94 protein-coding genes, 7 tRNA genes, 1 pseudogene and 1 riboswitch (1 of these 103 running past the window's edge) are annotated in these 115,343 nt (G+C 64.4%); of the genes and pseudogenes, 31 read left to right on the forward strand and 71 right to left on the reverse strand.

The features are described 5' to 3' along the window. Positions 1-188, reverse strand: a 188-nt coding sequence (locus tag ACS5PJ_RS13700; RefSeq protein WP_439435433.1) for a transposase, incomplete at its 3' end; no start/stop codon positions are given. Positions 189-410: 222 nt separating this feature from the next. Between ACS5PJ_RS13700 and ACS5PJ_RS13705 the strand changes: the two genes are divergently transcribed. Together ACS5PJ_RS13705 and ACS5PJ_RS13710 are read left to right on the forward strand one after the other, a co-directional pair. Further along, positions 411-1,406: a hypothetical protein gene (locus ACS5PJ_RS13705; protein WP_439435434.1), complete on the forward strand. Its 996-nt coding sequence runs from the start codon at positions 411-413 to the stop codon at positions 1,404-1,406. A gap of 29 nt (positions 1,407-1,435) precedes the next feature. Continuing rightward, on the forward strand, positions 1,436-1,573 hold the full coding sequence (locus tag ACS5PJ_RS13710; RefSeq protein ID WP_439435435.1) for a hypothetical protein: 138 nt from the start codon (positions 1,436-1,438) through the stop codon (positions 1,571-1,573). Positions 1,574-2,654: 1,081 nt separating this feature from the next. On the opposite strand, the gene ACS5PJ_RS13715 is transcribed toward ACS5PJ_RS13710, so the two are convergent. The 12 genes and pseudogenes from ACS5PJ_RS13715 to ACS5PJ_RS13770 form a co-directional block, all read right to left on the reverse strand. Next, the gene (locus ACS5PJ_RS13715) at positions 2,655-6,896 is read right to left on the reverse strand and encodes a sacsin N-terminal ATP-binding-like domain-containing protein (RefSeq protein ID WP_439435436.1); all 4,242 of its coding nucleotides are present in this window, start codon (positions 6,894-6,896) and stop codon (positions 2,655-2,657) included. A gap of 730 nt (positions 6,897-7,626) precedes the next feature. Beyond that, positions 7,627-8,439 (reverse strand): GIY-YIG nuclease family protein, encoded by an 813-nt coding sequence (locus tag ACS5PJ_RS13720; RefSeq protein WP_439435437.1) that lies wholly within the window; start codon positions 8,437-8,439, stop codon positions 7,627-7,629. Further along, complete coding sequence (locus ACS5PJ_RS13725) at positions 8,436-10,778, reverse strand: N-6 DNA methylase (RefSeq protein WP_439435438.1); 2,343 nt, start codon at positions 10,776-10,778, stop codon at positions 8,436-8,438. Before ACS5PJ_RS13725 ends, ACS5PJ_RS13720 begins: the two co-directional genes overlap by 4 nt. 187 nt (positions 10,779-10,965) lie before the next feature. Beyond that, the gene (locus ACS5PJ_RS13730; RefSeq protein WP_439435644.1) at positions 10,966-14,199 is read right to left on the reverse strand and encodes a type I restriction endonuclease subunit R; all 3,234 of its coding nucleotides are present in this window, start codon (positions 14,197-14,199) and stop codon (positions 10,966-10,968) included. A gap of 2 nt (positions 14,200-14,201) precedes the next feature. Further along, entirely contained in the window at positions 14,202-15,416 is a 1,215-nt protein-coding gene (locus ACS5PJ_RS13735; protein ID WP_439435439.1) for a restriction endonuclease subunit S, read from the reverse strand. Continuing rightward, complete coding sequence (locus ACS5PJ_RS13740; protein WP_439435440.1) at positions 15,413-17,419, reverse strand: type I restriction-modification system subunit M; 2,007 nt, start codon at positions 17,417-17,419, stop codon at positions 15,413-15,415. The genes ACS5PJ_RS13735 and ACS5PJ_RS13740 overlap by 4 nt, the downstream gene beginning before the upstream one ends. A 782-nt stretch (positions 17,420-18,201) precedes the next feature. After that, a complete protein-coding gene (locus ACS5PJ_RS13745) occupies positions 18,202-19,047 on the reverse strand; it encodes an SMODS domain-containing nucleotidyltransferase (protein WP_439435441.1) in 846 nt (281 codons plus the stop codon). Next, on the reverse strand, positions 19,044-19,574 hold the full coding sequence (locus tag ACS5PJ_RS13750; protein WP_436065088.1) for an SLATT domain-containing protein: 531 nt from the start codon (positions 19,572-19,574) through the stop codon (positions 19,044-19,046). The genes ACS5PJ_RS13745 and ACS5PJ_RS13750 overlap by 4 nt, the downstream gene beginning before the upstream one ends. Positions 19,575-19,597: 23 nt before the next feature. Further along, a pseudogene (locus tag ACS5PJ_RS13755) lies at positions 19,598-23,268 on the reverse strand (YobI family P-loop NTPase). Positions 23,269-23,841: 573 nt separating this feature from the next. Next, positions 23,842-24,867: a C40 family peptidase gene (locus ACS5PJ_RS13760; RefSeq protein ID WP_439435442.1), complete on the reverse strand. Its 1,026-nt coding sequence runs from the start codon at positions 24,865-24,867 to the stop codon at positions 23,842-23,844. A gap of 95 nt (positions 24,868-24,962) precedes the next feature. Further along, positions 24,963-25,640 carry a hypothetical protein gene (locus ACS5PJ_RS13765; protein ID WP_439435443.1) on the reverse strand — a complete coding sequence of 226 codons (678 nt, stop codon included), beginning with the start codon at positions 25,638-25,640 and terminating at the stop codon, positions 24,963-24,965. A 65-nt stretch (positions 25,641-25,705) separates the two neighbouring features. Then, positions 25,706-26,605 carry an RNA polymerase sigma factor gene (locus ACS5PJ_RS13770; protein WP_439435444.1) on the reverse strand — a complete coding sequence of 300 codons (900 nt, stop codon included), beginning with the start codon at positions 26,603-26,605 and terminating at the stop codon, positions 25,706-25,708. Positions 26,606-26,791: 186 nt separating this feature from the next. Here ACS5PJ_RS13770 and ACS5PJ_RS13775 point away from each other — a divergent pair, with 186 nt between their 5' ends. Beyond that, positions 26,792-27,115, forward strand: coding sequence for an ArsR/SmtB family transcription factor (locus ACS5PJ_RS13775; RefSeq protein ID WP_439435445.1), 324 nt, complete (start codon positions 26,792-26,794; stop codon positions 27,113-27,115). 31 nt (positions 27,116-27,146) lie between these two features. Here the strand turns inward: ACS5PJ_RS13775 and ACS5PJ_RS13780 are convergent, their stop codons facing one another. Next, a complete protein-coding gene (locus tag ACS5PJ_RS13780) occupies positions 27,147-27,656 on the reverse strand; it encodes a hypothetical protein (protein ID WP_439435446.1) in 510 nt (169 codons plus the stop codon). Positions 27,657-27,863: 207 nt separating this feature from the next. Here ACS5PJ_RS13780 and ACS5PJ_RS13785 point away from each other — a divergent pair, with 207 nt between their 5' ends. Then, on the forward strand, positions 27,864-28,187 hold the full coding sequence (locus ACS5PJ_RS13785; protein WP_439435645.1) for a helix-turn-helix domain-containing protein: 324 nt from the start codon (positions 27,864-27,866) through the stop codon (positions 28,185-28,187). On the opposite strand, the gene ACS5PJ_RS13790 is transcribed toward ACS5PJ_RS13785, so the two are convergent. From ACS5PJ_RS13790 to ACS5PJ_RS13830, 9 genes are all read right to left on the reverse strand, one after another. Continuing rightward, on the reverse strand, positions 28,079-29,269 hold the full coding sequence (locus tag ACS5PJ_RS13790) for an alpha/beta hydrolase family protein (RefSeq protein WP_500690906.1): 1,191 nt from the start codon (positions 29,267-29,269) through the stop codon (positions 28,079-28,081). The genes ACS5PJ_RS13785 and ACS5PJ_RS13790 overlap by 109 nt on opposite strands. Then, entirely contained in the window at positions 29,241-29,510 is a 270-nt protein-coding gene (locus ACS5PJ_RS13795) for a hypothetical protein (RefSeq protein WP_439435448.1), read from the reverse strand. The genes ACS5PJ_RS13790 and ACS5PJ_RS13795 overlap by 29 nt, the downstream gene beginning before the upstream one ends. 163 nt (positions 29,511-29,673) lie before the next feature. Then, on the reverse strand, positions 29,674-30,711 hold the full coding sequence (locus ACS5PJ_RS13800; protein WP_439435449.1) for a hypothetical protein: 1,038 nt from the start codon (positions 30,709-30,711) through the stop codon (positions 29,674-29,676). Next, a complete protein-coding gene (locus tag ACS5PJ_RS13805) occupies positions 30,708-31,196 on the reverse strand; it encodes a hypothetical protein (protein WP_439435450.1) in 489 nt (162 codons plus the stop codon). The genes ACS5PJ_RS13800 and ACS5PJ_RS13805 overlap by 4 nt, the downstream gene beginning before the upstream one ends. Before the next feature lie 590 nt (positions 31,197-31,786). Beyond that, the gene (locus ACS5PJ_RS13810; protein WP_439435451.1) at positions 31,787-32,407 is read right to left on the reverse strand and encodes a hypothetical protein; all 621 of its coding nucleotides are present in this window, start codon (positions 32,405-32,407) and stop codon (positions 31,787-31,789) included. A gap of 1,482 nt (positions 32,408-33,889) precedes the next feature. Then, positions 33,890-34,612 carry an HNH endonuclease family protein gene (locus ACS5PJ_RS13815; protein ID WP_439435452.1) on the reverse strand — a complete coding sequence of 241 codons (723 nt, stop codon included), beginning with the start codon at positions 34,610-34,612 and terminating at the stop codon, positions 33,890-33,892. Positions 34,613-34,791: 179 nt separating this feature from the next. Beyond that, on the reverse strand, positions 34,792-35,064 hold the full coding sequence (locus ACS5PJ_RS13820; RefSeq protein WP_439435453.1) for a hypothetical protein: 273 nt from the start codon (positions 35,062-35,064) through the stop codon (positions 34,792-34,794). A 130-nt stretch (positions 35,065-35,194) separates the two neighbouring features. Beyond that, positions 35,195-36,325 carry a tyrosine-type recombinase/integrase gene (locus ACS5PJ_RS13825; RefSeq protein ID WP_439435454.1) on the reverse strand — a complete coding sequence of 377 codons (1,131 nt, stop codon included), beginning with the start codon at positions 36,323-36,325 and terminating at the stop codon, positions 35,195-35,197. A gap of 86 nt (positions 36,326-36,411) precedes the next feature. Then, positions 36,412-36,493: transfer RNA gene (locus ACS5PJ_RS13830), tRNA-Leu, on the reverse strand. A 205-nt stretch (positions 36,494-36,698) separates the two neighbouring features. Here ACS5PJ_RS13830 and ACS5PJ_RS13835 point away from each other — a divergent pair. Continuing rightward, positions 36,699-37,304 carry an ANTAR domain-containing response regulator gene (locus ACS5PJ_RS13835; RefSeq protein WP_108600906.1) on the forward strand — a complete coding sequence of 202 codons (606 nt, stop codon included), beginning with the start codon at positions 36,699-36,701 and terminating at the stop codon, positions 37,302-37,304. Positions 37,305-37,387: 83 nt separating this feature from the next. Here ACS5PJ_RS13835 and pyk read toward each other — a convergent pair whose 3' ends face one another. The 11 genes from pyk to hisI all read right to left on the reverse strand — a co-directional run bounded on the left by pyk (position 37,388) and on the right by hisI (position 52,607). After that, on the reverse strand, positions 37,388-38,881 hold the full coding sequence (gene pyk / locus ACS5PJ_RS13840; protein WP_439435455.1) for a pyruvate kinase: 1,494 nt from the start codon (positions 38,879-38,881) through the stop codon (positions 37,388-37,390). A gap of 84 nt (positions 38,882-38,965) precedes the next feature. Further along, complete coding sequence (locus tag ACS5PJ_RS13845) at positions 38,966-40,423, reverse strand: glutamate synthase subunit beta (protein WP_354147513.1); 1,458 nt, start codon at positions 40,421-40,423, stop codon at positions 38,966-38,968. Next, on the reverse strand, positions 40,416-45,029 hold the full coding sequence (gltB, locus tag ACS5PJ_RS13850) for a glutamate synthase large subunit (RefSeq protein ID WP_439435456.1): 4,614 nt from the start codon (positions 45,027-45,029) through the stop codon (positions 40,416-40,418). The genes ACS5PJ_RS13845 and gltB overlap by 8 nt, the downstream gene beginning before the upstream one ends. Positions 45,030-45,293: 264 nt before the next feature. Then, on the reverse strand, positions 45,294-46,448 hold the full coding sequence (gene lgt, locus ACS5PJ_RS13855; protein ID WP_439435457.1) for a prolipoprotein diacylglyceryl transferase: 1,155 nt from the start codon (positions 46,446-46,448) through the stop codon (positions 45,294-45,296). Positions 46,449-46,453: 5 nt separating this feature from the next. Then, entirely contained in the window at positions 46,454-47,263 is an 810-nt protein-coding gene (trpA, locus tag ACS5PJ_RS13860) for a tryptophan synthase subunit alpha (protein ID WP_439435458.1), read from the reverse strand. Further along, positions 47,260-48,582: a tryptophan synthase subunit beta gene (gene trpB / locus ACS5PJ_RS13865; RefSeq protein WP_439435459.1), complete on the reverse strand. Its 1,323-nt coding sequence runs from the start codon at positions 48,580-48,582 to the stop codon at positions 47,260-47,262. Before trpB ends, trpA begins: the two co-directional genes overlap by 4 nt. A gap of 75 nt (positions 48,583-48,657) precedes the next feature. Further along, the gene (gene trpC, locus ACS5PJ_RS13870; RefSeq protein WP_439435460.1) at positions 48,658-49,479 is read right to left on the reverse strand and encodes an indole-3-glycerol phosphate synthase TrpC; all 822 of its coding nucleotides are present in this window, start codon (positions 49,477-49,479) and stop codon (positions 48,658-48,660) included. Then, the gene (locus tag ACS5PJ_RS13875; protein WP_439435461.1) at positions 49,479-49,766 is read right to left on the reverse strand and encodes an HGxxPAAW family protein; all 288 of its coding nucleotides are present in this window, start codon (positions 49,764-49,766) and stop codon (positions 49,479-49,481) included. Before ACS5PJ_RS13875 ends, trpC begins: the two co-directional genes overlap by 1 nt. 116 nt (positions 49,767-49,882) lie before the next feature. Then, positions 49,883-50,530, reverse strand: a complete 648-nt coding sequence (locus tag ACS5PJ_RS13880; protein ID WP_439435462.1) for a Trp biosynthesis-associated membrane protein — start codon at positions 50,528-50,530, stop codon at positions 49,883-49,885. Further along, entirely contained in the window at positions 50,527-52,134 is a 1,608-nt protein-coding gene (locus tag ACS5PJ_RS13885) for an anthranilate synthase component I (protein ID WP_439435463.1), read from the reverse strand. The genes ACS5PJ_RS13880 and ACS5PJ_RS13885 overlap by 4 nt, the downstream gene beginning before the upstream one ends. Positions 52,135-52,136: 2 nt before the next feature. Further along, positions 52,137-52,607, reverse strand: a complete 471-nt coding sequence (hisI, locus tag ACS5PJ_RS13890) for a phosphoribosyl-AMP cyclohydrolase (RefSeq protein ID WP_439435464.1) — start codon at positions 52,605-52,607, stop codon at positions 52,137-52,139. Between the two features lie 134 nt (positions 52,608-52,741). Between hisI and ACS5PJ_RS13895 the strand changes: the two genes are divergently transcribed. After that, on the forward strand, positions 52,742-53,386 hold the full coding sequence (locus ACS5PJ_RS13895; protein WP_439435646.1) for a TIGR03085 family metal-binding protein: 645 nt from the start codon (positions 52,742-52,744) through the stop codon (positions 53,384-53,386). An 85-nt stretch (positions 53,387-53,471) separates the two neighbouring features. Here the strand turns inward: ACS5PJ_RS13895 and hisF are convergent, their stop codons facing one another. The 14 genes from hisF to ACS5PJ_RS13965 form a co-directional block, all read right to left on the reverse strand. Continuing rightward, positions 53,472-54,248: an imidazole glycerol phosphate synthase subunit HisF gene (gene hisF, locus ACS5PJ_RS13900; protein WP_439435465.1), complete on the reverse strand. Its 777-nt coding sequence runs from the start codon at positions 54,246-54,248 to the stop codon at positions 53,472-53,474. A gap of 35 nt (positions 54,249-54,283) precedes the next feature. Further along, positions 54,284-55,144 carry an ATP phosphoribosyltransferase gene (gene hisG, locus ACS5PJ_RS13905; RefSeq protein ID WP_354147501.1) on the reverse strand — a complete coding sequence of 287 codons (861 nt, stop codon included), beginning with the start codon at positions 55,142-55,144 and terminating at the stop codon, positions 54,284-54,286. Between the two features lie 98 nt (positions 55,145-55,242). Beyond that, a complete protein-coding gene (locus tag ACS5PJ_RS13910) occupies positions 55,243-55,506 on the reverse strand; it encodes a phosphoribosyl-ATP diphosphatase (protein WP_028270786.1) in 264 nt (87 codons plus the stop codon). A 119-nt stretch (positions 55,507-55,625) separates the two neighbouring features. Next, positions 55,626-56,111 carry a 6,7-dimethyl-8-ribityllumazine synthase gene (ribH, locus tag ACS5PJ_RS13915; RefSeq protein ID WP_439435466.1) on the reverse strand — a complete coding sequence of 162 codons (486 nt, stop codon included), beginning with the start codon at positions 56,109-56,111 and terminating at the stop codon, positions 55,626-55,628. A gap of 36 nt (positions 56,112-56,147) precedes the next feature. Next, positions 56,148-56,858 carry a GTP cyclohydrolase II gene (ribA, locus tag ACS5PJ_RS13920; RefSeq protein WP_439435467.1) on the reverse strand — a complete coding sequence of 237 codons (711 nt, stop codon included), beginning with the start codon at positions 56,856-56,858 and terminating at the stop codon, positions 56,148-56,150. Positions 56,859-56,869: 11 nt separating this feature from the next. Then, positions 56,870-57,568, reverse strand: a complete 699-nt coding sequence (ribB, locus tag ACS5PJ_RS13925) for a 3,4-dihydroxy-2-butanone-4-phosphate synthase (RefSeq protein ID WP_439435468.1) — start codon at positions 57,566-57,568, stop codon at positions 56,870-56,872. Further along, complete coding sequence (locus tag ACS5PJ_RS13930; RefSeq protein WP_439435469.1) at positions 57,565-58,200, reverse strand: riboflavin synthase; 636 nt, start codon at positions 58,198-58,200, stop codon at positions 57,565-57,567. Before ACS5PJ_RS13930 ends, ribB begins: the two co-directional genes overlap by 4 nt. Then, the gene (gene ribD / locus ACS5PJ_RS13935) at positions 58,200-59,267 is read right to left on the reverse strand and encodes a bifunctional diaminohydroxyphosphoribosylaminopyrimidine deaminase/5-amino-6-(5-phosphoribosylamino)uracil reductase RibD (RefSeq protein WP_439435647.1); all 1,068 of its coding nucleotides are present in this window, start codon (positions 59,265-59,267) and stop codon (positions 58,200-58,202) included. The genes ACS5PJ_RS13930 and ribD overlap by 1 nt, the downstream gene beginning before the upstream one ends. Positions 59,268-59,491: 224 nt before the next feature. Continuing rightward, positions 59,492-59,644, reverse strand: a riboswitch (FMN riboswitch). A gap of 40 nt (positions 59,645-59,684) precedes the next feature. Beyond that, the gene (gene rpe, locus ACS5PJ_RS13940; protein WP_439435648.1) at positions 59,685-60,365 is read right to left on the reverse strand and encodes a ribulose-phosphate 3-epimerase; all 681 of its coding nucleotides are present in this window, start codon (positions 60,363-60,365) and stop codon (positions 59,685-59,687) included. A 20-nt stretch (positions 60,366-60,385) separates the two neighbouring features. After that, on the reverse strand, positions 60,386-61,996 hold the full coding sequence (locus tag ACS5PJ_RS13945) for an RsmB/NOP family class I SAM-dependent RNA methyltransferase (RefSeq protein ID WP_439435470.1): 1,611 nt from the start codon (positions 61,994-61,996) through the stop codon (positions 60,386-60,388). Next, positions 61,993-62,913 (reverse strand): methionyl-tRNA formyltransferase, encoded by a 921-nt coding sequence (gene fmt / locus ACS5PJ_RS13950; protein WP_439435471.1) that lies wholly within the window; start codon positions 62,911-62,913, stop codon positions 61,993-61,995. Before fmt ends, ACS5PJ_RS13945 begins: the two co-directional genes overlap by 4 nt. Beyond that, the gene (def, locus tag ACS5PJ_RS13955) at positions 62,910-63,518 is read right to left on the reverse strand and encodes a peptide deformylase (protein ID WP_439435472.1); all 609 of its coding nucleotides are present in this window, start codon (positions 63,516-63,518) and stop codon (positions 62,910-62,912) included. Before def ends, fmt begins: the two co-directional genes overlap by 4 nt. Before the next feature lie 77 nt (positions 63,519-63,595). Next, a complete protein-coding gene (locus ACS5PJ_RS13960; RefSeq protein ID WP_439435473.1) occupies positions 63,596-64,456 on the reverse strand; it encodes a cytochrome in 861 nt (286 codons plus the stop codon). Between the two features lie 103 nt (positions 64,457-64,559). Next, positions 64,560-64,631 (reverse strand) — tRNA-Val (locus tag ACS5PJ_RS13965). Positions 64,632-64,860: 229 nt separating this feature from the next. On the opposite strand from ACS5PJ_RS13965, the gene ACS5PJ_RS13970 reads away from it, so the two are divergent. The 6 genes from ACS5PJ_RS13970 to ACS5PJ_RS13995 all read left to right on the forward strand — a co-directional run bounded on the left by ACS5PJ_RS13970 (position 64,861) and on the right by ACS5PJ_RS13995 (position 65,889). Next, a tRNA-Gly gene (locus tag ACS5PJ_RS13970) sits at positions 64,861-64,933 on the forward strand. A 47-nt stretch (positions 64,934-64,980) separates the two neighbouring features. Next, positions 64,981-65,051: transfer RNA gene (locus tag ACS5PJ_RS13975), tRNA-Cys, on the forward strand. A 43-nt stretch (positions 65,052-65,094) separates the two neighbouring features. Further along, a tRNA-Val gene (locus tag ACS5PJ_RS13980) sits at positions 65,095-65,169 on the forward strand. A 58-nt stretch (positions 65,170-65,227) separates the two neighbouring features. Continuing rightward, positions 65,228-65,300: transfer RNA gene (locus ACS5PJ_RS13985), tRNA-Gly, on the forward strand. A 54-nt stretch (positions 65,301-65,354) separates the two neighbouring features. Continuing rightward, a tRNA-Val gene (locus ACS5PJ_RS13990) sits at positions 65,355-65,426 on the forward strand. A 181-nt stretch (positions 65,427-65,607) separates the two neighbouring features. Then, positions 65,608-65,889 (forward strand): antitoxin, encoded by a 282-nt coding sequence (locus ACS5PJ_RS13995; RefSeq protein ID WP_439435474.1) that lies wholly within the window; start codon positions 65,608-65,610, stop codon positions 65,887-65,889. Between the two features lie 253 nt (positions 65,890-66,142). On the opposite strand, the gene zapE is transcribed toward ACS5PJ_RS13995, so the two are convergent. Beyond that, on the reverse strand, positions 66,143-67,180 hold the full coding sequence (gene zapE / locus ACS5PJ_RS14000) for a cell division protein ZapE (protein WP_354147490.1): 1,038 nt from the start codon (positions 67,178-67,180) through the stop codon (positions 66,143-66,145). A 223-nt stretch (positions 67,181-67,403) separates the two neighbouring features. Here zapE and ACS5PJ_RS14005 point away from each other — a divergent pair, with 223 nt between their 5' ends. Genes ACS5PJ_RS14005 through ybaK form a run of 3 tightly spaced genes read left to right on the forward strand, consistent with a single transcriptional unit; the run spans position 67,404 to position 69,296 of the window. Next, positions 67,404-68,315 (forward strand): sulfurtransferase, encoded by a 912-nt coding sequence (locus ACS5PJ_RS14005; protein ID WP_439435475.1) that lies wholly within the window; start codon positions 67,404-67,406, stop codon positions 68,313-68,315. A 10-nt stretch (positions 68,316-68,325) separates the two neighbouring features. Next, entirely contained in the window at positions 68,326-68,787 is a 462-nt protein-coding gene (locus ACS5PJ_RS14010) for a SufE family protein (protein WP_439435476.1), read from the forward strand. A gap of 14 nt (positions 68,788-68,801) precedes the next feature. Further along, on the forward strand, positions 68,802-69,296 hold the full coding sequence (gene ybaK / locus ACS5PJ_RS14015; RefSeq protein ID WP_439435477.1) for a Cys-tRNA(Pro) deacylase: 495 nt from the start codon (positions 68,802-68,804) through the stop codon (positions 69,294-69,296). On the opposite strand, the gene ACS5PJ_RS14020 is transcribed toward ybaK, so the two are convergent. Beyond that, positions 69,293-70,582 (reverse strand): alpha/beta hydrolase family protein, encoded by a 1,290-nt coding sequence (locus tag ACS5PJ_RS14020; protein WP_439435478.1) that lies wholly within the window; start codon positions 70,580-70,582, stop codon positions 69,293-69,295. The genes ybaK and ACS5PJ_RS14020 overlap by 4 nt on opposite strands. Before the next feature lie 103 nt (positions 70,583-70,685). On the opposite strand from ACS5PJ_RS14020, the gene ACS5PJ_RS14025 reads away from it, so the two are divergent. The 9 genes from ACS5PJ_RS14025 to ACS5PJ_RS14065 all read left to right on the forward strand — a co-directional run bounded on the left by ACS5PJ_RS14025 (position 70,686) and on the right by ACS5PJ_RS14065 (position 80,883). Beyond that, positions 70,686-71,177, forward strand: coding sequence for a hypothetical protein (locus ACS5PJ_RS14025; protein ID WP_439435479.1), 492 nt, complete (start codon positions 70,686-70,688; stop codon positions 71,175-71,177). 14 nt (positions 71,178-71,191) lie between these two features. Beyond that, a complete protein-coding gene (gene msrB / locus ACS5PJ_RS14030; protein ID WP_439435480.1) occupies positions 71,192-71,710 on the forward strand; it encodes a peptide-methionine (R)-S-oxide reductase MsrB in 519 nt (172 codons plus the stop codon). A 150-nt stretch (positions 71,711-71,860) separates the two neighbouring features. Continuing rightward, on the forward strand, positions 71,861-73,228 hold the full coding sequence (locus ACS5PJ_RS14035) for a DUF6421 family protein (RefSeq protein ID WP_439435481.1): 1,368 nt from the start codon (positions 71,861-71,863) through the stop codon (positions 73,226-73,228). Positions 73,229-73,308: 80 nt separating this feature from the next. Then, entirely contained in the window at positions 73,309-74,034 is a 726-nt protein-coding gene (locus ACS5PJ_RS14040; protein WP_439435649.1) for an SDR family oxidoreductase, read from the forward strand. 35 nt (positions 74,035-74,069) lie between these two features. Next, a complete protein-coding gene (locus tag ACS5PJ_RS14045; RefSeq protein ID WP_439435650.1) occupies positions 74,070-75,221 on the forward strand; it encodes a threonine aldolase family protein in 1,152 nt (383 codons plus the stop codon). 58 nt (positions 75,222-75,279) lie between these two features. After that, positions 75,280-75,933: a DUF3000 domain-containing protein gene (locus ACS5PJ_RS14050; RefSeq protein ID WP_439435482.1), complete on the forward strand. Its 654-nt coding sequence runs from the start codon at positions 75,280-75,282 to the stop codon at positions 75,931-75,933. Between the two features lie 43 nt (positions 75,934-75,976). Next, entirely contained in the window at positions 75,977-77,305 is a 1,329-nt protein-coding gene (locus tag ACS5PJ_RS14055) for an HRDC domain-containing protein (RefSeq protein ID WP_439435483.1), read from the forward strand. Positions 77,306-77,419: 114 nt separating this feature from the next. Further along, complete coding sequence (locus tag ACS5PJ_RS14060; protein WP_439435484.1) at positions 77,420-78,721, forward strand: thiolase family protein; 1,302 nt, start codon at positions 77,420-77,422, stop codon at positions 78,719-78,721. After that, positions 78,718-80,883 (forward strand): 3-hydroxyacyl-CoA dehydrogenase NAD-binding domain-containing protein, encoded by a 2,166-nt coding sequence (locus ACS5PJ_RS14065; protein WP_439435485.1) that lies wholly within the window; start codon positions 78,718-78,720, stop codon positions 80,881-80,883. The genes ACS5PJ_RS14060 and ACS5PJ_RS14065 overlap by 4 nt, the downstream gene beginning before the upstream one ends. 94 nt (positions 80,884-80,977) lie before the next feature. On the opposite strand, the gene ACS5PJ_RS14070 is transcribed toward ACS5PJ_RS14065, so the two are convergent. Together ACS5PJ_RS14070 and ACS5PJ_RS14075 are read right to left on the reverse strand one after the other, a co-directional pair. After that, on the reverse strand, positions 80,978-81,796 hold the full coding sequence (locus ACS5PJ_RS14070; RefSeq protein ID WP_439435486.1) for a DUF2382 domain-containing protein: 819 nt from the start codon (positions 81,794-81,796) through the stop codon (positions 80,978-80,980). Between the two features lie 191 nt (positions 81,797-81,987). Beyond that, a complete protein-coding gene (locus tag ACS5PJ_RS14075; protein ID WP_439435487.1) occupies positions 81,988-82,206 on the reverse strand; it encodes a hypothetical protein in 219 nt (72 codons plus the stop codon). 104 nt (positions 82,207-82,310) lie between these two features. On the opposite strand from ACS5PJ_RS14075, the gene ACS5PJ_RS14080 reads away from it, so the two are divergent. Continuing rightward, positions 82,311-83,735 carry a mycothione reductase gene (locus ACS5PJ_RS14080; protein ID WP_439435488.1) on the forward strand — a complete coding sequence of 475 codons (1,425 nt, stop codon included), beginning with the start codon at positions 82,311-82,313 and terminating at the stop codon, positions 83,733-83,735. A gap of 11 nt (positions 83,736-83,746) precedes the next feature. On the opposite strand, the gene ACS5PJ_RS14085 is transcribed toward ACS5PJ_RS14080, so the two are convergent. The 8 genes from ACS5PJ_RS14085 to ACS5PJ_RS14120 all read right to left on the reverse strand — a co-directional run bounded on the left by ACS5PJ_RS14085 (position 83,747) and on the right by ACS5PJ_RS14120 (position 95,382). Beyond that, positions 83,747-84,772 carry a nucleoside hydrolase gene (locus ACS5PJ_RS14085; protein ID WP_439435489.1) on the reverse strand — a complete coding sequence of 342 codons (1,026 nt, stop codon included), beginning with the start codon at positions 84,770-84,772 and terminating at the stop codon, positions 83,747-83,749. 13 nt (positions 84,773-84,785) lie between these two features. Further along, a complete protein-coding gene (locus ACS5PJ_RS14090) occupies positions 84,786-85,763 on the reverse strand; it encodes an aldo/keto reductase (RefSeq protein ID WP_439435490.1) in 978 nt (325 codons plus the stop codon). Positions 85,764-85,773: 10 nt separating this feature from the next. Continuing rightward, positions 85,774-86,334, reverse strand: a complete 561-nt coding sequence (locus ACS5PJ_RS14095; protein ID WP_439435491.1) for a hypothetical protein — start codon at positions 86,332-86,334, stop codon at positions 85,774-85,776. Then, the gene (locus ACS5PJ_RS14100; protein ID WP_439435492.1) at positions 86,331-86,948 is read right to left on the reverse strand and encodes a DUF402 domain-containing protein; all 618 of its coding nucleotides are present in this window, start codon (positions 86,946-86,948) and stop codon (positions 86,331-86,333) included. Before ACS5PJ_RS14100 ends, ACS5PJ_RS14095 begins: the two co-directional genes overlap by 4 nt. After that, on the reverse strand, positions 86,945-88,918 hold the full coding sequence (gene dxs, locus ACS5PJ_RS14105) for a 1-deoxy-D-xylulose-5-phosphate synthase (protein WP_439435493.1): 1,974 nt from the start codon (positions 88,916-88,918) through the stop codon (positions 86,945-86,947). Before dxs ends, ACS5PJ_RS14100 begins: the two co-directional genes overlap by 4 nt. A 129-nt stretch (positions 88,919-89,047) precedes the next feature. Beyond that, positions 89,048-91,858 (reverse strand): aconitate hydratase AcnA, encoded by a 2,811-nt coding sequence (gene acnA, locus ACS5PJ_RS14110; protein ID WP_439435494.1) that lies wholly within the window; start codon positions 91,856-91,858, stop codon positions 89,048-89,050. 165 nt (positions 91,859-92,023) lie between these two features. Further along, complete coding sequence (locus tag ACS5PJ_RS14115; RefSeq protein WP_439435495.1) at positions 92,024-93,409, reverse strand: class I SAM-dependent RNA methyltransferase; 1,386 nt, start codon at positions 93,407-93,409, stop codon at positions 92,024-92,026. Beyond that, a complete protein-coding gene (locus tag ACS5PJ_RS14120) occupies positions 93,406-95,382 on the reverse strand; it encodes an APC family permease (protein ID WP_439435496.1) in 1,977 nt (658 codons plus the stop codon). The genes ACS5PJ_RS14115 and ACS5PJ_RS14120 overlap by 4 nt, the downstream gene beginning before the upstream one ends. A 118-nt stretch (positions 95,383-95,500) precedes the next feature. Here ACS5PJ_RS14120 and ACS5PJ_RS14125 point away from each other — a divergent pair, with 118 nt between their 5' ends. Together ACS5PJ_RS14125 and ACS5PJ_RS14130 are read left to right on the forward strand one after the other, a co-directional pair. Continuing rightward, positions 95,501-96,172, forward strand: a complete 672-nt coding sequence (locus tag ACS5PJ_RS14125; protein WP_439435497.1) for a potassium channel family protein — start codon at positions 95,501-95,503, stop codon at positions 96,170-96,172. Next, positions 96,172-96,918 (forward strand): potassium channel family protein, encoded by a 747-nt coding sequence (locus ACS5PJ_RS14130; RefSeq protein ID WP_439435498.1) that lies wholly within the window; start codon positions 96,172-96,174, stop codon positions 96,916-96,918. The genes ACS5PJ_RS14125 and ACS5PJ_RS14130 overlap by 1 nt, the downstream gene beginning before the upstream one ends. Here ACS5PJ_RS14130 and ACS5PJ_RS14135 read toward each other — a convergent pair. The 4 genes from ACS5PJ_RS14135 to dut form a co-directional block, all read right to left on the reverse strand. Beyond that, positions 96,885-97,709 (reverse strand): DUF3159 domain-containing protein, encoded by an 825-nt coding sequence (locus ACS5PJ_RS14135; protein ID WP_439435499.1) that lies wholly within the window; start codon positions 97,707-97,709, stop codon positions 96,885-96,887. The two genes, ACS5PJ_RS14130 and ACS5PJ_RS14135, sit on opposite strands and share 34 nt — an antisense overlap. Next, on the reverse strand, positions 97,706-98,068 hold the full coding sequence (locus ACS5PJ_RS14140; protein ID WP_439435500.1) for a hypothetical protein: 363 nt from the start codon (positions 98,066-98,068) through the stop codon (positions 97,706-97,708). Before ACS5PJ_RS14140 ends, ACS5PJ_RS14135 begins: the two co-directional genes overlap by 4 nt. Next, positions 98,061-98,801 carry a DUF3710 domain-containing protein gene (locus ACS5PJ_RS14145; RefSeq protein ID WP_439435501.1) on the reverse strand — a complete coding sequence of 247 codons (741 nt, stop codon included), beginning with the start codon at positions 98,799-98,801 and terminating at the stop codon, positions 98,061-98,063. The genes ACS5PJ_RS14140 and ACS5PJ_RS14145 overlap by 8 nt, the downstream gene beginning before the upstream one ends. Before the next feature lie 124 nt (positions 98,802-98,925). Continuing rightward, on the reverse strand, positions 98,926-99,468 hold the full coding sequence (gene dut, locus ACS5PJ_RS14150; protein ID WP_439435502.1) for a dUTP diphosphatase: 543 nt from the start codon (positions 99,466-99,468) through the stop codon (positions 98,926-98,928). Positions 99,469-99,571: 103 nt separating this feature from the next. Here dut and ACS5PJ_RS14155 point away from each other — a divergent pair, with 103 nt between their 5' ends. After that, positions 99,572-100,060: a DUF3093 domain-containing protein gene (locus ACS5PJ_RS14155; RefSeq protein ID WP_439435503.1), complete on the forward strand. Its 489-nt coding sequence runs from the start codon at positions 99,572-99,574 to the stop codon at positions 100,058-100,060. A 193-nt stretch (positions 100,061-100,253) separates the two neighbouring features. After that, on the forward strand, positions 100,254-101,699 hold the full coding sequence (gene sepH, locus ACS5PJ_RS14160; RefSeq protein WP_439435504.1) for a septation protein SepH: 1,446 nt from the start codon (positions 100,254-100,256) through the stop codon (positions 101,697-101,699). 4 nt (positions 101,700-101,703) lie between these two features. On the opposite strand, the gene ACS5PJ_RS14165 is transcribed toward sepH, so the two are convergent. The 4 genes from ACS5PJ_RS14165 to ACS5PJ_RS14180 form a co-directional block, all read right to left on the reverse strand. Then, on the reverse strand, positions 101,704-102,423 hold the full coding sequence (locus tag ACS5PJ_RS14165) for a thymidine kinase (RefSeq protein ID WP_439435505.1): 720 nt from the start codon (positions 102,421-102,423) through the stop codon (positions 101,704-101,706). Beyond that, positions 102,416-103,585: an alkaline phosphatase family protein gene (locus ACS5PJ_RS14170; RefSeq protein ID WP_439435651.1), complete on the reverse strand. Its 1,170-nt coding sequence runs from the start codon at positions 103,583-103,585 to the stop codon at positions 102,416-102,418. Before ACS5PJ_RS14170 ends, ACS5PJ_RS14165 begins: the two co-directional genes overlap by 8 nt. Positions 103,586-103,679: 94 nt before the next feature. Then, positions 103,680-104,426: a DUF5998 family protein gene (locus ACS5PJ_RS14175; RefSeq protein WP_439435506.1), complete on the reverse strand. Its 747-nt coding sequence runs from the start codon at positions 104,424-104,426 to the stop codon at positions 103,680-103,682. Between the two features lie 42 nt (positions 104,427-104,468). Next, positions 104,469-107,153 (reverse strand): bifunctional acetate--CoA ligase family protein/GNAT family N-acetyltransferase, encoded by a 2,685-nt coding sequence (locus ACS5PJ_RS14180; protein ID WP_439435507.1) that lies wholly within the window; start codon positions 107,151-107,153, stop codon positions 104,469-104,471. 90 nt (positions 107,154-107,243) lie between these two features. On the opposite strand from ACS5PJ_RS14180, the gene ACS5PJ_RS14185 reads away from it, so the two are divergent. Together ACS5PJ_RS14185 and ACS5PJ_RS14190 are read left to right on the forward strand one after the other, a co-directional pair. Further along, positions 107,244-109,754: a DNA gyrase/topoisomerase IV subunit A gene (locus ACS5PJ_RS14185; protein WP_439435508.1), complete on the forward strand. Its 2,511-nt coding sequence runs from the start codon at positions 107,244-107,246 to the stop codon at positions 109,752-109,754. 9 nt (positions 109,755-109,763) lie between these two features. Next, positions 109,764-110,282 carry a DinB family protein gene (locus ACS5PJ_RS14190; protein ID WP_439435509.1) on the forward strand — a complete coding sequence of 173 codons (519 nt, stop codon included), beginning with the start codon at positions 109,764-109,766 and terminating at the stop codon, positions 110,280-110,282. A gap of 65 nt (positions 110,283-110,347) precedes the next feature. On the opposite strand, the gene cydD is transcribed toward ACS5PJ_RS14190, so the two are convergent. The 3 genes in view from cydD to ACS5PJ_RS14205 are tightly spaced (at most 33 nt apart) and all read right to left on the reverse strand, a layout consistent with a single transcriptional unit that may run on beyond the window. Further along, entirely contained in the window at positions 110,348-113,959 is a 3,612-nt protein-coding gene (gene cydD, locus ACS5PJ_RS14195) for a thiol reductant ABC exporter subunit CydD (RefSeq protein WP_439435510.1), read from the reverse strand. 8 nt (positions 113,960-113,967) lie between these two features. Continuing rightward, positions 113,968-115,017, reverse strand: coding sequence for a cytochrome d ubiquinol oxidase subunit II (gene cydB / locus ACS5PJ_RS14200; RefSeq protein WP_439435511.1), 1,050 nt, complete (start codon positions 115,015-115,017; stop codon positions 113,968-113,970). A 33-nt stretch (positions 115,018-115,050) separates the two neighbouring features. After that, on the reverse strand, positions 115,051-115,343 hold the 3' end of the coding sequence (locus tag ACS5PJ_RS14205; RefSeq protein ID WP_439435512.1) for a cytochrome ubiquinol oxidase subunit I. 1,306 nt of this gene lie beyond the right edge of the window; the window shows 293 of its 1,599 coding nt (coding positions 1,307-1,599); its start codon lies beyond the right edge, outside the window; it ends in the stop codon at positions 115,051-115,053.

A 115,343-nucleotide genomic window follows, 5' to 3' on the forward strand; every position in this document is an offset into this window, starting at 1 on the left:
AGCTCGGCGGATTCTTCCTTCGCGGCCCTGGTTTTTGGGTCATCTTCCTCGTCAGCTTTCTTCAGCCAACGGTGCAGCGCAGCCGGCGAAACGCCGAAGTCCTTGGCGATCGTGGTCAGGGGTACTTCGCCCTTGCGGGCAACCGCGACCACGTCACGGCGGAACTCTTCGGGAAAGGCCTTGGGCATGATGAACATCCTTCCACCCGCGAGGTTAATCCTCACAGATCAGGAGTCAACCAAACCTTCAGCAGTCCCAAGCGCTTAGTTTCAAGAGATCCCGAAGTAGTCTTGCAGCAACCGCCTGTCCAGCTATATGAAAGGCCTCTCATGGGACTTGGGAACCTGCTGCGGAAGCGCGCTTTCACTCACTTGGAGGGCGAGCTGAATCGGCGCGGGTACACAACAAATATGCGGGACGATCCCCGCCCGGATCCACCGGAACGCCGAGTTATCCGGATCATATGCCGCGACAATGTGGTCGATCTTTATATCAGGAACGGGTACTGGACCATTGATGCATGGGTCTACGTTGCGGACGGGTGGCACCACAGCAATGTTGGTGAGGTGGTGGAGGACCGGTATCGGCTGGGAGCAGGCATCACAAAACTGGATACCGGAACTCCCCAAGGGCTTGTCATCGACACCCTGGTTTACAACTTTGTGCTCCCGGAGTTTGGCCCCGGCATTTCCCCACGCCCGACGGCATCGCACATCCCTGGTACGCGACCGGGACCGGCAGCAAATCTTCCAACTCAGAGCGCCGCGGAACCCCTGTTGCCTGCCCCTCAGCAGACCTTCGCTGCAGCACCAGGAATCGACTATGCGGACGACGATGGGGATGGCGACGATCACGACTATCTCGATGCGCACCACGGCGAAGGAAACGACGGCGATGAGGAACCCGAGGTGGTTGACCTCGCTGGCCCAGCCCGGGAGATGCTGGCCCGTCCGGCCCAAGCGGCGGTCGAGGAGGGTGTGGTTCAGCACTTTGCCGCCAGCGGCGTGCATGACATGTCCGATGCCGTGCAAGCGCCTGCCAAGCTCTACCTGGACGAGGACTTCTTCCCTGGCCTCTTGGTGGTCGCTGGTCATCTCTTGGGTTATTTCCCAGAGGGTCAGACCGGTGTCAGCACCGAGCAAGAGCCGTTCCTAGTTAGCTTCCGCGATATCACTGACATCCATCTATCTGTCCCGGAAGGGCTTGTACTGGTCATTCCGAAGGGCGTCCGCTCCAGCACGATTCTTAAAGGCAACGTTCTCGGTCTGTATATGTCCATGCAGACAGCGCATATCAGCCTAATCCTCGATTTCCCCAGGGAAGAAGGTGCAGAACAAGAGCGCGAGCGAATCGGCTCATTCATATCGACTCTGCTGGCACAATTCGCAAGTAATCGGATGAACTGACCACGCAAACGGTCGTCCGCAAGGCCGCCGTGGCTCGGGAACTCGGCGTCAGCCGGCAGACCCTGTACAGCGCCTTGAACAGCCAGGGGGCGCTACGATTCGAATCCTCCGGCCGCAGAAACAACTGGCCATTGACACCGCCGCACGCCGGCAGGATCCTGAGGTGACGTAGACTCGGACCATCATGATCAGTCCGTTGCCGTCAGGCGCGGGCTGATTTTCTTTGCCGCCGCAGGCTCCCCGTTCTCGGCAGGGCTGCTCTCAGTTCTTCGACTGATTCAGGACGAGGTGGTGCGGCCCAATGAATCCGACGTGCTGGTCGCGCCGCCCGTGTCGTCGTAGAGCTGCGTATCAAGGCGGCGCGGGCCTCGGTGGCTAGCTTCGGCCCGTCCTTGGGCTTCCAGCCCACCCCAGCCACGACCGGCTCGTGCACGTGCCCGCAGGCGAGCCGGACGCGCCAGAACGCGCTCGAGTGCGGCGCGGGCCTCCTCATTTTGGCCAGGTTTCGGCGTCGATCCCAGTGTAGGGACACTCCTCCGGGTCCGGCGGGATTTCCTCGACACGGGACTCGATCCACTCGACGACGTCGCGGCACACCCTCTGCACTTCCCCGTGGTCGTCCGGGCACCAGAACTCACCCGCGGGCAGTAGGCGCTTAGCCACCGGGTCGAGCCAGCGCCGGGCATCCGGTTAATTGTCCTCCCCGCGCGTGTAGAGCTCGTGCACGCAACCGCACTCCAGCCGGACTCGCCAGCGGTACATGTCCTTGGCTTGGGGCACGAAGACCGGCCAGAGGACTGGCTCATACCGGCGACGGGGAAGCTCAGTGTTCTCCTCAAACTTTTTCAGCGGCTTCATCCGGGACGGGCGCGGCCCGGCACTCGGTTCAGGAAGGAGACCGGTGCGGCCACGGATTCATCCTGGGCGATCCCGCCTGCGCATGAAGGACCTGTCTGATTCGACTGCGTCATTGTCGTCCAGTCTGCCAGATGGAACGGATGGCATGGCTAATTTGGCGTCCGCCGCGTATTCCGGTCTAGTCTCCAACAAGAGACCGGCGGACAGTCTCGAAGAGTATCTTGAGAAGCTCTTTGTCGGGGTGACGGGAAAGTGCCCTGCTTCGCCATCAGTTGAACCACTTCACTCGAATCGGGTTCCTCCCCAGGACGGACCCTCAGACAGTCAATGGCGATTTCAAAGGCCAATTCCATGTCGGCAACCAGTCAACCGGGCTATGCACCGCCTTCCTTAGTCTCCCCCGGCACCGTCGGCGAGTGACAGCGCCATCTGCGCCTTTGCGAGCAGCAGGTGTCCCTTGCCATCCTTGATCAGTCCGAGTGGATCCGACCACCTGGTGATGGTTGGAACTGCCGAGTCAACCTCGGTGACCCGGTATATGTAGTACCGGCTCCGCCGCACTGTGGCTTCAATCAGCTCGCGCTGTGAGATGTAGAACGTGTCGGTAGGATCGGCCCCCTTCGTCGACTTGACTTCGAGGTAGATCGGCTGGCCACCTTCATCCATGCTGACGATGTCATATGGCGACAGTTCATCCACCTTTGACACCCACCGGACCAAGTCCGGGTTCTTGCCCAGCTTGTTCAACCGCTCGCGCTCGGCATGGTAAACAACTTCTTCACCTCGCTTGCCGATGCGGCGGTTCTCTTCGTCCGTGTGAATGCTCGGCGCTGTGCTGTGGCCGTTTCTACCGCTTTCCCCGTAACCGTTGGAATTGGCGCTCCCGGTGTAAGGATGTTCGCCCGGTACGCCGTCAACTATCCTGACGGCTGAGAAGTCGACTGCTGGAGGGGAAACCTTCGGTGGGGGATTGCTCGGCACCTCTCGCTCCTCCCCTGCCGAATCCTGGTGGGCCGCATCCCTCGAATGATTGCTAGTCTCCGGGATATGCTCCGCGACGACCCCCGATTGATGTGTTCTTAGTGCCGCCACGTCAGGAGAACTATCGTCATCGTTGAGATCGGGCAGAAGCGAATCGAGGATATTGATGATTTCTTCCTCGTCCTCTTGCCTGAGCCTGAGCAGGCGCCTGGCCTCGGTGATGTCCTGTGGCTGAATCTGGCGGTCGTCCATCATTCGTTTGCGGTCATCGCCCGAGGCTGTCAGCAACATCGTGAATGCATCCGACAGAGTCGGCACGCTCAAGTACTGGGCCAGTTGTCGTCCGAGCGGGAACCAATGCGGCTCACCCGTTGCCGGGTCGAGTTCCAGATAGGCCGTGCCCACGTTGAAGGGCTTGCGGCCTCGTTTCTCCGTGCGGCTCGCGATGTAACAGACTGCATCCTCACGGGACGCTGTCGCACCATCAAATTCGTAGGTTAGGACCAGCCGTTCGCATACGACGAGTTCCAGCCTTCGCAGCGCTGGCCGGACGCGGTTCTCACCACTGGAGTTCTCTGCGCGAACTAATGCCAGCAGGTACGGTTTAATTTCGTCTATTCGCCGCCGGACCTTTTCGGCGATCACTCCGTGATCCTCCTCGAACGGGACCGCGGAGGTAACTACCTTGTCGTCGAGCTTGTTCAGTGCGAGATACCGGGCCAGTTTTGTTAGACCAGCCTCAGCAGAAAGCAAAGGAAGCTGTTTTTCGAATGTATCTCGAAGGAGTGGATCGTCGGCATAGGCCGGTTGTGTCACGAACTGCCTGACTCCGTCTTGGCTGGCCAGAAGCCGGACAGTTTCTGGTGCAGGGTGCGCCTCGGGCTCATCTCGAAGTACATCATGCAGGGTGCGCTGCACCCAGCGTGCTGCCTGGTCAATCTCACGGTTCGTTCCCCCTGCTGCATCCGCCTCTTCGGCGATTCCTTCCAGCAGCATGAGGAGATCGGCGACGCGTGGACGGCCGGCGTCTGTCAGGCGCAGGGCGGCGGCCAGGCCTGCGCCTCCACGGGTCTGATACATTGCCCCGCTGATTCGCGGAACACGTTGTTGGATTCGGCGCGGAATTTGCGCAGCTTCGATCCATGCCTCTGACGGCCGGACGAGTTCCGGCACGTTGCCCCGGTCGACAGGCACCCAGGCCTGCGACCGCAGCGTGTAATCAAACAAAGACGGTGCCCGGCGTCCACGATCCCCGGAATGGCTGCCGTGGACGCAATAGAAGAGCGCTTGAATGCCGTCCTCATAAACGGAACCCCATCGCCGGGCCAGTTGGTTCCAGAGCGCCATAAGGCGGACAGGATCCTCGCACGCTGTGAGTTCCGCGTGGCGGTCCAGGCGGTATGACTCTCGCAGCTGCTGGGACTGGGTGTGTCCGTGCGGGCACATCGCAGCCGCCTTGACCTCGGGAAGCTTCAACCACTCCTGGAACAGCGGACCGCGGTGAGGGTGCCTGACGCTGTTGTTGGTGAAGGTGTTCGTTTCAGCTTCAGAAAGGCGGGGATACTCAACCACGCCTAGCATGCGGTAGAAGTCAAAGTCATCCTGGCGACTTTCGGAATCCCGCGGAGGCGTGATGTCGAGGAATTCGGCGTCCCCAAATGGACCGTAAATGACTTCCAAATCATCGGATCCGGTCCACGGTGAACTGAAGTAGACTTCGGCTGATGGTCGAAGCCGCTTGACGGAGCCGTCTGCCGTTCGGGCAGGAAGGAGCACTCCCCCCAGGAGCGGCTCGAAATTTTCGCTCCCCTGCAGTCGAACTTGATGGTAGGCGCGCAGACCGGCCATAGCACCAGCCCTTGCAAGCTGTTCGGCTTCGGGATTGCTCAGAATCTTGATGAGGTACTCACGGATGAGTTCGCGCCATTCAAAGGACCTGACCCCCAGGTCGCGGAGAAGGTTTCGCGCGTCCTCGACCTCTGGTACATGCGCAATGGGTACGGGCAGGTCGTCGGGAATGGTGATGTCACCGCGCTCCCGGGGGAAGAAGATCGTGTCGTCGCTCGGCGTGAGAAGCTGCCCCGCCGTACCCAGGACGACCGGAGCCTTCCTGAGTTCGTTGATGATTCTGGTGCCAGCTGTTTCGCGCCAGTCCACCAGGAATTGGTAGTAGTGCTCGACGGTTTCGCGTGACGGCGCTGCCAGTAGCGCGATGAACTCACCAATACCCATCTCGTCGGTCTCGGGCACGCCAGCGAGAAAGTTCTTGATCGGAGTGAGTCTTTCGACGTCCGGCCGCAGGGTGCGGGCGGGGTCAAGGTTTGCCAGCTCATGAGCCGTCACGGCATCCGGCAGGCTTCGCGGCAGGAGAGAAATATCTGCGGGACGACGCACCGAACCGTCTGCTGTAGGAAGGAAGGGAGAATCCAGCAGCGCCTCCCTCCACTGGTTCCGAACGGCCGTTCCGCCCCCGCCGACCGGCTGGTCGATCGCCGGGACGAGAGCCTCGATGGCGGCTGAACTAGCTCGAGTTCGGCGCACCAGGTCAGGAGCGACGGTGGACTTGAGATGGTCTGCCACCGCGTTGACCAACATGCGGTTGAACTGCGCGGCTTCGGGCGTCGTCGCGATCTGGCGGCGGTCCATACTCAACATCCACTCGGCATGGATGGCCACGTGAAGCCCCGGTTCTTCGTCAGTCGGGAAATAGACGTGAAGTGGGAATGTCGCGTCTACAAGAGGCTGTCCCTTTTCATCTACAGGTACAGCGACCGCGAAACGTACCTCGTCCATCTCCTTCCACATTTCTCCGAGATGTTCGAAGACCGCAGAGTCAGGCACTACGGACCCTCGATAGATGAACCACTCTTCATTCCTGTCATTGGTTTCGAGCAGGACGTGCTCGACGCCACCATCCGCGTCGCGGAAGATCTCGGAAGTGAAGTCGCCGTGTGTTCCTTGCAGCTCCAGATGATCAACATGCGGCAGGAAAAGCAGGAGTCGGGACGCGAGGTTCTCAATGAGATCGGCTTCAACAGTCGAACGCTCGACGCCGTCCCGGAATGGAAGCCGGATGACCGTGGTGAAGCCACTCGCACGAAGCATCTCGATCGCGGCAGCATCGGGTCCAAGGTCCGTCCTTTCCACCGGGAACGGAAAAGCGTAAACCGGCAGCTTCTGACGCTGCGGCAACAGTCCGAGAAGCTGATTGACTTCCGCACGAACGCGCGCGCCATTGAACTGGAACGAAGCCAAATCCGAGACGATCTGCGGATGGTCAGTGATTTCCCCGACTGATTTGAATCCAAGTCCCTTGTGGCCGACTGATTCGGAAGGATCTTTGGAAGACCTCCCCAATGAGCAAATGGCTTCGACCTGTGGATCTCCGAAGCCGGAACCATTATCGGCCACGATCAATGCTGTTTCCGTCAGACGGAAGTGCGCGCGGCCACGGGCTCCAGTGTCACGAGCGGCGTCGTTAGCATTTTGCAGTAACTCGAATGGATATCGTCCGGTGTACTGCTGCCGCACCAAATCCTGTGCGCCGCCACGTTCATCCAAGCTCTTCAGGACATTATCCCGCAAATCGTTGTCGACTTGGATACGGATGGATGCTAACTCGCTTTCGCGAAGTCGCGTCGTGACGTCCACTTTCCCCCTTTTATTGCCTTCTCAAGGGAGTTTATCTGTTGTTGGAGCCCGGCACTGCGTGCCCGGACAAGACATTGAGTTGCGCAGCTCCTTCAGGCCTTCCTTGTTAGCAGGCGGGTGATCGCTTGTTGTAGCAACGCCTGTCTGCAGTGTGAAGTATGCGGGAAGTAACTGCGATTCAGGGACCAGGACCCGAACCCAAAGAATTGTCTTTGTCTGGGGGCGGATGATGCGGCAAGGTCTCCCGGAGCTGCCCGATCAGGACTCATCGCACCCCAATCGAGAGTCGCCGTCTTTGGGACTTCCGGGGTAGACGACCTTGAAGGCAGCGATGTCGTACGCGTCGCCGGATCCGGGCGGTAGTAAGGAGTCGTTCGCAGCCTAAAATCTGGGGGCGGACCCAGTTCAAACCTGGGGCCTCCAAGAGGTTGTGGTGGTACTGCTGCTTCTCGGCGTCGTTCGCCTACTGAGTGACTGGTCAAGGACCACTGATCTAAGTAACGACGGCAAAGAGGATGGGAGGTCCATCATGAGTGCAAACATGTTGAAGAAGTTCTACAACAAGGTGACCGCTTGGCGGTCACAGTGGTCAGGGCGCAAGTTCTGGCAGTATGCAATGGAATCCTTGTGGGCATACGGCGCTGGTCTATTGGCGGCACGCCCCCTTTCCCTGGGGTTGCGAACGAACGAAGGCTCCGGCATAGCCGGAGCCTTCGGCGTATGTGAACAATCAGTTCCGGTTCAGGCCGTTCTTCCGGGTGTCGAGTGCGTGCTTGAAGTGGTTCTCGGCCTCGTCGATCACCAGCCTCGGAGTGGCAGGATCGAACACCCTGAGGGTCGAGTAGCGGAACGCCGTCGGATCCAGGCCTCGCAATTCGACGTTGCCCCCGTGTCCATTTGTCGCATACGCGTTCCACCGTTGTCGTATGGTCTCCGCACCGTCGGCCTTGCCAACGTACTGTCGGCCGTCGCTGGTGTCGGTGATCAGGTAAACCCCCACCACGGAAGAGAGGGCGGTGCGCCAAGCGGCGTACCGGTGCTCGCGCATTACAGCCTGGAGTCGCTCGTGACTCAGGAACAGCCGGTCGAACCCGGGAAATGGCACTGGCTGAGCGTCCGCAATCTCCATGACCGGGTATCCCGCGGCCGTGGGGCCGTTGAGCCGCCAGGTACGTGGAGACTTCCAACCGATCACAAGGCGGTTCCTCAGATCGGCCAGATGGTCCGAGACCACAAGGTCGAACGTGCGGAGAGCGCCGTCGTTCGAGACCTCACCCCGATTCTCCAGGGCCGACCATAACCGGGCACGGCCGCCGCCTTCACGGATGCACACGATCCAGATCCTGGGCGGATTGGCGGGGAAGATTCTTGGTTTCATTGACTGCTGCGAGGTGTATCGCAGGATTTCGGTGTCGGTGGAGTCAGCATGGATGCCTGGCAGACCGGTGTCCTCGTGTTCACGCACGAAGGCGTGGCGGATCACTTGGGCATCAGCAGGGGCGATGCCAGCGCTCCGGAGGATCGCGTCAAGAGTCAGGGTCATTCGAGCACCAAGGCCCCGAACTCTTCGCGGAACCTCGCCGCATCATCTCCGACTTCGCTCTCCGGCCCGTACTGGTAGGTGACCATTCGAACATTGGACCCTTCGGTGCGGTTGTAGAAGTAGCTGGTGTAGTGTGCATTCTTCGGAGCCGCCCGAAGCTGGACAAAATGCCCGACTCGAAGTGGCGACAGGGAGCCGTCCCGCACAAGGTAGAGCTCGCCGTCTAGCATGGCGTCGCCGACGTGGAACTCCTTGGACACAAAGGGCGAGCGGGTGCCGACGGCGACCTCCGCGGATTGGACGTAGCCATCTTTCACGCGCCGCGCGGCTCCGGCTCGGACCAAAGGCAACTGCGCCCACACATTCCCCAGGATCCGGCGGATATCGCGGAGATCGGATACAAGCGAGTCGATTCTTATTTGTCGCTCGTCATCCGACACGTGCCCTCCGTGTCCTTGCCAGCGGTTCCGTTTCTGAACTACGTCGTTGAACTTCCTGGTGATCTCCTTCGAGAGCAAGCGCTCGATGGCAGGCTCACGAAGGTCGCTGAAGACCGCGCGCACGCGTGCTGTCTCATCCGGGTCATCGCTGAGCAGCGCGGTCCGGAGGGTCTTTGACGTGTTCTCGACAATGACCATCCAGGTACCCAGCGAGGCACGCTCGATTCCGATGCCGTGTTTGAGGAGTGTACGACGAATCGCGCTTTCCACCTCGGCGCTGCGGCCCGGGTCGCTTCGGCACGCGGAGAGTAGAACCGTCGCGTGAAACGCCACCAACGCTTCCCAAGCGTGGAGGTATGCCTGCAGCTTGTCCCCGCGCGACGAGGTGGTCTCGGCGGTCCACAGGGCTGATGCCACCGGGAATGGCAGCTCTTCGAGCCAGCTGACAAGTGAGTCGTCGAACACCTTAGCGAACTTTTCCACCGCGGCCTCGGCGTCTTCAAGTGACGCCCAGATACGTTCTCTTTGACTGCTCAGCTCATCCTGGAACGAGGCCAAACGGTCATCTGCTTCAGCCAAGGACAGCTGCACATCCAAGGCCGGGACCGGAACAACGAGCTCGTCAGCCCAGTTCATCAGCGAATTCGCGTCCGAACGGAGCATCTTGAAGCTTTGCCCGGTACTGCTTGCTTCGATGGCACTCCATCGGCTTGCGACCCCCTGCTCCGAATTGAGCCACGCTGCAAGGAATCTCGGATCCAGGCGGGCCCGGTCAACGCCGCAGGTGAGGATCCGGCCGCTGGCGTCCATGTCCGGAACGCCGGCGGACGCCCGGCCGCTTCGCGTGGTCGGCACGAAGATCCGTCCCGCATCCGCGTCCTGTGATGGATCTGCCAGCTCAGGCTCAGCCTCGAGGAGCCCGGTAAGCCGTAGTGCCCGCCATCCTCTCGAGCGGATGTCTTTCGGAACGCTCCGCGAGTCGTCACGCAGGAGGTGCCCGGGATCCAGGTCGATAAATTCTTTGGGCGCTTCAGTAAGGGCGACTCCTGATCCCTGCCCGTATCGGGAGTCGAGCTCTCCTTGGTCAATTACGGTGTCGGCAAACGTCGTGACGCGCCATGACAGGGTCTGTCCACTGCGTGTGGTTCGTGAGACGCTCCCTTCCCGTCGAATGAACTTCTGCAGGGTGACGCTTCGGTTCCGCGGACCCTGCTTGCCGGTCCTGAGGCCTGACGCGAGTTCGCGGAGCGCAGTCTCGAGGATCCTCCGGCGACGATGCTCGGTGGAGTACTGCGTCTGGAAGTCGGCGACCAGCGCCTTGCCGCGACCCGCCTCACCCTCCCTGTTGCTGAAAGTCAGCAGGTAGAGAGGAATCGACGTGTTCGGCGCAAGACCCTCCGGAAGCCGGGTCACTGATTCCAGCAAACCTGCTTCAAGCACACGTCGCCGGACTTCGGCGGTGGCACCCTTGGCACTGAGTGCACCGGGGTGGACCAGCGCCGCAACACGCCCACCGCCCTCCGAAGGCGCGCGAAGTTTTTCCAGCGCGAGCGAGATGAACAGCCACGTGCCGTCTTTGTGTTGGGGCAGCCCGAAAGTGAATGCACCACCCCTCCGCCGGGATTCGACTGCCCGGCTGGAGTGCCTCCAATCCAGAACCCATGGCGCGTCGACGATCACCAGGTCGGCAGCAAAGTCCTCGAAGACATCGACGGCGAGCGTATCGCCGAGCGCGATCTCGGCATCGGGCACAGAAGCAAAGCGGTTCCGACCCTCATCGACCGCAGATTCAGAGATGTCCTGGCCGCGATAGCGGGCCTGCACGCCTGCAGAGCGGAGTGCTTCGACGAGGAGCGACCCGGCGAAAGCCGTGCCAGCCGCAGGATCCCAGATGTTCACGACCGCAGGACCTGGGTCGAGACGACTGAGACAGCTCACAGCAAGGATTCGTGCGAGCGAGGGACTGGTCGTGTGCTCTTCGGCGAAACGCGAGCCACCGCGACCGGGAATCGGACCTTCCTCCGTGTTGGCGAGGAGATGCTCGATCGCGGGATGCAGTCTTTTTGGTCTCATGTATTGACGCTCATCACGGACGCTCCGCGGGAGAAGAACCGTCTTCGTCGCCCTCTGCCTCGTCAGCCATCCGAAGCCGACGCGACCGGTAGAGGTACTCGCCGATGAGCCTAATGAACTCGTCCGCGCGATCGTTCTCGCCGATCAATGCCTCCGTAAGCTTCCCGAACGCGCCCTCATTCAAAACGGCCGCATCTGTGAGCGTCTCACGCAGTTCCGGGGAAGACATGAACTGGTCAAGGGCGTTGTGGTCGATCTGCTCGGCGATCCGGAGGTCCTCTTCGGCCATACCGGCGGCGGCGACGATGAAGCCCTCGATCTGCGGGTCGGCGAACTCGGCACCGAACAGTGCGTTGATCCGGGCCACCACCTGCGACAGCAACTCATGCTGCGGGTCCTGGTGGGAAACGCCGGACCCCACACCGGTGATGCCACGCAGGCCCGGCGTGTCCTGGTCTCCGGACAGGCCGATCTCGGCTTTCCCCTGGTCGATCTGCCGGACGCGCCGCAGCTCAAGCCCCGATACGTCGACATCCACCCCGGTCTCATCCGAGGGCAGGAGTCGCGTCAGCTGGCGCAGGAACTCGGCGAGCTTCTCAAGGTCACTGGTGCCATAGTCGACGACCTGCGACATAAAGTCGTACAGCCGCACGTACGAGCCGCAGTCCTTGCGGAATGCCCGCAGTTCGTCGAGTGCCTGGCTGTCGTGCTGCTCGCCCGCTTCCACCCACCGGCTCACGAACTCGTCGCGCGCGGGCGTTACGGCGGCCACGAGGGCTGCGTGAGACTGGGTCGGGGTCCACCATGCCTTCGCGTAACGCTCCACATTCGCCGGGGTGTAGATCCGCGCCTGCGAGAGCTTAGTTGCGAGCCGGTGCACGAGGTTCGGATCAGTCTCCGTTTCAACGTGGGCCTCGAGATAATAGGCGAGGAACGCCTCGCGGATGTCGTTCGGGTCGTTGACGAAGTCGAGCACATATGTGCGGTTCTTTAGCTCTCCCGAGGGTGCACGGTATATGCGGTTCAGCCGTGACAGCGTCTGAACCGCGTGCACATCCGGGAGTCGCTTGTCGACGTACATCGCGCACAGCAGCGGCTGGTCAAAGCCGGTCTGGAATTTGTCCGCCACCAGCATCAGCCGGTACTCCGGACGGCGGAACTCCTTCGCCAGATCCGAACCAAGGCCGGGGTTCAGGGAGGCCTCTGTAACGTCGACCAGCCCGTACTCGTCGTCGCTGATCTTGTCGCTGAACGCGACAATCGACTGGTAGCCGTACCCCTTCTGCGCCAGGTACTTATCGACCTCCAACTTGTACCGCACGGCCGCCTGCCGCGAGTCGGTGACGACCATGGCCTTTGCGTGCCCGTCGAGGAGATGGGCGACATTGGCCCGGAAATGCTCGACGATGATCTCGACCTTCTGGCCGACGTTGGTCGGGTGCAGCTTTGCGAACCGCATGATCTTGCGCGTCGCCGCTTGAGGGTCCACGAGCCGGTCCTCGTCTCCGCCTTCGTTTTCAGTGATGCTGGTGACGATGCCGTCCTCGCCGTGCTGCTCGATCTCGAACGCCGTCCTGTACGTCTGGTACCCGCGGAGCACGTCGAGGATGAAGCCCTCTTCGATAGCCTGGCGCATTGGGTATACGTCGAACGAGACCGGCTTACCCTCGTCATTGCTCCGCCCGAAGAGTTCCTTCGTCTTCGCCTTGGGCGTCGCCGTGAACGCCAGCAATGAGACATTCCGAGCGCCGGCGCGCGCCGCGGTCTCCTGAGCGATCTGCTGCTCACGAGCCACGTCGGATTCGACCATCTGGTTGACGATGTCCTGGCTGTCCAGCTCGTCTTCGTCGGTGAGCTGACCGCCTTGGGTGAGAACCTTCTTCAGATCCGCCGCCGTCTTGCCCGACTGCGAGGTGTGCGCCTCGTCGACGATAACCGCGAAGTTCCGGTCACCGAGGGTCGTCTCCAGCAGCCCCTTGAGATAGGGGAAGGTCTGGATCGTGACCACGATGATCAACGCGGACCCGGTCAGTGCATCCAGAAGTGCCCGGGACTTCGAACCGCCGGAGCGCCGCACTGCTGAGGAGTCGATCACCGCCACGGTCCCGACCGTGTCGTCGACCTGCTCCACCGCCTCCTGCAGCTGAGCATCAAGGACCCGACGGTCCGAGACGATCAGGACCTTGTCGAAAATCTTCTCGTTCGCCTGGTCGTGGAGCCGGGCCAACCGGTGCGCGGTCCACGCAATCGTATTTGTCTTCCCCGAACCCGCAGAGTGCTCGATCAGGTAACGACGCCCCGGGCCCTCTTCGGTGATCGCGCCGACGAGCTTCGTCACCGCGCGCCATTGGTGGTAGCGCGGGAACATCAGGGTCGTCGAGCGTTTGATGCGACCGGTGACCGGGTCCTCATCAGCCTCGGTCTTGAGGAACATTTGCGAGCCGAGGATCGCCAGCCAGTTGTCGCGCTGCAGGACTTGCTCCCACAGGTACGAGGTCGCCGGGCCGTCGGCGTTCGACGGGTTGCCGGCCGCGCCGGTGTCCTCGTGCCCCCGGTTGAACGGCAGGAAATATGTCTTCTCCCCGGCCAGCTTCGTCGTCATGTGGACCTGGTCATCATCGACAGCGAAGTGCACCAGCGCTCTGCTGCCGAAGCCAAGAAGAGGCTGCCCGGCCGGGTCCCGGTCCTTGCGGTACTGCGTCACCGCCGTGCGCCATTCCTGCTTGAAGAACGACTTCAGTTCCAGCGTGGTCACGGGCAGGCCGTTGACGAAGAACACCAGGTCGATCGACCGGCTGTCCCCGCGCTTTGGCGAGAAGTGAACCTGCCGGACCACCCGCAGCCGCACCTTGCCGTAGTGCTTGGTGACGTCCCGGTTCAGCGTCGTCGCCGGTTTGAACTGACACATCCGCAGATGGGCCGTTGCACCCCGGGTGTGGGAGAACTTCCGCCGCAGCACGTTCAGGGTGCCTCCGCCGGAGCTCATCGGGGTGTCCAAACGAGACACGAGAGATGAAAGCAACGCCTCGCGGTCCGCTGACTCGGCTGCCGTGCCCACACGCACCACCTTGGCGTACTCGTCCGGCTGCGTCTCGCTCAGCCACCAATGAACGTCCTCGGACCAGATCGCCCGCTGGACGTCGTATCCCTCGTCGTTCTCGCTGTAGTCCCATCCATGCGCCGCCAGGTACTCTGCGATCTCGGTCTCGAACGCTTCCTCCCGCGTCCCGTCCGGTGCCGCCATCATCTTCACGCCACCTTTCGTGCTGTGCGCACGTCGATCTGCCCTGTGACCGCTGCCGAGATCAGCGCGGAGCGGCGCTCCTTGGCCAGTGCGATATGTTCCTTGGTTTTCGCAAGGAGGGCATCGATACGAGTGGTCTCAGCCACAAGATTCGTCAACTCCATGCCCTGAGTTGTCGCATCGGGAACATCCGCGCGGATGTCGAGCAAGTCGGCAGTGTTGATTCGCGGCGTCCGCACGTTGCCGCTATCCGTTCCCCCGATGCCCCGCAGCCGTAGGGTGATCTCGCCGATGAAGGCCTTGGTTCTCATCAACTCGGCGAGCCAAGAAGGGTCAGCCTCCGGCGCGGCCCGGAGGACTGCGTAATCAGGACTGACCATGCCATCAGAGGGCGCGACCCCGAGCGCGCCTTGGAACGCACGCATCCGGTTCACAACGATGTCGCCCTCGAGGCAGACCTTGTAATGGCTAAGGTCCTCAGCTCGTGAAAGCTTGTCCGTTGTTTCAGTTCGTCGGCGGACGCCCCAATCGATCGAGACTGAAAACAGAGACAGGTCGGCAGCACGTGATCCGGCGCGGTGGTCTATCTCGCGAAGCATCCAGCGCAATCGCGCCCCGACTGCAACTCGGTCTGCGAGTACTTCCCGCGCACGTGAGCGCCGCTCACGCAATAAGCCAACGAACTCCTCCTGCTTGGCTACGAGCGCATCGATCTGGGCCGTCTCGTGGTCTAGGTATTCAGCGATGGCTCGCTGCTCATCGACTGGCGGGAGGACGAATGGCATGTCTGTCAACATCCATCGGCGCACAGAATCGACTGTGGTCCGGGCGGAACCATCCTGCGCCATCAACCTGAAGAAGGAGGAGAAGTAATAGAAGAAGTACCGAGGAAGAACCTCACGAAAGTTCGTAAGCACATAAACGCGCTGATGCGCGTGGAACTTGCCGCGAACGTGGTGGAAGACTTCTCCCACCGCACCATCACCAGCGGTAAGCACGGCCTCGGTGTTGAAAGTAAACCCTGTGCTACGGAGCGGCTTCGGTGATCGGACGTAGAAGTCATATTCACCGTGTGGCTCGGCATCCTGAGTGTCGCCTGAGCCAGTCGCAACATCGCAGACGAAGCGCAGCCTGGTGATAGACCAATCTTCGGGAACCTCCCCCAGCCACCGGTTCCCGACATGTTTAATCGCGCGAGATGGGGATACCGTGGTACTCATGCTTCCACCTGCCTCAGCAGCTCCATGATCTCGCCGACGACTCGTTCGAGGTCGGCGTCGATCTCCTCGAGCGGTCGAGGCGGTTCGTAGGTGTAGAAGTGGCGGGTGAAGGGGATCTCATAGCCCGTCTTGGTCTTCTCCCAATCGATCCATGCGCTGGCAACGTGCGGCTTCACCTCGGCTTCAAAGTACGCCTGTACCGTCTCTGTTAGCGCCTCGTGAGTCTTGGGGTACCCGCCCCACCCGAACGGGACGTTCTCGGTATCCCGCAGCGAGGGGTCAGGCTCGATGTCGCCCTTGTTTTTTCCCGAGGACAAACGGCAGAAGTCGGCAGTCTCGTCGTGGACGCCGATGGCTTGCCACAGCGACTTGGTCTTCGCGGGCGTCAGCCGCACACCGTGGTCTTTGAGGTGCTTGCCGAGCGCGTGATTGAACTTCTCACGGTTCAGATATGCCTCCGCGCCGAATGCCTTGAGGGTGTCGACAAGCCCGTCGATCTGACCGAGCCTCTTGTCCTCGGCCACACCACTGATTCGTTCGGGTGTGCACTCGAACCGCAGCTGAAGGGGACGTTCGACGGTGACCGTCCAGTAGGCGAAGTCGCGGTTGGCGAAAACCTTGACGGGAACACGGATCTCGTCGTCTGCAGCTTCGTCACCGGTGAAGGCGCGAACGATTGCTGTGCGCTGCTTGTCCTCGATCTCGACCCGTTTAGAGCCTATCGACTTGCGCATCTTCGACCCCAGACCGGTGGCATCAATGAGCTGCACCGTACCCTTGCGCTCTGTGGGCTTTGCGTTTGACAGAATCCACAGATAAGTTGCAATGCCGGTGTTGTAGAACATGTCATTAGGGAGCGCGACGATCGCCTCGACCAGATCGTTCTCAAGCACGTGGCCGCGGATATCCGACGGGCCGGAGCCGGCACCACCATTGAACAGCGGCGAGCCGTTGAGGACGATGCCGGCCTTGCCGCCTCGCCCTGTCTCGTCGACGTCACGCATCTTTGACGCGACGTGCAGCAGAAACAGCATGGCGGCATCGCCGACGGCTGGCAGGCCGGGCGCGAACCGGCCCTGGCCACCGCGGGCGTGTTCTTCCTTTACCTTCTTTTCGACAGCCTTCCAGTCGGTCCCGAATGGCGGGTTAGAGAGCACATAGTCGAAGCGGCGGCCCTCAAACCGATCGACGACGAGTGTGTCGCCCTGCCGGACATTCGAAGGGTCCTGCCCCGTGATAAGGAGGTCAGCCTTGCAGATGGCATAGGTCCTCGGATTGATCTCCTGCCCGAACAGAGCGGTCGAGGCATCGGGGTTGAAATCGCGCAGGTGCTGGTCGGCGACAGTAAGCATGCCACCGGTGCCGACCGTGGGGTCGTAGATGGATCTCACAGTGCCGCGGCCGCGCAGGGCGTCGGTGTCCTCGGCGTAGACGAGGTCGACAAGGAGACGGACAACATCACGCGGCGTGTAGAACTGGCCTGCGCCGTCGTTGGCGGACTCAGCGAACCGGTAGATGAGGTTCTCGAACAGGTCTCCCATGTCAGCGTTCGTCACTGCATCGGGCGACAGGTCGATCTTCTCGAAGTGGCGCACAACCTGGGCGAGCCGGTCGCGCGCATCGAGCGTGCGGATCACGTTCTCCAAGTCGAAGGACTTGAACACGTCGAGGTTGGCGGAGAACCCGCCAACGTAGTCGATGAGGTTCGCCGCGAGGTTGTCCGGGTCCTGGAGCGCCTTTTTCAGGGTGTAGTCACTCGTCGTCCAGAACGACAGGCCTGCGCTGTCTGCGGTGCGCGTCTTGAGCTTGAGGTGGGTCCGCCGCTGCTGCTCCCCCTGATGGTGCGCCACGATCTCGGCCATCGCTTCCCGGTGAGGAGCCATCACGCATTCAAGGCGGCGCAGCACAGTGAACGGCAGGATAACGGAGCCGTATTCGGCCTCGGAATACGGTCCGCGCAGCGTGTCGGCGACACTCCAGACGAAGTTGGAAAGGACAGACATGGGGTACTTCTCCGGATCTCAAAGACGCTCGCTGCGCGTGGACGGTCACTTCATCTTCTCTTATGAGAGACCTTATCGAGGGGCTCCGACACGATGACGACAACCGTTGGAGGCCTCGTGAAGGCGCGAACATGAAGACCACGCTGCTCGCCTCAGCGACGGGACGCCGCACTCCATCGGCCTTCCCGGTCAGCTCGAAGGTTTGCGTTCCTGTCCCCTCACCGCTCGTATTCCGTCAATTCGGCCATGCTTGGGTGGTAAGTCTCTGGGGTCCGAATTCGCACCACGAGCCTTGGAAAGAGTCAGTCGTGTAACGCTGCGATATTCGCGTCGGTCGGGAGCGCTACGGGACATTCTCGTTGAGCGGAATGACACCAATCCGCAGCAACGGGCCGCAACCGTCCGATAAACTGGTGCAAGCGTGAAGATCGGCCGCGGGGCCAAGACACAAGGCGCAGGGGCGAGCGGCCCGACATGACAGCCACCCAGACGCTCACTCCGAGAAGGAGCACGCGGCAACCGGCCGCAGCTCGCCGACGGAACGGCTTTGCGACCACGGCGGGGCAGGGCTCCGGATGAAAATATCCGGAGAGGACCGTCATGTCTACCCCCGCATCCGTCGTCAGCACACCGTTGCTCGACTCGCTCATCACCTCCGACACTCTCGCCGAAAAGCTCGGCGTCAGCCGTCCATTCTCAGTGTCCGCGAGCACTGCTCCGACCTCTTTCAAAGTCGCATACGACCACTGGGCTTGTTGCACAACCATGTCTTCACACCTCCGTCATGACTGAACGTTGAAGAGCCGGACGAGGTGTCCGACGGCTGACGGATGGTCGCCGACCTCGGCTGCTCCTCGCGCGAGGGCGGCGAGTCTCGCCGCCTCGTCCACGGCAAACTTCGCAAGGATCGACTCTGTAACGCTACTGGTGCCTGTAGCTATGCGTCGTCCGTAGTTGGTGGGGTCATTCATCTCTCGGAGGCCGTTGCTTGAAAGCGACTTGAAGAGGTTGCGGAGATCCCAGTCGTAGATGATCGGCTTGTTACCGAGCGCATATTGGGCCGTGCGCATCTCCAGGTAGAACGACGACAGCGGGACGTTGTTCCAGGCCCGCCAGGTCTTCATAAGGCGGATGAGGCCTTTGGCCCGGCCATCAGTCTCCTGTTGTGCTCGATTCACGTACTCCAGATGCACAGCCGGATTGCTGCGGATCCAGCCGATGCCGCTGGGGTCGGGGATGTCGTAGTCGTCTGTGTTCTGGAAGTAGGCAGGCGTGATTTCCACGTCAGGGCCGTCATCGAAGTAGCGCAGGCGTACTGCTGGCCGGTCTATGGATACAGACGCACCCTGGATACCACGCGCCAGCGACGCCCGCAGCACCTCGAGCGTTGTTGAAGAGAAGTTCGGTCGGATCCCCGGCATTGTGACGAAGTAGTCTACGTCGCTGAACCGGTCGAGGGCGGTGCCGTGGTGCCACGAGCCGGTCTCCCGCATGCGGATGATGCCCAAATCGAACGTTAGCCAGTCCTCGATTTCTCCGCGGTGACGTGCCGCCAAAGTACGCGCCGCCTCATCGGGGGTCATTGCGCGGATTAGCAAATCCAACGTCGAGGCTGCTGTTGCGCTCATGCGGCATCGGCCCTAAACTGCTGGCCGCCATCCCGCTCGACGTTTCGTTTAGCCTTCTTATAGGCAAATCGGGGAATCGGATCCGAGATGTGGTCGAGATCGGATGCACGTGCGGCGAGCCCGTCTAGTGCTTCACGAAGTGTGGCGATTGGGTCGCTGGGAACCTGGATGTGGAGCAGCCTCCGAGCGTCGTTACGCAGCGTGGTGTAGTCGTTGCCCCGAGCAACGGCAAGCTCGGCAAGCTTGTCCGGGTGGCTGGTAGTGAGTACAGCGGCAGCCACCGCTGCAAGTACAGCGAGGATGCCAGAGGCCACTTGTGAGTCGGTGGCGAACGTCAATACCGCTGCGAGCGTGCTGAGGGCAGCGGTGAGACCGCCAAGGCTCCAATGGATGGTTCGCCAAGCCTTGGCGGCCTCGAACTGTCCTTGTGCTGAATAGACCGCGCTTTCGTGGATGCGGGATACTTCGCCGCGGATGGACTCACGCTGAGAAGATTCTGCGAGATTCAACGGGTCACCCATAGCCATGCTCCCGCTTCTCCGCCCGGATCTCATACAAGGTTCCGGACCTTCCTTCCGCGGATGAGCTTTGGGACGATCTCAATCCTCCCGGCGGCTTCGAGGCGCTTGAACAGAGTTTCGTTCGACGATCCTCCGGGGAGGTCGAACTCTATCCCGGGACCTGCCGACAGCTCGTCGTAGGGCTGGCCGAGCGACACGAGGATGCCCGAGAGATCGGCCGGGTCGGTGTCTTTAGCGTAGGTCAGCTGACGCAGGACCACGTCCGGGTCCTGTGTAACACGAGCGATACGGCGGATCTCCCCGAAGGGCAGCCAGATCTGGTTGGCGATCGCGAACTGTCCGGCGGCGCGTAGAGCTTTCTTGTCGTCGCCAGGCACATAGTCGCCAAGGCGCTCGACCACCATCCGACGCAGCTCGTCGGGAATCCATGGGCTCTCCACGAACTCGCCGACGAAACCCGCCAAGAGCGCCGGCGTCATGAACTCCGAGGCATTCTCCGACACCGCGAAGGCCTCGGAGACCGATTCCCACCCGCACTTCGCGAAATGAACGAAGGTGTCGAAAGTATCCGGCAACAGCTTCGCCTCCAGCGCACTGGCGAGTAGCTGGTCTGGGCTCGGAGTCACCTCAGCGAGCTCAATCGCGGACTCGAGATTCAGCTGCTTGACGAGTTGGACCCGGGCCTGCGCCGTCAGATGCGTCGAAGCATTCAGTACGCCGACCGCGAGGACGCCTCGGTTCTGGTCCGCAATCTCCTCGACGTACCGCAGTTCGATTGGATCGGCTTCGTTCGGGACGAGAAGGCCGGACAGACGTTCGTCGACCCCATGAGCCAGTGCGTAAGCGGACACGTTGGCGACCGTCGGAGCCATGAGGCCCGCATCCACGATCAAGGGCCAGGTCGGCTGTGGGACGTCCTCGATCTCCTGGATTGTGGCGGAATCGGAGCTCCGCTCGATGACTTCGCGCAGCTGGTCCTCCGTCCAGGAGCCGTGCTGCTCGTTGATGAGATCGACCAGTACGGACTCCATGAGCACGATCGGCTGGGCCGACCCGTCGGCCTCCATTGCGGCGATGTAGTCGTCGATGTGCGTCATGCAGAACTCCCACACGCTCGGCTTTTTGCGCACCTCGTCGAGCGTCGGGGCTTCGTCGACCTCGAGTGCCAGCTGTAGGTTTGGCGGGCTGATCTTGTACCTGCGCGCTGCCACGATGCGGTCCCGGAGCGGGGCGCTCAGATCGCCAAGGTCCGTGACCAGCAGGTCCACCGCCTCGAGGATTTCGAAGACCCGCTCAGTCTGTGCTGCGGCCTGACTCTCGCGGACGGCGGTGAGCCGTGGATAAGAAGACTCGAGCAGCGCCCGGGAGGATTCGCCGATCTCGTAGGCGTCGGCATGCAGCGCGTTCAGGAGCGCCGCGTCGAACAGGTTCAGCCGCGTCTCTTCATCCGGGATGCCGGGGTGGTTCGCGAGGTACTCGAAGACGTCGCGCCACGGGTGTTCCGTCAGCTGCTGGACGAATAGATCGCGCAGGGCGTTAGGTGCGTTGAGGAAGGCATCCATGAATGCCTGGACGTCCTTGCCGTCATGCGTGATGACGTACGTGACAAGTTGCTTCGCCTCTTCGGGCTTTTCTTTGAGCAAGTATGACGCGACTTGGAGGTTCAGCGCGCTCACGCTGCTCGTGAAATCGGCCGGAACCTGTTCGAGCAGATTACTTATGGCATTTTCAGAGGTGAACTCGTGGTCGAGGTACATCTCGTTCGGCTGCACGCTGTGGTTGTAGAAGAAGGCGACATCGACTCCGACGAAGCTGCCGTAGAAGATCGCGGAGTATTCGGCGTAGTTGCGCGTGATGAAACCCCGCCGCACGAGATCGCGCGCCAGCTCCGACTCAAGCACGTCGGTGATGCGCTGGTCGAACCCGATTCGCCCCTTCGGTACGCGTTCGTAGCGGGCCAGGCCAGCGAAGTCGGCTCCTCGCAACGTCGCGATGTCCTGGTCGTACCGCTGGATCAGGCGGGCAAGCTCAACGGGATCAGGATCCAACCATTGCGTGGAATTCATGACCTCTGGGAAGATGCGGCTGATCTGTTCCGCAGAGGGCGTCACGGCGGTTGAGTTGTGCCTCTGGACGATGGAGAAGGACTTCGATTTGGCGACGTGCTCCCAGAACCCCACCGAGTCGACCAAGTCGAACGCGTAATTCTGGTCGTCAACCTTGACTGAAATGTACGGCCAGCCGTTTGACGGAGGGAAGAAGTCCTTGATCTCGCGGAGCCGATTTCCCAGCTTCGCAGCGGTCTCCTCTTTATGCTCGCGCTGTTCCTCGGTCCTCATCCGTTTGCGGCGCTGCTCCTGCAGGACCTCGATCAGGGCCCTGACCTCGTCGCGGTGGAGCCGTTCGAGCTCATCCAGCGTGCTGGTGCGCTGGGAGATGGCCTCGAAGTCGGCGAGGTGGAAGTTCTTGTACGCGACGAGTGCGAAGAGATGGTCCGCCGTCATGCCCGGCGCGGGGGTCTTCGTCCACAGGAGGTGCTCGGCGAACACCACGAACTCGTTGCAGATGTTCTTCATCAGGCGCATGTCGGTGGTGTGCCGTGCGATCAGGTCCAGGAGAGGACGTGACACGACGTTCTCGGCAAGACCAAGTTTCACCAGCTCCCCGGCGAGGAGGTCACGGGCGTTGCGGTGCGAGATGAACGGCACCATGGGAACGACGATTTCGAAAAACTTGGTCCGGTTCGCCCGCCGGACGGCCTCTGCAGCAATGTCGAGCCGGGGCTTCGCGCTGGCCGTTGGGCTGTCCTGGCCGTCACTGGCTTTAGCCTCGCCGTCCTTGGATTCCGGTTCCTTTCCGAGCTGCTCGAACAGGCTGTCCTTGATGGCGTAGATGAACCGCAGAGGCTCGTCACTGGCCTGCCAGTTCGCCGAAGCGTTGATGAGGGTGTTCAGTTCCCGAAGCGAGTCGAAGATCTGCGGATCCTCGAAGCGGTCCAGATCTTCGAAGATCACGAACTTCGGCCTGACGGTGTCAAAAAGGCAACGATCTCGTCGAGAAAGCTGTCGAAGTAGGTGGTCGGGCCTTCGCCCAGGGCAATTTTCGTGCCGGCGGTCGTGACCTCCGAAACGATCCGGTCGCCGATGATCCACCGGGCCGCCCACAGGGACGCCAGAACAAGACTGAAAAGCATTCCAGCCCGCACGAGGTACCCGGGCAAGTCAGCTGCGGCCTCCGGCCAGCCGGGTCCGGAACGCACCCCCAGCACCCACAGAAACCCCAGGCCCACCACGCTGATAAAGAGGGCATGAAGGAACGCACGGCCCTTGGTCACGGGTTTGGGCCGGGCGAACCGGGATCGACGGATCTTCCCTGGTGTCAGCCGGTAGACGAGCTGCTTGACCAGTTCCTTCTGGATCCGGTTGGTCAGGTCCTCGTCATCTTTATCCGGGCCAAGGGTGTTGATACTGATGCGGACAGTGTCTTTGTCGTGCTTCTTCTGAAAGTCATCCAGCACACTGGACTTGCCGGCTCCGTAGCGGCCGGTTAGGGCGATGTTGCGGTTCCTCTCGTCGAGGACCGCCTCTTCAAGGTGCCGCACGTAGATCCCGTGCTGGCCGTTCTCGAATTCAGGAGCGAGGCTGCGCAGCTTGATCTGCTGCCGCGGTGCCTCCGGCTGGCTCAGACGTTCCTCGGCCACGGTTCCTCTTCCCCCAACGAGCCATGGCAGCGCTTGAGCGCACTACCTCCTCCTGATCTTATCGGGGACCATGATGCGGTTGTTTTCCCTCACCGCGTCACGCGACAGCAGTGCTTCCCCATGGCCCGATAAGCGCACTTATCAGGAACCCGCTGGCAAATTTCCCGAGTCTTGTCGCGGCCACACTCCGCCGGCTGTTCCCCGCTCGCGCCAACTCACGTTCGAGTCCACAAGAATGCCCTGGCTTGGCGGCTGATTTGTCTCTTCACTGCCCGAGAACTCGCTAAGGTTCCCGCCCGGGGTGCCTGACCGATCGCGGGCAACCGGGTCCGCCGGGCCAGGAATCCCACGCCGGACGTGGTCAAAGCCGCTGAGGGCTTGCTCGCCGGGACCCGATCAGGGTCACCGCGCTGGGAGCGGACGGCGGGTCGCTTCCACACAAAGCCGCGACACCCATCTCTCAAACATTCTCCCGCTGACCGTAGCGAGGCGGGTTCTAACCGGGATCGTTTTATTCGCTGAACACGCCTCTGGCTGGGCGCAGCGTTTGACCATCAAACCCGATGTGCACCCTCAGCGCCGCAAAAGGTCGAAGTAGGCCGCGCCCGGATTCCAGCTCACGGGATGCAACAGCGTCCCCACAGCCGGGTTCAGCGCACTCCACATCATGCCGTCGCCTGCGTAGATACCAACGTGGCCCCAGTTGTCGGGTCCCTGCGGATTTTGGACGACCAGATCTCCTGGTTGAGGATCCTCAGTTCGGACACCTACGCGCCACTGTTCCACTCGCGGCAAGTCGATCCCGGCTTGCCGATAAATCCACCGTACAAAGCCGGAGCAATCCCAGGCTTTGAAGGCAGTGCCTCCCCACACGTATCGCCCGCCCAGGCCATCCAGCGTGAACTTCAGAATGTCCCGCCGTAACTGACTCAAGTTGTGTGGAGATCCTGTGGGCCGCGGCGCTGGCGACGAATCTGCACAAGAGGCGGGAGCAGTGCCACCCGCAAGTGCAGCAACGATTGCCGTAGCGGCTGGCTCCCAACGTGCATACAGTTCAGGAAACGCAGACACCTGGACGGCTTGGGCCGCCAGTCCTTTGTCCATTCCCTGCCAACCGGGAACGTCCAGCAGTCCGCGAGGACTGCCGCGATTCGGTCCGGACGGACCGCCAAAGAAGGCACGCGCGTTGTAAGTGGCGTCCATCAGCTGCTCAACCGTCCCCCAACCTGCCGCCGGGCGCTGCTGCGCTGAGCCGATCGAGTCGTGGTCACGTCCAACGCCGTCATTGGGGAAATGTAGGGAAGCAGGCACGTTGGGGTTCGCGAGCATGCGTAGAGTTGACTCCTGCAGCGCCATCATGATGGCAATGATCTGCCCGAAGCGCGGTATTCCAAGCTGCTTGCCGACCGCGATGTATGTCCGGGCAACGCTCTCCTGCCGAGGCGTCAGCTCGTGAACCAGGTTCCCAGCATTCCGGACTTCCAAGCCGGTACCAGCCTCGCTAGACGCAGTGGCCACCGTGGTTCCCGCTGGTGTACAGGCAACTGCAGATTGCCGCGCCACACCAGTTAGTGCCGCCACGCCTCCGGCAAATGCCATGGCGCCAACTAGCAGAGCGAGGGAAGCGGCCGCCGATACGACCTTCACCAATGCCCGGCGCCGCATGAGGCCTGCGACGACCACCAGTCCAGCCACTAGTAGACGATTCTCTCTGCGGTCGCATAAAAGGCAACCATGGCGCAGCGCCCAGATGGAGCGGTGGCGGCAGGAGGACAGTTGACCATCACCGTTACGGGTGCCGCATAGGCACTTCTGCCGTTGCTGGACTCGTCCACAACTTGCACCGTCACCGTGCACACGTGAAAGCCCTCCCACGGGGCCGGATACTCCTGAACTTTGGCCAACTCGAGATCGCAGCGCAGGGACTCAACGGTGCCGCTTCGGCGAGCGGACTGGTCTGTCAGGGTGGTGAACGTCCCCGCCGTCACGCCTGTCCCTTCAAACTCTCGAACCAGCACTAATAAGGGATTCGATCCGTCAGGCAGCAACTCCCACCACGACCGCACCTTGGCATATACATCCGAGTACGACGACGAACGGCTGTCCCAGGTGTAGATTCCCTTTGCTGCCGCTACAGCGAGCGCCCGGTAATCGCGGGTATGCGGCAGAACATCCGGCGTTGCCTCCGCCGTAACGATTGGCTCGTCAGGAACCCCGGACGTACTGCCCGGTGCAGTGGCAGTACCTGATGCCTTCGCCGTTGCCGGAGGGGTCGCGGCCGCCATCGGCGGCACCCGTCCGCTGGGGCTATCGGCAGGCCAAACCAGGAAGATCACGCCAATAATGACCAGAACCACCAACCCGGCTGCCACCCACTCCCGACGGCCAGCTCTACGGAACCAATTCATCGTACAAACCAATGTCAGACACCCACGACCTAAAGAGCCGATCTATGCACTTCGTGCTGAAGCACGCGCCAGGCTGCCTGGTACAACTGCCGGGCAAATCCGATATTGACCGCGATGTACCTCTCGGTGACGCCGAGCTCACCGGCTAGAGCAGCCATCTGGACGGACCTATCCAGTCCTCGCAGTCCCGGGCGGACAATAGTCTCCGCGACGCTCCGCAGGACATTTGTGGGAAGGCAGTTGGCAGCGCACCGGCACAGTTCGTCGACGCCTAATCCAGGTTCGGGGTGGCAGTTCAACGCCGTGTTGATTGTTTTGGCTGTCTGCCGAACGACGGTTACGGCATGCCACCGACGCCGATCCTTAGGAGACGGAGGTCCGTAATGCCTCGGCCCTGTGAGGCTGCTTACGGCAAGCCTCCAAGTTTCCTCGCTTACGCTGCGCTGGACCAGGCCCAGCATGGCTTGTGCCCAGGCCTGATCGACATAGTTCTCGACGTCGTTTCCTGCCGCCCCAGCGTGGACGACAGCAAGAAGCTCCGGCGAGCTCTCCGTCGTCGTGAAGTCCACAAGCAAGGGCAACGTTTGATGGCTAAGCTCGCGCCGGATATGGGCAGCGCAGATCTTATTGCAGACACCTTGGACCCACGCTTCAAACGGGATGCCGGGCAGCTCCCGGTAGCGTCCCCGCGCAACCCCGTCCCAAACGGCGACCCGGATATCCTGCATGACGTCGTCCGCGTCGCAGGCTCGCCCGATCCGTGCGAGGCGGGAAACGACGTAACGGTGCACGCCATCAACCGCGACCATGATCCGGTCGATCTGGATGACGGGCTCTCCCGGCGGAGGTGCGCTTCGCAATGAGACATCAACGTCAGCGACCGTCTCTGATCCCTTTGTAGATTGATACGCCTTGGCTTCAATTTCCATGGCTTCACCGCTTTGACTGTTCAGATCGAGTAGTTCGCAGAGTCGCGCAAACGGCCACCCCAGTTAGTGGATGCGGAGATCCAACAACGACCAGAAGAAGCTATAGGAATTATTGTCGAAGATAATTAAAGTATCGTCAAGAGTGCTGTTCTTACTTTTTGGGATGCCTTCGGGAAGAATGACCTTATGCCGAGAATTACGCAGCCTCACGACGCCGCCTGGTCGGCCGACGTCGAGGCTGCCGTCGCAACTTTCGGCAACCGGGCGCGAAACGAGATTCTTCGGTTCCTCAGTTCTAGTGGGCCGGCGACGCGGGGGGATATCGTCGCTGCTGTCAGCGCGGGCGATCCCAGCGTGGCAAAGCACCTGGCGGCGCTCGAAGAGGCAGGCGTGGTGATGGTCGACGTCGAGCCTGGACGTAGACACGGACGGTCACCGCGGTATTCGGCGAACCCTGTCCGGATCAAGGAACTGCTCGACGCTCACCTTAGGTACTTGCTGGAAAAGTAGCCGCAGCGAGTTGGAAAAATGAGCCCAACGTTTAGTCTGCGCGCTCCGGCGCCTCATCCGCGTTCAACTGCGGACTGGCCTCGGCCCTCTCCCCTTCTGGCCGACGGCTGATGTCCTTATTCAAGTACTCTGTGATCGCCCGAAGCGTCTCGGGCGACACGTCACCAAGGGTCCGAGCCGCGAACGTCTTCACCCTCGCAGCGCGGAGAGATTTCACAAACTCAAGCTGGGAATCGATGCGCTCGGGCAGATCTGAGGCGTCGCTGCCCAGCAGATAAGCCGGATCCACATTGAAGATGTCGCACAAGGCGCCCAGTAGCGCCGGGTCGCTCACCAGCCTGCCTGTGCCGTCTTTCATGTAGAACCAGCGGGCTCTGGAAAGCTTGATGCCCTTCTCCGCCAACTTTTGCTGGACTTCGCGGAACGTGACGGGTTGTCCTCGCTCTGCAACGACGACGTCGAGCAGCAGGTTTAGGCGGCGTGCAAGTTCGGCTTGGGGAGGCAGTTCCGCGCCTTTGAGACCTTCTTCGTCTCCAGACACGCTTCACCTCCCAGACCAGACATGACTATCGTCAGCGAGTCACCAATTGTGCCCAGTATTGCCTTGGCCAACCCCACATGCAATAAGCGAGGCCTCGTCCTTCCATCCGTATGTGGATGAGCGTATCGTTTTGCTGTAGACCCGTCTACAGCGGGCCACAAGAGATTCCCTCGTCACCTGATTGTGGTCTCCATGGCGAACATCTTGATGAACCGGACGCGAAGCCGCCTCATTCGCTATTTGATCACCCATGGCCCGGCGACCTGCCGTGAGGTCGCTGCAGCCCTCACCATTTCTGCTTCCTCTGTCCGCAAACATCTCAGTCTTCTCTGCGAGGCAGGCGTAGTCATCGTCGGTACGGGAACATATCAAGCGCAGCCGGATAGGGTCGAAAGGGAACTTGCGGACCTTGCGGCCACGTTTCAGTCAGCGGGCAGCGACTTCAGGAAGCGCGTAACGGACGACTCCCACTTCTCGGTATCCCCGTTCCACTCGAGTGAATGCCCAGGAACATCGAAGCGAACCAACTGAACGAGGTCGGGTCGTAGTTCGGCGAATCGTTCAGAGACTGCGACTGGCGTCGATTTGTCGTCGATCCCATGCAATATGAGGGTCGGCGTCGTGAGGTCACCAGCGCGGGTAACCCAGTCCAACGCGGAGAGGTCAATGGATTGTTTGAGACCCGTGACCCAGCGGCCCGCATTCGAACCCAACAAGCTCAGCCCAGCCCTGGCGATAGCTTTGGGCAATCCACTGGCACTCCCGTTAGACGTCAGAGTCTCGGCCCAATCCAGGACGGGAGCCACGAGCACCAGGCCGATGATCCGATCAGAGTGGGCTGAGAGATTTGCTGCACGCAGGGCCATGGAACCGCCCAGGGACCATCCAAACAATAAGAGCCGCTCAGCGCCATGGTCCACGGCGTAGTTGATGGCCGCTTCCACATCCAACCACTCACCCTGCCCCAAGGAGTACCGAAAATCGTTCGACGGCGGCGCTTCGCCGTCGTTCCGGAACGACACGACCAGCGATGTGATGCCGAGTCTTCTCGCAACAGGAACACCGCGAAGGGCGCCGGCCCGTTTTCCACCCATTCCATGCGCGTGGATGGCCCATGTCGACGACACCGGACCGGCGGCGGTGGGCGTGAATTTCCATGCAGGCGCCATGCCGCCGTCGACCTGAATCTCTACGTCCTCAAAGGGCAGGCCCAGTTGCTCTGGTTTGGAGTACGCATACCCGCTCCAGATGCCGGCGGTAGCAGCGTGCAGGTCACCGGAGTCGACTCGCTCCACGAGCCGAGTCACTGTTCCCCCGCTGGCGTCCTCGGCTATTACAGCCCCTATGCAGGCGTGGCCCTTCCCGTTGCCGAACCACAAGCTGTATCGGCCTGGCGCTCTCGTCAATAGGGTCGCTGGCAGTTCGATCCTTAGGGATGCATCCTCGCCGGAGAAGACTTGCCTGATGGGAAGATCCTCCCGACGTGAAGTGCTCGGCACCACCACCCGGCGCGCAAAGTAGGCGGCGCCGAGGAACGTCGCTGAGGATGCGCATATGGCTGCAACGGTGAGAGGGCCCAGCATTCTAGGAGTCTTCATCTTCGCTCCTGACATGCTTGTCGATGACCTCCCTCAGCCGGGCCAGCGTCTCGGGAGACAGTTCCTGCAGTTGCCTTGCTGCGAAATTCTTGACGCGAGCTTCACGCATCGACCTAAGGAGGTTGAGCTGGGCATCCACTAGTTCGGGTATCTCTGTTGAGTCATCCAGAAGGTATCGGCGGTCCACGCCGAAGAATGCCGCGAGGTTCTGCAGCAGATCCTGGTCCATAGCCAGGGAGCTATCACCGCTTCGCATGTAGGCCCACCTTGACCGCGACAACGGCGTCCCATGCTGAGACATTGCTTCGCTGACTTCCCTGTAGGACAAGGGGCCTGTTCCTCGGGACTCATACAAATCCAGTAGGAGATTGATCTTGCGAGCTAGCCTGGCCTGCGGCGACTCCGCGGGTTCTACGGCATCATCTGCCACTTGGGTTCTTCCCCCTCCCCCATCGCGCCATGCCCAACCGACCACCCTGCGTGTCCCTACGGGAAGCGAGGTAATGCTCTGTTCGAGTCAATGTTTGAAAATCAGCTTCATCCAGCAACTTAGCAGCAGCGGGATCCATCAGGAGAGCATCCTCGATCTCGACGAGCATCCGATGAAGCCTCCGCGTGTCTGGGTCTCCGCGCTCGCTGACAACAGATGGCGTCGCCAGGCGTACATCCTTGCGGGTAGCTGTCGCTTTTTCCCAAGTCGATGTGAGGTCGTCGAGTAAGCCAGCTTGAGTCCTCTGTTGCGTTCGTTGAACGATCCGGCGCGCTGCTGGCGGCAGGGCCAGTCCGGCACACAGAAACAACATCGCCCCGACAAAACTGGTGTCGTAGACAGCCGCCAACTGCTGCATGGTCGACTGGTCTCCGAGAAGATGGGCTAGGTCCATTCCCAAGACTGAGAACACTACGACGAGAGCCAGGAAGCAGCCTATGCCGATGAGGGTGAAGGCGACACGAAAGTAGGAAGCGGCCATTCGCCGTCGGAATCTGAAGCACACATATCCGGTGACGCCGACGACCACCCCGATGTAAACAAACTGGATCGCGGAATAGAGGGCGGCAGCAGGCTGGTCCCCGTAATCCAACATGAATTGGGTTGAGGACGCCGGTGCTTCAATGCGGAGGAATGCAAGGACCAGCCCCACGGAGATCAGACCCAAAATGAGGAGGCCGCGACGGTCTTTGCGCACAGGTGCATCGTTAAGCTCTGCGGCCCGGAGGATCGCCTGGGAAAGGAAGTAGATTCCGACGACCATCAAAAGATTCGCGAAAAGATCCAGGAGGTTGTGGCCGCCGAGGGCTTGATCACCGGCGAGATAAATCGGATCGACATTCAGGGAGAGCGCGGTTGCAATCGCAACGGCGGCAACGAGGATGGTGTGGTCTTTCCTCGTGCGCGCCCCGGGCAGCAAGCACAGAACGAGGCCCCAGATGACCGCAGCCGTGACTGCCTGGATCACCCGAAGACCTGTTCAAATGATCTAGGCTCCAGGGTGCTGTCGCGGATGGCGCCGGCCAGAAGATCTGCGAGAGTCTCAGCTGCGGCCTCCAGGTCGTCGACGAAACTGCTCCGTGCCAAAGCTCGTGACACCATCTCTCCGTCAAGATTCGGGAAGAGGCTTGCTGCATAGTCGGAGGAAATTCCCAACTCATCGTGGCGCAGGATCATATGCCCAAGTTCATGAAGGATGAACTGCTGCCTATGGAGCGCCGAGCCGGTGACGGCGTGCAGAATGATTTCCCGGGTATCCGTGGATAACCAGAGACCGCAGACTGACGTGCCGTTAAGGATCGTTGTGGCTTCGATCTCGATTCGACGCCGACGTCGGGCGGCCACGATTACGATGAGCCTCTCCAGTGTCAGGTGGCTCGGTAGCCTCAGTGACAGGAATGCCTCGGCCGCAACCTGAAGTGGCCCCTGGTCTTGCGATTTTTGCTGGTCCATACCGCCCCCTCCTTGCAGCGGACAGCAAGGTGACTGCCGTTGGTAGAGCCACCGGTGGCGCCAAGCGCCCCAGCTTCAATTGAACGCCCCCGCTCTGGACATGTCCAGAGCTGATAGGCACCAGAAGTCAGCCTGACGTCTGGACGAAAAAGACAGGTCACCGCAGCAATTGATCGGCCGGGTTCTGGTCCGACAATTGTCCAAGCAATTGGTGGCACCAATAAGCAGCAGCGTGAGGACCAGATCGAACGCTGTTTCCACTTGTTCAGCTTTGCCGAGGCACCGCAGGAATCTCGAATCGCAGTTTTGATCGGAGTCGAACAAACCTGGGACAAGGCCATGGTGGAGGAAATGTCAACTGTCGGTGAGGTTGTCTTCTTCGACGAGTTGCATGGGATAGAACGGTCACTGGAATGCCACCTGCACGCTGGCATCCCTGTCGGCTGAGCTCCGGGAACGTTTGATTTGCACGGAACTTGACCGGTCAGTAACTATGTTGAGGCGGCTGCCCATTTTCCCCCATCTGGGCGGGCCGTCAAGAGGCTCCGTGGCTACCCCCCAATGCCACGGGGCCTCACCTATGCCATCGCTTAGAGGACCGTCTTGTCGACCATCCCGTCAACGGGCGGATAACCACACGCACTGAATACCCTGTCGAACCAGGTACAAGCCCTGGTTAGTGTCATATCCAAGGGCCACCCAGCTACGTAGCTGTCGTAACGCTCTTGGGCTGTTTCGTCGATCTTCTCCCGGCGAGGTGCTATATCATCACGTCTCTTCCAGCGGTTCGAAGGACTGATGAAAAACATGTAGTCATCGCCGGGTTTAGCGAAAAAGTCCTTCTTCGGGCCTCCCTGCCCAGTCACGAGAATCTCGTGGGCGTGACGGTTACGCAGCCACCGAAACCCACTCACTGTCTGGCCGTACGGGTCCTGAGCTCGCGCCTCCGGGTAAATCACTGGCATCTGCCCCTTGAGCTCTTCGTCTAAGGCGAGTGCCCACCAGACACCTTCAACGGCTGCCGTCCAAGTTTTTTGTGCATCATTTTGGTTGCCGGCGCAGCGGCCATACGCCTCACCAAGAGCATGACGGGACCAATGCAAGGCCCGGAGAACGTCAGGCCCGGGCACCGACGGCTTGTATACCTTCCGAACTCCCTCCCACTCCCCGGTCCGGGATTCTGCGTAGGGAACCTTGATGGATGCACTCATTGGTCCATCATGACAGTGGTTGCGCCGGATTTCGGTGGGTAAGCGGTGGATGCACTGGAGTTCGGAAGAGATGCCCAAGCGGGGGGCCCTTGCCGTCCTGGTGCCACCGAGAGGTGGACTGAGAACGCGCTGTTAGCGGGAAGCAGGCGAGCCCGGAAAGGGGCCCCTCCGCGGCAGGGAGGCCCGCAGAGGCACCTTTTTGTCTAGGCCCTCATCAGCGCCTTGACAAGCTCGATGATGACGGCCGCCGCCGGCGCCGCCCAGGGATGAAGAATCCTTGGCACGGCGGACCTGCAGTGACGGCATTGACAGGGCCGGTGTGGGCTGTTTCGCTTCGCCATTTGCACAGACTTCCCGCACGGCTGAGTGCGTTCGGTGCCAGGGATGGGTAGCATTAGGCACGGAACCTAACAGCACGCGCTGATCGTTTCCTAATGGCAGGGCCCCTAAAAGTTTGCCGACTCGGGGGGGCCCTGCCGCTTACGTTAAAAGGCTAACTGTCCAGTACGACGAGACCCGTATGGTCATTCTGGAAAACGGGGCCAAGCGGCCCCAATCCCTGGGGGATCTCGTCAACATTAGGGAAAGCCTGGCTGGGAACGACGTGCCCTGTATAGATCCAAATGTTCTATATGGACTCGTCGGACTCCATATGGAACATTCTGTGCGCCAAACGGACATTGAGAGGGCCGAGCAGCTTTCCCTATATTTCCCCGAAGGGTGTCCAGAAAATCAGCTCAAAACAATTTTTCCGTGTCGGCGTGTCGCGGTACCAGCAGCGCGTGTCTTCGAAGGGATTAGCTTGTCAAAGGTGCCGCCGCGCTCTCCTACTGCCACCTAGGAACTGAATCGTTTACTTGTATTTCGGGCAGCATGGAAAAACCGACAAGCACACTCCTGCATACGGTCAGATCTTCTCGAAGACCAGCGTCTTGGAGGAACCGCTGGCAGTGTCTCTCGTTTCGTTGGCCAACCCGTACCCGCGGGCCTTGGCGTCGAGAATCACTGTCTCGTACTTAGGCGAGGCATCGTTGGTCTTGAATACAACGTCCTCCCCGACGAATGCTTTGTCTAAGATCTCAGGCGCGTTTGCCTAGGCTTTCTTCTTACTTTTCTCACCGGTCAAGAAAAGCGCAAACCCAATCCAGCCGGCCGCGCAGAACATGAGAATGAAGACGATGACCATGAAAATTACTAACCCCCCATGGGGGAAGCATATTCGGGCGCGCCTGTCTGGCCTATAGCCCCATTAGGTGGGTAAACGGTGGATTTCGCGGCCAGGCACTCTTCGGCTGCCTGAGATTGCGTGCCGGTGGGCTGCCCAAGTTTGGGAACAGATGGATAGGAGGACGCGGCCTGGAGATGCCAGTAGGTCTTTGAGGCGTACAGAAAGGACAAGCTGCTTCTGCCGGACCCGTTTCACCCAACGTAGGTACAACAATTCGGCCGGTTCACCCGTCAACGACGTACGGACGCCGTGATCTATTTGCAGCTCGAAAGTATCCCTGTCATGGCATCATGCTCGGCTTGGGTGACCCAAAGGGCGTACTGAGCTTTGACGGCAACTTGGCGGCCCACGTACTCGCATCGAAAAGCTTTGTTCGGCGGAAGCCAAGTAGCTGCATCCTTGTCACCCTTGGCACTATTGGTGGGGCCATCGGTAGCCATGAGGTTCAAGGGGTCGTTGGCGAGTTCCTTGCGCTGGTCGTCGCTGAGTTGCTGTGCGCCCTTCTGCCAGGCGTCGCTGAGCGCGACGATGTGGTCGATCTGAACGTCGGAGCTCGTGTCCTGGCCGCGCGTGAAGGTAATCGTAGTGCCGGTGTACTTATCGGCCAGGGTTCCTGTCATGACCACACAGTTGTTGGTGCCGGGCTTGAACGTCTCATCGGTCATCTCGCGGGCGAGAATGTCATTGCGGGTGTCGCAGCCGTTGCGGTCAACGTCAGCCCAGGCCGGTCCAAACTCATCGCGGTTGTAGCCGGTCTTCGGAGCACGCCCCTTCACCGGAAGGCTCTCCAGTTGTACAAGGGCGTTGGCGGCGTTGGCGGCGTCACCGCCAGGGGACGGCGCCTCGGCGGCGACGCCTGGAGCAGCCTCCATGATTTCGAAAGCGTTGGCTGCGGCGTCACAACCTACTAAGGACCCAGCCAGCATCATTGCGGTGAAAGCGGTTAGGACTTTGGCGAGAGAACAGGTGGTCTTCATGGTCCTTCTGGTTATAGGGCGTTGTTCCACGCTAGTTTCGACCACCATCTGCCACGGGTAACCGAGTCCGTGGTGCCTGCCACACCTCCGCACCTTTAGCACTCTGCGAACTCCGCTTCGGATGCCACTGGTTGCCTCAACTGTTCAAACCATGGCCCTCACGGGAAATGTCCACTTACTTAACGCGCCGTAGCAAGTCTGACTTTCGAGCGGGTACCGATGAGCCTTTCCTTCATCACGGGCCCGCTGCCGGAGAACGGGGACCCAGTGCTGTCAGGGAGGATCTCACTCAACTTTGCGATTTCCAGAATGTGCTCGGAAGTGAAAATGATCTTCCCCTTTCCCCAGCATGCATGGGGGAAGCGTCCACTTGTGGCGCCGTCGCGGAGCCATGACTCTGTGCAGCGCATGAGCGCGGCAGCTTCGGCGGGTTCAAAGAATTCGATCTCCACTGGATCTCCAAAAGGAAGGCGTTACTTTCCACTTTCATGGCCGCATGGAGACCAACCGACATGACCGGCGCTGTGCGTCAGTCAAGCCAGCCCGGGCACATACTTCCGCCATGCTGAAGTAGTATGACCGTCACCGCAGGAAAGCCGTTATCGACCGCTCAGTCGCGTCAGCACCAGCCTGAAGCGCCTCGGGCATCAAGTGCCCGTACACCTGCTCTGTAGTCCTGGTAGAGGCATGCCCGAGCCTGCGTGAGATGGTGAATAAGGGCACACCGTCCTGGATCAGCCAGGACGCGTGGGTGTGGCGGAGGTCGTGGATGCGGGGATTTTTGGTCAGGCCGATTGCCTGGGCGGTGCGGACGGCAGGTACCCAGTAATGGTGCCAGTAGAGCTTGTGGATGATGCGCTCGCCTTTCGGCGTCGTGAACACAAGTTCCTTCCCGGGCCTGCTCGCCACCAACGGGATCAGCAATTCCACAAGCGCAGGGTTCAACCCTATGGTTCGCTTGCCGGCGCCTGTCTTCGTCGCGCCGATATAGAACTGGTTCTGCCCGTCCCGCTTCCAGGCCTTATTGATTCGGGCAGTTGGCGGCTTGGACAGAAGATCAACGTCCGCCACAGTCAGCGCAGTGGCCTCCCCGAAGCGCGTACCGGTCATGACCAGGAAGTTGGTGAAGGCCTTGTACCGCTCCCCCATCCCCTCCATGATCAGGCTGAACTCCGCATGGGTGAGGAACATCGCCTCGTCCTCGGCCTTCTCAATGCCCGGTAGCTGAACCCCACGGCAGGGGTTCCGCGTGACGTAGCCGAGCATCTCCGCCGTATTCATGGCCGCCGAAATCAGGCCATGAACGTTATGGATGGTCTTCGGCGCCTTGCCCCTGGCCATCATCGACTTCACCCAGTGCGCGATCAGCCGGTAATCCAACTTGTCCACCGGGACATGGCCAATTACGTTCCGGATGTGCAGGTCCAGCATCGTCTGATAGGTCTTTGTGGTTCCGCTCGACGGCCGGATCAGCAGGTCGATGTGTTCCTGGATGACTTCGGCCACAGTGGGCGTGCGTTTCTCGTTCGACAGGATGGCATGCTGCGCGATTTCGAAGGACTGGCCATTGGCGTCCAGCAGCCGTTTGAGCGTCTCAGCCTCAACGAGCGTGGCAACGGTGAGCCCCTGGTTGGATCGAGATTTCGGATCCCGCCAACGCACCATGTAGGACTTGGAACCGTCCTTTTTGGTGCGTGTAGCGATGCTGGCCATAGAAAAACGTTACGCTCGTGTACACACTTTTGGCGCTTTTGTACACACCTGATCGTCCCACAGGGAGTTGACCTGCGGTAACACTGTGCCCGAGGTGGGACTCGAACCCACACACCTTTCGATACCGCATTTTGAGTGCGGCGCGTCTGCCAATTCCGCCACTCGGGCGCGGAATACATGGAGCAACAGGGTACGCCCACAGCTGATTGTGAGCAACGCGATCACTTCACGTACGCGGAATTACTCTACATGCAGATAGGCTGAATCCCAGAATCGCGCCGCCGACGCCGCAACCAACCCATGCAGATCAAAGTACGGCCGCGGGCGCACCTAAGATGGTGATGTTCCTGCCGTACCTTTCCAAGGAGATCCCGTGACTGAACAGACGGAGTCAAACCCCACGTCCCAACCGGCGCGCCGCGTCATTGTGGCCGAGGATGAAACCCTCATCCGCCTCGACATCATCGAAATCCTGCGCGGCGAAGGCTACGAGGTTGTGGGCGAGGCTGACAACGGCGAGAAGGCCGTGCAGTTGGCTGAGGAGCTGAAGCCGGACCTGGTCCTGATGGACGTGAAGATGCCCGTCATGGACGGCATCACCGCCGCTGAGAAGATCGTCAAGGCCCGCATCGCCCCAGTTGTGCTGCTGACCGCTTTCAGCCAGAAGGAACTGGTGGAGCGGGCCCGCGACGCCGGCGCCATGGCCTACGTCGTCAAGCCCTTCACCCCCGCGGACCTCATCCCGGCACTGGAGATCGCACTCTCCCGCCACGAGGAAATCAAGGCCCTCGAAAGCGAAGTGTCAGACCTGCAGGAGCAGTTCGCCACCCGCAAGCTCGTGGAGCGCGCGAAGAGCCTGCTGACCACCAAGATGGGCCTGACGGAACCGGAAGCCTTCCGCTGGATCCAGAAGACCTCCATGGACCGCCGCCTGAGCATGCGCGAGGTCGCCGAGACCATCATCAACCAGGTCAACTAACAGCCGGCCCAAAGCAACAAAGCAAAAAGGAGGATCCCCGCCAATCGGCGGGGATCCTCCCTTTTGTGCGGAAGCCTAAGAAGCTAGGACTTCTTCTTCTTTTCCGGCCACGGGCCGAGCTTTTCCTTGGGTGCTCCGCCTTCTTCGCCCATGCGTGAGGAGTCGGCGAGGTCGCCTACCCTGTGCGCCTTTAGCGAGTTGGTGGAACCGGCTTTTCCTGGAGGGGAACCGGCAGCAATGATCACCAGGTCACCGTCTTCCACCAGGTCCAGTTCGAGGAGGCTGCGGTCAACCTGTGCGGTCATCTCATCGGTGTGGCCCACCATGGGAACCAGCACCGGCTGGATGCCCCAAGTCAGGGCAAGCTGGTTCCACACGTGCTCCACCGGAGTGAACGCAAACACCGGCTTGATGGGGCGCAGGCGTGAGAGCCGGCGTGCGGAGTCGCCGGACTGGGTGAAGGTACAGATGTACTTTGCTTCCAGCTGGTCGGCGATTTCGACGGCGGCACGGGTGATGGCGCCACCGCGGGTCTTGGGCTTGGTGCCCAGCGGGGGGACGCGCTCCAGGCCGTGGACCTCAGTGGATTCGATGATCCGGGCCATGACCTTGACGGTCTCGATCGGGTACTTGCCCACGCTGGTCTCGCCGGACAGCATGACGGCGTCGGCTCCATCCAGCACAGCGTTGGCGCAGTCCGAGGCCTCGGCGCGGGTGGGGCGCGGGTTGTCGATCATGGATTCGAGCACCTGGGTTGCCACGATGACCGGCTTGGCCCAGCGGCGTGCCAGTTCAATGGCGCGCTTCTGCACGATCGGCACTTCCTCCAGGGGAAGCTCCACGCCGAGGTCGCCACGGGCCACCATGATCGCGTCGAACGCGTCGATGATCTCGTGGAGCTGCTCCACGGCCTGCGGCTTCTCGATCTTGGCGATGACCGGCACGCGGCGGCCTTCTTCGTCCATGATCTCGTGCACGCGGCTGATGTCCGTCGCATCGCGGACGAACGAGAGGGCAACCATGTCCACACCGCGGCGGATGGCCCAGCGGAGATCGTCCTCATCCTTCTCGCTCAGCGCGGGGACGTTCACGGCAACGCCGGGAAGGTTGATGCCCTTGTTGTTGGACACCGAACCGCCCACAGTCACGACGGCGACAACCTTGACGTCGTCCACCTCGATGGCACGCAGCGCCACCTTGCCGTCGTCGATCAGCAGGGCATCGCCCACGTTGACGTCCTGGGTGAGGCTCTTCAGCGTGGTGGAGCAGATGTCCTTGGTGCCCGGGACGTCGTCGGTGGTGATGGTGAACGTGTCGCCTTCGGCGAGTACGTGGGGGCCATCCACAAAGCGGCCCAGGCGGATCTTGGGACCCTGCAGGTCAGCCATGATCGCCACGGGCTTGCTCAGCTGGGCCGCCGCCTTGCGGACATTCTCATACGTGTTGTCATGCACGGAGTAATCGCCGTGGCTCATGTTCATCCGGGCCACATCCACACCCGCTTCCAACACCGCAAGCGTGTTGTCGAAGCTGGCAATTGCCGGGCCGAAAGTGGCCACAATCTTAGCGCGTCTCATATACCTACCCTAGTAGTTTGCTGCATTGGTTAAGTTGTTGTGGAGATGAACCTGCGGCGAACGCCGGAGCGTGGGAACGCCGCCTCAGAGCACGGCGATGGCGCGGTCCGTGGGTGCAACCGGGGCCGGCAGGATGGTGCTGCCCATGAGGAACTTGTCCACCGCGGCGGCTGCGGCGCGGCCTTCGGCGATGGCCCACACAATGAGCGACTGGCCGCGGCCGGCGTCACCGGCTACGAAGATGCCCTCGGTGTTGGTCATGTAGTAGCCGTCCCGTGCCACGTTGCCGCGCCCATCGAAGTCGGCCTTGACCTGTTCGTTGATGCCAGCCGGTTCCGGTCCGGTGAAGCCCAGGGACAGGAACACGAGATCGGCGGGAATGATCCGCTCCGTGCCCGCCTTGGGCAGACGCTTGCCGTCGACGAATTCCGTCTCGGCAACCTTCACGCCGGTGAGCTTGCCGTTCTCCCCCACGTATTCCACCGTGGAGGCGAGGTAGGTGCGTTCGCCGCCTTCCTCGTGGGCGCTGGCCATTTCGAAGAGCGTGGGGAATGTGGGCCAGGGCTGGTGCCCGGCACGTTCGGACGGCGGCTGCTTGCCGATCGCGAGGGTCGTCACCGAGGCTGCCCCGTGGCGGTGCGCCGTGCCGAGGCAGTCGGCACCGGTGTCGCCGCCGCCGAGGATGACTACATGCTTGCCCTTGGCGTTGATCTGGTTCTCCACGGTCTCCCCCGCCACCACACGGTTTGCGGGTACGAGGTAGTCCATGGCGAAGTGCACGCCTTCGAGGTCGCGGCCCGGAATGGGCAGGTCACGCGGGACCGTGGCGCCGGTGGCAATCACCACGGCGTCATAGCGGCGGCGCAGCTGTTCCCAGGTCACGTCAGTGCCCACGGCAACGCCGGTGCGGAACCGGGTGCCTTCAGCCTTCATCTGCTCGACGCGGCGGTCAACCTGCTCCTTCTCCATCTTGAAGTCAGGGATGCCGTACCGGAGAAGCCCGCCGATCTTGTCGTCGCGCTCGTACACGGCCACGGTGTGGCCAACCCGTGTCAGCTGCTGCGCCACGGCTAGCCCGGCAGGGCCGGAGCCGACGACGGCAACGGTCTTGCCCGTCAGGCGCGTGGGAGGCAGCGGCTCAACCCAGCCGTTGTCCCACGCTTCGTCGATGATGGAGACCTCAACCTGCTTGATGGTCACCGCGGGCTGGTTGATCCCCAGCACACAGGACGCCTCGCAGGGTGCCGGGCAAAGCCGGCCGGTGAACTCCGGGAAGTTGTTGGTGGCGTGCAGCCGCTCAATCGCTTCCTCGCCCTTGTCCCGCCAGGTGAGGTCGTTCCACTCGGGGATCAGGTTGCCCAGCGGGCAGCCCTGGTGGCAGAACGGCACGCCGCAGTCCATGCAGCGGCCGGCCTGTGCCTTCAGGACACCCTTTTCCTGGGCCTCGTAAACTTCCTTCCAGTCCATGATGCGGACCGGAACGGGACGTCGCGGCTGGGTTTCACGCTGGCGTACTTTGAGAAATCCGCGTGGATCAGCCACCGGTTACCTCCAGGATTCGAGCCCATACTTCTTCGCCGTCAGGGTCAAGACCCTCTTCGATGGCGTCAAGACGGGTTTGCTGGACTGCAGCGTAGTCACGCGGCAGCACTTTGGTAATGCGGGCGGCGGTGTCGTCGAAGTTCTCCAACAACCGGGCGGCGAGCAGGGACTCTGTTTCCTCGCCGTGCTTGACCAGGAGGCCGTGCACGATGTCACGGTCCTCGGCGTCGAGCTCGCGGAGCTGGAGTTCACCGGACTGCAGGGCGTCCTTGTTGACCCGGGTGGTCTCGAGGTCCAGCACGTACGCCGTACCGCCGGACATGCCGGCACCGAAGTTGCGGCCGGTGCGGCCGATGATGAGCGTCTGCCCGCCGGTCATGTACTCGCAGCCGTGGTCGCCGATGCCTTCGACGACGGCGGTGGCACCGGAGTTGCGGACCAGGAAGCGTTCGCCCACCTGCCCGCGCAGGAACATCTCGCCGCTGGTGGCACCGTAGCCGATCACGTTGCCGGCGATCACGTTGTTCTCCGCCTTGAAGACGTTGGTGCGGTCCGGGCGGACAATGATGCGTCCGCCGGAGAGGCCCTTGCCCACGTAGTCGTTGGAGTCACCGAGCAGGCGCAGCGTGATGCCGGCCGGCAGGAACGCCCCGAGCGACTGGCCTGCCGTGCCGGTCAGGGTGATATCGATGGTGTCCGGCGCCAGTACGTCCGTGCTGAACGTCTTGGTCACCACGTGGCCGAGCATGGTGCCCACGGAGCGGTCGGTGTTGATCACGTCGACGGCGATCTTCACCGGGCTGCGGTCGGTCAGCGCTTCGGTGGCCATGGTGATCAGGCGCTGGTCGAAGTGCTTGTCCAGTTCGTGGTTCTGTCCGGTCATGTTGCGCAGCGGCGCGTCATCATCGAATTCGAGACCGTGCAGGATCGGGTCGAGGTCCAGGCCCTCGGCCTTCCAGTGGTTGATGGCTTCGCGGGCATCGAGGACCTCGGCGTGGCCGATTGCCTCTTCGATGCTCCGGAAACCAAGCTCCGCAAGGATCTCGCGGACTTCCTCGGCCAGGAATTCGAAGAAGTTGACCACGAACTCGGGCTTGCCGGTGAAGCGGGCCCGCAGTTCGGGGTTCTGCGTCGCCACACCCACGGGGCAGGTGTCCAGGTGGCAGACCCGCATCATGATGCAGCCTTCCACCACCAGCGGTGCGGTGGCGAAGCCGAATTCCTCGCCGCCCAGCAGCGCAGCGATAACGACGTCGCGGCCGGTCTTGAGCTGGCCGTCAACCTGGACCACCACGCGGTCGCGCAGGCCGTTGAGCATAAGGGTCTGCTGCGTCTCCGCAAGCCCCAGCTCCCACGGCACGCCGGCGTGCTTGAGCGAGTTCAGCGGCGAGGCGCCGGTTCCGCCGTCGTGGCCGGAGACCAGTACGACGTCGGCCTTCGCCTTCGTCACACCGGCGGCAACCGTGCCAATGCCCACCTCGGAGACGAGCTTGACGTGCACGCGGGCCGAGGGGTTGGCGCGCTTCGCATCGTAGATGAGCTGCGCGAGGTCCTCGATCGAGTAGATGTCGTGGTGCGGCGGCGGGGAGATGAGTCCGACGCCGGGCGTCGAGTGACGGGTCCGGGCCACCCAGGGGTAGACCTTCTGCGCCATCAGCTGGCCGCCTTCGCCGGGCTTGGCACCCTGCGCCATCTTGATCTGGATGTCATCGGCGTTGCTCAGGTAGAGGCTGGTGACGCCGAAACGGCCGGACGCGATCTGCTTGACGGCAGAGCGGCGCCTCGGGTCCAGCAGGCGGTCCACGTCCTCGCCGCCTTCACCGGTGTTCGACTTGCCGCCCAGCTGATTCATGGCGATCGCCAGGGTCTCGTGCGCTTCCTGGGAGATGGAGCCGTAGCTCATGGCACCCGTGGAGAAACGCTTGACCACGCTGGAGACGGGCTCCACTTCCTCAAGCGGCACCGGCGGGCGGTTGCCGCTCTTGAACTTAAGCAGCCCGCGCAGGGTCATCAGGTTCTCGGACTGGTCGTCCACGCCCTTGGTGTAGGCCTTGAAAATGTCATAGCGGCGCTCACGCGTGGCATGCTGCAGCCGGAAGACCGTCTCAGGGTTGAAGAGGTGCGGCTCACCGTCGCGGCGCCACTGGTACTCGCCGCCGCCAAGAAGCGGGCGGTGCGGCAGCTCGATGCCGCCCTCCGGATAGGCCATCTGGTGGCGGGCGGAAACTTCGGCAGCGATGACGTCAAGGCCGACGCCGCCGAGCTGGGAGTGCGTTCCGGCAAAGAACTCGTCCACCAGCTCCTGTCCGAGGCCGAGGGCTTCGAACGTCTGGGCGCCGGTGTAGGAAGCCACCGTGGAGATGCCCATCTTGGACATGATCTTCAGGACACCCTTGCCAAGGCCCTTGATCAGGTTGTACACGCCATCCTGCGCGGTCACGCCGACGACGTCCCCGCTGCTGATGAGCTGTTCCACGGATTCCATGGCCAGGTACGGGTTGACAGCGGACGCGCCGTAGCCGATCAGTACCGCAACGTGGTGCGTCTCGCGGACGTCGCCGGCCTCGACCACCAGGGCGGTCTTGGTGCGGTTGGCGCTGCGGAGCAGGTGGTGGTGCACGGCGCTGACAAGGAGCAGCGACGGGATGGGCGCCCACTGGGCGTTCGAGTCACGGTCGGACAGGACCACGTACTGCACGCCGCGGTTGATGGCGCCGGAAACCTGTTCGCAGATTTCGGTGAGGCGGGCACGCAGCGCGTTCTCGCCGCCTTCGGGGCGGTAGAGTCCGCGGACCTTCATGGCCACACGGTCGCCGTCGGCGTTCTCAATGTTGGCGATCTTGGCGAGCTGGTCGTTGTTGATCACGGGGAAGGGCAACTGGACCTGGGGCTGGCGGACCTGCTTGGTGTCCAGGAGGTTGCCGTTCGGCCCGATGGCACACGTCAGCGACGTCACCAGTTCTTCACGGATGGCGTCCAGGGGCGGGTTGGTGACCTGCGCGAAGGACTGCACGAAGTAGTCGAACAGCAGGCGCGGGCGCTTCGAAAGCACAGCCACCGGGGTGTCCGAGCCCATCGCGCCGAGCGGTTCCGCGCCGGTGCGTGCCATGGGTCCGAGCAGGATCTTGAGCTCTTCGGTGGTATAGCCGAAGGTCCGCTGGCGGATGTTCACGGAGGCGGCGGTGTGGACCACGTGCTCGCGCTCGGGGAGGCTCTTGAGGTCGATCAGGTTGTCCTTGACCCATTCGGCCCACGGGTTCGCCGCGGCCACCTCGGCCTTGACCTCTTCGTCGTCGATGATGCGGCCGGAGTCGGTGTCCACCAGGAACATCTTGCCGGGCGACACACGGCCCTTCTTGACCACCTTGGAAGGCTCGACGTCGATCACGCCGACCTCGGAGGCAAAAACGATCAGGCCGTCTTCAGTGATCCAGTAGCGGCCGGGCCGGAGGCCGTTGCGGTCCAGGGTGGCGCCTACAAGGTTGCCGTCGGTGAAGGAGACTGCCGCGGGGCCGTCCCACGGTTCCATCAGCAGCGAGTGGTACTCATAGAACGCACGCCGGGCAGGATCCATGGTGGCGTGGTTTTCCCAGGCCTCGGGGATCATCATCATGATCGAGTGCGTGATGGGGCGGCCGGAGAGCCACAGCAGTTCGGCAACCTCGTCGAAGGAAGCGGAGTCCGAGGCACCCGGGGTGCAGATCGGGTACAGCTCCTCCGGGGAATCACCCAGCAGCGGGTTGGCCAGCTGTGACTGGCGGGCCCGCATCCAGTTGCGGTTGCCCTTGACCGTGTTGATTTCACCGTTGTGGGCGATGGTGCGGAACGGCTGGGCAAGCGGCCAGGACGGGAAAGTGTTGGTGGAGAAGCGCGAGTGGACAATGGCCAGCTTGGTCTTGAACCGCTTGTCCGAAAGGTCCGGGTAGAACGGCTCGAGCTGCGCTGTGGTGAGCATGCCCTTGTAGACGATGGTGCGGGAGGACAGCGACGGGAAGTACACACCGAACTTGTTCTGCGCTCGCTTGCGGATCCGCCAGGCACGCGAGTCCAGCTCGTTGCGGTCCAGTTCCTCGCCGGTGGCCGAGGCCAGGAAGGGCTGGGAGAAATACGGCATGCAGGCACGCGCCATGGCGCCCACGAGGTCGGCGACGATCGGCACTTCGCGCCAGCCGAGCACGGTGAGGCCCTCATCGGCGGCGAGCCCTTCGATGCCGGCCTTGGCAGCGTCGGCCTCGCGCTTTTCAGCGGGCAGGAAGGCGGTGCCGGCCACATACTGGCCGGGCGCCGGAAGTTCGAATTCCGTGACCGCCCGGAAGAACTCGTCCGGGATCTGCATCAGGAGCCCGGCGCCGTCGCCGGTTCCCTCGTCGGCGCCCACGGCGCCGCGGTGCTCAAGGTTGCGCAGGGCGGTCAGCGCGGCGTCGACGATGTCGTAGCCGGGTTCGCCGCGGAGCGTGGCGATGATCGCCAGGCCGCAGGCATCCTTTTCATTGTCCGGGTTGTACAGACCCCGTGCCTCCGGAAGCGCGGCGAAGCGCTTGAACGGAGAAACGGGGCCGTCTGATCCTATTTTTTCGGACCAACGTGGGCTATGAAGATGGGTCATTGAAGACGTCCTTCCTCGAGATAGAGCGTATGGAAGGGACACCGTTGGCCCCACTCGTCGGCGCCTGATGTGATGGCACAACAAAGTGTTATTTACAGGAAATTGTAGGCCAGCCTGGCCTGCTGAACTAACAGTTACGCAGGCCTCCGGCCCGGGCTTGACCGGACAGCTTTGTCTCTGCTGGCCGGTTGGGCCCCGTTGCCACGACGCTGTGGTCTCTGGGCGCTGCGAGCGGTAACTCTGCTGCCCTGCCGTACTGGCGTACTACTTGCTCGTGCCAGCCTCCGGCGCGGATTCCGTTGCCTTGTGACCGGAACTTCCGGCTACCGGCGACTCCGGAACGGGCTGCTTGCCGTTCCTTAATGCCGCTTCCACTTCCGTTGGGGCGGAAGGGTCCCGGGAACCGTTTTTGCTATCAGGGAGATTATCACGCGATTCACTATCTGAGACAACAGGGTCCGTATCGCGGACGGTTGCCTCACGGTCATCCCCTGTCTCCAGGACGCGGTCTTCCGCCGGCTCGTGCCCGGCCAGGTAAGGCGTGTCCGGTACGGGGCGCCCCTTCATTCCCAGCAGGACGAAGGCGATGAGGGCAACCACAAAGACGAAGACGCTGGTCCAGACGTTGAGCCTGGTGGTGATGCCGAAGAGGCTGATCTGTTCAGCCTCGTCAATCCGCATGGCCTCGATCCACACCCGGCCCAGGGTGTAGTACATGGCGTAGAGCCAGAAGAGCCGTGCGCGCCTGAAGTGGAATCGCCGGTCCAGCGCGAGCAGGATCAGCACACCCACGACGTTCCAGAGCGACTCGTAAAGGAACGTGGGGTGGAACAGGGTATCCGCCGGTGTGCCGGCAGGGAAGTTGGGGTTGTCAGCATCGATCTGAAGCCCCCACGGCAGGGTGGTGGGCCCGCCGAAGAGTTCCTGGTTGAAATAGTTGCCCCAGCGGCCAACGGCCTGGGCCAGCAGGAGGCCCGGTGCCGCGGCATCCAGGAAGGCTGTGAGCTTTACCCCGGACCGGCGGCAGCCGATCCAGGCGCCCAGGACACCCAGGACTACGGCACCCCAGATACCCAGGCCGCCGCGCTGGATCTGCGGGATGAGCGAGAGGTCTCCCGTCCCGTCGAAGCCGGGGCCAAAGTAGGCGTCCGGGGAGGACACCACGTGGTAGAGGCGGCCGCCGATGATGCCGAACGGGATGGCCCAGATGACGATGTCCCAGACGCTGCCTTCGGGGGCACCGCGGCGGGCCCACCGGACGGAGGTCAGCCACAGGCCAACCATGATGCCGGCAAGGATGCAGAGGGCGTAGGCGTGGATGCGCAGTGTCCCCCATGGCAGCGGGATGTCGAAGCCGGACCAGTCCGGGCTGGGGATGCTGGCGGGCACCATGGCGGCAGCCTGCATGAGGGTCTGCATGGGTTCTAGGCTTCTTCCCTGACGAGTCCGGTGCTGAGCTCCCGGGTGAGGTCGGCAACTGCCTGGACTCCGCCGTCGCGGATGGCAGCAACCAGCGCGGTTCCCACGATCACGCCTTCGGCGTAGGCCCCGATTTCCCGGACCTGGTCCGCAGTGGAAACACCGAGTCCGACGCACACGCGCTCGGCTCCCGCGTGGTGGGCCGCGGCAACCACGTCCTTGGCAGCACTGCTGACCGAGGTGCGGGCACCGGTGACGCCCATGATGGAGACGGCGTAGACAAAGCCGCGGCTCGCTTCAACGGTGCGCTTCATGCGTTCAGGCGTGGAGGACGGTGCCACGAGGAACACCCGGTCCAGTCCGTACTTGTCCGAGGCTTCAAACCATTCGGAAGCTTCATCCGGGATGAGGTCCGGAGTGATCAGCCCGGCTCCCCCGGCCTCGGCCAGCCGGCGCGAGAACTCGTCCACGCCCATCCGGACCACAGGGTTCCAGTAGGTCATGACCAGGACCGCGGCGTCGGTCTTGCTGGTGATACCGGCGACGACGTCGAACACCTGGCGTACGTGGAAGCCGTTGGCAAGTGCCTCGGTGGTGGCGGCCTGGATGACCTGGCCGTCCATCACGGGATCGGAGTACGGGATGCCGATTTCAATCAGGTCGGCCCCGTTTTCGGCGAGGGCGATGCCGGCGGCGATGGTCTGCTCGACGTCCGGGTAGCCGGCGGGGAGGTAGCCGATCAGGGCGGCGCGGCCTTCGGCGCGGGCCTTGTCAATTGCGGCTGCCGATTTGCTGGCCGTTGGCGCGGTGCTCACAGCTGCTCTCCCTCTTTGCCGATTTCGGCTTCCGGTGAATCCTTGTCCAGCAGGTCGAACCATTCCGCGGCCTGGGCCACGTCCTTGTCGCCGCGGCCGGACAGGTTGACGATGATGATCTTCTCCGCCGCCTGGCCGCCGGCTTCGGCGGCCATGCGCTGCCCCACCTTGATGGCACCGGCGAGGGCGTGGGCCGATTCGATGGCGGGGATGATGCCTTCGGTGCGGCACAGCAGCCTGAACGCCTCCATGGCTTCGCTGTCCGTGATGGGCTCGTAGCTGACCCGTCCGATGTCGGCCAGGTAGGCGTGCTCCGGGCCGACGCCGGGGTAGTCCAGCCCGGCGGAGATGGAGTGGGACTCGATGGTCTGGCCGTCGTCGTCCTGCATGAGGTAGGAACGCGCCCCGTGGAGGACCCCCGGCTTGCCGAGGGTGATGGTGGCGGCGTGGCGGCCGGTGTCGACGCCGTCGCCGCCGGCTTCGAAGCCGTAGATCTTGACGGAAGGATCATCGAGGAATCCGTGGAAGATGCCGATGGCGTTGGACCCGCCGCCGATGCACGCGCAGACGGCATCCGGGAGCCTGCCTGCCTGCTCCAGGATCTGGGCGCGGGTCTCCTCGCCGATGATCTCATGGAAATAACGGACCATGGCCGGGAACGGGTGGGCTCCGGCGGCAGTTCCCAGCAGGTAATGGGTGTTGCCGACGTTGGCCACCCAGTCGCGCAGGGCCTCGTTGATGGCGTCCTTGAGGGTCTGGGATCCGCTGGTCACCGGGATCACCGTGGCGCCCAGCAGTTCCATCCGGGCCACGTTCAGGGCCTGGCGGCGGCAGTCCTCGGCGCCCATGTACACCACGCACTCGAGCCCCAGGAGGGCGGCCGCGGTGGCGCTGGCAACACCATGCTGCCCGGCCCCGGTCTCGGCGATGATGCGGGTCTTGCCCATGCGCTTGGCCAGCAGTGCCTGGCCGATGACGTTGTTGATCTTGTGCGATCCGGTGTGGTTGAGGTCCTCGCGCTTGAGGAAGACGCGCACTCCCCCGGCGTGCTCGGCGAACCGCTTGGCTTCGGTAAGCAACGACGGGCGGCCCGAGTAGTTCTTGTTCAGGTCCGCGATCTGGGCAACGAATTCGGGGTCGGCCTTGGCCTTTTCGAAGGTGTCCTCAAGCTCATCCAGGGCAGCGATGAGCGATTCGGGCATCCAGCGTCCGCCGTAGGTGCCGAAGTAGGGCCCCGGGGCGTGCTTCAGCGAACCCCCCTGCAGAAATGCCTCGGCCGTGTTGTTCTCAGCGTTCTCTGAGGGTGCAGCGTCAACCATCAGTCTCACCGTCCTGTTCCAGTTGATCGTTCCGAAGTGTTGTGCTGCCGGCGCCGGCGCCGGCAGGTTGGGGCCTCAGGCCCGTGCGGCGATGGCGGCAGCGCCGGCGGCGGTGAACTCGGCGATCCGCTCCCGGGGAGTCGAATGGCTCACCAGGGCTTCGCCCACCAGGATCGCGTTCGCGCCGTTCGCTGCGTAGTGGGTGACGTCGTCCACGCCGCGCACGCCGGACTCGGCAATGACCAGCGCTTCGGCAGGAATCAGGCCGGCGAGGGAGGCAAAGACGGAACGGTCGACGTCGAGCGTCTTCAGGTTGCGCACGTTGACGCCGATGATCCGCGCCTCAGCGGCCACCGCCCGCTCGATTTCCTCTTCCGTATGCGTCTCGACGAGCACGTTCATGCCGAGTTCACGGCTGAGCGAGCTGAAATCCTTGAGCTGGGCATCGGACAACGACGCCACGATCAGCAGGATGAGGTCCGCACCGTGGGCACGGGCTTCCCAGATCTGGTACTCATCGAGCGTGAAATCCTTGCGCAGCAGCGGCACATCGACGCGGGCGCGGACGGCGTCCAGGTCTGCCAGGGAGCCGTTGAAGCGCCGCTGTTCGGTGAGCACACTGATGACCGCTGCGCCGCCGCCGGCGTACTGTTCGGCGAGCGATGCCGGATCCACGATGCTGGCGAGGTCACCCTTGGACGGGCTGCGCCGCTTGATCTCGGCAATCACCTTCAACTGGTCACGCTGCGCCGCGGTGCCGCCGAGGGCCGCCCAGGCGTCGCGGGCAGGCTCCGCGGCTGCGGCTGCGTCCTTCAGTTCTGCAAGCGAAACGAGGCGTTTCCGGGCCTCCATATCCTCCTTGACACCAGCATTGATGTCATCGAGAACAGTTGCCATCAGTGGCCGGAGTTCTTCAGCTTGCTGCCCTCGACGCCGTAGCCCGCCTTGCGCATGACAAATCCGGCGATCAGCCCGAGGACCATCACTGCCGCGCCGGCAATAAAGATCGGAGTGCTGGCGATCACGAAAGCGATGGCAGCAATGAGGGCACCGACCAGCATCACGATCACGCAGGTCCAGGCGGCGGGGCTGTTGCCGTGGCCGAGTTCCTGGCTGTGGTCAACGGCGCCGGGGGCAACGGTCCTGGTGCCTGACTTGGTTACGGACGCAGGTGCTTTGCTCATGTGAATCTCCTCAGGATGAATACTGCTTACATTCTGCCATTTTTTGGCCGTGTCCTGCTTATCGGCGAACGCCGGCCGTGTCTGTGCGGCGGGGCTGCCGCGTTCAGTTCAGGGGCTCAGGTGGGATCGTCGCCCCGCGAGAGCCGGTCCCAGCTGTCGATCTCGTCCACCGGGCCCGCGGCTGCTGCGGAACTGTCCTCCGCGTTGGAGTCCGTCGTACCGGCGGCTCCGCCTGCGCTTACTCCGGCCGGTACAGCGCCGGCGGCGACGTCATATTTGGTCCGCCCCTTCCAAAACCGGCCCGCCGGGACAATCAGCAGGGCACCGAGTCCCAGCAGGGCGCCGGCGACGACGGCGAGGACCGGGAAGGCGGTAACGCTTACCTCTGCGGTGCCGCCGGTGATTCCGGTTGCCGCGGCGATGGACCCCTGGGCAGCGGCAAGGGGGTCAGCGAGCACGGTGGCGGCGGCAGCAACGATGCCGGCGGACGCCAGGATGATGATCGCCGTAATGAGGATCCGGGCGATCTTCCCGGCAATGGACGCTGCCAGTCCCCCTGCTAATGCCACCACGGCCAAAGCCGTCACGGCAGTGGCGGCCTTGCTGCCCTGGACGGGCAGCGTATTCTGGCCGCCGCCCTGGCCCAGCTGGTCCGGGTCCAGGTTTACGGTGATCCACGTTTGCGTGGTCGCGCCGAACACGGCAAGTGCCAGCACCGCAATCAGCAGGACCAGCGTTGATTTCCGGGCCCAGACCGGCGTCATTCCGCCGCCTGGCTTCCCTCGACGACCGGGCGGTCCCCGGCAACGGGCGCGTCGCCGTCGGGCAGTGACTCCACGGCAATGTTGTGCAGCGATCCGGCGGTGTGCACTGCCCGCAGCGGCGCAGCCGCCTTGTTCACGGTCTCCAGCGCCTCGGTGGGGTTCACCGAATCCGCCACGATGCCGCCGCCGGCCTGCACATACGCGCGTCCGTCACGCAGGAGGGCGGAACGGATGGCGATGGCCATGTCCATGTCGCCGGCGAAATCGAGATAGCCCACCACGCCGCCGTAGATGCCGCGGCGGTGCGGTTCAAGCTCGTCCAGCAGCCGGAGGGCACGCGGTTTCGGTGCCCCGGAAAGGGTTCCTGCGGGGAAGGTTGCTTTGAGGACGTCGTAGGCCTTTGCCTGCGGCGACAGTTTTCCCACCACAGTGGAGACGAGGTGCATGATGTGGCTGAACCGCTCAACCTCCATGAACTGGGTGACGTCCACCGTTCCGGCGACGCAGACCTTGGAGAGGTCGTTGCGGGAGAGATCCACCAGCATCAAATGCTCGGCGCGTTCCTTCTGGTCCGCCAGGAGCTCCTCAGCCAGTGCCTTGTCACCCTCAACGGTCTTGCCCCGCGGCCGCGAGCCGGCGATCGGGTGGGTGATGACTTCCTCGCCTGTCACCGTGACGAGGGCTTCCGGAGATGACCCGACGATCGAGTATTCCCGGCCGTCGGCGTCCTCCAGGCTGAAAATGTACATGTAGGGGCTGGGGTTGGTGTTGCGCAGGACCCGGTAGACATCCAGCGGGGAAGCGCCGCACTCCATCTCGAAGCGGCGAGAGATCACCACCTGGAAGACTTCGCCGTCCACAATCGCTTCCTTGCCACGGTCAAGGGCAGCCAGGTAGGAAGGCTCGTCCCAGCGCTCCTGGACGCTGGAGGCAAAATCAAGGGCGGCAGGTTCCAGAACGGAGACAGGCTGCGCCACTGGTGTACTGATCCGGGTGAGGAGGGCTTTGACCCTTGCAACGGCGTCGTGCCACGCCTCGTCCACCCGCTCGGAGCTGTTGTCGAAGTTGATGGCGTTGGCGATCAGCAGCACGGTGCCGTCATGGTTGTCGTGCACTGCCATGTCCGTGACCAGGTTCAGCGCGAGTTCGGGGAGGTGGAGGTCATCCTCCGGGGGGCTGGTCAGCCGCTCCCAGTGCCGGACGGTCTCCCAGCCCAGGAAGCCCACCAGGCCGGAGGTAAACGGCGGCAGGCCCTCAAACCTGCTGGTCCGCAGTGCCTCGATGGTGTCCCGGATGGCATCCACCGGGTTGCCGTCCAGCGGCACGCCGGCCGGCGGTTCGCCCAGCCAGTGCGCCTGCCCGTCCTTGGTGGTCAGCGTGGCGCGGGACTTCGCTCCGATGAAGGAATAACGGGACCACGTGCCCCCCACCGCCGCGGACTCCATGAGGAACGTTCCGGGCTGGCCCTGGGCCAGCTTCCGGTATAGGCCAATGGGTGTCTCCGCGTCCGCCAGGACCTTGAGCGTGACGGGGATGACCCGGCTGCTGCCGGCAAGTTCCCGGAACTCCGCGAGGCCCGGGCTGATGATTCCAAGGTCCTGCATGGCTACGCTTCTCCGCTGGTTGTTGAGATGTCCGGTGTTGAGACGTCCGGCGTCGTGATGTCCGGTGTTGCGACGTCCAGAGTTGTGACGTCCAGCCCCCGGCCCTCGAAACAGGTCCTGGTGCCGGTGTGGCACGCAGCGCCCACCTGGTCGACCCGGACAAGGAGGGCATCCCCGTCACAGTCCATGGCCACGGATTTAACCCACTGGACGTGCCCAGAGGTGTCCCCCTTGCGCCAGTACTCCTGGCGGGAGCGCGAGTAGAAGGTGACCCGGCCGGTGGTCATGGTCCGGTGCAGGGCTTCGTCATCCATCCAGCCGAGCATCAGCACCTCATGGGTGTCGAACTGCTGGACCACTGCGGCCACCAGCCCGGCATTGTCCCGCTTCAGTGCGGCGGCGACCGCAGGCGGCAACGGGCTGGCGGAGGGGGCCGGGACAGGCATGGGGGCGGGGGCAGGCTGCTCAGACATCAGGCCAAGTCTAGTGCCTCAGCTGCGACCGGGAGGATTGCTGACCGATGCGGAAACGCCATGTGAACAAGGGCACTCGTCCGCTGGCGGTTCTGCTGCCCAAGTCCGCCGCGGTCGTGCTAGTTTCACAAGTGATGCATTTCGTCGACCCGTCCCGAGAAGTCCTGGCCGAAACCCTGCTGGCGGCCGGCCCTGATGCCCCCACGCTTTGCCGAGGCTGGCGCACCAGGGACCTTGCCGCGCACCTCTACCTCCGTGAACGCAAAGCGGCCGTGGGCCTGGGCCTGATTATCAAGAGGCTGTCCAAGGCCTCGGATAAGGCCACCGCCAAACTGGCGGCGAAGCTGAAGACCGCCGATGACTACACCGGACTGGTGAACACCTTCCGCGCCGGTCCCCCGGCCTTGTCGCCCATGAAAATCAAGGCCCTGGACGAGAGCTCGAACCTGATCGAATACTTCGTCCACACCGAGGACATCCGCCGGGCTGTGGACCGCTGGGCTCCGCGGGCGCTCGACGAAGCCTATTCGGATGCCCTGTGGGACGAGCTCATCAAGCGGGCGGCGATCCTTTACCGCGGAGTGGACCTTGGCATTGTCCTGGTCCGTCCCTCCGGCCCCCGGCACGTCGCCAAGCGGGCACCCGTTTCAGTGGCAATCGTCGGTGAGCCCGGCGAGCTGCTCATGCACGCCCACGGCCGCACGCGCCATGCGCTGGTGACCTTCGAGGGCCAGCCCGACGCCGTCGCGCTCCTCCAGTCCGCCGAAGTCGGCCTCTAGCAAGAAGCAACGCGGGGTCACTTTCCGCCCGAAAACCTTGGTTTATCGGGCGAAAAGTGACCCCGCGTTGCTTTAAAGCGGGCGGTCAGCGGACTTCGAAGCCTGCTTCGCGGATGGCGTTTTTGACCTGGGACATCATGTCGTCCGGGCCCCAGTGGAAGATCGACGCCGCCAGCACGGCGTCGGCTCCGGCAGCGACGGCAGGCGGGAAGTGAGCGGGTTCGCCTGCCCCGCCTGAGGCGATGATGGGGACCTTCACGGCGGCCCGGACGAGGCGGATCAGTTCCAGGTCAAAGCCGTCTTTGGTTCCGTCGGCGTCGATCGAGTTGAGCAGGATCTCCCCGACGCCGCGGTCCGCGGCTTCCTTGGCCCACTCGATGGCGTCGATACCCGTGCCGGTGCGGCCGCCGTGGGTGGTGACTTCAAAGCCCGACGGCGTGGGCTCGGACCCGGGGCGGGTGCGGCGGGCGTCCACGGACAGGACAAGCACCTGGGAACCGAAGTGCCGCGAGATTTCGTTGATGACATCCGGCCGCGCCACGGCAGCGGTGTTGATGGAGGCCTTGTCCGCGCCGAACCGAAGAAGCTTGTCCACCTCGGCCACGCCGCGCACTCCGCCGCCCACGGTCAGCGGAATGAAAACTTCCTCGGCAGTGCGCCGGACGACGTCGAACGTGGTTTCGCGGTTGCCCGAGGACGCCGTGACGTCAAGGAACGTCAGTTCGTCGGCGCCTGCGTTGTCGTACCGGTGTGCGAGCTCCACGGGGTCGCCGGCATCGCGGAGTCCCTCGAAGTTGATGCCTTTGACGACACGTCCGGCGTCAACGTCGAGGCATGGGATGACCCGTACAGCTACTGCCATGGCTACTCCTGGAATTCTGGTTGGACGCTGCGGCTTTAGATGCGGCAGGCGTGGATGCTGCTGACCAGGATGGCGCGGGCGCCGAGGTCGTAGAGCTCATCCATGATCCGGTTGGTTTCCTTCTTGGGCACCATGGACCGGACAGCGACCCACTCGGAGTCGCGCAGCGGCGAGACCGTGGGCGATTCCAGGCCGGGAGTCAGCGCGGCGGCCTGTTCCACGAGTTCCTTGCGGATGTCGTAGTCCATCAGCACGTACTGGCGCGCCACCAGGACACCCTGCAGGCGGCGGATGAGGACCTCGATCTCCTTGGCGGTGCCGTTCGCGGCGCCGCCCTCGCCGGTGCGCCGGATCAGCACGGCCTCGGACTTGAGGATCGGCTCGCCGAAGATCTCCATGCCGGCGGCTTTGAGGGTGTTGCCGGTCTCGACGACGTCGGCGATGGCGTCAGCAACGCCCAGCCGGACCGAGGATTCCACGGCACCGTCCAGGCGGACCACCTTGGCGTTGACGCCGCGCTCGGCGAGGTAGCCGCGGAGCAGTCCGTCATAGCTGGTGGCGAGGCGCTTGCCCTCAAGCTCCTCCACTTTGGCGAAGTCCCCCACCGGACCGGCGAAGCGGAACGTGGACGCGGCAAAGCCCAGCGGAAGGAGCTCTTCAGCCTCCACCTCGGCGTCCAGCAGCAGGTCGCGGCCGGTGATGCCGACGTCGAGCGTTCCCCGGCCGACGTAGACGGCGATGTCACGCGGGCGGAGGAAGAAGAATTCAATGTCATTGTCGGGGTCCATCATGACCAGTTCGCGGGTGTCGCGGCGCTGGCGGTAACCCGCTTCGGACAGCATTTCGGACGCGGCTTCGGACAGGGAGCCCTTGTTGGGGACGGCTACTCGCAGCATGGGGGGGGCTTTCTTGGTTGGGAGGTCTAAGGTTCAGGCAAACGGGCCACGAGGGGGCACGGGCGGGAAGTTGGGGACCCGTTGGCGTGCCGCAGTGGCTACAGATGCTTGTAGACGTCTTCCAGGGTCAGGCCTTTGGCGAGCATCAGAACCTGCAGGTGGTAGAGCAGCTGGGAGATCTCCTCGGCCGCGGCTTCGTCGGATTCGTACTCGGCAGCCATCCATACTTCGGCTGCTTCCTCCACGACTTTCTTGCCGATGCCGTGGACTCCGGACTCCAATTCTGCGACGGTGCGGGAGCCTGCCGGGCGGGTGGCTGCCTTCTCACTCAGTTCAGCGAACAGCGTCTCGAAATTCTTCACGCCCTCCAGCCTACTTGCTGCGGCCCGGACGGCGCCTGTCGGGGGGTTGCATGACGGGCGCGGTGTGAGTGAACACACACCGCGCCCGCCTCCCGCAGGGTTGCTGCTGACGTTGCCTGCTACTTGTACGGTTTCAGGAGGACGGCGGTGGCCAGGGTCGCCGTCACGGCTTCATGGCCCTTGTCCTCGCTGGAGCCGGGCAGGCCTGCCCGGTCCAGGCCCTGCTGCTCGGTGTCGCATGTCAGGACACCAAAGCCCACCGGCACCCCGGTGGAGACGCTGACATCGGTCAGTCCCGACGTCGCCGCCTGGCAGACGTACTCAAAGTGCGGGGTCCCGCCGCGGATGACGACGCCGAGGGCCACCACAGCGTCAAAGTGCGGTGCCAGCCGCGCGGCTGCCACTGGCAGTTCGAAGGCTCCCGGAACGCGGAGCACGGTGGGCTCGCTGATGCCGGCGTCCTTGGCGGCACGCAGGGCACCGTCCAGGAGCCCGTCCATGATCTGGGTGTGCCAGCTGGCAGCGACTATGGCCAGCCGCAGCTGCGATGTTTCCGCCGGGCTGAGGGTGGTCAGGTCAATATCCGGTGCGCCGTGTCCGCTCATACGTAAATCGTGATCCGTTCAGTTCTCTTGGTGTTATTAGTCGTCGTAGGGGTCAGCGCCGGAGCCGGGCACCGTCGCAACATGGGTATCCAGCGTCAGCCGGTGCTCCATGCGGTCCTTCTTGGTCTGCAGGTAGCGGATGTTCTGGTCACGGGAAGGCACCTCGGTGGGAACCATTTCCACGACCTTCACGCCGGCCTTCGCAAGCCTGTTCTGCTTGTCCGGGTTGTTGCTCAGCAGCCGGATCTCGTGCAGGCCCATCTCCGCCAGGATCTGGGCGGCCGCCTTGTAGCAGCGGGCGTCCACCGGCAGCCCGAGCTGCTCGTTTGCCTCCACGGTGTCAAAGCCTGCCTCCTGGAGTGCATAGGCCTTGATCTTGTTGGCCAGGCCGATTCCACGGCCTTCCTGCCCGCGCAGGTACAGCAGGGTGCCGCCGAACTCGTTGATCATTTCCAGGGCGTACGCCAGCTGTTCGCCGCAGTCGCAACGATAGGAACCGAAGACGTCGCCCGTCAGGCACTCGGAATGCAGCCTGACCAGCGGCGCGATGCCGTCCTGGGGCGGATTCGGTGAGCTCACGGCAAGGTGTTCTGCACCCGTGACGAGGTCCGTCCATGCCTGGGTAACGAACTCCCCGAAAGCTGTCGGCAGCTGCACAATGGGACCGCCGCTCACCGGATGGTGGGCCACGTGGCCGTTGCCGGCTGCCCCATGATGGTGGCCGTTCTGGTGTCCTGAAGCCGTCATCGTTCTCTCCTCTACTCCCCCCGGGCGCCCGGCCCGGTGTCACTGTCGGCGGGAGCACCGGCCCCCGCTTCAAGGTAATCCACAAGATCCTCGATCGAGATCAGGGGGCACCCGTGTTCAGCGGCAAAAGCCCGCAGCCCGTCGAGCCGCATCATTTCACCGTCGTCGTACACCACCTCGGCGATAACACCCACTGGCTCCAGTCCGGCAAGCCGGCAAAGATCCACGGCCGCTTCAGTGTGGCCCGGGCGTTCCCGCACTCCCCCGTCAACAGCACGGAGCGGGAAAATATGCCCGGGCCGGGTCACAGCAGCCGGTCCGGCGGCGGGGTCGGCCAGCACGCGGGCCGTGAGGGCCCGGTCCGTGGCCGAGATGCCGGTGCTGACGCCCACGGCCGCATCGCACGAAACGGTGTAGGCGGTGCCCTTCGCGTCCTCGTTGACAGCCACCATGGGCGGCAGGGCCAGGGCATCGGCGCGGTCCCCGGCCAAAGGCACACAGATGACGCCGGAGCTGTACCGGATGGTCCAGCCCATCAGGGCGGGGGTGGCGTGCTGGGCCGCGAAGATGATATCGCCTTCGTTTTCGCGGTCTTCATTGTCCACCACCAGCACAGGCAGGCCGGCAGCCATGGCGCGGATGGCATCCTCCACCGGGTCGAGTCCCCGGCGCGCCTCGGTGGCCGGCTCCAGCCGGACCGTGGCGTTCATCGGGCGCCTCCTGCGGCTGCAGCACTGCTGAACGAGAGGAGCCGTTCGGTGTATTTTGCGAGCACATCCACTTCGAGGTTGACCCTGCTGCCCACGGCCTTGGCTCCCAGGCCTGTTTCAGCGAGGGTGGTGGGGATCAGTCCAACTTCGAACCAGGGCTCGGGTTCCGCCGCCGGACTGACCGCAGTGACGGTGAGCGAGACGCCGTCGATCGCGATGGAGCCCTTTTCGGCGATATAGCGGGCGAGGTTGGCGGGCACTCCGAAACGGAGGCGTTCCCAGTTGCCCAGTGCCTCGCGCTCGAGCAGCCGCCCGACGCCGTCGACATGGCCCTGGACCACGTGGCCGTCCAGTCTCCCGCCGGCGGGGACACAGCGCTCAAGGTTCACCGAATCGCCGGCGGCGAGCTCGCCGATAGTGCTCCGGAGAAGTGTTTCGCCCATGACATCGACGCTGAACTCCTTGCCGTCGATCGCGGTGGCCGTCAGGCAGACACCGTTGACGGCAATGGAGCCACCGAGGCCAAGCCCCTCGGTGGTGCCCGGAGCGCTCAGGCGGAGGGTCGCGCTGGCATCGCCGTCCCGTTCGACGGACAGCACCTGTCCTTGTTCGGCAATAATTCCGGTAAACATCAGTAGCCTCCCATGGCTGGTTCCGCGGCAGAGCGGGATGGTTGTGGTTCTAAAGCTTCGGTTGGTTCAGGGCGGAGGTGCAGCCTCAGGTCGCGGCCCAGGGTCAGGACGGCGCCGCCGTCGGACTGGTCCCATTCCCAGTGCTGGGCGTCCGCCAGGGTGGTGATGCCCAGTCCGCTCAGCGCCGGTGTGCCGGAGCCCAGCAGGGTGGGCGCAACGTACACAATCAGCTCGTCCACCAGCCCGGCGGCCAGGAATGCACTGAGGATGCGCGAGCCGCCTTCCACCATGACGTGGCGGATGCCTTCCGCGTACAGGAGCGAGAGGGCCTCGCGTGGATCGCGGGTGGGCAGGTGGAGGATGCGTCCGTCATCGCCACGGACGGCGGCATCGGACGGGATCTCCCGCAGGCCCATGACGGCGCGGAGGGGTTGCTGGCCGGTCACAGCACCTGAGGCGTCACGGGCGGTCAGGCGCGGGTTGTCCACGAGCACGGTCTGGGTACCGACGAGGATGGCGTCGATGCGGCGCCTGAGTCCATGGTTGTCAGCCAGAGATTCCGGCGACGAAATCCACTGGCTGGTCCCGTCCTCCGCCGCGATCCTGCTGTCCAGCGTCTGGGCGATGTGCAGGGTCACGAAGGGTCGCTGCGCGGCCACGGCCTGGAACCATTGGCGGTTCAGCTCCAGTGACTCGCCTGCCCCGAGGCCGCTCCTGACCCGGATGCCGGCATTGCGGAGCGTTGCAGCGCCGCCGGCGGCAGGGTCATGCGGATCATCGACGGCGTAGACGACATCCGAGATTCCGGCGCCGATGATGGCCTGGGTGCAGGGGCCGGTGCGGCCGCAGTGGTCGCAGGGCTCCAGGGTGACCATCATGGTGGTGCCGCGCAGGTCCAGACCGGCGGCTGTTGCCTGGGCAATCGCGTCCGCTTCAGCGTGGGGGGTGCCGGCACCGCGGTGGTAGCCGGTGACCAGCTGGCGCCCTTCGTTATCGATGACGACGGCGCCCACCAGCGGGTTCGCACCGCGTGGTCCGCGCAGGGCTGCTTCGAGCGCGGCGTCCATGGCGGCAGTCTCGGCCGGGCTGAACGCCGTCACAACATCGTTCCGGGTCACGTGGTGACCACCGGTCCGGTTGCGCCGGTTCCCAAGGCATGGGAAAAAGTGGCTTCAAAGAGCCATCGCAGGGGGTTCATGTGTCTGTCGTTCCTTCCCTTCAGAACCGCGATGGCTCCGGGGGTATACGACAGCAGAGGGCCGCGGCGTCATGGAACGCCGCAGATACAGCTGTACGTGCTTCTCTCATCCAGACTTTAACTGTCGGTACCGGAATTTCACCGGTTCAACCGTCTGCCGGATCCATTCCCGAGGGAAAGGCACCGGCTCGCGGGTCGCGGACTGTCACCGCCGGTTCGGACTTACACCGACCCCGGAGCACGTAATGTGTGTTGCTATTCTGCCACAACCCGCATGGCGTCCGGACTATTCCCCCGACCCGGCACGTAACTTAAGGCTGCCGGCTTCGCGCAGGCGTTCGATGGCCGCTGCAGGGTCCGGGTCGCCGTAGACGGCAGAGCCTGCCACGAAGACATTTGCCCCGGCTTCTGCTGCCCGCACGATGGTTTCCTCGGTGATGCCGCCGTCGACCTGGATGGCCACCCCGATCCCGGAGCCGTCAATGGCTTCCCGGGCCCGGCGGATCTTCGGCAGGGTCAGGTCAAGGAAGGCCTGGCCGCCGAAGCCGGGCTCCACTGTCATGATCAGGAGCATGTCCAGTTCCCCGAGCATGTCCAGGTACGGTTCCACCGGCGTGGCGGGCCGCAGCGCCATGCCCGCCTTGGCTCCCCGGGCCCTGAGTTCGCGGGCGAGCTTGACCGGGGCAATGGAAGCCTCGGCGTGGAATGTCACCGAAGCCAGCCCGGCGTCGGCAAAACCCGGGGCCCAGCGGTCGGCGTCGGAGATCATGAGGTGGGCATCCAGCGGTACAGGGCTGACGGCCTGGATCCGTTGGACCACGGGCAGCCCGATGGTGAGGTTGGGAACGAAATGGTTGTCCATGACGTCCACATGCACGGCGTCCGCGGTCCTGATGCGCTGCAGTTCGGCTTCAAGGTTGACGAAGTCGGCGGACAGGATGCTCGGGTTGATGCAGCATTGCGGCATGAGGGAACCTTTCACGGAGGTCAGTACTTCTTGCGGATGAGGGCCAGGAACATGGCATCCGTACTGTGAATGTGCGGCCAAAGCTGCGCCGTGGACTCGTGGCCGGCGCCGAGGTTGCCGGTGAGGCTCACGCTGTCCAGCACTGCACCGGCGTCGAGCAGCTCAAGGTCATCGCGTTTCCGGAGGGCATCGGTAACCACGGCTGTTGTCTCTGCCGGGTGGGGCGAACACGTGACATAAGCCACCACACCGCCGGGGCGGACAGCAGCAAGGGCTGATTTCAGGAGGTCGCGCTGCAGCGGCCCCAGGTCTGCCAGGTCCTTGGGCGTGCGGCGCCAGCGTGACTCCGGCCGGCGGCGGAGTGCGCCCAGGCCGCTGCACGGGACATCAACCAGGACCCGGTCGAAGGATTCGGGCTGTTCCGTGCCCACCTCGCGGCCGTCACCGGTCCGTACCCGCCAGACGTCCCTGGGCACGGCCGACAGTGCCTGGCTGACCAGCTTGGCCCGGTGCGGGGCCGGTTCGTTGGCGAGCAGCGTTGCGCCCTTCTGGTTGGCCAGGGCTCCGAGCAGTGCCGCCTTTCCGCCGGGGCCTGCGCACAGATCCAGCCAGGCCTCGTCCGTGACGCCTGCGCTGGAACCGGCCGTGGAACCGTCTGCGTGGCGCGGCCCCAGGTCCACCGCGGCCATGGCCCGGGCAACCAGCTGGGACCCGACATCCTGGACGCGGGTGCTGCCTTCACGCACTGACGCGAGCCGGCCAAGGTCGCCGCCGCTGGAGAGCGCTGAACCTTCCACCAGCTCACCTGGGGTGGCTCCGTTTTCCAATGCTTCGTCCAGGTTTCCCAGCCCGGGCAGAGCGACGAGGTTTACCACTGGAGCGGCGTTGTCCGCCTCGAGCAGGTCGGTAATTTCTGACGCGGACCGGCCGTGTGCCACCAATGACTGGCGCATGGCGCGGACAATCCACTCGGGATGGGCGTAGCGGAGCGAAGCGATCTTGGTTTCATCGGTTTCGCCTTCGACGAGAAGCTCAAGCCACTCCTCGAGGGTGTGGGCCGTGACCTTCCGCAGCACCGCGTTGATCAGGGCGGAGGGCCCGGCACCGATCACTGCCCGGGCAAGCCCGACAGTCTGGTCCAGGGCCGCGTGTGCCGGTACCCGCATTGCCAGGATCTGATGGACACCGATCCGCAGGGCGTCGAGGATGGCGGGATCAAGCTGGTCCAGCGGACGGTCCACACACCGGGCCAGGATGGCATCGTAGGTGCCCTGCCCGCGCAAGGCGCCGTAACTGAGTTCGGTGGCGAAGCCGGCGTCGCGTTTGTCCAGGCCGTGATGGCGGATCCGGGCCGGAAGGACCAGGTTGGCATAGGCGTCCTCGGCGCTTACCGCGCGCAGGACTTCAAAGGCCACCAGGCGCGCGGGATCCGCGCGCCGGGTGCGTTCGGAGGGGGCACTGCCGGTGAAACTCCGCTCGGCGGGCCTGTTCCGCTCCCGGCCCTGCGCGTTGCGCTGGCTGCCGTCCCGTGGGCCGCCTTTCCCGCGTCCGCCCTGCGGGGCTCCCCTCCCGCCGGCACCTCTGCCGCTGCCGCCTGCACTGCCGCCTGCATTGCCGCCGGACCCGCTCATTCAAATACCACGCTTTCAAGTGTTGCCATTCCGCGGGCCCAGTCGGCCGCGGCCATCATTTTCTTGCCTGCGGGCTGGATCCTGGTCAGCTCCACCGCATGGGACCCCGTCCCCACCAGGACACTCTTGCCGTCGAAGCCGACCGTGCCGGGGGCAATATCCAGGGCCTCCGGCCGAAGCTTCACCGGTTCCAGTTTGACCCGCTGGCCATCCAGTGTGGTCCATGCCCCGGGCTCGGGAGTCACCCCGCGGGCACGCCTCCCGATAGCCAGTGCCGGCTGTTTCCAGTCGAGCCTGCCGTCCTCGAGGGTCAGCTTCGGCGCTAGGGAAACATCACCCGCCTGCGCCTGCGGGGCCGCCTTCCCTGCTTCGACTGCAGAGAGCGTCTGTGTCAGGAGAACGGCTCCGCTGTGGGAAAGCCGCTCCAGCAGCGCCCCGGCAGTGTCCTCCGGGCCAACACTTTCGGTCAGCGTCCCGAAGACCGGACCTGTGTCCAGCCCTTCCTCCAGCAGGAACGTCACGGCGCCAGTGACGTCGTCGCCGGCGATGAGGGCCCGTTGCACCGGAGCCGCCCCGCGCCAGGCGGGCAGAAGGGAAAAGTGCAGGTTGATCCAGCCGTGCCGGGGAACGTTCAAGGCAGCGCGGGGAATCAGTCCGCCGTACGCCACGATGGCGGCCACGTCCGGCCCGGCAGCAGCGATTTTCGCCGTGACGGCGTCGTCCACGCGGGTGGCGTGAATGACGTCGATTCCCAGCCCGGCCGCCCGTGCTGCAACAGGCGACGGCGTCATCACCCGTTTGCGCCCGACCGGCGCATCAGGGCGGGTCAGCACCGCAACGACCTCAAAGCCTGCGTTGACGAGTGCGTCCAGTGACGGAACCGCCACGGCGGGGGTGCCCGCAAAAAGAACCCTCATGTGTTGGCGCCGCCGCCAAAGCCTGCCCCACTGGAACCGGCGCCCCCGAAACTGGCACCGCCGAAACTGGACCCGACCGTTTTGGCGCGCTTCGTCGTCGTGCGTTCCGTCACGGCGTCGTAGTTCGCATTGCGGATGGAACGCAGAGCCACCTTGCGGTCCTCGCCCTCCAGCCGGTCGGTGAAGAGAATGCCGTCCAGGTGGTCCGTCTCGTGCTGGAAGCAGCGGGCCAGCATGCCCTCCCCCTCGACGGACACGGGGTTCCCGTTCAGGTCGACACCGGTGGCACGTGTGGCACGGAACCGGCGGACCGGGAAGGCCAGGCCGGGGATGGAAAGGCAGCCCTCAACGTGGTCCGCCTGATGGTCTTCGCTGTTTTCCAGGACAGGGTTGATGATGTGCCCCTCGACGCCGTCAATCCGGTACGTGAAAACCCGCTTGCTGACCCCGACCTGGGGAGCCGCGAGGCCGGCGCCGTCCACGTCCTCCATGGTCTCGGTCATGTCGGCCACCAGCTTGGCGAGTTCAGGCCCGAAATCCGTCACGGGATCGGCAACTGTGCGGAGCACAGGATCACCAATGATGCGGATATTCAGAATGGCCATGTGCTGTTATTCCTCACGGTGGTAAAAACGATCAACCTGTCCAGTTTAGGCGCAGGGCGACCCGGGCGGGACCTGTCCTAGGCGCTGCGGACCTGCACCGAAGGAGGCGGCGCCACCGGAAGCAGGGCCGTACCGGCGGCGACTGTGTCAGCGGACAGTTCCCAGACCCGGCGCAGGGCGCAGAACTTCCACCAGTGGTGCTTCAGGACGTCCGGGTTGGCGCGGACCGGCCGGACCTCTGTCTCGCCGATGGCAACTGCCAGAAGCAGCGGGGCCTCACCGTACTTCCAGGCTTCCCATTCCCCGGCCACCGGGTCCACCAGGCTTTCCTCGGCCTTCATTCCGGCAACCAGCTGCATGACCACCTTGTCATCCAGGGCCTTGACAGTGCCGTCCCGCGTGGTCCCCTTGGTCTTGTAGTCGATAAGGCAGATCCGGCCGTTGATGCGGGCCACGAGGTCAAGGGTTCCCGCATAGCCCACTGACTTGTTCCACACGGTGATCTCCGGGGCGATGGGCTCGACGTCATACAACTCCCACCACTCGTCGAACCGGATGGCAAAAGCTTCCTCGCCATTTTCAGCCAGCGCCGCGCGCGTCTCCTTCATGGCATGCGGGCGGCCCAAAGCCCGGAGTGCAACCTGCTCACAGTAGCTGTGGACGCGGTCCCCACGCCTGGCTGCGTCATCCCGGTAGGTCTCTGCCGCTTTGGAGGCCCGGTTGACCGCCTGCCGGATCTTCGCCGGACTGCCCAGGCAGTCGGCGAGCAGCGGATCCTTGGCGAGGCTGCTGGCACCCATGTAGCCGAACCAGCCATCCAGGCCGTGCGGTTGCTGCCCGATAACGGTGGTGATGGACGGAACGGAGAACTGCTCGGAGGTGGACCGGGCATACATTCGGCCGTATTCCGTGGCGTGGGCAAGGAGTGGATCAGTCATACAAAGACTCTTTCACAAGGGGCTGACAGAAAGGCTGACACTTAGGCGGCACAAAAAAGGTCCGTTTCCGCTCGTTGGAGCGGAAACGGACCAGATTTCTCGGTGGGCGATACTGGGTTCGAACCAGTGACCTCTTCGGTGTGAACGAAGCGCGCTACCACTGCGCCAATCGCCCCGATGCCTTTGAATGCTAGCGGACCCGGCGGGGTTTATGGAAATCGAAAAACCGCCAGACTCGAATTACATGCCTGTAATTTGCAAAATCCCCTAGATTGCAGGGATGCAGCGGGTCTGCCGGAGTCTGAAGCGGGACGATTTGGAGAATCCCTGAACCTCCTATAGAGTTCTTACTCGTTGGAACGCGAGGAAATGCCCGAAAACGGCACGGAATGCACGCTCCAAATGCGGACGTAGCTCAGCTGGTAGAGCACCACCTTGCCAAGGTGGATGTCGCGAGTTCGAATCTCGTCGTCCGCTCGCAGGACACTGTCAAGGCATTGGTTTCCAGGAACCGGGGCTTACACGGTGGGTTGGCCGAGAGGCGAGGCAGCGGCCTGCAAAGCCGTTTACACGGGTTCGAATCCCGTACCCACCTCGGTGAAAACCATAAGGTTTCCGGTTCATTCCGGATATCGCATGGGCGATTGGCGCAGCGGTAGCGCGCTTCCCTGACACGGAAGAGGTCACTGGTTCGATCCCAGTATCGCCCACCAGGCAAGGCAACTTGCTTCATGCAGTACGTGAGGGCGCAGGCCTGAGCGCACTTCATACGCGGACGTAGCTCAGCTGGTAGAGCACCACCTTGCCAAGGTGGATGTCGCGAGTTCGAATCTCGTCGTCCGCTCTCATCTCCCCCAAAGAACACCCGGTGGTTTCCGGTTCATTCCGGGCCCCTTATGGGCGATTGGCGCAGCGGTAGCGCGCTTCCCTGACACGGAAGAGGTCACTGGTTCGATCCCAGTATCGCCCACAGCAGCAGCCCTTATGGGCTGCTTTTTTGTTGCCCTTCTCGTTTCTTCGATCAGGGCGCCCCTCCCCGATCCGCTCCGGGCGAACGGCCAGCACACCCTGTTTCCTTGGCATGCCCAGGAGACGGGGCTAGGATCGTTTCCGGAGGAGCGAACTGGCTCCGTTATTGAAGGGAGGTGCTCGTGGGACTGATTGACGATCTTAAGGGCAAGGCTCAAGGTCTTATCCACGGCAACGAGCAGGCCATCAAGGACGGTCTCACCAAGGCCGGCGACTTTGTCGACTCCAAGACCGGCGGCAAGTACGCCGGTCACGTCGACAAGATCCAGGATGGTGCTTCCAAGCTCATTGACAAGAACGGAACTCCCGGCCAGGCACCTGCCGCCGGACAGGTTCCGCCGGTTACGCCCGTCACTCCGGCACCGCCGGTAAATCCGGTTCCGCCGGTTGACAGGGCTCCGTAAGGATTTGGCCAAGGCTTTGCCCTAGCACGTCAAGGAGGTGCAGGTCCCGCCGGGAGGCGGCACCTGCACCTTTGGCGTTTAAGCGGCGCTCACCCACCAACGCGGGGTCAGATAACGTCCCTCCGAGGCCTCCGGAGGGGCGATATCTGACCCCGCGTTGGGTGTGGGTGCCGGACCCCGCGTTGGGTGTGGGTGCCGGACCCCGCGTTGGGTGTGGGTGCCTGGCCCGCGCTGCAGGTGGCAGTGTGCGTGCCTAGGACGGTTCGTGGTTCTGGCCCTCGCGGGCGAGTGCCGTCAGCCTGGAAACGGCGCGGAAGTACTTTTTCGTGTACCCGCCGTGCATCATCTCGTCGGTGAACAACTTATCGAACGGAACGCCGCTGGCCAGGATGGGAACGTCCTTGTCGTACAGCCGGTCCGCCAGCACTACAAAGCGGAGGGCAACGGACTGTTCGGTGATGGTTTCAACGTTGCGCCACACCACGCCATCGATCCCGTCGATGAGCTGCCGGTAGCGGCTGGGGTGGACACCGGCGAGGTGGGCGATCAGCGTACTGAACTCGTCCTGGGCCACGGTCTTGCCATCGAACTCGGCCTTCATCTGGGCGGCGAGCTGGCTGTTCTTCAGCGGGGACGGCGGGGTGGGGAGGCCGCGGTGGCGGAAGTCCTCGCCGTCGATCCGGAGGACGTCAAACTGGTCCGCCAGGACCTGGATCTCGCGCTGGAAGTCGACGGCGGCGAAGCGGCCGTCACCCAGCGAGCCCGGCAGGGTGTTGGACGTCGCGGCCAGCTTGACCCCGGCGTCGGCCAGTTCCCGCATCAGCCGGGACATCAGCACCGTGTCGCCCGGATCATCGAGCTCGAACTCGTCAATGCACACCAGCTTGTAGTGGCTCAGGGCCTCAACGGTTTTGCGGAACGACAGGGCTCCCACCAGGTTGGTGTACTCCACAAAGGTGCCGAACGCCTTGGGTCCCGGGGCCGCGTGCCAGAGTGAGGCCAGCAGGTGTGTCTTGCCGACGCCGAATCCGCCGTCGAGGTAGATCCCTGCCCTGGTTGCCACCTTCTTGCTGAAGAGCTTCTTGAACAGCCCGTCACCGTCGCCCGCCCCCACTCCCCCGGCGAAGCCCTCCAGCGCCCTGACCGCCGCGGCCTGGGACGGCTGGTTGGGATCGGGCCGGTAGCTGGCAAAAGAGACCTTGCCGAACCTCGGGGAGGGATAGAAGCCCTTGAGGAGCTCATCCACCGACACTGCCGGAGTGCGGGCAGCAAGCTGTTCGATCTGTACCAAGGTGGTCCGTTCTGCTGGTGGGTTGTCCCCAGAAAGGATACCGGCAATGCCGCCGGCCTCCTGGGTCCTGCCGCCGGCAGGCACCCCGGCGTGACGAAGGCCATATTTCCCTCTGTTAACGGAAGGGCGGACATGGTGGCCCTCGCTGGCTAGGGTGGACAGGAGGTTTCAACCTGCCTTCAGCAGGTCCGCAGTACGTCAGAGTGAAAGGAAGGCCATCACCATGTCCTACCCAGCCGAGCACAACGAGAAGTTCGCCGCCTATTCCAACCCCGAACGCCTGGTTTCCACTGACTGGCTTGCTGCTGCACTGGAGTCCGGCGCTGTCGCGGACGGCAAGATCGTGGTGGTCGAATCCGACGAAGACGTCCTCCTCTATGAGACGGGACACATCCCGGGAGCCGTCAAGATTGACTGGCACACCGACCTCAACGACGAAGTGACCCGCGACTACGTGGACGGGACGGCCTTCGCTGCCCTGGCCGCTTCCAAAGGCATCTCCCGCGACACCACGGTTGTCATCTACGGGGACAAGTCCAACTGGTGGGCCGCCTACGCCCTCTGGGTCTTTACGCTCTTCGGCCACGAGGACGTCCGCCTGCTCGACGGCGGCCGGGACAAGTGGATCGCCGAAGGCCGCGAACTGACCACCGAACAGTCTTCCCCCAAGCCCGGCGAATACCCGGTGGTGGAGCGCAACGATGCTCCCATCCGCGCTTTCAAGGACGACGTGCTGGCGCACTTCGGCAAACCGCTGATCGACGTCCGCTCCACGGAGGAATACACAGGCCAGCGCACCCACATGCCGGCCTACCCTGAGGAGGGCGCACTCCGCGGCGGCCACATCCCCACCGCAGCATCCATCCCCTGGGCCCGCGCCGCCGCTTCGGACGGCACCTACCGCAGCCGCGAGGAGCTCGAGGCGCTCTACCTGGGCGAGGCGGGCCTGGTGGCAGGCGATGACGTGGTGGCGTACTGCCGCATCGGCGAACGCTCCAGCCACACCTGGTTTGCCCTCAAGTACCTGCTCGGCTTTGACACTGTCCGCAACTACGACGGTTCATGGACCGAATGGGGCAACGCCGTCCGTGCACCCATCGTCAAGGGCGCGGAACGCGGCACGGTCCCGGCGTAAACTGGAACAGATGACTACACATGACCTGCCCGCCGCATTGGCGGAAATCGTCGATGACTTCCAGGCCCTGACAGAGCCCGACCGCCTCCAGCTGCTGCTCGAGTTCTCCCGTGAACTGCCGGAGTTGCCGGACCGGTTGAAGGACCATCCCGAGCTCCTGGAGCAGGTGGTGGAATGCCAGTCACCGTTGTTCCTGACCATTGAAACGGAAAAGAACGACGGCGGCGCGGCCGATGCGGTCCGGCTTTACTTCAAAGCGCCACCGGAGGCCCCCACGACGCGGGGTTTCGCAGGGGTGCTGCACGAGGGGCTCGACGGACTCAGCGCTGCGGAAATCCTCGCTGTTCCGGATGACATGCCTGAGCTCCTTGGCCTGACCCGTGCGATCACCCCGCTGCGGATGCGCGGCATGACCGCAATGCTCGGACGCATCAAACGCAAGGTCGCAGCCTCCTCCCGGCCCGGGTCCTGAGCCGGACCTGATCTTTGGGACGCAGGAGTACTTCAACCGGAACGCCGGCCACAGCCATACTGGCTGCGGCGGGCGTTTCTTTTGTGCTGCATCAGTACACCCACGATCCGGCTGCTGCCAGTTACGGCACGGAAGCCGCCGAAGCCCTGGGCACCGCCCCGGAAAAGGTCTTCAAGACCCTGATGGTGGAAGTTGAAGGAAGGCTGGCAGTGGGAGTGGTGCCGGTCAGCGGCAACCTTGACCTCAAGGCGTTCGCCGCCGCCCTTGGTGCAAAGAAGGCTGCCATGGCAGACCCTGCGGCCGCCGAACGCCGCACCGGCTACGTCCTGGGCGGGATCTCACCGCTGGGGCAGCGACAGTCCTCGCCCACCGTGATTGATGGGAGTGCACTTGCCTTCGACACCGTACTGGTGTCGGGGGGAAAGCGGGGATTGGACATTGAGCTGGCTCCGGCCGACCTCATCCGCCTGACGTCGGCCATCACCGCCTCCATAGGCACCGGCGCCTAGCCTCCGGCGTACCCGTCAACCGGTTGACGCTGGCCGGGGTTAAGCCGCGGGGCAAGCTGCGGCCGCAGCCACGCTTTGATCAGCCCCTCCCACCGCTCCTGGTCGACGTTCCATTCCTTGGTGTGCCGCGCGTGGTTGAACGTCTCGAACGTGACCATTTCGGGATTCCGCTCCGCCAGGACGGTTGAGGGCCCGTAGGGAACGTACTCATCATCAACGCTGTGAATGATCAGCGTCGGCGTCCGCACCTCCACCGCGCGGGCCACCCAGTCCATGGCTTTGAGGTCCACGGGCGCGGCAAGGCCGGTAAGCCTGCGCCCCAGCGGGTGTCCGAGCATCAGCTGACCATAGCGGCCCACGAGGGACGGGATCCTGTTCAGCTGGGCGTGATGGGCAAGCACGTTCACCCAGTTGATCACGGGAGCGTCCAGGACCAAGGCACGGATCAGATGGCGATACTGCGACAGATCCGCGGTCTGCAGGCAGATGGCACCGCCCATGGACCATCCGAAAAGGACAATCTCCTCAGCCCCGTTGGCCAGCGCAAACCCGATGGCCGCCTCCACATCACGCCATTCTGTGGATCCCAGCCCATACCTGCCATCGTTGGCCGACGGCGCCAGCCCGTCGTTCCGGTAGGACACCAGGAGGCTGGTCAGTCCCAGTTCCAACGCAGGGCCAACCGCCCGGATGGCCTCTTGGCGGGTTGCCCCGCGGCCATGGACCATGATGGCCCAGGTGCGCGGATTGCCGCCAGCCGGAACGAGCCACGCCGGCGCTTCACCGCCGTCGACCTCGATGAGAACATCCTTGGCGACGTAGCCGGCGGCCGCGGGATCAGGATGGATCGCACCGCTCCACCATCCCCGGCGGGCGCTGTCCAGGTCGCCGGCGTAAACGGCCTCCACCTCCCGCAGGACGGTGCCGTCCCCCGGCGAATAGGACACGATCCGGCCAATCCGGGCATGTCCCTTGCCGCCATCGAAGAAAAGACCGTACACGCCGTCCACGGTGGTGTCCGGGGTGGCAGCCAGGATGACCTGCCGCCCGCTGCCTTCCCTGATCACGGCCAGGACTTCCTGATCCGCAGCCCGCTGCCGGACGGGTGTAATCACGCGGCGGGCAAAATAGAGGGCGAGGGCGGAGGATCCTGTTGCCAGGAGGCCGGCCAGGGCCCCACCGCCGATGACGCCGCCGAGGGCCCATTTGGCGCGCAACGACATGCCGCCGCCTGCCTGGAGCGGAGGTGTCGCCGTCAGAGTTGGTGTGCGCGGGGAAGGTGCCATGGAACCATTCTTACTGCCAGGAGCCGATTGGCCATATTCCACGCCGGGCGGGAATGGCGGGCAAAAGGATGCAGCGGCGATTGTGCACGACTAGGCTGAAGCCATGAGCGATCCAATCGTCATCCTGACCGAAGAACCCCTGGGCGCGGACGACCGCGTGAACATAGAACGGCTGGTGGGCGGATCAGATACCCCCCTTGTCCTGCTGGTTCCCGGCAACACTGAGCGGCATCTGCTGGTGGACTTCCTTGAGAATCTCTCCATGCTGGACGTGGCAAAGGCGTTCCGTGAGCTGACCGCCCATGCACCGGACCGGAACGCTGAACGCGCCGAGGCCGCGGAGACCCTGGCCGTCTCGCTGGCTGCCCTGGGCGGACTCGGCGGCGGGGTCACAGGTGAGGTGGTGGACGGCGGCGCCGTTAATGGCCTTGTGACCAAGGTCAAGGAGCTCGGTGCGGCCCAGGCTGTGGTCATCACCCGTCCCCATGCTGTGGCGGACACATTCCACACCGACTGGGCCAACAAGGCCCAGGACCAGCTGGGGCTGCCCGTTCTGCACCTGTACGCAGGTTCGGGATTTATCGGCGACTCCTGAGCGTTGACCACACTATGAGCATCTTCGGATACAGCATTTTCGGAAACAAGGCCACAGATTCCGTTCCTGGCGCGGTCACTGATACCGGTACTTCCGGCAACCCCGGGCCCGCAGTCCGGAAATCGGACGACGAATGGCGGCAGGAACTCACGCCCGAGGAATACCGCGTGCTGCGGCAGGCCGGTACGGAACGTCCCTTCACAGGCGAGTACGTGGACACACACACCGAGGGTGTCTATCAATGCCGCGCCTGCGGGGCCGAACTTTTCAGGAGCAACGAAAAATTCGACTCCCACTGCGGTTGGCCCTCCTTCTGGGCACCGCTGGCGGACGGCACCGTCCGTTACATCCATGACCGGACACTCGGCATGGAACGTGTGGAAGTCCGTTGCGCGAACTGCGACTCCCACCTGGGCCATGTGTTTGAGGGCGAGGGGTACGGCACCCCCACTGACCAGCGGTTCTGCATCAATTCAGTGTCCCTGAAACTGATGCCACGGGCTGGCGCGATGGAAGGATCCTCCGAGGCCTAATCCGGCCAGACGGTGCTGTGCCTGTATCTGGACACGCTTTTCCTGCAGTCGAGCATGAGAATGTCTTACGCTAGGGCTCATTTTGAATTAGGGAATCTGGTTGCTTGTTACGCTCGCCATAGAGCTTAGCAACGAGAAAGGCAGTCCGACATGACCGTCACCATCACCAGCGCCCCCACCCGGATTTCGGCGGAGAATCCGGCCTGGATCCGGCTCCGGACGGAAGCACAGGCATTACAGGCGCTTCAGGTCCAGGACGGTTCGGTGGCCGACCCCGGCCACCACGCCGCGGCGCAGATGCATGTCTCCGCCCTTATAGGCTCCCTGGCCCAGCTGGCGCCCCTTCTTCCCCACGATACGGATTACCTCGAGGCAGTCGCCGCCGACTTCCACACCTGGGCCGGCGCAGGATTCGGGGTTCCGGACTTCCTGAACTCGCTTCTGGCCTTCCAGCCCCAGCTCCAGCGCCATGACGGACTGCAGCATGTGGTCATCTTCCCCATGTACACCCAGAACGGAAGCAGCAGCAGGCTGGTGGAGGCCGTCCTGATCGAAGTCATCTGGCCGGACTTTGTCGCCGAACTTGAGTCCGGTGGCTACTCCAACAAGCTTTTTGTGCCTGTCAGGTTCCTGGACTTCACGGCCGGCTACAACACCAATTCGGCCGTGCTGTTCCCGGAAACCGTGGCGGTCCGGCAAACGCCCGCCTTCACGTGGGGGGCGATCTTCGCGGACCGCGAGGCTGCCCGCTTCCGGCGGGTACTGCGCGCTGCGGCCGAAACCACCTCGCTGGAGCTGCCGGCCGGGGCCGCCGAGCTGCTCGCGGACCAGAAACTCACCGAGGCCACATTTGTCATGTGGGACCTGATCCACGACCGCACCCACATGCGCGGGGACCTGCCCTTTGACCCCTTCATGATCAAGCAGCGCATGCCGTACTTCCTGTATTCACTCGAGGAACTCCGCTGCGATCTCACCGCCTTCCGCGAATCGGTGCGCATAGAACACGACGACGACGCTGGCCCCGAGGCCCGGCGGCACGCCAAGCTCGTGCAGTACGCCATCATCTTCGATAGGATTTTCCGCTTTGCGATCACGGGCAGCCGGGTGCGCAATTATGACGGCCTCGGCGGACAACTGCTGTTCGCCTGGCTCCACCAGCACCACGTCCTCCATTGGACGGACAGCCGGCTCAGCATTGACTGGGACCAGGTGGCGGACGCCGTCATCGCCCTCGGGACCAGGATCGAGGAGCTCTACTGGCGTTCCATCGACCGGCCCAAGACGGCCCACTGGCTCGCCGCCTATGAGCTGATCTCAGCAACGCTCACGCCCAGCCCGGCGTCGGTCTGGGCCAAGGGGTCGGACGCCCTTCCGGTTTCCGGTCCCCCGCGCGGGCTGACGGACCAGGTGCTTGACGACGAATTCCCGCTGTCCATGTTCTACGAGGCATTGGAGAAGAAAATGCGTCCCGTCATCGAATCCACGGCAGGCATCACCGGAACGTCGGAACTGTGAGTGAAGCTGTGAGTCCAAACCGTCCCACGGGCGCACCGGACGCACCCGAGGCACCGCGTGCGCCGGAGGGCGGCCGTGCGCTGAACGTCCTGGTCACCGGCGGCAGCGGAGCATCGGGGGTTGCGGTGGCCCGGGCCCTGCGGCAGGCCGGGTTCCGGGTCTTCACCGTGGGCTCGGACAGGCTGCGCATCGAAGACGCAGCACGGCGGGCGGGCGACGGCGTGACGCCGCTGGTCTGCGATCTTGCGGATCTGTCTGCTGTCCGGGACCTGCGGGAGACCCTCGCGGGCACCGCGGGTCCGCCGGACGCCGTGATCCACCTGGTGGGCGGCTGGCGCGGCGCGACGGGGATCGAGGACCAGAGCGACGACGACTGGGAGTTCCTGGAACGCGGCGCCATCACCACGCTCAGGAATGTCACGCGCGTTTTCTATGCCGATCTGGCGGCTTCCCCCAGCGGGCGGTTTGCCATGGTCTCCTCGACAGCTTTGGACAGACCGCTCGCCGCCAACGCCAGCTACGTGGCGGCGAAGGCAGCCGCCGAAGCCTGGACCATGGCCATGGCAGAAGGACTGGGAAGCAGCGCTGCAGGCAAGGACAGCCCTGACGGCACAGGCAGTGAACCCGGCAGCGCCGCCGTCGTCCTGGTGGTGAAGGCGCTGGTTGATGCTGAACTCCGGAAGAGGCACCCGGAACGGACATTCCCCGGCGCCACCGACGTCGAGGAGCTGGCGGCCGCCGTCGTCGGACTTTTCAGCCGCCCGGCAGGCGAGCTGAACGGCCGCCGGCTGGTCCTCGCCTCCTGACCCCTTTTCCCTAGACTGAGAACGTGAGCAAAGCAATGACAACAACTGCCCAGGACCCCACTATGGTCGAGCACGGCAGCGCACGGCTGCACGATCCGGCCGTCCGCGGTTTCGCTTCGGACAACTATTCAGGAGTCCACCCGGAGGTGCTGGCGGCCATGGCTGCGGCCAACGAAGGCCACCAGGTATCCTACGGCGAGGACGACTACACGGCCCGCCTGCAGGAGCTGATGGAGGACCACTTCGGCGCCGGCATCGAATGCTTCCCGGTGTTCAACGGAACCGGCGCCAACGTCCTGGCCCTGCAGTCGCTGCTGCCACGCTGGGGCGCGGTGGTGTGCGCCTCCACGGCCCACATCAACATGGACGAGAACGGCGCCCCGGAACGGATCGGCGGGATCAAGCTCCTCCATGTCCCCACCCCCGACGGCAAGCTGACCCCGGAGCTGATTGACCGGGAGGCATGGGGCTGGGGTGACGAGCACCGTGCCCAGCCCCTGGCCGTGTCCATCACCCAGACCACTGAACTCGGGACCTGCTACACGCCCGGGGAGGTCCGGGCGATCGCGGATCACGCCCACGCCAAGGGCATGAAACTCCACATGGACGGCGCCCGGCTGGCCAACGCCGCCGCGCATCTGCAGGTGCCCCTGCGGGCTTTCACCCGCGACGCCGGTGTGGACATCCTGTCCTTCGGCGGCACCAAAAACGGGCTGCTGTACGGCGAAGTGGTGGTGGCACTGAACCCCGAAGCTGCCCACGGCCTGATCTACCTGCGCAAAATGAACATGCAGCTGGCTTCGAAAATGCGTTTCCTCTCTGCCCAGTTCATTGCCCTCCTCGAAGACGGTCTGTGGCTTCGGTCCGCGTCCCATGCCAACGCCATGGCTGCACGGCTCCGCGCCGCCGTGGACACCATCGAAGGCGTCCGGCCCACCCAGAAGACCGAATCAAACGGGGTGTTCGCCATCCTGCCGGCCGGTGTGGCGGACCGTCTGAGGGAGTACTTCCGGTTCTACGACTGGAACGCCGCCGCCGGCGAGGTCCGCTGGATGTGTTCCTTCGACACTACCGAGGAGGACGTCGATGCGTTTATTGCCGCTATCCGCCGTGAGCTTTCAGATCACGCTGAAAACGGCGCCCCGGTACAGGAAACGGGCAGCGCAGAAGGCAGGGCAGCCAAGTAGCATGGAGCGGACGACGGCGAGCCTGCACGGCCTGCCCGCTGCAGGTGCGTAATCTGCGATGGTGAACTCACTCGCCCAGGTTCCCCCGGAATTTCTCCACGCCTTGGGAACCCTCAGGAAGGCCCAATGCCGCAGTGAACTGCGCCTGGCGGAAATTCCGGCCCCCGCGCGTCTGGCACCATACGCCGTTGCGCTTGGCGCCGAGGTCATGGCTCCGGGTCCCGGCGCTGCCACGAAACCAGTTCACGGTCCTGCCGCCATGGCCCTTGCGGCCGCCTCGGGAACGGAGGACGAGGATGAAACCGAGCTGGCCACCGGCCGCTTCATCCTGCTCCACGACCCCGAGGGCTCCGCGGTCTGGGACGGCGAATTCCGCATTGTCACTTACATCCGGGCCCAGCTGGAGCCCGAGATGGGCAATGACGAGATGCTGGGCACCGTGGCATGGACCTGGCTGGTAGAGGCACTCGAGAACCACAAGGCCCCCTACCGGGCCGCCGGCGGAACTGCCACCCGTGTCCTGTCCGAGAGCTTCGGGACGCTCTCTGACCGGCCGGGGACCATCGACATCGAGCTGCGTGCTTCCTGGACGCCCTCGTCCTCGGACGTCACGGCCCATCTGGAGGCGTGGTCTGAGATGGTGTGTACTTTTGCCGGCCTGCCGCCACTGCCTGACGGCGTCTCAGCCCTGCCGCGCCGGCGCCGGACCTAGGCGACCGAACCAGGGCGCGCCTTGTCGGTAAACTGAACTCATCATGACCCCTCACATTCCGGAAAACACCACGGCCGGCGCTCCGGCTGCTGAGACCGCTCCCCACATCACGGTGGAAGGCTTCGACAGCCCCATCCCCGTCATCATCGACCTCGACGCACCGCGCGACGGCGTTCCGCTGGTGATCGAAACCCGGTCCGGACTGGAGCGGGCAGCGGCAGCCATCGCCGCCGGAACCGGTCCCGCAGGGGTTGATGCCGAGCGGGCCTCCGGCTTCCGGTACGGCCAGCGCGCGTTCCTGGTCCAGATCCGTCGCGAAGGCTCAGGCACGTGGCTGATCGACCCCGAACCGTTCAGAAACCTGGGCATCATCAACGACGCCCTCAAGGGTGTGGAATGGATCCTGCATGCGGCGAGCCAGGACCTGCCCTGCCTGCTGGAGCTTGGCATGTGGCCGGACAAGCTGTTCGACACGGAACTGGCAGCACGGCTGGCCGGACTCCCCCGTGTTGGGCTGGCCGCCGTTATCGAACAGCTGCTGGGCTTCGGCCTGGCCAAAGAACATTCGGCGGCCGACTGGTCCACCCGGCCCCTGCCTGAGCCCTGGCTGCGCTACGCGGCGCTGGACGTTGAGGTCCTGACCGAGCTGCGCGAGGAACTCATCGACCTGCTGCAGGCGGACGGCAAACTCGACTACGCGGAACAGGAATTTGCCGCCATCCTGGCCGCAGGGGTGGCCCCGCCGCGGGTGGACCCCTGGCGCAAGACATCGGGCCTGCACCAGATCCGGGACCGGCGCCAACTGGCGGCGGTCCGTGAACTGTGGCTGGAGCGCGATTCGCTGGCGCAAAAGCGCGATGTTGCGCCGGGCCGGCTGATTCCGGATTCCGCACTGGTCTCCGCCGCGAAGGCGATGCCGAACACCGTTCCCCAGCTGCTGGGCACCAAAGGCTTCCATGGCCGGGCGGCCCAGCGGGAGGCACCGCGCTGGCTCCGGTGCATCGCTGCGGCCCGTGACCTGGCCGAACTTCCGCCACTGCACCTGCCCACCAACGCTCCGCCGCCGCCCCGGGTGTGGGCCGACCGCGACCCCGAAGCCGCAGCCCGGCTCGCCACGGCGCGTCCGCTCCTGCAGGAAAAGGCCGATGAGCTGAACCTTCCGCTGGAGAACCTCCTCACGCCGGACTACCTCCGGCGCGTGGCGTGGCGTCCGCCTACGGATATCAGCGAAGAAACAATCGCTTCGGAACTCCGTGCCCTGGGAGCCCGCGCGTGGCAGGTGGGCCTGGTGGCGCCGCTCATCCTTGAAGCTTTCCTTCATCCGCAGCCGTTGCCGGCAAAGGAAGCGAAGGCCGCCGCAGCTTCCGAATAACCCTCATTCCGGAGCCTTGCAGACTAAGTTACTGGCGAGTAACATAGTGTGCACTGCCGCCTGTCACTGCCCTTGGCTTCTGACCGGCGCCCATGTCTCGATGAGGAGTAACACGTGAGCCACCACGGAAGCAGCGGATCACCGCGCATTGTCCGCGATGTCGTTTTTGTTGACGGCGTCCGCACACCCTTTGGCCGGGCCGGAGATAAAGGCATCTATGCCGGAACCCGTGCCGACGATCTGATGGTCAAGTGCATCCGCGAACTGTTGCGCCGCAACCCCACCCTGCCGGCCGAACGGATCGACGAAGTGGCAGTGGCGGCCACCACCCAGACCGGCGATCAGGGCCTGACCCTGGGCCGCACTGCGGCCCTCCTGGCCGGCCTCCCGCGCACCGTTCCGGGATTCGCCATTGACCGCATGTGTGCCGGCGCCATGACAGCAGTCACGACGACGGCGAGCGGCATCGGTTTCGGCGCCTACGACGTCGTGATTGCCGGCGGCGTGGAGCATATGGGAAACCATCCGATGGGGTCCGGCGCCGATCCCAACCCGCGGTTCATGGCGGAGCGGCTGGTTGACCCCGCCGCACTGAATATGGGCAACACGGCCGAAAACCTCCACGACCGTTTCCCGGCCATCACGAAGGAACGCACGGACGCCTACGCCGTCGCCTCGCAGGACAAATTCGCCGCAGCGTACGGCAACGGGCAGATCCAGCCCGATCTGGTGCCCGTGGCCACCCTCAAACCAGGGCAGGGCTGGACGTTGAACAGCGTTGACGAGCCGCCCCGGCCCGGCACCACCCTGGAGGACCTGGCCGCCCTCCGCACCCCGTTCCGGGCTCACGGCCGGGTGACCGCAGGCAATGCCGCCGGGCTGAACGACGGCGCCACAGCCGCCGTCCTGGCATCCTCCGAAGCCGCAGCAGAACTCGGCCTGCCCGTGAAGATGCGGCTGGTCAGCTACGCCTATGCCGGCGTCGAACCCGAAGTGATGGGGATCGGCCCCGTACCGGCCACCGAAAAGGCTTTGAAGAACGCCGGACTCGCCATCGGGGACATCGGGCTATTCGAAATCAACGAAGCCTTCGCGGTCCAGGTGCTCAGTTTCCTGGACCACTTCGGAATTTCCGACGACGATCCCCGCGTCAACCGCTACGGCGGCGCCATCGCGGTGGGGCATCCGCTCGCCTCGTCGGGCGTCAGGCTGATGAACCAGCTGGCCCGCCAGTTCGAGGAGGATCCCTCCGTCAGGTACGGGATCACCACCATGTGTATTGGCCTTGGCATGGGGGCCACCGTGATCTGGGAAAGCCCGCATCACGCAGACTACAGCGGCACCGTCACCACCGCGGCCGGTGCCCAGGGCAACCAAGCCACAACCGAAGCAACCACTGAGGGAGCCGCAGCATGAGCGCCGCCGATTTCACCAAGCTTGCCGAACTCTTTCCCGACGAAAGGGTGACGCACTCCTTCGTCCGGGACATCCAGCTGCCGGCTACCGCCGGCAAGCCCAGCCCCGGCGTCTTCGCGTTGATCACCCTGGACAACGGCCTGGACCACACCAAGCCCACCACGCTTGGTCCCAACACCCTGATTGAACTGGGCACGGTCCTGGAAGGTCTCAGGGAACGTGCGGGCCGCGGCGAGATCGTGGGCGTGGGTGTGACCGGCAAACCGTACTTCCTCGTGGCAGGGGCTGACTTGTCCTCGGTCAAGTCGCTCAAGACACGCGACCAGGGGCTGTGGATGGCGCAGCTGGGGCACGACGTGTACGGCACGCTGGCCAATCTGGGCGTCCCCGGCTTCGCCTTCATCAACGGGGTGGCGCTTGGCGGTGGCCTGGAGATTGCCCTGCAGTCCACCTACCGCACGGTGTCCACCGCGGCCGGGGCGTTGGCACTGCCGGAAGCTGCCCTCGGCCTGGTCCCCGGCTGGGGCGGCGTCTACATCCTGCCGCGGCTGATCGGACCGGAGAACGCAGTCAAGGTGATGATCGGGAACCCCCTGAGCAACAACCGGGCCCTGAGCGGCCCGGAGGCTTTCGAGCTTGGCATCGCCGACGCCCTGTTCGAGCCTGCCGACTTCCTCGAGCAGTCCCTTGCCTGGGCAGCCAGGGTCATCACCGGTGAAACGGTCCCGGAGCGGGCCAACGCCGTCGACCCCTCCATGCCGGCCATCGGCGAGCGCTGGGACAAAGCCGTAGCGGCAGGCCGGGCACTGGTGGAAGCCAAGACCTCAAACGCGTCCCCGGCCCCGGCGAAGGTCCTGGACATTCTTGAAGCCAACCGCACCATGACGCAGGCAGAATCTGCTCAACTGGAGTGTGAGACGCTCGCCGGGCTGATGCAGACCGATGAGTTCCATGCCACCGTCTACGCCTTCCTGGACCTGGTGCAGAAAAGGTCCAAGCGTCCCGCCGGAGCACCGGACCGGACACTGGCGCGGCCGGTCACCAAAGTGGGCGTGGTGGGCGCCGGGCTGATGGCAAGCCAACTTGCCCTGCTGTTCGCCCGGCAGCTTAAAGTCCCCGTGGTCATGACAGACATTGACCAGGCCCGGGTGGACAAGGGAGTGGCCTACGTCCATGCCGAGGTTGACAAGCTTCTGGGCAAGAAACGGATCACCCATGACGCAGCCAACCGTACCAGGGCGCTGGTCTCCGGTTCTGTATCCAAGGAGGCCTTTGCGGACGCCGACTTCGTCATCGAGGCCGTTTTCGAAGAACTGAACGTCAAGAAGCTGGTCTTCGCAGAAGTTGAAGCCATCGTTTCGCCGGACTGCATTCTCGCGACCAACACGTCCTCCCTGTCCGTCACTGCGATGGCCGAAGACCTGGCACACCCCGAACGGCTGGTGGGCTTCCACTTCTTCAACCCGGTGGCGGTGATGCCGCTGCTGGAAATTGTGCGCGCACCCAGGACCGACGACGCCGTACTGGCCACCGCGTTCGAGCTCGCGAAGGGACTGAAGAAGACGGCGGTGCTCGTCAAGGACGCACCTGCCTTTGTGGTCAACAGGATCCTGCTGCGGCTGATGGGCGAAGTGATCGCGGCCTTTGACGAAGGCACCCCCGCAGAGGTGGCCGACAACGCGCTGCGCCCCATGGGCCTGCCCATGACCCCGTTCACCCTCGGCGCCATGGTGGGCCTTCCGGTGGCCCAGCATGTCCAGGAATCGCTGCACGCCGCTTTCGGTGAACGCTTCCCTGTCTCTGCCAACCTGCAAAAGCTCATTGACAACGGCGTGAAGTCCCTCTGGGCGCCCACTGAAGGGGGCAGCCAGGAGATCCCGGATTCAACCCTCTCGCTGCTGTCCGTTGGCACGTCACCGTCCACCGGTGAGGAAGTACTGCAGCGCGTCCAGGATGCCCTGGCCGAGGAGATCGGGCTCATGCTGGACGAAGGTGTGGTGGCCGGCCCCGAGGACATCGACCTCTGCATGATCCTCGGCGCCGGCTGGCCGATGTTCCTGGGGGGAATCACCCCCTATCTGGACAGGGTTGGCGCCTCGGAGCGGGTCAACGGCAGGCGCTTCCAGGCGCCGGGTGTGGCGTCCAGGTCCGTCACGGTCTAGGCACGAGCCCACAAAAGGGCCGGTGCGGCGGGCTGATATCAGCCCGCCGCACCGGCCCTTCGTTGAGAAGCAACCCTCGTGGATGACGGTTTGCCTACCGGCGGGTGTCGTCGATCCCGTCGGTCTCAATGCGTTCCTTGCGGACCTGCTCATCCACGGTGACGTCATCGGTGACGGTCTCCTTGTCGAGCCGGACCCGCTCCACCGGTACGGTCTCCTTCTCCACGACAGGCCGCTCTTCGTGCAGGGTCACCTCGTGCTCCTCATCGCTTAGCTCCGGACCGGACATTGCGTTGCCGCGGTTGGCGTCAGTGATCGGTTCGCGTTCCAGCCTGACTTCCTCGCGCTGCACGGGCACCGTCCTGGTGACATTCTCAGTGGTGACGTACTTGCGCAGACGCACCCGTCCGGTGGCTTCCCGTTCCGTGCCAATGTTCACCCGCTCCTCCGACCGCGTCATGGCGTCATCGGTGGTGGGCCCGGACGTGTCCCGGCCAACGGTGCCCCGGGTATTGTCGGTGTCGTACGTGCCCGCCCGGCCGGTGGCCGCAAAATCGGCGTCCGTGCCTTCGCGGGCCTCCGTGTAAGTGCGGTTACCGCCGAGCTCGTAATGCTTGTAGAGCCGGTCCTCTTCGGCCGGTTCAAGGTGTCCGTCAGTGTCAACCCGGGGAGCGTCCTTGATCTGGTCCTTGCTGTACGGAACCACGAGGTCGTTGCCCTCAACCCGCGCAGTTTCCAGCGGCACGAATGACTCGGACATGCCGAACAGGCCCGTCCTGACCGTTACCCAGGTGGGCTGGCCGCTGTCATCATCCGAGTAGACCTCTCCGATGGAACCGATCTTGTTTCCGTCGGCGGAGAGAACGTCTCCACGCTTGTTAAGCAGGTCCTCGATGTGTTCCTTGGCGAGCATGATGCCTCCTTGGCTTCGATGTATTGCTTGCTTGGCTTCCGTGGATTGCTACTGCCACTGGACCTACTGTAAGCATGCTTAGTATCATTTTGACAAGCATACTTAGTAGTTATTTCGCGATGGTGTGTTGCGGGCACACCAGCAGTTCAGGCCCGGTGGTCTGACGCCTGGCCGTAGGGGAAGGGAGCCGGTTACTTTTCGCCGTCGGCCGCCGAGTCCTTTGTGGCTTCGTGGGCAGTTTCCTCATGATGTTCGACTTTGTGGCGCGCTTCTTCCAGGTGGTGCTCCAGCTTCTCCTCCGCTGCCCGGCGCCGCTGGCCGACGGTCCGGATCTGCTGGGTGGTTGGTGCCGCGTGCGCATGCTGGTGCGGGCCCGAGTCCCGCGGGGTCTCAGTGTGGTTCTCGCTCATAATGGCATCGTCCCACCCGGGGTGCCCGTCGGGAAGACCATGCGGGACATACTTGACCGCAAAACCGGACCGCCTCGGCAAGCTGCCCGGCCGTACGATTGACCATGCCCCATTACGATCTCGCCATCATCGGTTCCGGCTCGGGAAACTCCCTGATCACCCCCTTCTGGGACGGCAAGAGGGTGGCGCTCATCGAGGGCGGCGTCTTCGGCGGGACGTGTGTGAATGCCGGATGCATCCCGACGAAAATGTTCGTCTACCCGGCGGGCCTTGCCGCCCTTCCCGCCGAAGCGTCACGCCTCGGCGTGGAGATGACGCTGGAGAAGGTCCGCTGGAACGCCATCCGCGACCGGATCTTTGGCCGCATCGATGCCATCTCGGAGAGTGGACGCCGCTACCGGGCCGAGGAACTGGACAACGTGGAGCTCTACCAGGAATTTGTGCGTTTCACCGGCCCCCGCTCCCTCCGGACAGAGTCCGGCATCGACATCACGGCCAGCCGGATTGTGGTGGCCGCCGGCTCGCGTCCGGTGCTGCCGGACGTCCCCGGCGTAGACCTCCCGCAGGTCCACACCTCTGACACCGTCATGCGCATCGATGGCCCGCCGCGGCAGGTTGTGGTTGTCGGCGGTGGCTACATCGCGGCGGAGTTCGCCGCCATTTTCCACGGCTTCGGCTCCGAAGTGGTCCAGGTCAACCGCTCACAGCGTCTCCTGCGCAACAACGACGAGGAGATTTCCCGGCGGTTCGCCGAGGCTGCAGCGCGCCGATGGAAGCTGGAGCTTGGGTTCTCGCTCCGGGCAGTGGAGGACAACGGGAACGGCCGGGTCACAGCAGTGTTCGACGACGACGACGGCGAGCAGTTGCGTCTCGAGACGGACATCGTGCTGTTGGCCACCGGACGTGTGCCCAATACGGACCGGTTGGATGTTGAAGCAGCAGGCTTCGACCTGGGCGCCGACAAAACACTCTCGGTCGACGCCCGGCTGCGGATTCTCTCCAGCGGAAAGCCGGTGGAGGGCGTCTATGCCCTGGGTGACATCGCCAACCGCTACCAGCTGAAGCATGTTGCCAACCGGGAGGCGCGCGTGGTGGCCCACAACCTGGAACATCCCGGCGGACTGCGTGGCATCGACTACACCGCCGTACCGTTTGCGGTTTTTAGCAACCCCCAGATTGCGGCGGTGGGGATGACAGAGGAGGAGGCCCGGTCCGCGGCCGCCAAGGATAGTGACATCGCCGTAGCTGTCCAGGAGTACGGCACCACAGCATACGGCTGGGCAATGGAGGACTCCGAGGGCATCGTCAAGCTGATCGCGGATAAGGCCACCGGCCACCTGCTGGGAGCCCACATCATGGGGCATGAGGCCTCACTCCTGATCCAGCCGCTGGTCCAGGCGATGGCCATACCAACCCCCGTGTCCGTACTGGCCCGGGGACCCTTCTGGATCCACCCGGCGCTGACCGAAGTGGTGGAGAACGCCCTGCTGGCGCTGGATGTGGACTGCCCCGGGGATGCGCCGCTGTAGCGCAGGCGGGCTCAGCCCATCCGGCGTGCCAGTCCCCCGATGGATGCCACCAGCTCTTCAAAGGCTGCGGCGGGATGATTGTCCGTGACGATCCGGGCGTTGGGTGGCTTGCCCCACAGGTCCCGGTAGTCCGCGACGGTGGTGCCCCTCAGCAGCGGGGAGTCCACTTCCACGTCCACCGTGGCCAGGCGGGTACTGTAATCCAGGGTGCCTGCGGCGACACCTGCCGCGAAGTAGTCGTGGACGTGCGCCAGGTATCCCTGGTTGTAGAGCCGGTGGAATTCGAAGTAGAACCGCAGGGCATCGGACAGGTGGCGCACCAGCGGGTTCTCTGACGTGCTCCTGAGCCCCACAGGCTGTTCAGGCAGCACCAGCTCCTCCACGGCACACCCGGCCGCCGCCGCGAGCCTGCGCACATGCCCGGGCCGCATCTCCATCCGCTCGGTGGTGTCCAGCGAACACACAATCGGCAGCCGATCCTCCGGCAGGCCGCTGAAGGCCGCATAGACTTCCTTGGCCGCCTGCGGATCGACATGGGTGTTCCACTCCGCCGTCGGTGTGGTGTTTCCCTGGTGGAAGAAGCTGCCGCCCATGATAACCACCTTGCCCAGGAGCTCCGGCAGACGGGGTTCACGCCTGATGGCCAGGGCGAAGTTGGTCAGTGGCGCCGTGATCAGCGCAGTCAGCTCCCCTGGATGTGCCCGTGCAGCCTCCACCCAGAGGTCCGCGGCATGTCGCGGCGAAACCGCGCCGGACGGAGCAGGCAGGACCGCGTAGCCGATTCCCTGCGGGCCGTGGGTCTCAGGCGAGACGACCAGCGGGATGGCGAGCGGTACCTCCGCGCCCACCGCGACCTCCACGTTGCGCCGGCCGCACAGCTCCAGCAGGGCAAGGGTGTTGGCCGCCACCTGCCGGGCATCCACATTCCCTGGGGACGCCGTCACGGCCACAAACTCCACGTCCGGCAGCGACGCCAGGTAGGCCAGCGCAAGGGCGTCATCGATCCCGGTATCCACGTCCACCAGCATCCTGGTCATCGCCACGGCCACCTTAGAAGAGAGCGACTTTGGGGACCTTGGGAAAAATGTCATCGAGTTCGGCGAGATCCACGGGCGAGGGCACCCAGGCAACGGCCTCCGCGTTCTGGCGGATCTGTTCGGGGCGCGTGGCTCCGGCGATCACGCTGCTGACGGCCGGCTGGGCCGCGAGCCAGGAAAAGGCCACCTGGATCTCTGTCAGGCCGCGTTCCGCGGCGAAGGTGGTGAAGCGCCGGAGCTGGCCCCAGTCGGCGTCGTGCACCATGTTGGTCCGGGTATGGCTCAGCCGTGAGCCGGCGGGCGCCGTGCCCGGAGAATACTTGCCCGTCAGGAGCCCGTTCGCGAGGGGGAAATACGGCAGGACGCCCAATCCATAGGCCTCCGCCGCGGGGGTGACCTCCAGTTCGGCCCGCCTGTCGAGGAGATTGTAGTGGCTCTGGCTGGAGATGAACCGCGTCCTCCCTGCGGCCCTTGCCACAAACTCAGCTTCGGCGATCTGCCAGCCGGCACGGTTTGAGTGCCCGATGTACCGGACCTTGCCGCTGGCCACGAGGTCATCAAGGGCGCTCAGCGTCTCCTCGATGGGGGTCAGCGGGTCCGGGGTGTGGAACTGGTAGAGGTCGATCCAGTCTGTGCCCAGCCGGCGGAGGGAGGCCTCGGCCGCACGGATGATGTAACGCCGGGACCCCCTGGCACCGTAGTCGGGGCCGTTGGCGCCACGCATGTTCATGCCGAACTTGGTGGCCACCACGGCCTGGTCCCGCCTGCCGGAGAGGGCCTTGCCCAGCATTGCTTCACTGAGCCCTGGCTCGCGCCCGTAGTTGTCCGCGACATCAAACAGGGTCACGCCTGCGTCCAGGGCAGCATGCACGACGGCGTCGGAACCGGCTTGCGACTCGGTCGCCGTGTTTGCGCGGCCCAGATTGTTGCACCCGAGGCCCACCACTGAGACGGTGAGTCCGGAGTTGCCCAGGCGTCGGTATTCAGTCATGGACTTTCCCCTAAAGGCTGAAACCGGTGCCGGGCTTCGCGGAGTACTTGAGCTTGAAATTGTCGGGTTCGTTGAACGGAGCGGCGCCAATGGTCAGCTTGGTAAAGTCCAGGTCCTCCCCGCGTGCGCAGACCTTGATCGCGTTGACGGCTTTGTTCACCTCGGGGCAGAGGCAGAAGATGTTCAGCTTATAGTCGCTGAATTCCGAGCGCTCAACAGTACCAAGGCCCCGCCACGCCAAGTGGCTGATGAGCGCATCCTTCGCTTTTTCCTCCAGGTAGCGGTCCCGGTCCGTGCCCTCCCTGGTCTTGAGGGCGAACTGGGCAACCACCCAGAACTGCTCCTCCTCGGGAATTTCAGCGAAGCCGTCCTCCGCGCACTGCACGGCAAAGGCATCCATCAGTCCCTCGGCTGCAGCGGCGTCGGGAACATCGGTTTCCTCAGTCTTGCTCTGGTGGCCCACAACGCCGTAGTTCATCACGAACTGGCTGTAGTCCTCATCGAACCAGCCTTCACGGAAGTGCAGTACTGCCTCGTCGTCCTTTTTGTAGACCCTGATGATTCCGCTCATGACCGTCCCTTCGTGAACCACTCGACGTCAGTTCCGTCGAACGGTGCCTGCTGCGCCTTGACGGCCTGATAAAGCTCATCCGCGGCCACCTGGATATCCTCCACCAGCCGGTCCGGGTAATTCATGCTCACGCGGTGCTCCGCGAATTCGTCCTGGTCATCGATAAAGACGCCGCGCCCGGCCATCCGGATGACGTCAAGGTCCATGTCAATCACATGGAACTCGGTGACGGCGGGCCTGATGTCGGTCCATTCGTGGGCAACGGCCAGATCAACGTAGACCCTGACCCCATTGGGGTGCGCGTCGTCATAGAACGTTGCAACCCAGTCGCCCGAACGCGGCACCAGGAGCACGGCGTCGGACCGGGTGTAGAACGCGGCGCCTGGCCGTGAGCAGAACTCGTTGGTCCCCTGGAAGATCCACCAGCCGTGCCGGTCCTCGCCAAGGTACCGTCCGGGGACCACCCAGTGGGCTTTTCCGTTCCATTTCCTGTTCCGGGCAACCACCAGCTGCCCGGGCTGCAGGCCGGAGGGAACCCGGGTGGTGCTGGTATGCAAGGCCGGGCCGCGTTCCGTGAGGGCGCCCGGATACTTCAGTGCGTCTTCTTCCCTCACAGAATCGGAAGGCTGCCGGTGGTGGGGTGCGCCTGGCCCGGCAAAGGACGCGCGAAGGGGACTTTTGTCCCCAGAACCTGCGCGACGACGTCGTGCGTTATCTGCTGTGCCGTCAGCCCCACCCGCTCCAGGACCTGGCTCCGGGTTCCGTGGTCCAGGAATTCCGCCGGGAGCCCCACCTCGTTCAGGGCGGTGTCCACCCCGGCCGCGCGCATTTCCTGCCGGATCCGTGATCCGACGCCGCCGGCCCTGACGCCGTCCTCGATGCAGATGACCAGCCGGTGGTGTGAGGCGAGGGCAATGATGGACCGGCGCACGGGCAGCACCCAACGGGGGTCGACCACGGTGGTGCTGATTCCCTGGGCACCCAGCCTGTTGGAAACGTCGAGGGCCAGTTCGGACATGGCTCCCACGCTGACGATCAGGACATCGTTCTCGGTGGAGCCGGCCGGCCTGCGGGCCAGCACATCAACGCCGTCGTTGAGCCGTTCGATGGCTTCGACTTCGGCGCCCACGGTCCCCTTGGAGAAGCGGACCACGGTGGGAGCGTCGTCGATGGCCACGGCCTCGCGGAGCTCTTCGCGCAGCCGGGACGCATCGCGCGGCGCGGCCAGGTGGAGTCCCGGAACGATCTGGACCATGGCCATGTCCCACATGCCGTGGTGGCTGGCCCCGTCCGGACCGGTGACGCCGGCCCGGTCCAGGACAATGGTCACGCCGGCCTTGTGCAGGGCCACGTCCATCAGGAGCTGGTCGAAGGCGCGGTTCAGGAAGGTGGCGTACACGGCCACCACGGGGTGGAGCCCGCCGAAGGCCATGCCGGCCGCGGAGGTGAGGGCGTGCTGCTCGGCAATGCCGACGTCGATCACCCGGTCAGGGTGTTTTGCGGCAAATTTGTGCAGGCCCACCGGGATCAGCATGGCGCCCGTGATGCCCACGATGTCGGCTCGTTCATCGGAAATGGCAGCGATCTCGTCGGCGAAAACAGAGGTCCAGGACTGGGCTCCGGAGGCCCCCGTTGGCTCACCCGTTTCAGGGTCGATAATGCCGACGGCGTGGAACTGGTCCGCCTCGTGGGCCCTGGCCGGCGCGTAGCCGTGCCCCTTTTCAGTCATGGCGTGCACGATCACGGGGCCGGCGTAGTTCCGGGCCGTGGACAGGGCGTGCTCCATGGCCTGGAGGTTGTGGCCGTCCACAGGGCCGATGTACTTCATGCCGAGGTCCTCGAACATGCCCTGCGGCGCCCACCAGTCCTTGATGCCCTTCTTCATGGCATGCAGGCTCCGGTAGGTGAACTGGCCCACGGGGCCGCCGTTCTGGAGCTTCTTCTTCCACCAGTCCAAGGTGCCCTCATAGGCCGGTGCGGCCCGGAACGAGTCGATGGTGGGCCGAAGCGAGGCCAGGTAGTCGGCGAAGCCGCCAACGGTGGGCGCATAGGAGCGGCCGTTGTCATTGACCACGATCACCACGCGCCTGCGTTTGTCGGCTGCGATGTTGTTGATGGCTTCCCAGGCCATGCCGCCGGTCAGGGCACCGTCCCCCACGATGGCGACGACGTAGCGGTCGCCTTCACCGGTGAGCTGCCGCGCCCGGGAGATGCCGTCGGCCCAGGACAGGGACGAGGACGCGTGGGAGCTTTCCACGATGTCGTGCTCGGACTCGGCGCGGGAGGGGTAGCCGGACATGCCGCCCTGCTGGCGCAGAGTGCTGAAGTCCTGGCGGCCCGTGAGGAGCTTGTGGACGTAAGACTGGTGGCCGGTGTCAAAGACGATGCTGTCACGCGGCGAATCGAAGATGCGGTGCACGGCAAGGGTCAGTTCCACAACGCCGAGGTTGGGACCGAGGTGTCCACCGGTCTGGGAGACGTTGGTGATCAGGAAACTCCTGACCTCAGCGGCCAGCTCTTCGAGCTGCTCTGGAGACAGCTCGTTCAGGTCCTGCGGATTCCGGATGGTGTCCAAGATTCCCAATGACCCCTCCTTCGGGTGGTAGACGTGCCTATTAACTCTAACGCCTCGACTGAAATGCAAAGCCGAAGCCCCGGCAGGTCGGTGACCGGCCGGGGCTTCGGGGAGGTGCTGCGTAGGTTCAGATATCAGCTAGTTAGCGGAGATCTGGCGCAGGACGTACTGCAGGATGCCACCGTTGCGGTAGTAGTCGGCTTCGCCCGGTGTATCGATGCGGAGTACAGCATCGAAGGACTTGGCGGAGCCGTCTTCGGCGGTGGCGGTGACCTTCAGCGTCTTGGGGGTGGTGCCCTCGTTCAGGGCAGTCACACCCTCAACAGCGAAGGTCTCGGTGCCGGTCAGTCCCAGGGTGGCGGCGGACTCGCCGGCCGGGTACTGCAGCGGAAGGACGCCCATGCCGATCAGGTTGGAGCGGTGGATGCGCTCGTAGCTTTCGGCGACGACGGCCTTGACGCCCAGGAGCGCGGTTCCCTTGGCTGCCCAGTCACGGGACGAGCCGGAGCCGTACTCCTTGCCTGCCAGGACCACCAGCGGAGTGCCGGCTGCCTGGTAGTTCTGGGCGGCGTCGTAGACATAAGCCTGCGGACCGTCGGCCTGGGTGAAGTCGCGGGTGAAGCCACCCTCAACGCCGTCCAGGATCTGGTTCTTGATGCGGATGTTCGCGAAGGTGCCGCGGATCATGACTTCGTGGTTGCCACGGCGCGAGCCGTAGGAGTTGAAGTCCTTGCGCTCCACACCGTTGGCCAGCAGGTACTGCCCGGCCGGGGTGTCGGACTTGAAGGAACCGGCCGGGGAGATGTGGTCGGTGGTGACCGAGTCCCCCAGCTTCAGCAGGACGCGTGCACCGGTGATGTCGGTGACCGGCTCCGGCGTGGCCTTCATGCCCTCGAAGTACGGGGGCTTCCGGACGTACGTGGAGTTCGGATCCCAGGCGAAGGTGTCGCCGGCGGGGGTGTCGAGCGCCTTCCAGCGCGCGTCGCCGTCGAAGACTCCCTCGTAACCGCGGGCAAACATGTCCTTGTCGATCGAGGAATCGATGACCTGCTGGACCTCCACCGGGTTCGGCCAGATGTCCTTGAGGAAGACGTCGTTGCCGGCTTCGTCCTTGCCCAGGGCGTCCGTGTCGAAATCGAAGTCCATGGAACCGGCCAGGGCGTAAGCGATGACCAGCGGCGGTGAGGCCAGGTAGTTCATCTTCACGTCCGGGTTGATGCGGCCTTCGAAGTTGCGGTTACCGGAGAGCACAGCGGTGACGGAGAGGTCATTGGCCTGGATGGCCTCGGAGATCTCGGGGTCCAGCGGGCCGGAGTTGCCGATGCAGGTGGCGCAGCCGTAGCCGACGATGTAGAAGCCCAGCTTCTCCAGGTACGGGGTCAGGCCCGACTTCTCGTAGTAGTCGGTGACGACCTTGGAGCCCGGAGCGACGGAGGTTTTGACCCACGGCTTGGACGTCAGGCCCTTGTCCACGGCGTTGCGTGCCAACAATGCTGCGGCGAGCATCACGGACGGGTTGGACGTGTTGGTGCAGGAGGTGATCGAGGCGATGGAAACCGCTCCGTGGTCCAACTCGAACTCGCGGCCGTCTTCGGTCTTGATGTGGACCGGGCTGCTCGGGCGTCCGTTGGCACCGTTCGCGGCGGATTCAACACGGCTGGTCTCTGTGGTGTGCGAGTCAGCGTGCGTGAAGGACGGCGCGTCCGATGCCGGGAAGGACTCGTCCAGTGACTCGTCCACGCTGCCGTCTTCGATGGCGACGTAGTTGTGGATGTCCTTGCGGAACTGTTCCTTGGCGTCGGTCAGCTCGATGCGGTCCTGCGGACGCTTCGGGCCTGAGATGGAGGGAACCACCGTGGACAGGTCCAGCTCGAGGTACTCGGAGAACTTGATCTCACGGGAAGGATCGTGCCAGAGGCCCTGTTCCTTGGCGTAGGACTCCACGAGGGCGACGTTGGCGTCGGACCTGCCGGTGAGGCGCAGGTAGTCCAATGTGACGTCGTCAATCGGGAACATTGCGGCGGTGGAGCCGAATTCCGGGCTCATGTTGCCGATGGTGGCGCGGTTTGCGAGCGGCACAGCCGCGACGCCTTCGCCGTAGAACTCGACGAACTTGCCCACCACACCGTGCTTGCGGAGCTGCTCGGTGATGGTCAGCACAACGTCGGTAGCAGTCGCGCCGGCAGGGATGGACCCGGTCAGCTTGAAGCCCACAACACGCGGGATCAGCATGGAAACAGGCTGTCCCAGCATGGCCGCTTCGGCTTCGATGCCGCCAACGCCCCAGCCCAGCACACCCAGGCCGTTGACCATGGTGGTGTGGGAGTCGGTTCCAACGCAGGTGTCGGGGTAGGCGCGCAGGGCACCATCAACTTCGCGGGTCATGACCGTGCGGGCCAGGTATTCAATGTTCACCTGGTGCACAATGCCCGTTCCGGGGGGAACAACCTTGAAGTCATCAAACGCGGTCTGGCCCCAGCGGAGGAACTGGTAACGCTCCCCGTTCCGCTGGTATTCGATCTCCATGTTGCGCTCCAGTGCGCCGGAGTTACCGAAAGCGTCGATCTGCACGGAGTGGTCAATGACCATTTCCGCCGGAGCAAGGGGGTTGACCCGCTTGGGGTCTCCGCCAAGTTCCTTGACCGCTTCACGCATTGTCGCCAGGTCAACCACGCAGGGTACACCGGTGAAGTCCTGCATGATCACGCGGGCAGGCGTGAACTGGATTTCTGTATCGGGCTGGGCATCAGGGTCCCAGCCGGCCAAGGCGCGGACGTGATCGGCAGTGATGTTCGCGCCGTCCTCGGTCCTCAACAGGTTTTCAAGCAATACCTTGAGGCTGAACGGAAGGTTTTCTGCACCTTCAACGGAGTTCAACCGGAAAATTTCGTATTCGGTTCCGGCTACATTAAGTTTGCCTTTTGAACCGAAGCTGTCCACAGTGCTCATCGCAGGACTCCTCTCGCAACAGTTTCATCTTTGTCGCGCGGTAGACCGCTTGCTAGTTAGGCAGGCCTAATAAGACTGGCCTAAGAAAGTTGCAGGAGGCCGGCCGCGAAATACGGGGCGCGACGTGGGATTACTCCGCCAATAGTAGTCGAAATAGTTCCCGTGTCAGCGGCCGGGAGTCAGCAATGCGACCGTCTCCAGGTGGTGCGTGTGCGGATACAGATCAAAGGCCCGCAGGCCGGCCAGCGACCAGCCCTCCTGCTGGAAGTACCCCACGTCCCTGGCGAAGGATGCCGGATCACATGAGACGTAGGCAATCGCCCGAGGACCGGCGGCGGCCAACTGGTTGACCACTGCCTTGCCAGCGCCTGCCCGCGGCGGATCAAGCACCAGGGCATCAAAGTTCCGCGGTTTGTGGCGGAGTACGCGCTCCACCCGGCCCTGCACGATTTCCACCTGCGGCGCTCCGTGGAGGTTTTTGCGGGCGTCCCGGCTGGCTCCCGGGGCCCCCTCCACCGAGAGGACCGAGCCCGTCTCCCCCACCGCGTCAGCCAGCACTGCGGTGAACAGCCCTGCGCCGGCGTAGAGGTCAGCCACCACCGAGCCGGCCGCCAGGAAGCCGCCGTCGTGAAGGAATTCTGTGACGGCCCCCACAAGTGTCCCGGGCGCGTCGCGGTGAATCTGCCAGAAACCGGCACCGGTGACGCGGTAGTCGTGGCCAGCGGCGGATTCCTGGACCCAGGTCCGGCCGCGCAACTGCTGGACCTCCTCGGAAAGGGGGTCGAAGGTGGCCACGGAAACATCATCCGGGAGCTGTGCCGCGACGGCGCTGAGCCGTTTGGCTTTGGTCCCGGGCGCCGGGGCGAGCAGCACCAGGGGACGCGAGCCGTTGGCCGGCGCCGCCACCTCCACCCGTTCGATGCCCTGGAGATCGATGTCCCATAATCGCAGCCGGTTGATTCCGTCCAAGGCCAGGGGCATCTCCCGGACGGGGATGATCTGGTCTGAACGGTGGGCATGCATGCCCGGTTTCCCTGCCGTGGTGACCGAGAAGCTTGCGCGGGTCCGCCACCCGAGGCCGGTGCCGGCGTCGTATGTTGTGCCCTGCCCCGGGGCGGCCGGCCCGCCCACGGCTTCCACTTCGGGAGAAAGTTCGACGCCGGCGAGCCGCTGGAGCTGCTCGGCGAGTACCGCCGACTTCAGTGCGCGCTGGCGGGGCAGGGAGATGTGGCCGAATTCGGCCCCGCCCACCGGCGGGTGACCATGGCTCCAGGCCCGGCCGGAGTCTGCAACGTGCCAGAAGTGCCCGGTCCTGTCCGGCGAAGCCTCAAGGACTTCCACGACGTCGGCGCGCCAGAACTTGGCGGAGTCACCCGCGTCGGTCAGCCGGACGCGGACCTTCTCCCCGGGAATTCCGTGCCGGACAAAGATCACCCGGCCATCATGGCGGGCCACGCAATGGCCGCCGTGGGCCACCGGCCCGATGTCGAGCACCAGCTCAGTGGGGGCGGCCGTGGCCGTTGCGGAAGGGGTCTGGGTTTCGGGGGTCATCTGATATCCTGCAGGTTTTTTGCTTCTTCGGACGATTTCAGCTGCCACGGGACGCTTGCCACCATCACGCCGGGCTCAAAATGCAGCCGGGTTTTGATGCGCAGCGCCGTCTGGTTGTGGACCAGTTGCTCCCACCACTTGCCCACCACATATTCGGGGATGTAAACCACCACCAGGTCCCGGGGGGAATCGCGGCGCATGTTCTTGACGTATTCCATGATGGGGGTGACGGTCTCACGGTACGGACTCGCGAGCACGGTCAGCGGCACCGGGATTTCGAGCTTTTCCCAGTCAGCAACTGTATGGGCGGTTTCCTCCGCGTCGATGTCCACCGTGATCGCGTCCAGCCGCGAGGGCCGGGAGGCCCGTGCGTACGCAAGGGCTCGGAGCACCGGCTTGCGCACGTGGGAGACGAGAAGGACTGCGTGGACCCTGGAGGGCAGGGCCCGGGGCGAAGAATCCTCATCCACGGCCAGTTCCTTGGCCACATTGTCGTAATGCACACGGATGCTCCACATGATCAGGAACAGCGCGAGCATGGCCAGCAGCGCGATCCACGCGCCTTGCTCGAACTTGGTGATCAGGACGATCACCAGCACCAGTCCCGTCATGCCGAAGCCGATGGTGTTGATGGTCCGGGATTTGACCATCCTCCGCCGGACGGCTTTGTCCTTGGCCAGCTTGAGCTGCTTCCCCCAATGCCGGATCATGCCCAGCTGGCTCGCGGTGAAGGAGATGAACACGCCCACGATGTACAACTGAATCAGTTTGGTGACGTCGGCGTTGAACGCGAGGATCAGCACCAGGGCACCGGCTGCGAGGGCCAGGACTCCGTTGCTGAACGCCAGGCGGTCGCCCCTGGTCCGCAGCTGGCGGGGAAGGTAGCCGTCCTGGGCCAGGATCGATCCGAGCACCGGGAAGCCGTTGAACGCTGTGTTGGAGGCAAAAACGAGGATCACCCCGGTGGCGGCCACCACGATGTAGAACGGCAGTGAGCCCGGCCCGAAAATGGTCTGCGCAATCTGGCTGATGGCCGGACTCTGGATGTATCCCTCGGGCAAAGGAAGGCCGTTCAGGAGGAACTCCGTGGCCGGGTCCAGGACGATGTGGACCTTTGTCGCGTTGGCCAGGTAGATGATGCCGGCAAGCATGGCGGCACCGATGACACCGAGCAGCAACAAGGTGGTGGCCGCGTTCTTGCTCTTGGGCACCTTGAAGTTGGGCACGCCGTTGCTGATGGCCTCCACACCTGTCAGCGCAGCGGCGCCGGAGGAGAAGGCCCGAAGGAGCAGGAAAGCGCCCGCGAGGCCCACCAGGCCTTCGTCGAAGCCCGGCGCCGGCACGATCGTAAAGGCCGCAGATGGTGCCTCACCCAGTTGCCCGGTGGCGGCCTGGAACACGCCCACCGCCGTCATCCCCAGGATGGAGGCCATGAAAATGTAGGTGGGCACGGCGAAGACGCTGCCTGCCTCCTTGATTCCCCGGAGGTTGACCAGTGCGAGGATGACGACGCCGATCGTGGCGATAAGCGCCTGCTGGCCGTGCAGGGACGGAACAGCCGTGGTGAGGTAGGCGGCAGCCGAAGACATGGAGACCGCCACCGTCAGGACGTAGTCCACCAGGAGTGCCGAGGCCACAGTCAGCCCGGCATACTTGCCCAGGTTTTCGTTGGCGATCTCGTAGTCGCCGCCGCCGGACGGATAGGCGTGCACGTTCTGCCGGTAGGACGCCACCACTGTCAGCAGCACCACCATGACGGCCAGGCCCACCCACGGCGAGAAGGCCACTGCACTCACACCGGCGAGGGCCAGGGTGAGCAGGATTTCATCCGGCGCGTAGGCCACGGAAGACAGTGCGTCTGAGGCGAAAACGGGAAGTGCGATCCGCTTGGGCAGCAGCGTGTGGGCGAGCCTGTCATTCCTGAAGGGCCTGCCCACCAGCACCCGTTTTACGGCATTCAGTATTGTCAGCACTCCACAAAGCTAGTCTGATTCCCCGGCTATGTCATGACGGCTCCCGCGCGGCTCCCACCGTGGCCATGCCGGTAGAGTTCTAGCAGCAGCAACAGGCTACGGAACTGGAGGAGATACGGTGGCGCATTTCGTGATCATGGGATGTGGCCGGGTGGGGGCGACTCTGGCACACACGCTTGAGGACGCCGGCCATTCCGTGGCCATCATTGACCAGGATGACCGCGCGTTCCGTCGGCTACGGCAAGGCTTCACCGGGCGCAAAGTCACCGGCGTGGGTTTCGACCGGGACACCCTCCAGCAGGCCGGAGTCGCCGAGGCCTACGCGTTCGCCGCCGTGTCCAGTGGCGACAACTCCAATATCCTGGCCACACGGGTTGCGCGCGAGACGTTCCATGTCCCCCATGTCGTGGCGAGGATTTACGATCCCGGCCGGGCCGAGATCTATCAGCGGCTTGGCATCCCCACCGTGGCCGCCGTCCGCTGGAGCGCTGACCAGGTCCTGCGCCGCATCCTGCCCGAGCAGCACCTCGCCGGCGACTTCCGCGAGCCGTCCGGCCGGCTGGTGCTGGCCGAAGTGGACCTCGACGCCGGCTGGATCGGCCACCGGATCAGCGAGATTGAGAAAGCGGCCGACATCCGGGTGGCGTACCTTACCCGGTTCGGCGAAGGCATGCTGCCCGAGGCCGCCACGTCATACCAGGACGGTGACACGGTCCATGCCATGCTGCCCGTGGAGCGCAATTCCCAGGTCGCCCAGATCCTGGCCAAAGCACCTGCCAAGGAGTCGTAGTGAAGGTTGTCATTGTCGGCGCGGGGAGCGTCGGGTCTTCAATTGCCAGGGAACTGCTGGCCCATAAACACGAGATCCTGCTGATCGATCTCAAGCCGGAAGTCATCGGACGCAGCGGCCTGCGCGGCGCGCACTGGCTGGTCGGCGACGCCTGCGAACTCAGCACCCTGCAGGGGGCGAAAGTGGAGGACGCCGACGTCGTCGTCTCCGCCACGGGCGATGACAAGGTGAACCTGGTGGTCTCGCTCCTGGCCAAGACCGAGTTCGGCGTAGGGCGTACGGTAGGCCGGGTCAACAATCCCAAGAACGACTGGATGTTCAACGATTCCTGGGGCGTTGACGTTGCCGTCAACACCCCGCAGCTGATGACGGCGCTGGTGGAGGAGGCCGTGGAGATCGGCGACCTGGTCCGGCTGCTGACACTTCAGACCGGGGTCTCCTCGCTCGTGGAATTCACGGTCCCGCACGATTCCCATGTCATTGGCCTGACAGTGGGCGACATCGACTGGCCCGAGGACTCCACGCTGGTGGCCATCCTCCGGGACCACGCGCCCATCACTCCCAGCCGCGACGACGTGATCGACGGCGGCGACGAACTGTTCTTTGTCACCACGATCGCCGCAGAGGATGAGTTGCGCGGGCTGTTGTCGCCGGAGTCAGCAGAGCCTTCCGGGGAACCGGGCCAGCAGGAAGGCGTCCAGGCGGCCGCGTCTCAGGCGCCGGAGGACGACGGCTTCGAAGGCTGACTTCCGGCGGGCCGGACCGGCCGGGTAATCAGCCACGCAATCCAGACTCCCAGGATGTAAAGCGGGGTACCCATGATCAGCCGGGTGGTGGCAAGGGCAGCGAGGCCGTCAGTTCCCATCAGGTACAGCGGAACCTGCACCACCAGGCGAAGCGCCAGGACACCGACAATGATCCACGTGCCCAGGCGGTAGGCCTTAAGGCGTGCAGGGTCCTTCCGCCAGTCCGTTCCTTCATTACGGATGAACCCGAACAACAGTCCCGCAAGGGGCCACTTGATCGCGATCGAAATTACCATGGCCACGATGTAGGCCGCGTTGGTGATAAAGCCGGGCAGATAGAAGTCCTCCGCCTTGCCCGTGGTGTTCGCCAGCCAGGCGGAGATTCCCACGCCCACCACTCCGGCCAGGGCCTGGGTCAGCGGGCGGCGCTGGATGAGGCGGACCACGGTGAACGCAGCCGCCGACGCCAGGGCCGCCACCAGCGACGGCGTCAGGTCCCGGGTGAGGGTGAACGTGACCAGGAATACGAGTCCGGGCACAATGCTCTCGGCGATGCCCTGGTATCCGCCAGCTGTCTTGAGGACATCGATCCGGCCGTCGTGGGTCCGGTGCAGGCCGGCCTGGGCTGCATAGCCCTCCGCAAGCCCCGCTATGGAGGGCGGCTCCGTCCGGGCCTGCCGGGCGCCGTCCTGGCCCGCGCCGTCCTGCCCCGCGCCGTCTTGCCCCGGGCCGGCCGGGCCGGTGGGAGGCTGGTCCGCGCGGGAGGACGGCTCGGGCTGGGACGAGGTCATTCATGCTCCTGGCGGGAAAGTATTTCGTAGCGTGGATTGAAGATGGTGGGCAGCCCGTGGCTTTGGGCCAGCATGCCCTCGAGGCGGACTGCCGTCCCGGCCTCAATGCCTGGCACCCTGCGTCGCCCCAGCCACACCACCCGCAGACGGCGTCCCGCGCCTGGCGCCGGTTTACCGCCCGACGGCGGAACGTCAAGATCCGTGACGATGGCGGTGAACGCCGCGTTCTGGTTTGCGGGCATGTAGGTGACCGATTCGATGTGCCCGTCACATACCACCCGGCCGCGTTCGGGAAGGCGGCTGACAGGTACTGCTCCGCCCTCGGGCCGGCTGCCCGAACCCGGGCGGGAATCAGCCAATCTGGGTGACTTCCGGCCCGCGCCCGGGTTCCTTGAATTCCGGGGCGGCAGGCACCTCCGGGGCAGCAGGGGGCGGGGTGGCGGTGGCATCCTTGGGCAGGCGCAGCTGAAGCAGATCGCGGGGAGGCATGGGGCTGTCCCCCCTGATGACAACGATCTGGCGGAACAGCGCCTCAAGTGGGGCCGCTGCTTCACGCTGCATGGCGGCTTCGCCGCCCAGGACGCCGCGCAGGAACCAGCGCGGACCGTCGACGCCGATGAAGCGCGCCACCCGGTAACCCTGGCTTCCATCCTGCGCACCAGCGGGCAGCTTCGCGATCAGCTCGGACCCGAATTCGCCCTGGATCTCTTCGACCTGTCCGCCCTGGCTTCCTACGGACTGGCCGATCTGCTCGCGGATTTCGTCCCAGAGCCCCTCGCTCTTAGGAGCGGCAAAGGCCTGCAGCTGCAGGCTGGACCCGTTGAGGTCCATGGTCACGGCCACCACGCGTTGGGTGGCTTCCTCCACTTCAAGCCGAAGCTGGAGCCCCTCACTCGGCGCAATCAGCAGCGCGCCGAGGTCTACGTAGCCATCGCGGCTGGAGATTTCAGAGACATCAAAGGGCCCGGTTGCCCTCCGCCCGGTGTCCGCCGAGGCCTTGTCAGCGGAATCGGGTGACTCCGTTGAGGCCTGGGCCTCATCCGGTTCGGCTGCCTGGTCCTTCTTGGATTTCCTGCCGAGCCCAAAAACCATGGGGGTTGTCTCCTTAGTAGTGAAAGTGCCTGACGGCTGTCAACGTGCCTGGCTGCCCGGTTCCCGGCGGATGTCTTCGCCGCTGGGGCAACCAACGCCGGGCCGGCACCGGATAAACGCAGGGTCAGGCGTTGGGTGACGTGAAGCCGCCGGTTGATCCGAATCCGCCGGCTCCCCGAACCGAGTCGCTGAGGTCGTTGACGGGGACAAACTGCGCGTACTCCACCCGCTGGATCACCATCTGTGCAATTCTATCGCCGCGGCGCAGTTCGATGGCGTCCCGGGTATCCGTATTGAGCAGGGTCACGGAAATTTCCCCGCGGTAACCCGCATCCACCGTCCCGGGGGCGTTGACGATGGTCAGCCCATGCTTCGTGGCGAGGCCTGAGCGGGGGTGGATCAGGGCGACGAAACCGTCAGGCAGGGCAATGGAAACGCCGGTGGGCACCAGCTTCCGCTCGCCGGGGCGCAGCACCACATCCTCGCGGGCCCGCAGGTCTGCTCCCGCGTCGCCCGGGTGGGCGTACGACGGCAGCTCCAGGCCGTCGTCGAGCATTTTCAGCTGTACCTGAAGGGTGGGTGCGCCATGCACGGCGGCAGTATCGGGCCCGGTGCCGGCCAGGGCCTCGTCGGGAGCAGTTTCAACAGTGGCAATTTCGTCAGTCACAGTCACACACTCTAACGCCCAGCCGCAGTTCCGGCGTAGATTCAACGGTCCGCCCGGATGAACCCAAGATGAAATAGCCGGGCAAAGATGGAAAGCTGTTGCCATGCCCGATCCCAGTTCCACCGCACCCGTCCCCAGCGCCTCCCCAGCCGGCACCCCGGCAGTCTTCCGCGAAAGGCTGTGGCCGAACATCTGGATCTGGATCATCGCGGCGGGCATCTCCGGGGCCGGCATCCTTGTCTTCGCCCCGATCAGCATGACGGCAGGATATATCGCCGCCGGCGTGCTGTTCACCGTCATCGCCGCCATGCTTCTGACCTCCACCCCCACGATCCTGGTGACCCCCGATGCCTTGACCGTTGGCCGCGCCACCATCGAGCGGCGTTATATCGGGGGCGTTGAGACGTACCGCGGCAAGGAAGCCACCGCCCAACGGGGGACGAAGCTTAACGGACTCGCATACCTCTGCATCCGGGGCTGGATCGACCCCGTGGTACGGATCGAAATCACGGACCCGTCCGACCGGACTCCCTATTGGCTTGCTTCCTCCCGCCGGCCCGAGGAACTGGCAGCTGCCCTGTCCGGAAAGTAGGTTTCGGCTTCACTCCGTTCCCTTTCACTCGAACGCGTGCGTATCACTCCTGATAACGCCAGACCTGTGCCGTCTGTGCCCCAGTGCAGGGGAAAGTCCTTGAATATTGCGGCGCGCCCTTGCTCCTAAGGCAAAAGAGCGGCCTTCGGTGGCAGAGTTTCGATTGATAGTAATGCCAGGGTGGAGGATTTGTATGCAGGATCTACGGCTTGTAGGCGTACACGACGACGGGGAGCATCTCCTGTTGAGCGGCGCCGGCGGCGAGATGTTCCAGCTGCCGATCGACGAAGCACTGCGGACGGCCAGCCGGTCTCCGGTGAAAGCCGCGGCCGCTGCCGCGCCCATTGCCATGTCCCCGCGGGATATCCAGGTACGGATCCGCAGCGGCGCCACCGCAGCGGAGGTGGCAGAGCGTTCCGGGCTGCCCCTCGCCAAAGTGGAGCGCTATGAGGGCCCTGTCCTCGCCGAGCGGGAATACGTTGCCCAGCAGGCGCGGAAGATCGAAGTGGCTGCCCCCTCCCCCGCCCATGACACCTACCGCTCGGTTTTCGGTGACAACCCGGCCTCGCTCCAGGACATGGTCAACCACCGGCTCTCTGCCTACGGCGTTGAACCGTCCACCGTGGAGTGGGACTCATGGCGGCGCCAGGACGGCAACTGGACCGTGGCGGCACGCTTTGAAGCCAACCAGGGCCGCACTGCCGGGATCGGCGAAGAGCCGCCCGCGCTGTGGACCTTCAGCCCGGCCCGCAAATCGCTGCAGAACGCCAACCGCTGGGCCCAGCAGCTCAGCGAGCTGGAGCCGATGGACGGCCCCGTCCCCGCCCGCCGGCTGACAGCCGTCTCGGACCGGCCTTTCGACTTTGAAACTGACGCAGAAGCGGCCGCCCGCAACTCATCCGGCCCGCAGGGCGTTCCTGCGGCCAAGGAATCAGACGGCCTTCTGGACATGCTCCGGTCACGCCGCGGACAGCGCCTCGGTGTCGACGAGGATGCGGACGACGCCTTGGCCCTGCTCCTGACTCATGGCGTGCCCGCAGCACATCCGCGGCCCTCAGAAGTCGCCGAACTGGAAACCGGTCCCCGGGGCAACGGCGGCCAGGACAACGGCCCGCGCGAAGAACGGGAACAGTACCCGGAGCGGGAAGACCGGGAAGCTGCCCCCTCGGACTCAGACGGTCCGGAGGCCGCTGGTCCTGCCCCCCGAATTGATCCGCTCACCCGCAAACGCGAGGGCCGGCCGTCAATGCTGTCCCGCCTGAGCCTGATCCCACCGCACCGGGATGCTGAGGATGACGTGCTGAAACTGCACGACGGCGTCAGTACCGACACCCGGGAAATCACCATCGTGGCGTCCCCGCCGCGCTCAGCCAAACCAAACCCGCAGTCCGAGCCGCGCAAGGACTCTCCCCTTGAGGCGCCGGCCGGGCCCCGCCACCCGGCGCCCAGCGTAGGCCTCGACGAGCTCCTAGGCGGCGGGAGCCCCCGCCGGGCGCCGGACGCAGCTGGTCCTGCCGGCCAAGGTTCCGATCAACGCGATGAACACAACGCCGATCTGCCCGAACGGCAGCCGGCAAAACCGAAGCGGTCCACCGTCCCCAGCTGGGACGAGATCGTGTTCGGAACCAGGAGAGACTGACTTCCTAGACTGAGGTTTCGCCGGATCCGCGCCACAGGCACGCATCCACCTCGAAGGGCAGCAAAGGATCCTGCCGGGCCATGATGTTGGCGCCGTGCGCGGTGACCCGGCGCATGTAGTGCCGGCGGCAGAGCGTTTCGTAGCCCACCACGGGCGTCTGGCCGTCGCTTCCGGCCGTGGCAGGATCGGTGCCCATTTCCACGTCGCCCACCACCACCTGGGCGCCTTCCATGACCATCACCCCGTCCACGGTCCGGGCGTTCTGGGTGGCCCGGCGCCCGCACCAGCACAGCGCTTCGACCTGGAGGACCTGCACCCGGTCGGCAAGTTCGATCAGCCGCTGGGAACCGGGAAACAGCCGGGCGCGGAAGTCAGCGGTGATGCCGAACGCAAAGACGTCAACGTCCATCTCGTCCACCACCCGGGCCAACTGCTCCACCTGGACGGGCGAATAGAACTGGGCCTCGTCGCAGATGAGGTAGTCAACGCGCTTTCCCTTCGTGCGCCGGCTGACCACTTCATCCCAGAAATCCGTGCTGTCCAGGACCTCTACGGCGTCAGTCTCCAGGCCGAGGCGGCTGGAGATTCTTGACCCGCCGGCGCGGTCGTTACGGCTGAAGCGGACACCGCCCCGGCCCCTGGCCCGGTGGTTGTAGTCCATCTGGAGGGCGAGGGTGGACTTGCCGCAATCCATGGTGCCGGAGAAAAACAGCAGCTCAGCCACGGACGGAACGCCTGCCTTCGGCCGCAAAGCAGAGCAGCGGGACTTCGCGTTCCGCTTTGGTGAGGGAGCCGTGCTGGCCCACGACCTCCATGGCGGCCGGCCTTACCCGGCGGGTGTCGTAGAAGGCCAGCGCGTCGCGGGCGGCGATCATGACGTCGCCTATCCGCGGCGCGACGGCCGGGCGGACGGGCCCGAACAGTCCCGCTGCGATGGCGTCCTCCCGGGTGAAGGCCCAGATCCTGTCACCGAAGCGCGCACGCCAGGACTCAAGCAGGCGTTGCCGGGCCGCGGCACCGGCACCGGCTTCAAGGTACAGATGGACCATCCGGGGCTCCCCGGCCGTGTGCCGCACGCCGTCAATGAGCGACGCGTCCGCCGCGTAGTCAATGCGCTGCTGTTCGGGAACGTCCAGCATGCCGTGGTCCGCAGTCAGCAGCACTGTGGTTCCCGCGGGAAGGGAGGCATTGAGCCGCTTGACGGTTGAATCCAGCTCCTCCAGCTGGTGCTCCCACTGCTCGGACTGGCAGCCGTAACGGTGGCCGGCCTTGTCCAGTTCGTTGACGTAGAAGTACATCAGGGAGGGTCCGGCGGTGGCCATGGCCTCGGCGGCAGCTGCAGTGCGGGCATGGGACGTCGTACCGGAGACGAAGCGTCCGCCGCGGAGGGCTGCCCGTGTCATGGGAGAGTCGCCGAACTGGGGAAGGCTGACGGTGATCACGTCAAGGCTCCGCGCTGCCTGTTCGAAGACCGTGGGAAAAGGCTGCCACGTTGCCGGGTCCACGCCGGCATCCCAGTTGCCCAGCATGTTGACTACTTTGTCCTGTTCCGGGTCCAGGACGTCATAACCCACCAGTCCATGCTGGCCCGGCGGCAGGCCCGTGCCGAAACTGGTGAGGGCAGAAGCGGTGGTGGAGGGAAAAGTGGAGTCCAGCCACACCGGGATTTCCGCCTGCCCTGCCTGCATCACCGAGCGCAGGAAGGGTGTGTGGGCGGACTTTTGTTTCAGCATGTTCCGTCCCAGGCCGTCAGCCAGGACAACGCACACCCGCGACGCCGGCGGAAGGCCCAGCGTGTTGGTGAACCCTTCCGCTCCCAGGCTTGCCGCCGCGCTGCTCAGTACCTCTGCGACGGACCGCCGGCCGAAGGCCGGCGCGGGCGGCATGTTCTGCGGAACAGCTTTGCCCGGTGCAGCCTCACCGCGTACGACGGCTGGTGAGGCTGATGCGGGGAGGGTCGTTTTTCCTTGGTCCGGCATCTCAGCGCTGCTGGTGCCCGCGGCTCAGCCGGTTTCCAAAAACGCCCGTCCTGGGGCGGGGCTGGAGGGTCTGGCCGTTGTGGGAGACGGGAGCCGTGGAACCGGTGTTCACTGCCCGCAAGGCACGGGCAAAGAGCTTGGCGTCCTGTACTGCCTGCAGGCCGTCCGCTTCGGCACTGATGCGCAGGACGATGTCCTCCTGGGCAATGGTTCCGCTGTAGCCGTGGTCAGCCTCGCACTGCGGATCACCGCAGCTTGCCGGGCCCATGTCCAGCCTTTGGCCGCCGGACCACGCGATGGCAAGGGTCAGTTCACGGACCGGATCCGAAGGTTTGTAGTCCTGCGGCTGGGAGTACATGTAGCTGAGGACCACGGACCGGATCTGGGCGACCGGTACGGATTCGGTGGAGATCTGTGCGACGGTCTGTTCGCCTGCTTCATCAAGCTGCTGGTCGTCCACATGGGTGATGACCAGCATGTCCGAGGTCAGGACCAGCACGGTGATGTGCCGGCGGACCTCGGCGCGGTCGAAGTGGGTTTCCAGGTGCACCAGGTGGGCCACGCATTCGCGGCCGTCCAGGGCATCGTCAACGACGTCGGCCACCAGCAGGGGGTAGAAGCCGGCCTTTTGCAGCGCGCCGTCAAGGCTCTGCCCCTGCGGCGTATGGCTGTGTGAGCTGTGCGGGCGGGTTGCCAGGTTGTCACTGCCGGGCGTGGAAGGCGTTGACGGGGGAGGCTGTGAGCTCATTCCCCCATTTTCACAGATCGGCCGGGGACTTGCTAACCGCCGTCAGCCCAGCATCGCCCGGCGGGCACTGTCAGTGCGCTGGGCTGCATTGCCGATCCGGATGTCCGCGGCGAGGATGGATACGCCGTGCGGCCCGCACAGGACGGGGTTGAATTCCACGAGGGCTATTTCCGGATGGTTGTCCTTCATCCATGCCAGGCGGCCGGCGAGGTCCTCCAGTGCATCAACATCCACGGCGGGAAGCCCCTGGTAGCCAAGGAGCTTCCGTGCCGCCCGGGGTGCGCGGATGAACTCCTTGACGTCAGCGGCGGAGAGTGGCGGCACCCGGTGTGCCCAGTCGTCGAGCAGGTTGACGGCGTCGCCCGCCAGCCCGAAGGAGACGACAGGTCCCAGGAGGGGGTCCTCAATGGCACGGAACGTACAGGCCTGGCCGACCGGCGCCATGGACTGGACCTCCAGGGCCCTGGAACCATACGGGGCCAGCGAGCGCCGCATCTGGGCGATGTTCCGGCGGAGCGACTCCGCATCCTCGATGTCCAGGCGCACGCCGCCCAGGTCGAGGCGGTGGCGGAGTGCCGGGTCCGTGGTTTTCAGAACCACCGGGTAGCCAAGCCGGCCGGCGGCTTCCACGGCTTCGTCTTCCGTTTCGAACCTGGCGGACGGCAGCACAGGTATGCCATAGTGCGCCAGCAGGGCGGACGCGGACTGCGGGTCCAGCGTCTTCAGCTGTTCGCCCTGGACATCGTGGAGCAACTGCTCCAGCAGGATCCGCGCATTTTCGGGGTTGCAGCCTTCGGGCTCCACAAAGTGGCCCGGGTCCCGCGCCATCCATTCCGCGTAGCGCACGGTGGCGGCGAGCGCTGCCACAGCTGCGCCGGGATTGGAGAAGCAGGGAACAGCGCGGCCGTCGGCTCCCAGCATGCCCTCCACGTAGACAGAGGGGTCCAGGATTCCGGTGAATGCGGCCACCACCGGCTTCCCGGCAGCGGCTGAACATTCGGCCAGCACCTCGGCGATGTGCTCCACCGTCAGCCCGCGGGCCGGCAGCAGCGCCGCCACCACGGAGTGCACTTTGTCCGAGGCGAGAGTCTCCTGGAGGCTGCGCCTGAGGGCAGGCAGCGCCAGTGACATGCCGGCGTCGAGGTCCACGCCGGTGACAATGCCATCCACCTCCAGGCCGTGCGCCGCGGCGCTGTCCGCAACGACCTTGCCCAGTGCCAGCGAATTGCTGAAGATGGCCAGGCCGGGTCCCGCAGGCAGCGGCTGGCCTGCCACAACCTGCGCGATGTCCATCAGCTGCTCGATGGTCTCCACCCTGATGACGCCCGACTGGCGCATCATGGCGTCCAGCGCTCCGGCGGGCGCCTGGGTGGTCCGGACGGCATGGCCGGGCGGCAGGCGCAGCCCCATGGTCTCTGACTTGGCCACCACCACCGGTTTGGTGCGCGCCAGCCGCCGGGCGATCCGGGAGAATTTGCGCGGGTTCCCGATCGACTCCAGATACAGTCCCACGGCGGTGGTGTCGGCGTCGTCCTCCCAGAACTGCATCATGTCGTTACCGGAGACGTCCGCCCTGTTGCCGGCCGACAAGAGGGTGGAAAGGCCCAGCCGCCGCCTGCTTGAGGCTGCGTAGAGGGACACGCCGATGGCCGCAGACTGGCTGAACAGGCCCAGGCCGCCGCGCACTGGCATGGTGGGCGCCATGGACGCGTTCAGCATCACGTCCGGGTGGGTGTTCACGATTCCCAGCGAGGCCGGCCCGATGACCCGCATGCCGCTGGCCCTGGCCTTGCGGACCAGGTCGCGCTGGCGGGACAGGCCGCGTGCGCCGTCGTCTTCGAAGCCCGCGGTGGCGATCACCACTCCCTTGACCCCTGCGGCGGCACACTGGTCCACCACCGTGGCCACTTCCTCGTAGGGGACGGCGATGATGGCCAGCCCCACGTGCTCCGGGACGTCCTGGAGCCTGGCGAAGGAGATCATACCCGCCAGCTCAAACGCCTCGGGGTTGATGGCGTAGACCGGCCCGGGAAAGCCGCCTTCGATGATGTGCTCCAGCAGCTGGTAACCCACGGTTCCCCATTTGCGGCTGGCACCGATGACTGCAACGGACGACGGCGCCAAGAGGTCCCGGACGCTTCTCGCCTCCGCGCGGTGCTCGCGTGATTCCATGACGGCCCGGGATTTTTCCGTGGGGTCGATATTGAATTCGAGGCTGACGACGCCGTCATCGAAGTGGCGCTTGACGTCGTAGCCTGCGTCAGCGAAGACCATCAGCATCTTGCGGTTTTCGGGCAGCACTTCTGCGCTGAAGCGGCGGATCCCGTTTTCGTGGGCCGCGGTGGCCAGGTGTTCAAGGAGGATGGAGCCGATGCCCCTGCCCTGGTGGGCGTCGGCGATGTTGAAGGCGACCTCGGCCTCAGTGGGGTCATCCAGCCTGTCGTACCGGCCGATCCCGAGGATTTCGCCGCGGAAGGTGATGACCAGCGCCACCCGGTCTTTGTAGTCCACCTCGGTGAAGCGTTTGAGCTCCTTGCTGGACAGGCGGGCCTTGAAGGCGAAGAAGCGCATGTAAATTGAGTTCTGCGACTGTCCGGCATGGAAGGCCTGGACCGCCTCGGCGTCACTGGGAAGGATCGGCCTCAGGTGGGCGGTTCCACCGTCCCGGAGAACGACATCGGCCTCCCAATGTTCCGGATATACGCCGTCCCCGGGCTGATCCACCATAGGCTTAGCCTAACCACAAACATCCGCCGCCGACCCGTTGCCTGAAGACCAGATCGAAAACCAGTACCCCCAGAAGGATCCGCCCGCCCTATGGCCCGCCGCCAAAGCCCTACCCCCGCCGGGGATGCCAGCCAGGATTTCGTCGAGAATATCGTGGACATCGACGTCACGTCGGAAATGGAAGGCTCCTTCCTCGAGTACGCGTATTCGGTGATCTATTCCCGGGCGTTGCCTGATGCCCGTGACGGCCTGAAACCGGTCCAGCGCCGGATCCTGTACATGATGAGCGAAATGGGCCTTCGCCCGGACCGCGGCCACGTCAAGAGCGCACGCGTGGTGGGCGAGGTCATGGGCAAGCTCCACCCCCACGGAGATACCGCGATCTACGACGCCATGGTTCGCATGGCCCAGGACTTCTCGCTGCGGCTCCCCCTCATCGACGGCCACGGAAACTTCGGCTCGCTCGACGACGGCCCGGCGGCTCCCCGGTACACGGAGGCGCGCCTCGCGGCGGCGGCGCTGACGCTCACCGACCACCTCGACGAAGACGTGGTGGATTTCGTCCCCAACTACGACAACCAGCTGACCCAGCCCGATGTCCTCCCGGCCGCGTTCCCGAACCTGCTGGTCAACGGAGCCACCGGCATCGCCGTCGGCATGGCCACCAACATGGCACCGCATAACCTGGTGGAAGTCATCTCGGCAGCCCGCCACCTTATTGCCCACCCGGACGCCAGCCTGGATGACCTCATGCGGTTTGTCCCCGGGCCCGACCTCCCCACCGGTGGCAGGATCGTGGGCCTGGACGGCATCCGGGATGCCTACGCCACGGGGCGTGGTTCCTTCAAGACCCGGGCCAAAGTGGAGATCGAGCAGCTTTCGGCCCGCCGCACCGGCCTGGTGGTCACCGAACTTCCGTACATGGTGGGTCCGGAAAAGGTCATCGAAAAGATCAAGGACGCCGTCAACGGGAAGAAGTTGACGGGCATCAGCGACATCGTTGACCTGACGGACCGCCAGCATGGCCTCCGCCTGGTCATCGAGCTCAAAAACGGGTTCAACCCCAACGCCGTGCTCCAGCAGCTGTACCGCTACTCGCCGATGGAGGACTCCTTCGGCATCAACAACGTCACCCTGGTGGACGGCCAGCCCCAGACGCTCGGGCTCGTGGCATTGCTTTCGGTCTACGTGGGCCACCGGATCGATGTGGTGCGCCGCAGGACCGCGTTCCGGCTGGGCAAAAAGAAGGACCGCCTGCACCTCGTCGAGGGCCTGCTGATCGCCATTGTGGACATCGACGAGGTCATCCAGATCATCCGGTCCTCGGATGAGGCCTCGGCGGCCCGGGTACGGCTGATGTCCATTTACGACCTCTCGGAGATCCAGGCCAACTACATCCTGGAACTCCGGCTGCGGCAGCTGACCAAGTACTCCCGGATCGAGCTGGAGAAGGAACAGGATGAGCTGCGCCGCGAGATCGCGGAGCTCGAAGCCATCCTCGGCTCGGAGGAGCGGCTCCGCGGACTCGTATCCACCGAGCTGGCCGAAATCGCCGAAAAGTACGGCACGCCCCGGCGCACCGTCCTGCTCGAATCCGAGGCCGTCTCCCCCACCGTCGCTGCCGCCCTCGCGGCTGCCCCGGGTGTCAAAGGCAAAGCCGCACCCCTGGCCCTGGAAATCGCGGACGATCCCTGCTGGGCCATCCTCACGGCCTCCGGCCAGATCGCGCGCACGTCCAATCAGGAGCCGTTGGCTGAGTCCGGACCCCGCTCAAGGCACGACGTCTTCCGTTCCGTGGTCAAGACATCGGCCCGCGGGGAAATCGCGGCGGTCACCTCCCAGGGGCGGATGCTGCGGCTTCAGGTGATGGACATGCCGGTGCTGCCGCCGATGTCCGGCCTGCCCAACCTTGCCGGCGGTGTGCAGGCCAAGGACTTCATCACCCTCCTGAAGGGGGAAGCGCTGGTGGCGTTCGCGCCGCTGGATGAGATCCTGGCGATCGGTACGGCGCAGGGCATCGTCAAGCGCGTCCAGCCTGAATACCCGCTGAACCGCGAGGATTGGGAGATCATCGCGCTCAAGGACAAGGATCTGGTGGTGGGCGTGGCCCCGGCAGGTCCGGACGACACCGAACTGGTGTTCCTCACCCGCGAGGCGCAACTGCTCCGGTTCAGCGCGGCCAATGTCCGTCCGCAGGGCAGGACTGCCGGCGGCATGGCCGGCATCAAGCTCGCCGCCGGTGATTCCGTGGTGTTCTTCGGTGCGCTCAACGCCAACGACGACGACGCCGTGGTTGTCACCATCGCGGGCACCGACGGCGCACTGCCGGGCACGGCCCCGGGCGCGGCGAAAGTGACGGCTTTCGCCGAGTACCCCGCCAAGGGCCGCGCCACAGCCGGGGTCCGCGCCCACCGATTCCTTAAGGGCGAGGATATGCTGCTGCTCGCGTGGGCAGGGCACGGACCTGCGAAGGCGTCGTCGCTGGCAGGAGTTGCCAGGTCATTGCCGCAGGAGCACGGCCGCAGGGACGGGTCGGGAATTCCGCTGTCCCAGGCGGTGGATGTGGTTGGCCCTGCCATGGCGTGGCCAGATCCCGCTTAGACTGCTGCCATGCCTATCATTCCTGATGAAAAGGACTGGACCTGGGTCCTCTCCCGGCCTTGTCCTGAGTGCTCCTTCGACCTCGCCACGGCCACACCGGCCACCGTCCCGGCGACGATCCGGAACCTGTTGCCGCGTTGGCGGGCAGTCCTGCGGCGTCCCGAGGTGGCCGAACGCCCGGACGGCCACACGTGGTCACCCCTGGAGTACGCCTGCCACGTCCGGGATGTCTTTACGCTCTTCGACCAGCGGCTGAACCTCATGCTCGAGTCAGACGACGCACGGTTTGAGAACTGGGACCAGGACCGCACGGCCGTCGACATGGATTACGCCAATGCCGATCCTGCGGTTGTCAGCGCCGAACTGACGGCGGAGGGCGAACAGATCGCCGAGTCGTTCGCCGGCGTCAGGGAGTCCGATTGGGGACGGAAAGGCCTGCGCAGCAACGGCTCCGAATTCACCGTCCTGACGTTGGCGCAGTACTTCCTCCACGACGTGGTGCACCACCTCCACGACGTGGACGGATAAGCCGTGGATGGATAAGACGTGGATGGATAAACCGTGAACGGCTGACCGGAGCGCTTTTCACGACATCAGGCCTGAAGGCTTCCCTCCCGATGCCACAGCCTGGGGTCATTCGTGCCCCCGGTCGGTGGGGCGGCGGACAGGTCCAGGAGGATGTCATCCGGGTGAAGGTCGGCCGGGTTGTGGGTCACCATGACCACCGTGCGGTCCTTGAGGCCGGCGCGGAGGTCGGCCAGCATGTCCCGTCCTGCCTCCGCGTCCAGGTGGGCTGTGGGCTCGTCCAGCAGGATGACTCCGGCGCCCGTCAGGATGGTCCGGGCGACGGCCAGCCTTTGCCGCTCGCCGCCGCTGAGGAACGAGCCGCCCGGGCCGATCCGGGTATCCAGCCCTTCCGGGAGCCGCGACACCAGTGCGGTCAGTCCGACGGCGTCCAATGCGGCCGCGAGGTCCGCGTCACGGGCGGCGGAAGATTCCGGCCGGTGGTCCGCCGGATGATGGGTTCGCGCCCCGCTGATGTCTCCGGCGGCGGGAGCATCCGGAGACGGAATGCCCAACAGCAGGTTGCCTCGCAGGGTCGAATCGAACAAGTGCGCCTCCTGGGGACACCAGGCGGCCTTCCCGGTCACCGCGGCCCTGCCGGCCGAGGCCGGGAGGAACCCCAGCAAAACCGCGAGGAGGGTCGACTTGCCCGCGCCGGAAGGCCCGGTTACCGCCAGCCAGGTGCCCGGAGCAGCCGTGGCGGACACTCCGGAGAACACCGTTCCGCCGCCTGGCCAGGACGCCGCCAGGTTGGACAGCTCCACGCCCTTGGCGGCGCCGGCCCGGGACGGGACCTCGTGAAGTCCGTCAGTCGCGGCGCGCCCCGCGGGGGTGGCCTCAAGCACGCCGGACTCTGCAATCCGCCGCATGACTGCCCGCAGGGCCGGGTACTGGCGGACCGCCGTCGTCATGCCTGCGTACGGTTCCACGAGCGCCAGCTGCAGGAGGACCATCACCGCGGCCGTGGCCGGTTCCATGGCACCGGAAATCACCTGGGGGGCCGTGAGCACTGCCGCTGCCAGTGCAGCCGTTCCGCAGGCAGCGACCGTGATGGCCTGGCCGAGGCCCTCTGCCCAGGCGGATCGCTGGGACGCCCGGGTTGCCATGCGGTCCTCGGACCGCAGTGCGTCCAGGACTGTTGCGGCAATGCCGTTCGCGTGCAGCTCCACCCTGGCGTCCAGGGCCGCCGAGGTGCGCCGCAGGACTCCGGCCCGCAGCCGCTGTTCCGCCGTTGCCGACCGCCGGTCGGCCCACAGGGCGGATAGCGGTGCCACGACCAGGCTCACTGCTGCCGCGATGGCAACTGCAGGCACAGCCGCCGGAGCCACCAGCGTTGTGGCCAGCAGCGCGGACCCGGCCACCGCCACGGCAGTGACGGGTGGCAGGACGACGCGCGGCAGCAGGTCCCGGACGGTATCGACGTCGTCAATCACAGTGCCCAGGACGTTGCCGCCCTGCAGCAGACGCCGCAGGGACATTGCCTTACGGCTCAGCGATTCCCAGAGCCGGCCGCGGAGCCGGGTGAGGGCAGCAAAGACGGCGTCGTGCAGCAGGAGCCTTTCCCAGTAGCGGAGGACGGCGCGTCCTATCCCGACGAAACGCACGCCCACGATGGCTGTGAGCAGGTAAAGGATGGGCGGCTGCTCGCTGGCCCTGATGATGAGCCAGCCGGACAGACCGGACAGCGCCACGGCGAAAAGGGCCGCGAGGGTGCCCACCACAGCGGCACCGGTGAACCTGCCCGCCACGGGCGACAGCAGGCTGGACAGGAGCCGGGTGACGGGCGCAGACTGTGCCGTTCCTGCGGGCAGCGGCACGCCCGGACCGGCAGCCCCTGAAGCCTGCTGGTCCCCGGTGTTGCCTGCTGGGCTGTTGGCACCCGGGGTCACACCCGGGCGGGGTCCGGCCGCCTCCGGGATCCCGGTGATCGCGGCAGCTGCTGTGAGGCCGCGGGATGACACCGGAACCAGGTGGTCAGCCAGCCCGCGGGTCTGCTGGTCGTGGGCGACAAGGATCACCGTGGCACGTCCGCGCAGGGCACGGATTGACTCCTGCACCAGCGCCGCCGAGGACGCGTCCAGGTGGGCGGTCGGTTCGTCCAGCAGTAGGACGGTGGCCCCAGCCATGATCCGGGCCAGGCCGCGGGCCAGCGCAACGCGCCGGAGCTCCCCCGGGCTCAGTTCAGCCGGATGTTTGCCGGCAAGGTGGCCGGCGGCAGCCGCGGCCAGGCACTCACGGGCCGTCCCTTCCGCAGCCGGCGTGACAAATCCTGCGGCGTCTGATCCGGCACTTTCCTTTCCGTGCACGTAGAGCATGACCTCCTCAAGCACGGAGTCGGCCACCATGACCGGGTGCTGCGGGACCCACGCGACCGCACTGCGGTCCAGGCCGCAAATGCGGCCGGACACGGCAGTCCCGGCGCCGTCGCCGACCGTCCCGGCCAAAACGCCCAGAACTGTGCTTTTGCCGGCGCCGCTGGGTCCGTCCAAGGCAGTGATCATCCCGTGCGGGGCGGTGAAGCTCAGGGGTCCGACGGCGGCGGCAGCCCTCCCCGCATAGGTGACCGTGAGGCCGGTGACCGTCACTCCCCGGGAGGCTGCCGCGGAAAGAGTCCCGCCGGCCTCGTCCGCGGGCACGGCCGGCACGTTGCGTGCCGCGGCCGCTGTCACGGTGGAAGCGTCGGATTCCCCGGCGGGCAGCGGCAACGGCTCGGGTGCGTCGGTGACCTGCCGGGTCGCGGCGAGCGCTGCCCGGCCGTCCTCGCTGGCGTGGTGCGCCATACCCAGTTCGCGCAGTGGCAGGTAGCAGTCCGGCGCGAGGATCAACGCCAGTAGGCCGGCCTCCAACGGCATCTCGCCGTGCACCAGCCGGACCCCGATGAACACGGCAACCACCGCGACCGAAATCGTGGCGATCAGTTCGAGCGCCAGTGCGGACAGGAAGGCGGTGCGCAGCGTCCCCATGGTCCTGGCACGGTATTCCTCGGAGATCTCCTCGAGCGCCTTGCGCTGCGCCGTGGCCCGGCCCAGTCCCACCAGGACGGGCAGCCCCTTGGCCAGCTCCAGCATGTGGGCGGACAGCCGCGTCAGCGTTTCCTGGGCCTCGCGGACGTGGTCCTCGGTGTAACGCCCAATCAGCACCATAAACAGCGGGACGAGCGGAACTGTCAGGACAATGACCACCGCGCTGACCCAGTCGGCGAACAGGATACGCGCCCCGAGCAGCAGCGGGATCGCGGCGCAGTTCACCAGTGCGGGGAGGAACTGCGTGTAGTAGCTGTCCAGGGCATCCAGGCCGCGCGTCGCCAGCACAGCCAGTCCGCCGTCGGCCGGGCCGGTGCTGCGTGCACCGTTCCGCAGGGCCCGCTCCAGCAGTTCGGACCGGAGCTCCTCCTTGATGCCCAAGGCGGCGCGGCGTGCGGCGATCCCCTGCGCCCAGACCGTGGCTGACCTCAGGACGACTCCTGCCAGGCCCCACGGCAGCTGGTCCTGCCAGGCGACATTCCCGGCAGCAAGCCCGGCTAGCATGGCGGCCACCGCCTGCCCCATGAGGATCAGGGACAACGCCTTGAGCGCTGCGAGCAGGCCAAGCCAGTAGACGGCGGAGCGGGTTGCCGGTCCGGCGGGGAATTCCGGGCGCACGGGCAGGCTCAGCCGTTCCTGGTGAAGGCTTTGGTTGCGATGGCGGGCAGGAAGCTGTGCGCGGCCGGAATATGGTCCGCGCTGACCCGCCTCCGGAACACCCAATAGGTCCATGCCTGGTAGACGATCACGAGCGGCAGGCCGACGGCCGCCACGATGCTCATGAGCCCCAGGGTGTAATCGGACGAGGAAGCACTCGTGACGGTCAGGTCGAAGGCAGGGTCCAGGGTCGAGGGGAGCACTACCGGGAACACGGCGCCGAAGATGGATGCGGAGCCCAGCAGGAGAAAGCCGCCCATGGCCATGAACGCCCGCCCCTCGGAGCCGTTACGGGCCAGCAGCCAGGCAGCAACCGCGGCCCCCACGGCCAGGATGACCAATGCCCACGTCCACGGCTCGCCGTTCCTGAACTGGACGCTGACGGCCCAGGCAGCGATTGGGAGCAGCAGGACCGGAAGCAGCCGGACAAACCAGCGGCCGGCACGAAGGCGGACTTCGCCGTCGGTCTTCAGCGCCAGGAAAGCCAGGGCATGCAGCAGGGAGAAGCCCACCACAGCCAGTCCGCCCAGCACGGCGTAGCCGCTGAACCAGGAAAGCCAGTCCCCCACACGGTCACCGTTGGAGTTCAGCGGCAGTCCGGTGGTGGTCAGGGCCAGGGCCGCTCCCACGCCGAAGGCCGCAAAGAAGGAGCCCAGCGCGATGGCCCAGTCCCAGCGGGCACGCCAGCTTTCAGTGTCCACCTTCCCGCGGTACTCGAAGGCCACGGCGCGGAAGATCAGTGCCACCAGCACCACCAGCAGCGGAAAGTAGAGGGCCGAAAACAGTGAGGCGTACCAGAGCGGGAAGGCAGCAAAAGTTGCACCGCCGGCTGTCAGCAGCCATACCTCGTTGCCGTCCCAGACGGGCCCAACGGTGTTCAGCAGCACCCGCCGCTCGGTGTTGTTGCGGGCGAAGAGCTTCATGAGCATCCCCACGCCCAGGTCGAAGCCTTCCAGGAAGAGATAGCCGGTCCACAACACCGCAATGGCGATGAACCAGATGGTGGGCAGCAGTTCCATTCTGTGTATCCTCAGCTCTTCGTAGTCGGCGAATCAGTAGGCGAAAGACAGGACGTCGTCGGCGGGCTTCTGGCCGCCGCCCTTGCCGCCCGGGGTTTCGTCCTCGTTTTCGTCAGCGGGGGCGTGCACCAGTTCGGGCATGCCGGACACCACACCGCCCCGGATGTAGGTGACCAGCAGCTTCACTTCCACCACCAGCAGCAGCGCATACACTGCCGTCAGGACGATGAGGGAGGTGAGCAGCTCCCCCGCCGAAACACCCGGTGAGACGGCAGCGGCGGTGAACATGAATACCTGGTCGATGCCGTTCAGGTCCGGATTCGGGG

The sequence above is a fragment of the Pseudarthrobacter cremeus genome, from assembly GCF_051857465.1.
Lineage (GTDB): Bacteria > Actinomycetota > Actinomycetes > Actinomycetales > Micrococcaceae > Arthrobacter.

Coding starts and splice junctions, on each gene's coding strand:
- ACS5PJ_RS14115 (WP_439435495.1), bottom strand. CDS start 93,409: ATGACCCCCGAAACCCAGACCCCTTCCGCAACGGCCACGGCCGCCCCC.
- ACS5PJ_RS14065 (WP_439435485.1), top strand. CDS start 78,718: ATGAGCGCCGCCGATTTCACCAAGCTTGCCGAACTCTTTCCCGACGAA.
- trpB (WP_439435459.1), bottom strand. CDS start 48,582: ATGGTTGACGCTGCACCCTCAGAGAACGCTGAGAACAACACGGCCGAG.
- ACS5PJ_RS13770 (WP_439435444.1), bottom strand. CDS start 26,605: ATGGAAATTGAAGCCAAGGCGTATCAATCTACAAAGGGATCAGAGACG.
- ACS5PJ_RS14070 (WP_439435486.1), bottom strand. CDS start 81,796: ATGCTCGCCAAGGAACACATCGAGGACCTGCTTAACAAGCGTGGAGAC.
- ACS5PJ_RS14075 (WP_439435487.1), bottom strand. CDS start 82,206: ATGAGCGAGAACCACACTGAGACCCCGCGGGACTCGGGCCCGCACCAG.
- ACS5PJ_RS14020 (WP_439435478.1), bottom strand. CDS start 70,582: ATGGCACCTTCCCCGCGCACACCAACTCTGACGGCGACACCTCCGCTC.
- hisG (WP_354147501.1), bottom strand. CDS start 55,144: ATGCTGCGAGTAGCCGTCCCCAACAAGGGCTCCCTGTCCGAAGCCGCG.
- ACS5PJ_RS14175 (WP_439435506.1), bottom strand. CDS start 104,426: ATGAGCTCACAGCCTCCCCCGTCAACGCCTTCCACGCCCGGCAGTGAC.
- ribA (WP_439435467.1), bottom strand. CDS start 56,858: ATGACGGCTTCAGGACACCAGAACGGCCACCATCATGGGGCAGCCGGC.
- ACS5PJ_RS14025 (WP_439435479.1), top strand. CDS start 70,686: ATGAGCGATCCAATCGTCATCCTGACCGAAGAACCCCTGGGCGCGGAC.
- ACS5PJ_RS14045 (WP_439435650.1), top strand. CDS start 74,070: ATGACAACAACTGCCCAGGACCCCACTATGGTCGAGCACGGCAGCGCA.
- ACS5PJ_RS13825 (WP_439435454.1), bottom strand. CDS start 36,325: ATGGCCAGCATCGCTACACGCACCAAAAAGGACGGTTCCAAGTCCTAC.
- ACS5PJ_RS13785 (WP_439435645.1), top strand. CDS start 27,864: ATGAACCGGACGCGAAGCCGCCTCATTCGCTATTTGATCACCCATGGC.
- ACS5PJ_RS13960 (WP_439435473.1), bottom strand. CDS start 64,456: ATGACTGATCCACTCCTTGCCCACGCCACGGAATACGGCCGAATGTAT.
- ACS5PJ_RS14085 (WP_439435489.1), bottom strand. CDS start 84,772: ATGACCAGGATGCTGGTGGACGTGGATACCGGGATCGATGACGCCCTT.
- ACS5PJ_RS14155 (WP_439435503.1), top strand. CDS start 99,572: ATGCCCGATCCCAGTTCCACCGCACCCGTCCCCAGCGCCTCCCCAGCC.
- ACS5PJ_RS14080 (WP_439435488.1), top strand. CDS start 82,311: ATGCCCCATTACGATCTCGCCATCATCGGTTCCGGCTCGGGAAACTCC.
- cydB (WP_439435511.1), bottom strand. CDS start 115,017: ATGGAACTGCTGCCCACCATCTGGTTCATCGCCATTGCGGTGTTGTGG.
- ACS5PJ_RS13815 (WP_439435452.1), bottom strand. CDS start 34,612: ATGAAGACCACCTGTTCTCTCGCCAAAGTCCTAACCGCTTTCACCGCA.
- lgt (WP_439435457.1), bottom strand. CDS start 46,448: ATGCAGACCCTCATGCAGGCTGCCGCCATGGTGCCCGCCAGCATCCCC.
- ACS5PJ_RS14095 (WP_439435491.1), bottom strand. CDS start 86,334: ATGAGCGGAATCATCAGGGTCTACAAAAAGGACGACGAGGCAGTACTG.
- ACS5PJ_RS13795 (WP_439435448.1), bottom strand. CDS start 29,510: ATGCGAAGCGGTGATAGCTCCCTGGCTATGGACCAGGATCTGCTGCAG.
- ACS5PJ_RS13810 (WP_439435451.1), bottom strand. CDS start 32,407: ATGAGTGCATCCATCAAGGTTCCCTACGCAGAATCCCGGACCGGGGAG.
- ACS5PJ_RS14145 (WP_439435501.1), bottom strand. CDS start 98,801: ATGGTTTTTGGGCTCGGCAGGAAATCCAAGAAGGACCAGGCAGCCGAA.
- ACS5PJ_RS13790 (WP_500690906.1), bottom strand. CDS start 29,269: ATGTCAGGAGCGAAGATGAAGACTCCTAGAATGCTGGGCCCTCTCACC.
- ACS5PJ_RS14185 (WP_439435508.1), top strand. CDS start 107,244: ATGGCCCGCCGCCAAAGCCCTACCCCCGCCGGGGATGCCAGCCAGGAT.
- ACS5PJ_RS13945 (WP_439435470.1), bottom strand. CDS start 61,996: ATGAGCGGGTCCGGCGGCAATGCAGGCGGCAGTGCAGGCGGCAGCGGC.
- ACS5PJ_RS13705 (WP_439435434.1), top strand. CDS start 411: ATGCGGGACGATCCCCGCCCGGATCCACCGGAACGCCGAGTTATCCGG.
- ACS5PJ_RS14035 (WP_439435481.1), top strand. CDS start 71,861: ATGACCGTCACCATCACCAGCGCCCCCACCCGGATTTCGGCGGAGAAT.
- ACS5PJ_RS14180 (WP_439435507.1), bottom strand. CDS start 107,153: ATGGTGGATCAGCCCGGGGACGGCGTATATCCGGAACATTGGGAGGCC.
- ACS5PJ_RS13720 (WP_439435437.1), bottom strand. CDS start 8,439: ATGACCCTGACTCTTGACGCGATCCTCCGGAGCGCTGGCATCGCCCCT.
- ACS5PJ_RS14170 (WP_439435651.1), bottom strand. CDS start 103,585: ATGCCGCCCGCGCCGGCCTTCGGCCGGCGGTCCGTCGCAGAGGTACTG.
- fmt (WP_439435471.1), bottom strand. CDS start 62,913: ATGAGGGTTCTTTTTGCGGGCACCCCCGCCGTGGCGGTTCCGTCACTG.
- ribB (WP_439435468.1), bottom strand. CDS start 57,568: ATGAACGCCACGGTCCGGCTGGAGCCGGCCACCGAGGCGCGCCGGGGA.
- ACS5PJ_RS13730 (WP_439435644.1), bottom strand. CDS start 14,199: ATGATGGCGGCACCGGACGGGACGCGGGAGGAAGCGTTCGAGACCGAG.
- ACS5PJ_RS13745 (WP_439435441.1), bottom strand. CDS start 19,047: ATGAGCGCAACAGCAGCCTCGACGTTGGATTTGCTAATCCGCGCAATG.
- ACS5PJ_RS13885 (WP_439435463.1), bottom strand. CDS start 52,134: ATGCAGGACCTTGGAATCATCAGCCCGGGCCTCGCGGAGTTCCGGGAA.
- ACS5PJ_RS14010 (WP_439435476.1), top strand. CDS start 68,326: ATGACTACACATGACCTGCCCGCCGCATTGGCGGAAATCGTCGATGAC.
- ACS5PJ_RS14190 (WP_439435509.1), top strand. CDS start 109,764: ATGCCTATCATTCCTGATGAAAAGGACTGGACCTGGGTCCTCTCCCGG.
- ribH (WP_439435466.1), bottom strand. CDS start 56,111: ATGAGCGGACACGGCGCACCGGATATTGACCTGACCACCCTCAGCCCG.
- hisI (WP_439435464.1), bottom strand. CDS start 52,607: ATGTCTGAGCAGCCTGCCCCCGCCCCCATGCCTGTCCCGGCCCCCTCC.
- ACS5PJ_RS13740 (WP_439435440.1), bottom strand. CDS start 17,419: ATGTCTGTCCTTTCCAACTTCGTCTGGAGTGTCGCCGACACGCTGCGC.
- ACS5PJ_RS13895 (WP_439435646.1), top strand. CDS start 52,742: ATGCATTTCGTCGACCCGTCCCGAGAAGTCCTGGCCGAAACCCTGCTG.
- rpe (WP_439435648.1), bottom strand. CDS start 60,365: ATGCCGCAATGCTGCATCAACCCGAGCATCCTGTCCGCCGACTTCGTC.
- sepH (WP_439435504.1), top strand. CDS start 100,254: ATGCAGGATCTACGGCTTGTAGGCGTACACGACGACGGGGAGCATCTC.
- msrB (WP_439435480.1), top strand. CDS start 71,192: ATGAGCATCTTCGGATACAGCATTTTCGGAAACAAGGCCACAGATTCC.
- ribD (WP_439435647.1), bottom strand. CDS start 59,267: ATGGACGCCGCGCTCGAAGCAGCCCTGCGCGGACCACGCGGTGCGAAC.
- ACS5PJ_RS13930 (WP_439435469.1), bottom strand. CDS start 58,200: ATGTTTACCGGAATTATTGCCGAACAAGGACAGGTGCTGTCCGTCGAA.
- ACS5PJ_RS14090 (WP_439435490.1), bottom strand. CDS start 85,763: ATGACTGAATACCGACGCCTGGGCAACTCCGGACTCACCGTCTCAGTG.
- hisF (WP_439435465.1), bottom strand. CDS start 54,248: ATGGCAGTAGCTGTACGGGTCATCCCATGCCTCGACGTTGACGCCGGA.
- trpC (WP_439435460.1), bottom strand. CDS start 49,479: ATGGCAACTGTTCTCGATGACATCAATGCTGGTGTCAAGGAGGATATG.
- ACS5PJ_RS13880 (WP_439435462.1), bottom strand. CDS start 50,530: ATGACGCCGGTCTGGGCCCGGAAATCAACGCTGGTCCTGCTGATTGCG.
- ACS5PJ_RS13805 (WP_439435450.1), bottom strand. CDS start 31,196: ATGGACCAGCAAAAATCGCAAGACCAGGGGCCACTTCAGGTTGCGGCC.
- ACS5PJ_RS13750 (WP_436065088.1), bottom strand. CDS start 19,574: ATGGCTATGGGTGACCCGTTGAATCTCGCAGAATCTTCTCAGCGTGAG.
- ACS5PJ_RS14005 (WP_439435475.1), top strand. CDS start 67,404: ATGTCCTACCCAGCCGAGCACAACGAGAAGTTCGCCGCCTATTCCAAC.
- pyk (WP_439435455.1), bottom strand. CDS start 38,881: ATGAGACGCGCTAAGATTGTGGCCACTTTCGGCCCGGCAATTGCCAGC.
- ACS5PJ_RS14050 (WP_439435482.1), top strand. CDS start 75,280: ATGGTGAACTCACTCGCCCAGGTTCCCCCGGAATTTCTCCACGCCTTG.
- ACS5PJ_RS14135 (WP_439435499.1), bottom strand. CDS start 97,709: ATGACCTCGTCCCAGCCCGAGCCGTCCTCCCGCGCGGACCAGCCTCCC.
- ACS5PJ_RS13775 (WP_439435445.1), top strand. CDS start 26,792: ATGCCGAGAATTACGCAGCCTCACGACGCCGCCTGGTCGGCCGACGTC.
- gltB (WP_439435456.1), bottom strand. CDS start 45,029: ATGACCCATCTTCATAGCCCACGTTGGTCCGAAAAAATAGGATCAGAC.
- ACS5PJ_RS13875 (WP_439435461.1), bottom strand. CDS start 49,766: ATGAGCAAAGCACCTGCGTCCGTAACCAAGTCAGGCACCAGGACCGTT.
- ACS5PJ_RS14055 (WP_439435483.1), top strand. CDS start 75,977: ATGACCCCTCACATTCCGGAAAACACCACGGCCGGCGCTCCGGCTGCT.
- ACS5PJ_RS13735 (WP_439435439.1), bottom strand. CDS start 15,416: ATGAGTACCACGGTATCCCCATCTCGCGCGATTAAACATGTCGGGAAC.
- acnA (WP_439435494.1), bottom strand. CDS start 91,858: ATGAGCACTGTGGACAGCTTCGGTTCAAAAGGCAAACTTAATGTAGCC.
- def (WP_439435472.1), bottom strand. CDS start 63,518: ATGGCCATTCTGAATATCCGCATCATTGGTGATCCTGTGCTCCGCACA.
- ACS5PJ_RS13760 (WP_439435442.1), bottom strand. CDS start 24,867: ATGGCATTTGCCGGAGGCGTGGCGGCACTAACTGGTGTGGCGCGGCAA.